This window comes from Caballeronia pedi (assembly GCF_001544915.2).
In the GTDB taxonomy this organism is placed as follows: Bacteria; Pseudomonadota; Gammaproteobacteria; order Burkholderiales; family Burkholderiaceae; genus Caballeronia; species Caballeronia pedi.
Window position 1 is genome coordinate 1 of record NZ_FCOE02000029.1, and the last position, 100106, is coordinate 100106.

Sequence of the window (100106 nt, forward strand, 5' to 3'; positions counted from 1 at the left end):
TTGTTGAGCACCGCCTGCATGTTGCCGATCGACTGGCCGACGACGAGCGAACGCGCATCGTCGATGGTCTTGCGAATGTTCTCGCCGCCCGGCACTTCCCCGACGCCCGTGTTGCCCGCACTGTCCGTCAGAATCACGATGTTGCGCGTGAAGAAGGGCCCGTGCGCGCCCGAAAGGTTCATCAACATGCTGTCACGCCCGGCAACGGGAATGACGCGAAGTTCAGTGACGGTGGGCGTCGCGTTGACGCGAGTCGTAGTGTTGGACATGTCAAATTACCATCGGTTGGTTAGAGGATGCACGCGTCGTCATGCATGCATTTGGAATCATTCAGCCAGTTCGAAACGCTCGATCTTGCCGACCACGAACAGGTAGCAGACGATCGCGATCAAGGCATTGGCGCTCACGAACACGAGCGCCGCCGCGAACGAGCCCGTTCCCTGCACCAGATAGCCGATGACGATCGGCGTCGTGATGCCCGCCGTGTTGCCGAACGTGTTGAACAGCGCCGCGCACAGCCCGCTCGCCTGCTTGGGCGCAGTATCGGAAACGACCGCCCAGCCCAGCGCACCGATGCCCTTGCCGAAGAACGCCGCGGCCATGATGCCGATCACGAGCCACTGGTTATCGACGTAATTGCACGCGATCATGCAGGTCGACAGCAGCAGGCCCACGACGATCGGCACCTTGCGCGCGGTGCTGGTCGAGAAGCCGTGCTTCATCAGCCGATCGGACACGACACCGCCGAGCACGCCACCGAGGAACCCCGCGATTGCCGGGATCGAGGCGACGAAGCCCGCCTTCAGGATCGACATATGCCGCTCCTGGACGAGGTAGATCGGGAACCAGGTCAGGAAGAAATAGGTAAGCGTGGTAATGCAGTACTGCGCGATGAAGACGCCGAGCATCATGCGACTCCTCAGCAATTGCGCGATTGCATGGCGGCCCTGCCTGCTCTTCGTATGGGCTTGCGCGGCACGGCGTTCTTTCGCGAGTTGCTGGTCTTCCAGATCGACCATTGCACCGTTATCGGCGATGTATCTCACTTCCGCGTCGTTCGCCAGCGGATGCTGACGCGGTGCATAGATGGTCTTGAGCCACAGGCCAGCGACGAGGATGCCGAGCGCGCCCATCGCGAAGAAGACGTGGGGCCAGCCATAGGTGTGGGTGATCCAGCCCATGATCGGCGAAAACAGCACGGTGGCGAAGTACTGCGCCGAATTGAAGATGGCCGATGCCGTGCCGCGCTCCGCAGTCGGGAACCAGGAGGCGGTCAGACGCGCATTGCCCGGAAACGCCGGCGCTTCGGCTGCCCCGACGAGAAAGCGCATCAGAAAGAGCGTCGCAAAGGCAACGCCGATCGGCAACGCAGCAACGAAGCCCTGGACTGCCGTGAGGATCGACCAGAAGAAGATGCTGAATGCGTACACGCGCCGCGACCCGAAGCGGTCGAGCAGCCAGCCGCTGGGAATCTGCGCGATCACGTACGCCCACGCGAACGACGAGAAGATATATCCCATCTCGACCGGCGAGATGTGCAAGGCCTTCTGGATCGAGGAGCCGGTGATCGAGATGGTCGCGCGATCCGCGTAATTGATCGTCGTGACGATGAACAACATGAACACGACCAGAAACCGCGCCCGGGTGCGTCCGGCGTAGCTGCCCGCGCTGGCGCTCGCTCCCGCCGCCGTCTCGCGAACGTCTCCGTGACCGATCGTGGTTCTTGCCTGTTGCACGCCTTTCTCCATCATCGTCTCCGGAATGTTGTGTGATGTCTCATGGGTTTGAAGGTTATGTTAGCGCCAACATTCCGTGAATTCGGGTTTTCCCGCTGCTTTGAGATAAGACGTCGTATCTCTATGACAATCTTTGGCTGGACTTACCGGTATCGATACAATCGTGCGTAACAACGGAGTTGAAATGGAAGAGAGCTACGCGCCCGCGCCTGGTCGAACACCTCAGACAAATGACAGCGTGACTTTGGAAGATGTCGCGCGTCTGGCAGGCGTCACCGCAATGACCGTGTCACGCACGCTCAAACGACCCGAGCTCGTGCGCGAGGAGACGCGGCAGCGCGTGATGGACGCGGTGCGCGTCACGGGCTACGTGCCCAACATGCTCGCGGGAGCCCTGGCAACGAACCGGAGTCATCTGATCGCCCTGCTGTTGCCGACCATAGCCACGTCCATCTTTACGGACATGGTGCAGACCATGATGTCGACGCTTGCCGCAGCCGGCTACCAGACGCTGCTCGGCCTGACCGACTACTCGCCGGAGCGCGAGGAACAGCTCGTCGAGACCTTGCTCGGCAGACGGCCGGACGCCATCGTCCTGACCGGCACCGACCATTCGCCGCTGACGCGCGAGCGGCTACGCAGAACCCGGGTGCCGATCGTGGAGATCTGGGATCTCACCGACGATCCGATCGACATGCTGATCGGCTTCTCGCATGAGGCGGTCGGCATTGCCGTCGCGCGACATCTGACGCTGAAGGGGTATCGCCGGTTCGCCGTGTTGTCGGCCGACGACCCGCGCGGTGTGCGGCGAAGCATGAGCATAATCGACGAGTTGAAGCGCCAGGGCATAGCAGATGTACCGATCGAAGTGCTCCCCGCTCCCGCGACACTTCAGACCGGGCGCGAAGGTTTCGTCCGCCTGCTCGAACAAGGCTTGCCCGACGTGATTGCGTGCAGCACGGATACGCTCGCGCAGGGCATTCTGGCCGAGGCGGCGAAGCGCGGTATCGGGATTCCTCAGCAGGTCGCCGTCATGGGTTTCGGCGATCTGAGCACCGCGGCACATGTCCATCCTTCGCTTTCGACCGTGCGGATCGATGGGGCGTCGATCGGAAGACTAGCTGCCGAAGCACTCGTGAGCCGGCTCGACGCAAAGCAGCCATCTCTTCCACCGCTACGTGTGGACACGGGTTTCAGGATCGTCGATCGCGAGAGCGCCTGAGGTCGAATCACGGCGTGACGCAAAAGCTTTTGTATGGAGAAATGAAACTCACGACATCAGTTCGAGCGACGACCTCGAAAACCTATTGACCCGTTTTTTCAGAATCGACCGGACGTTCCATCGGTGCGGGAGCGCGTCCGGACGTCCGCGATGCATCGTTTCTGCTCAAATCGCCCGGAACGCGATTCCAGGGGCTCGACACGGGTTCGCTGTGATACGTCATCCCCGATGTGGCGGCCCCGTGAGACCCGCCACTGCCGTTGCCGCCATTGCCATTGCCTCCGGCCAGCGCAGCAGACGAAAAGATGACGCTGACGGCGGTAAGCGTCAGCGAAGCCTTGCGTAATGTAGTCATCGAAGTTCTCCCGATGCGCGTATGCGCGTAGATCCTCGTAAATCGGTATACGTCCCGAAACGAGCCAAGGATGCGACATCGTCAGGATCGCCAAAGTCGCTCGTTTGACGCTCCGGGGACATGTGAATAGACTTCGCGTTCGCGTATCGTCAAGCAAGTCTCATGACCATTCATCAGGAAACGCCCGCTTCGGACGGTTCAGCGCTGGACATTCCCGTGCCGCCACGCGATTTCGGCACGACTCGCCGCATGCTCATCGCGACATTGATCGCCTCGATCGTCACGCCCTTGCTCTTTCTCGCGGCCTACGGTTATTTTGGCTATCAGACCCGCATTGCCGATTCATCTGAAGGAATCGATCGCCTCGCGCGAATCGCCGAGGAGCATGCCGTAAAAGCGCTGGACGTCATCCAGGAAGTGTCGCTGCGGGTATTGGCGATGGTTCACGATGACGGCGATGCGGCGATCCGCGCACGACAGAAATCGCTGCACGATTTTCTCGAGGACACAGCCCGGCGCTTGCCTTCGGTCGCTTCCATCGAGATATACGGACGCAACAGAAATCTGCTCGTCAGTAGCAACACCTACCCCGTCGGACTTCAATCGATCGATGAGCATCTCGCGAGCGCGCCCGGGAAACCTGCGAGCGCATCGGGCGTGATCATCTCGCAACCCGAGCGAACTTCCGCCCCCGCCATCGACGTCTTCAATCTGACCTTGCCGCGCTACGACGCGAACGGCCATTTTCTCGGCGCGTTGGTCATCGCGCTCCGACGTGACTATTTTTCCGCGTTCTATGAACGGCTGACCGTTCATGACAGGGCGTTGACCGTCGGCCTGTTTCGAAGCGACGGCACCACCCTCGTTCGATTTCCCGCACCGCAGGCACGGCGGCCGCCGACCAGCAATCAGCCTCTCTTCGAAGCGATTCAGGTCGACGCTCATAGCGGCCACCTGAAGATTTTCTCGACGCTGGACAGCGTCGAAAAGCTCCTGGTCTATCGACAGGTGGGCGCCTACCCGCTTTACGTGACGTGCGGCATTCCTGTATCGATCGTGACGTCCCGATGGCTGGGACATGATGGGCTGATCGCCGTCGCGACGCTGCTGCCGTGCATCGGCATCTGGTTGCTGGTTGCATTCAGCCTGGGCCGCCTGAGGCGGGAACGGACGGCGTGGGAGAGGTGGAACGCCGAATTCAGGATGCGTGTTTCCGCCGAGGAGACCACTCGCCAGATGAAGCGGATGGGCGCGCTCGGCAATCTCGTGGCCAACGTCGCACACGACTTCAACAACCTGCTGATGGTCGTGAAGGCCAACATGGAGCTGGCGCGGCGCAAGGGCTTCAACGGGCTGGAAAAGGAAGTCATCGCGGTCGAACGCGCCTCCATCTCGGCCGAAGCGCTGGCGAGGCGTCTGCTCAGCGTCGCTCGCAAACAGCCGCTGCATCAGGACGTGGTCGACGTCAAAGTATGGCTGGAGCAGGACGCCTCACTGATCCGAATGTCGCTCGGCGAGCGGGTCGGTCTGCATATCGAGGCCCCCGAAGCGATCTGGCCGATTTACGTGGATCCGACGGAACTGCAGTCTGCGCTGATCAATCTCGCTGTCAACGCCAAGGATGCGATGCCGCTCGGCGGAGCGTTCACCATCCACTGCGAGAACATCGCCATCGGGACGGCACGAGGCAATCTCAAGTCGGGCGAGTACGTCGTGATCGCCTGCTCGGATACCGGCGTCGGCATGCCGCCCGCGGTCGTGCGACGCGCATTCGAGCCCCTCTACACGACCAAGGCCGCGAACGCAGGCACCGGGCTGGGTCTCGCGCAGGTCATCGCGATGTGCGAGCAGGCCGGCGGCACGGCCCGCATCGAGAGCGCGCCGGGAGAAGGCACCACGGTATCGCTCGTTCTTCCCCGCTCGGCAAAGCAAGCCGAGGATCGTCAGATCGCGGCGCCACCCGAGCCTGCCGTCACGAAGGAGCCGACAAAGGGTTCTATCCTGCTGGTCGAGGATAACGAAGAAGTCGCCGCCGGGCTTTCTGCCGTGCTTGAAGTTTTCGGCTGGCAATCGCGTCACGAACTGACGGGCGATGCCGCGCTCGTCCTGCTCGACGATGGCGCGAGGTTCGACCTCATCCTTTCCGATGTGCAGATGCCCGGCATCAACAACGGTATCGACGTAGCCGAGAAAGTGCGAAGGAAGTGGCCGAAGCAGGCCATCGCCCTGATGACGGGCTATGCCGACGAACTCGAGCGAGCGAGACATGCCGGCGTGACTATCCTGTCGAAGCCGTTCAATATCGATGACCTGCAAGCGCTATTGCAGAGCGTGAACCTGCCTGCGTCCCGCAATGTCTAGATGCGTTGCTTCTGCGGTACTGCATGCAACCTTCGAGGTATGGAACCATGCCCAAAGAGTGTTTGACGCGGGTCGGGGCGATTTCTAATATCGAATCGAGAACAGACGGACCAGCGGCACGGGACACATCGGCTAGAAGAAACCCCGATATCGGTCTTTCAATGGCTGGTGCCAACTGTCGTTGAAAAGAACAGTCCCTCCACCTTGCGGTTGCTCAGACTCCATGCTGTCCTTCGATTTGTCGTCCAAGAGCTCCGTATTCACAGGAGCAGATCCACGAGAGGTGTCCGCGTACGTCAATCGTGCTGTCGGACGGCACTCCATTCATGTGCCCGATCAGATTCGGCCGACCGCGCGTCTGCACCTTGGACGCATGTCCGAGATAGGCTTGTGCAATATCAGTTATGGCGGTCCCGTCGAGATAGCAACAGAGTCGCTGCGCGATTCCTATCAATTGCAGGTCCTGGTGCGCGGCACCTCTGCCTGGACAGGCGCCGATGGCCGGCACGCATTCAGACCGGGAGAATTCCTCGTCATCAATCCCGTCGATCCCGCTCAGGTCCAGTATTCGAGCGATTGCGAAAAGCTCATCGTCACGCTTCCAGTCGAAGTTGTCGAGGCGATGGCTCGTGAAGAACCGGAGTCCGTATTCACCCGGAATCTGCGTTTCGTTCGCCCCGTCCATGCACTCGCTTCCGTCGAAGGACTGGCGGCCCTGCTGGCGCTAATGTGCGAAGAGGCGGGAAGCGCGTCTTGCAGCTCGGCAATGCAGCATCACTATTCGCAGATACTGATTCGCAAGCTGCTGGCTCAGCTCGAGACGAACGCATTCGATTTGCAGACGCCTGCGACGAACCAGGCTTTCGAGAGAATAAAAGGCTATATCCGGGAAAACCTTTCCGAAGACCTCTCACTGGAGCTGATCGCCGCCGCGTCGAACGTGAGTCTGAGAAAACTGTATGTTCTGTTTAAATCATATGCTCAGGAAAGTCCGCGCGATTTCATCCAGCGTTTGAGGCTCGAGCGCGTTCGCTCCGATCTCCTTCAACCTCGGGCATCGGACAGCGTTACCGATATCGCCACTCGATACGGCTTTTGCCACCTCGGTCGCTTCTCGGCGCTTTACAAGGCTCGCTACAACGAACTCCCGTCTCAAACACTCGGCCGGATGCGGTAGTTGTTACCCCGGTCAAAGTCCTGCACGAAGTGGATAGCGAATGTGCAGTGACTGGATATTGCCAGTGCTTCTCCATGGTGAAAATGGGCAAACCAGAACACCAGGAGGAGCAAACAGTGAACACCCCATTCAATACGACTGCCAGCGCTCAAGCGCTGCGCCAGCTGGTTTCCGAGTCCGTGCAGGACGACCCTGCCAGCGGTCGCTTCCGGTGCCGTCGCGACATCTTCACCGATGCAGCCCTGTTCGAACAGGAGATGAAGGTCATCTTCGAACAGAACTGGGTTTTCCTGGCGCACGAAAGCCAGGTTCCCAACCCCAACGACTACTTCGTGTCCAGCATCGGTCGCCAACCCGTCATCATCACGCGAGACAAGGCCGGAAAGCTCGGAGCCGTCATCAACGCGTGTGCGCATCGGGGCGCGGAGTTGTGTCGGCGCAAGCAGGGCAACAAGGGGACTTTCACCTGCCCGTTTCACGGCTGGACCTTCAGCAACACAGGAAAGCTCCTGAAGGTAAAAGATGGGCAGGCGGACAACTATCCGGAAGGGTTCAATGTCGACGGCTCGCATGACCTCACGCGCGTTCCGTCGTTTGCCAATTACCGTGGCTTTCTCTTTGGCTCGATGAATCCGGACGCCGTGCCGATCGAAGATCACCTGGGAGGGAGCAAGGCCGTTCTCGACCAGATCGTCGATCAGACACCCGGAGAACTCGAGGTACTTCGCGGCAGTTCTTCGTACGTCTACGACGGCAACTGGAAGCTGCAAATCGAGAACGGCGCCGACGGATATCACGTCAGCGCGGTTCACTGGAACTATGTCGCCACCGTAGGCCGCCGCGACCGCTCGGAAGACAACATCCGTACAGTCGACGCCAACGCGTGGTCGAAAAGCGTCGGCGGATTTTATGCGTTCGAGCATGGGCATCTGCTTCTGTGGACGCGGCTGCTCAATCCAGAGGTCCGCCCGGTTCACGGTCGCCGTGAAGAACTGAAGGCGCGACTCGGTGAAGCAGTGGCGGACGCCATCGTCAATCAGACTCGCAATCTCTGCATCTATCCGAATCTGTACGTGATGGACCAGGTATCCACACAGATTCGCGTCGTTCGTCCCATCTCGGTCGACAAGACCGAAGTCACCATCTATTGCTTCGGGCCTCGCGACGAGAGCCAACAAGATCGCAACACGCGAATTCGCCAGTACGAAGACTTCTTCAACGTCAGCGGCATGGGAACGCCGGACGACCTCGAGGAATTTCGCGCGTGTCAAAGCGGCTTCAAGGGAGCCGCCGCACAGTGGAACGACCTGAGCCGGGGCGCGCCCCGCTGGGTGAATGGCGCGGACGACAATGCCGCGCGCATCGGGCTGAAGCCGATTCTGAGCGGGGTTCGAATCGAAGACGAAGGGTTGTTCGTGCAACAGCATCGATACTGGTCTGAAACGATGCTTCGCAACCTCCCGGCCGACCAGAAGGTCATCGCCATCAAGCCGATGGAGGTGCTGGAATGACGAGCTTCGAAAACCTGTACCTCGACATCTGCGCGTTCCTGTTCCACGAGGGCCGCTTGCTGGACGATCGGCAATTCGACGCATGGGTGGAATGCTACGATCCGGACGCGGTTTTCTGGATGCCCTGCTGGGATGACGCCGATGCGCTCGTGGACGACCCCACTAAACACATCTCACTTATCTACTATCCGAACCGCATCGGCCTTGAAGACCGCGTCTTCCGTCTCAATACGGAACGCTCCGGCGCGAGTAGTCCCGAACCGCGAACCACCCACAACATCTCGAATGTGGAAATCGTGGAGCGCGCGGAGAAGACCGTGAAAGTACGGTTCAACTGGCACACGATGAACTACCGGTACAAAACGCTCGACCACTTTTTCGGAACGTCGTACTACACGCTGAAACTCGGTACATCGGGCTTTTCAATCGTGGACAAAAAAGTGGTGTTGAAGAACGACCTGATTCACCAGGTCATCGACATCTATCACGTTTGATTGCTCCGAGGCCTCGCCGCCTCGATTTTGGCCGATAGTCTCGGAAGGAGACAACCATGAAAGAATCAGCATTCCTGAACGATGTGGCGAATGGGCCGATGAGCGCATTTCAGATACGCGCAGTCGCGTTGTGCGTCCTGATGAACATGCTGGACGGCTTCGATGTACTGGCGTTGGCGTTTGTCGGTCCGCATCTTTCCGCTGACTGGCATCTGAGCGGCAAGGAGCTGGGATACCTGCTCAGCGCAGGGCTGTTCGGAATGGGAGCGGGGTCCATCCTGATAGCACCGGCTGCGGACAAATATGGAAGACGAACGCTGATTCTCCTCTGCTTGCCCACGATTGCACTCGGCATGTTGCTGTCCGCTTACGCGCAGAACCCGACTCAACTCCTCGTGCTGCGCGCGATAACCGGGCTGGGGATCGGTGGAATTCTCGCCAGCATGAACGTGATCACGTCCGAGTACGCCACCAGCAAGTGGCGGAGTACCGCCATTAGCCTTCAGGTGGCCGGTTATCCAATCGGCGCGACGCTCGGAGGACTTCTTGCGAGCGAGGTGCTGAAGCACTTCGGCTGGCGCGGCGTGTTCGTTCTGGGCGGTGCGGCAACGGCGGTTCTCATACCGCTGGTCATGAGAGGACTGCCCGAATCGATCGACTTCCTCGTGACGAAGCGCCCCAAGAATGCGCTCATGAAACTCAACAAGGTTCTCGAGCGCATGAAGCGAGCAACCTTGCCGCAACTTCCGATGCCGGAGACCGGCGAGGTCCCGAAAAGTCCGTGGGTCACCATCGTTTCCGGCAGCTATCTGTGGCGGACGATCGCGCTTTGCACGACCTGGCTGCTGGTGATGTTCAGCATCTATTTCGTCTTGAGCTGGACGCCGAAACTCATCGTGGCCGGAGGCGCTACTCCGCACGATGGTCTTCGCGCCGGCATCCTGCTCAATGTCGGCGGCATCTTCGGCGGCGCTCTTTTTGGTCTTATCGCCCTCAGGCTCGGAACGCGCCTGCTCGTCTCCGTCTACTTCGTGGTAACTGCCTTGCTGTTCTCCTATCTGGGCATGCAGTTGTCCGCTCTGGGCACAGGAACGGTGCTGTTTATCGTTGCGGGCGCCGGCGCCTTCGGATGCATGACCGGCATGTATGCGCTCACCCCGACGGTCTACCCGGCCGATTGCAGAGGGACGGCCATGGGACTCGCGATCGGGATTGGTCGCGTCGGAGCCGTGATCGCGCCCATCGCGGCAGGCGCACTCGTCGATAAGGCATGGTCGCCTTCGGCAATCTATGGTTTGTTCGCCGTTCCCCTCCTGATCGCAGTATTCGCTGTGATCGCGGCAGGACAGCGCAAATCGGCTGCCTCGGTTCCGGTCGGCATCGTCGTCAAGCCGGAGTAATCCAGGAGTTGTTGAGATGGAACTGCGACACCTCCGCTACTTCGTGGCGGTAGCCGACGAAAAAAATTTCACGCGTGCCGCGCAACTTCTGAACATCGCTCAACCGCCATTGAGCCGTCAAATACAACAACTGGAAGAGGCGCTCGGCGTTCAGCTATTCGAGCGAAACGCCAGGCCCTTGAAGCTGACCGAAACCGGCAAGTTCTTCTACTCGCATGCAACGCAGATACTCGCCCAGACCGCGGAACTGGAGTCGATGACGCGCCGCGTGGGAAACATCGAACGCAGTCTCTCGGTCGGGTTTGTCGGTTCGACGCTGTACGGCATGCTGCCCAAACTCATCCGACGCTTCCGCGACGAGAACGCAACCGTGGAGCTGAGTCTCCACGAGATGTCCACGATGGACCAGATTCGAGCGTTGAAGGATGGCCGCATCGATGTCGGCTTCGGCCGGATTCGACTGGAGGACGCGAATATCCGGCGCATAACTTTGCGCGAGGAAAAGATGATCGTCGCGTTGCCTCATGGACATCCTCTATCGGCTACGAACGCCATGCTCTCGCTGCGTGAACTCGTCAATGAAACGTTGATCATCTTTCCGCAAGCGCCCCGTCCGAGCTACGCGGACCAGGTGTTGTCCGCATTCCAGGACCGGGCTCTGAAGCCTCGCCGAATCTACGAAGTACGTGAGTTGCAAATTGCGCTTGGGCTGGTAGCCGCCGGTGAAGGGGTTTCGATCGTTCCAAGCAGTGTGAACGGCCTGAAGCGAAACGACGTCAACTACATGCAACTGGACGATCCGACTCTGGTTTCTCCCGTCATCATGAGCATGCGTATGCTGGACGAGTCGCGCGATGTCAAGGCGATGCTCGAACTCACCTACCAGCTGTATGAAGAAGAACGGATTCCGCACGTGCCGCGTACTGCTTAGCGCGGACAGGTCGGTATATCGCGTGAATGACCACGTTCACGATCTCGATCTGCTTCCGCTGACAAAACCCAGCCCGAGCCGCGCCGCGATCGAGACCATCGCAAGACTGATCGTCACGATGAGCATCGCGCGCTCGGTTCGCGATGCGCGATCGGTACGCTCGATCAGCAGTTCCGTTTCCGACTGACGCATCTGCGCAATCAGCATCCGAATCCGGTCCATGCGCTCGAGGCCGACATCGCTCAGTATCATCGCGCGCGCTTGCGCTGTGCCTTGCTCCCTCAGAACGCTCAGCGTGCGTGCGAGTTCGGCGAGCTTGTCCGTCAGGGCGAGGTCGAGCGCATCGACGCGTGCAAGCTGCGCCGGGCTGTCGTGAACGAGCTTCCTGAGCTTTGCTGGCTGCGCTCGCACTTCGCCGATCGCCTGCAGGTACGGTCTGAGATAGGTTTCATTGACCGTGAGAATGTAGCCGCGCTGGCCGGTTTCGGCGTCGGTCACCAACTGAAGCGTGGTCTCCAGCGTCGACATCACCGGATACGTATGCTCGATCCAGTCGCGTTGCGCGAGCAGGATGCGGTGATAGCCGTAAGACGTCGCGGCGGCGACAATCACGAGCGCCATGAGCGGCACGACACGCCAGTCGAACGACTCGCGAATACGCCATCGCTCTCGCGCGCGTTTCATCGCCGTTCAGAAGCGGCAGACAGCGCAAGCGACGACTCATCGGCGGCATCGCGGCCATTGCCGCACGCTTTCCTGATCGATGCGCCGAAGCACAGCCAGAGCGCGAGCGAGCCCGTCGACACCGCGCCCAGTGCGAGAAATGCGCTCACATAGCCGAAATGCTGTGCGATCGAGCCGCCCAGCGCGGGGCTGAGCGCCGCACCGATGCCCTGCACCGTCATCACCACGCCCTGCCCGACATTGACGCGCCCGGTGCCCTGCAGCAAACGCACGACGAGCGCCGGTACCGCCACGCTCTGCAGCCCCGCGCCGATACCGTCGAGCGCCTGAACCGGCCACACGCCCCACGCGGTGATGAACATCGCCGCAACCAGACCGCGCAGCGGCAATGCCAGAAAGGTGATCAGAATCACGCCCCAGTAGCCCGCGCGTTGAATCAGCCGATTCGCGAAGTACGCCGCGACGACCATCACGAGTTGCGCGACCACGATCGTCTGCGCGGTGAAGGCGCTCGGTTCGCCCTGATGCGCGGCGACGACGGCGAGGCCGTAGAGCGGCAGCATGGCCGCATTGCCGAGGTGGAACATCGCGAGCGCGGCGGCGAGCAACAGCAGCGGCCTGCACGTGAGCAACATGCGAAAACCGCTTGCGTGCTCATGCTCCGAAGAAGAAGACGAAGAAGAAGACGATGACGACGATGCAGCGAGACCGCGCGCGCTGTCGTGATCGATCGAATCGCGGCGAATCAGCAGCGTCGAGAGCACGGTCATCGCGCCGAACACGCCCGCGAGCGCGAACACCGCGCCGAATCCGAAACGCCACCCGAGCCATCCCGACAACGCCGCGCCCACGACATTTCCCGCGTGATTCGCCACCTGATTGCGCGCGAACTGCCGGTCGAAACCGCGCTCGCGCACGATGCCGAGCGTCACGCCCGCGACCGCGGGACCGAGCGCCGCGCCGGTCACCGCCGTGAGAATCTGCGAGGCGGCGACCATCCAGAAACCGTGCGACACCCACAGCGCGAGCGAAGCGAGCGTCGTCATGACGCCCGCCGCCACGATGAGGCCGCGCTTGTGATGCGTCGCATCGACGAGCGCGCCCGCCGGCGACGTCGCGAGCATGCCGGCGATGCCACCGAGCGTCATCACGGTGCCGATCGACTCCGGATGCCAGCCCTGCGCCTGCAGAAAGACGCCCAGAAACGGGCCGATGCCCGCCTGCACATCCGCCATGAAGAAGCTCAGTCCTTCGAGCGCGTAGAGAGGATTCATGAGCCGCTCACCGTGGACGTCTTCAGTCAGGCGGAAACCGGCGCGTCGATGAGTTCGGCGATCTCATCCACTTCGATCGTCCGTCCGTGGCGGTTCCGGATCCCGTGCCCCCACGCCTGTACGTGCACGCCCGGCGCGAGATACGCCGCAAGTTCGGCGGCGGCGTGCGGCGGCATGCGCAGCGAGGTGCCGTCGTCGAGCAGCGCGCCGCGCAGTTCACCCTTCGGGCCGAAGAGCGGCAGCACGACTTCGCCGCTCGCTTCCATCGGCTTGTGTTCGACGTGCGGCTTGTGATGCTTTTCGCCATCGTGATGCGGGCCTTCGTCGAGGATGATCTTGCCGCTCTTCGTCGCGAGCGAGACCGCCGCGATCATGTCCGCGCCGCGCGGCTTCACGCCACGCACACGGACCGCATCGCCCACGGCGACCTGCCGCGCGATCTGCCGCGACAGATGCGGCGGAAAGTGAACCTGCAGCGCTTGCCGCGCGCCCAGCACGATGCCATCGATTTCACCGTGCGGGTTCAGCAGAAAGCGCGTGACCGTGCCGCGCGTTTCGGGAAGGCTTTCAGGGTCGATCCAGTGCATTGCGTTGATCCTTAATTTGACGTTGATAAAAACATGCCGCGCGTCGACGCGCTCATGGGCTCGGCGGCGCACGGTCATAGAGCGAAGTCAGGTTGCCCGGCGCACCGAACGACGTCGCCTGGAGCGCGGTGCCGTATTGATTGCGCGTGCCGTAGCCCTGCGCCGATACTTGCGCGCCCGCCCGAACGAGCGCGGGAAATTGCTGGGCTACGGGAGGCGTCAGTTTGATGACGGTGCCATCGGCGAGAATCACACCGTCGGGCTCGCCGCGCGGTGCGGTGGTGATGTGCGCCACTTGCCCCTGCGCGCTCAGACGCGCAAGCCCCGCGCCGCGCAGTTCGCGCGGCAAGCGCGGCGCGCCCGGCAGCGGCGGCTGATCGATGAGTTGCTGCCCGCTTCGCGCGTCGGTGATGCGTTGCGCCTTGAGATTGCCGCCCGCATCGCGCCAGCCGTCGATCCGCACGCTGTCGCCCGGTCGTAGCGCCGACGTGAGCTGTGCGCTCATGTGCGGCGGGAAGCGCACGAGCGCGCCGTCGCTGGTCAGGAAGCCGTCGACGTCGCCATCGGGGTTGATGAGAAAGCGCGCAACGGTAGCTTGCGCGCTGACTGTCGCGCCGACTTCCACGGGCGGCGGCGGCGGTGGTGGCACGCCCACTGCCGCGACGGGCGGCGGCGGCGCGACGGGTGGTTGAGTCTGAGCAACACAGCCCGCGCTCGTCGCGAACAGCACGACGAGATTGATCGCGCTCAGGACGCGGACGGCCGAGCAGTGGACCGGGTTCGTCGATGTCGATTGCATGATTCACTCCCTGACTTTGACGTGGAGTCATCTGCAAGGGCCATGCCATTGAACGAAAGCCCGCGGCCCAATGGATCGGCGTGGCGAAGCGCCGTGCAGTGTCGGGAAAGCGGACGCGTGCTGTCCGGTTTCCCGACACCCGCTCACGCATCGGACATGCCGAGGTTCGCGAGACGCGTGTAAAGCGATTGACGGCTGATGCCGAGCCTGCGCGCCGCCTCGGCGCGATTGCCGTCGGTGAGCGCGAGCGCGCGTGCGATCAGCGTGCGTTCGAGCTGGGCGAGTGCGTCGTCGAGTGAAAGCTCGGCAAGGCCGGCAGGGATTGCGTCGATGGTGGCGCTCGCGGCCGTGTCGAAGAGAAAGGCGAAGTCGTCGCGCGTGAGCAGCGCACCCGGCGCGAGCGCGCTCGCCCGCTCGATCGCGTTCGCCAGCTCGCGCACGTTGCCGGGCCACGCGAAGGTGACGAGCATGCGCTGCGCATCGGCGGAAAGACGTTTGCGCGACGCATCGGGCGATCCCGCGAGCATCGACAGGAAATGTTCCGCGAGCGGCAGGATATCGGCCACGCGCTCACGCAGGGGCGGCAAGTGCAGCGGGATCACGTCGAGCCGGTACAGCAGATCGCGCCGGAACGCGCCCTGCGCGACCATTGCAGGGAGATCGCGGTGCGTGGCGGCCACGATGCGTACATCGACGGCGACCGGCCGGTTCGTGCCAAGCGGCGTGACCTGCCGCTCCTGAAGCACACGCAGCAGCTTGGCCTGCATGGCGAGCGGCATGTCGCCGATTTCATCGAGAAAGAGCGTGCCGCCGTGCGCCTCCTCGAAGCGCCCGCGCCGCTCCGCATGCGCGCCAGTGAACGCGCCCTTGCCGTGACCGAACAGCTCGCTTTCGAGCAGATCCTCCGGAATCGCCGCGCAGTTCACGGCGACGAACGGCCCACTCGAGCGCGCCGACGCCCGGTGCAGCACGTGCGCCGCCACTTCCTTGCCGGTGCCCGTCTCGCCGGTGATGAGCACCGTCGAGTGGGTTCCCGCCGCGCGGCCCAGACGCTTTTGCACGTCGCGCATGGCTTCGCTCACGCCGAGCAGTTGCGGCTCGCGCGAGGCCGTTTCATCCGCGAAGGCGGGCGTCGCGGCGTCGGGCGCATCGGGATGCGCCGCCAGCATGCGTTCGAGCAGCGCGGCGATCTCGTCGCGGCCGACCGGTTTGGTCAGATGCTCGAACGCACCGAGCCGCATCGCGCCGATGGTGTTGTCGCTCGTCGCGTGCGCGGTGAGCATCACGACCGGCACGCGTTGCAGGCCGTGCGCGCCGCGCAGCGATTCGAGCACCGCCAGACCATCCGTGCCCGGCAAACGGAAGTCGAGAAAGATGCAGTCGGGCGCTTGCCGCTCGCGCAGGCGTTCGAAGGCCGCTTCGCCCGAACGCGCTTCGAGCGGCGTGTGGCCGAGGTCCTGCACGGTTTCGGCGAGACCTTCGCGAAAGGCGTCGTCGTCGTCGATGATCAGTATGGTCGCCATGGCAAGTCGATCACGAAGCAGGTCAGGTTCGAATCCTCCGCGAGATACGCGCGGCCGCCATGCGCCGAAGCGATCTCCCGCACCACGGCCAGGCCCAGCCCGGAGCCATCCGGGCGTCCCGTCACGAACGGCTCGAAAATACGCTCGCGCTCGGCCGCGCTCACGCCGGGGCCATCGTCGGTCACTTCCAGTCTGAGGCGTTCGCCGTCTGCGCATTGTGCGCTGCTCGCGCGCACTGTCACGTGGCCGCCTGGCGGCGCATGGCGCAGCGCGTTCACGATCAGGTTGTCGAGCGCGCGCGCCAGTTGCGCGGGATCGAAGACGGGTTGCATCGCGCCGGCTTCGATGTCCGCGCGCAGCGATATCGCGCGGCTTTCGGCGCTCGCTTCATGCGTATGTACGATATCGCCGAGCCACGCGTGCAGATCGACGGCGCGCGCGTTCACGGTCACTGGCTGGGTGAGCGCGAGCAGGCTCGTCACCTGCGCCTCGATGCGCCCCACCTGCTCGATGATCGTTCTGAGCGCGGCTTCGCGGCGCGCGCCGTCGCCGGCGAGCGCGTTTTCCGCCTTCAGGCGCATCGCGCCCGCGGGATTGCGGATCTCGTGCGCGATCTGGGCCGCCATCTTGCCGAGCGCACCGAAGCGTTCGGCCTGCGCCAGTTGCGTGCTCAGCGCGTTCGCTTCGCGCCGCAGGCGCTCGGTGCGCTCGACATAGCGATTGAGTGCATCGACGATCTGGTCGAGATCGCGCTCGCCGAGCCGTTCGAGCCGCCTGCCCTGCTCGAATCCGCCAGCGGGCGCGAGCGCCTGTTCCAGCCGGGCGAGGTTGCGTCTCCAGCGTCTGAGCGCCAGGGCCAGAAACAACGCCAGCACGACGATGATCGCGAGCACGCCCGCCAGAATGGTCGCGGCGCGCTCGCCGTACGGGCCGAGCGGCGGCCGCGCGCGCGTGAGCATCCACGCCTGCAGGCCCGCGTGGCGCGGCACCGGACAGGCTACGGCGATCACGGCATCCGCGCCGCTCGAAACGACATCGACCTGCATCTGGCCCGCACTCGCGGCGTTCTTCAGCGTGCGAAGAATGAGCGGCGTCTCGGCCTCGGGGATGTCGCGCTTGACGCCGCTGCCTTCGTAGGTGGGAAACGCGTACGCGAGGAAGCCGTTCGGCGCGTCGTTCCAGAAACCGCCTTCGATGCCCTCGGTGCGAATCAGCACGAGATCGAGCACCGCGTGCATGAGATCGACGTTGGTTTCGCCGGGGCGCTGCATCGACAGATCGTAGCGCGATGCGATCGCCGTGCAGGCCGCCGCCGCCTGATGCTTCGCCGCCGTGACGCGCTCGCCGAGCGCGGACGAAAGCATCAGCCACACGGCGGCCGTAAGCAGGCCGCACAAGACGGCGACGAGCACCCAGAGCGCGAAGAGCTGCGTGGAAAACGACGGTCGGGGCATGAAGAGCCTGAACGCGGATGGAGTTGGAGCCTGTATGAGCAAGTCTCTTGCCACCGTCTCATCGACGACGAAATATCAGAAGGCTCAGACCTCCCAGCAGCCAGGCACCGATGCCCCCGTACATCATCGTCCAGCCGAACCCATGCGTTAATGCGGCGCGCAGGACGGCTCCCGACGGGTCGAGCGCATGCAGGGTGGCGATGCCGTCGCGAGACGCATCGAGGTCGCCCGCGACAACTCGCTCGGCGAGCCGGCGCAGCAAGGTTGCATCGATGATCGCGGGCAGATGCGCTCTTAGCTGGCTCAGGATACCAGCCATCAGGATGGCGCCCATCAACGCGATATTCACCGCGAGGGTGAGCATTCGCGCCGTCATGTCGATGCCCGACGCCATGCCAGCGCGCTCGGCCGGGACGGCGCCCGTCGTCGTGTTCGTGACGAGCGTATTCGTCAGACCGAGGCCTGCCCCTGCGAACAGGCATCCGGGCAGCATCGTCAGCGCACTCGGATGCGCCGCGACGCTTCCGAGCTTCATCAGGAGGAAGCCGAGCCCGATGGTAAACAGGCCAGCCGGGATTGCGACAGCCGGCCCGAAGCGCACGACGAGACGCTCACCGAGCGGCGGAAAAATCAAGGTCGGCACGGTATAGGCAAGAAGCGCCAGACCGGTGGTCATGGGATCGTAGCCGAGCCCGACCTGAAAGTAGATCGGAATGTAGATCATGAACGGCCAGAAGCTGAAGTTCATGCCGATCGAGCCCATCAGCGCGCCGGAAAATCGTGGCGATCCGAAGACCGAAAAATCGAACGCGGGTTGTTTGCTCGTTCGCTCGGCCCGGATGAAAGCGGCGAAGGCCAACGCCGACCCCGCGATGATCGACAGCGTGTATGCGCTCGTGAAGCCTTTTTCGGGGCCTCGCGTGATGGCGAACACAAGCCCGAATACGCAGAGTGAAAGCGTGATGATGCCGGGAATATCCAGCGCCCGTGCGGCGCCATGGCGCGATTTCTCCACGCCGAACCACAGGAGCAGGAATGTCGGCGCCGCGAGAAGCGCGTGGATCAGGAAAACCCATTCCCAACCCATCCGATCGACGAGCGCGCCGCCGATCGTCGGCCCGAAGCCGAGCCCGATGCCGAGCAGGACGCCCCATGCGCTGAACGCCCTGGCACGTTCGCGACCCGGCGCGAACTGATTCGATAGCACAGCGACCTGGCTGATCAGCATCGCCCCGCCGCTCGCACCTTGCAGCGCTCGACCGACGATCAACGTGGGAACGTCCTGAGCCAGGCCGCAGAGCAGCGAAGTGAATCCGAACATGGCAAGACTGATAAGGAATACGATTCTTCTTCCAAACCGGTCCACGAGCGCACCGGTAGCCATCAGGATGGACGTGACGGCCAGCGTGTACGCGTTCACGATCCATTGCATGTCCTCGAAGCTGCTGTCGAAGATGCGCTGAAGGACCGGCAGCGTCACCGGCACGCTCGATATCTCGAGACCGAACATCAACGACGTGAGACATATTGCGGCCAATGCGAGAGTGTTTCTGCTCAACGCGAAGCGGCGCGAGCCGCTCTTGGACGTTTCAGGTTCTGCTGATTCCACGATTTGCTTTCCGATATTGACTACGGCGTTAGAGGATCTTCAGTCCGGGTTTTCGATTCGCAGCGCCTGAATCATCGAAAACGCATGATGCGGCGTCCATACGTCCGCGCCTCCGAGCCGCTCGGTCCAGAGTCGTCCGTCGGACGTTGGAGTCGAGAGCATTTCGTTGGTCGCCTCCTTGATCGCCTCTTCGAGATATCCGTCCATCAGCGCCCATACGTTCTCCGTCCCCGTTCGCGCCGCGATGTCTTCGATGCGAACCGATGCCAATGCCTTGCGAGAAACCGCGCGCAACTGGTACACATATTCCCGCTGCGCTTCGACGTCCGCCCGCGTGCCGTAGCGTGTGAGGTGGCCGCAGACGATCACATCGAAGTCGTAGGAGAGCAGCGTGTCGTGCGCGTGCAGGTATTCGTGAACATCGTTGGCGACCGCCAGATGTCTGAACGGCACCCACCCTGGAAACACCACATCGACGAGCATGAGAACCTTTCGATTCGGCTCGTAGATGAAGATGTTGCCGGGCTGATGGATGTTTCCGTGGTAACGAAGCTCGAGCCGGGTGGTTCCGAGTTCCAGCACATATTCGTCGTCGAAGGTGACGGTCGGCACGGGGCGCCGCGCGTCGCCATATTCGCGCAACTTGTCTGCCGTGCTTCGATGCGCGATCCGGATCGCGTTCCGCGGAAAAATATCCGCAGCGCCGATATGGTCGAAGTGCGTGTGGCTGTAGATCACATGCGTGACCGGTTCGGTCGTGACCGACGCGATGGCGGGCAGCAGGGCGTCACGCAACGCGGGCGGCGCGTCGGCCACGATAACCCCTTGTCCCGTGACGATGAACATCGCATCGTATCCGCCGGCACTGATCCAGAATATGCCGGGCTTGATGTTTTCGAGCCGGTAGCCGTCTGGACCAGGCGTCTGTCCCAGCGACGACTTCGGAACCGCAGCGAACGTCCCTTCGCAACGAACGAGCTTGTATCGAGGCGCTTCCACGCCGCCGGAATCGATAGCATTGGTAGTCATGGAATCTCTTATCACGATAGGAATCCGAATCTTATTGGAACCGTCAAATCATGCCGTGAGAGCCAAGGCTCACTTCGCCGGCAGATAATCGAAAGGGCCTTTGGACGTGACGAAGAAGATGCACTCGGTCTGCGAGATGCATTTCGTGACGTGTTGTTCACCACCCTTCTGATACCAGTACGAGCCGGCGGCAAGCGGATGATCCTGCTTCGAGCCAGGCGCTTCGTTGGCGACCACGCCGGCAATGACGACACCGTAGTAGGAGTAGGTGTGCGTGTGAACGCCGCTGGCAGTGCCGCCAGCCATCTTGATGTAGTTGCTATGAGCACTCGCCGCCGGATCGCCCCAGCCGTTTGCGATGGTCAGACCTTCCTTGTTCTGATAGAACTTCAATTCGGTCACCGGCACGATCTTCGAGTTGTCGGCATAGAGATCGGGCTTTTCGCCGGCTGTCGCGGCGAGGACGGGGATTGCCGCGAGCAATGCAGCCGCTGCTGCGAGTCGTTTGGCTTTGGTTGCGAATGACATGGTGTGTTCCTTTGCGTTATCGGATGGATGGAGCCAAGTATGGGTCGTCAAGGGAATGTGAGAAACAAGGCCAGCACGAAAGGATCTTTCGCGAAACGAGAAAGGCGGGCACTGATCTCGTTGCGCGAACAGTGCTTTCTGCCATTCGCGGATTCCATCGGTCGCACTGATCGGGCAGCATTTTGCCTGTGGCGACGTAGCCGCCATCTTGCAGAACGCAACGAGCGCTGCTACGCGAGCCAGGCCCGCCTTCGGGCCTAGTCCCTATTCAATTCCGAGGTGAAACGAACATGACGAAGCGAGCACTGGTCGTAGTAGATATTCAGAACGATTACTTTCCCGGAGGGAAGTGGATACTCGATGGCGTTGAAGCCGCGGCCGATAATGCGCATGCCGTCATCGAGTCTTTCAGAGCGCACGGCGATCTCATCGTCCATATCCGACATGAGAGTCTCGCCAAGGACGCGGCTTTCTTCCTGCCCGATACTGACGGCGCCCAGCTGCACAAGAAGGCAACGGCTCTGCCCGGCGAGCGGGTAATCGTGAAACACCACATGAACCCTTTTCGCGAGACGGATCTTCGCGAAATTCTCGATGCTCAGGGAATCAGGGAAGTCGTGGCCATCGGAGCTATGAGCCATATGTGCATCGACGCCGTCACGCGCGCGTCAGACGACTTCGGCTTCGAGACCACCGTGATTCACGATGCCTGCGCCACCCATGCGCTCGAGTTCAGGGGCGTGAGTGTCCCGGCCGTTCAGGTGCATGCCGCTTTCATGGCGGCGTTGAGTTTCGGTTACGCGAAGGTTGTCTCCGCAGCTGAATTTTTGAGTTCTGAACGCAACCGAAACGCGTAGGCGACGGCTATGCGTACCACAGCGCCTTGTTCGCCCTCAAGGTTTCGACCGCGAGGTCGACGAACACGCGCACCTTCTGATTGACGTGCTTGCCCTCGCGATGCACCACGTGAATGGGAAGCGTGGCCAGCTCGTGTTCCGGAAGCACGACCCGAAGCTTTCCTTCCGCCAGCGCGGATGCGATCTGGCAGGACAGCAAGCACACGATGCCCAGCCCCGAGAGCGCGGCCGACATCGCCGAGTCGTTGGTCGTCGTGATGAGGCGGGGTTGAATCGGCACGGTACTCGACTTCGCGTCGCCGCGAAAACGCCACTCGGGCGATGGCGTCGAAGGCAACGATTGAATCGTCACGTGTGACGCGAGATCGTCCGGATTCTGCGGCTCGCCGCGTGCCTCCAGATAGTCGGGCGATGCGCAAAGCAGGCTTCGCACCTTGCCTACAGCAATTGCCTGAAGTGAGGAATTCGGCAAGTTGCCGATGCGAATCGCAACATCGACGCCTTCATCCACCAGATTCACGGTGCGGTCCAGAAACCAGCAGCTTGCGCTGACATCCGGATACCTCGCGAGATACTCCTGCACGATTGGCGTCACATGTGCGTTTCCCAGAACGATGGGGGCAGTCACCGTCAACTGGCCGCGCGGCGACGTACGCGCGCCGGAGGCGGCCAGTTCCGCGGCCTCTACGGTCGCAAGCACGCGGCGGCATTCATCGAAAAAAGCGGCGCCTGCGTCCGTGGTTCGAACGATGCGTGTCGTGCGGTTCAGAAGGCGCACGCCGAGATGCTCCTCGAGCTCGTTGACGAGGCGGCTGATCACGGACGTCGAGACCTGGAGTTTGCGTGCCGCCGAGGAGAAACCTTCCGTTTCGACGACCGTCACGTACGTCGCCATAGCCTGCAGTTTGTCCATGTTCGATGCCGATCTCCATGATGACGACTCGCCCGTTGAATCGGACCGGGTCGCGGGAAACCAGTTTATGGACGCATTGGGTTGAGTGGAATCCCTTCCTGGCGCATTTCGTATTTCGCGAAATGAGAACAATCAGAACGTCACCCCACGTTCAGCCTGCCGCTCAACCGGGCGTGAAACGCACGGCTGCGCTCGTCGAGACCGACCATCGTCACGTCGACGCCGTGCTTTCGATACTTGAGCTGGATCGAGTCGAGCGCGGCGACCGTCGACGCGTCCCATATCTGCGACTGCGTGAAGTCGATGCTCACCGTGGCCGGGTCGATCGCGTATTCGAACCGCTCGACCAGATCGTTGCTGCTGCCGAAGAAAAGCGGCCCGTGCACGTCGTAGCGCACGCTCTGGCCATCGTCGGAGACCGTGCGCACCGTGCGGATCACGTGCGCCACGCGCCGCGCGAACAACACCGTCGCCAGCAGCACGCCGCCCACCACGCCGACCGCCAGATTGCCCGTGTACACCGTCAGCGCGACCGAGAGCAGCATCACCGACGTTTCCATCCAGGGCATGCGGCGCAGCGTTGCCGGATGCAGGCTGTGCCAGTCCACCGTTTTCACGGCGACGACCATCATCACGCCCGCGAGCGCGATCATCGGGATATGCGCCATCACCTGGCTGAGTCCGGTGATGAGCAGCAGCAGGGTCGCCGCCGCCGCGAGCGTGGATAAACGCGTGCGCGCGCCGCCGATGCTCACGTTCACCACGGTCTGCCCGATCATCGCGCAGCCGGCGATGCCGCCGAACGCACCCGCGCCGAGATTGGCCAGCCCCAGGGCCCACGACTCGCGCGACTTGCGCGAGCGGGTTTCGGTCATCTCGTCGACCAGCTTGGCCGTGAGCAGGCTTTCGAGCAAGCCGACGAATGCGATGGAAACGGCCGTCTTCCAGACGATCTGCAGCGTCGATAAATCGAACGGCACGGTCCACGCGGTGAGACCGGGCAGATCCGACGGCATCGGACGGTCGCCGCCGACGGTCGGCACGGCCCAGTGCAGGCCCACCGCGATCAGCGTCGTCACGATGATGGCGACCAGCGGCGCAGGCACCGCGCGCGTCACGCGCGGCCCGATCAGCACGATCGCCAGCGTGAGCGCGAAGAGCACGTACACGGTGGGCGGCTGGCCGACGAGATGCGGTATCTGCGCCCAGAAAATCAGTATGCCGAGCGCGTTGACGAAGCCGAGCATCACCGAGCGCGGAATGAAACGCACGATGCGCGCGAGGCCCAGCAGACCGAACGCAACCTGGACGAGCGCGGCGAGCAGCACGGCGGGCAGGATATAGCCCGCGCCGTGCGCATGCGCCATGGGTCCGACGACGAGCGCGACCGAACCGGCCGCCGCGGTGACCATCGCCGGCCGCCCGCCGAACAGCGACGTCACGACCAGCAGCACCACCGATGCGAACAGCGCCGAGCGCGGCTCCACGCCGGAGACGAATGCGAAGGAGATGACTTCGGGAATCAGGGCGAGACTGGTGACGATGCCCGCGAGCATCTCGCGCGTCCATTCGATACGCGACTCGGGGGCCGCGATGCGCGGCGCGTCATTCCCGGTGACGGGCTTGTTCATGTTCGATGCCGATGGTGAACGCACGCAGCGCGGCCCCGAGGATGGAGCGGCGCGTTTGCCGTGCTGGAGGACTTCGTGAAGTGGGCAGCGCGGGGAATTTTAACAGGCTGGTGAAATCGTCCCCGGCGAAGTCAGCGCGCGCGCTGGCCGCTTCGATGCGCGCGGAATCGCCGGCGAGACTCGATCGCATGCTCCGCAAGATTCCGACCGATGAGGACGCGAACGGTCCCCCGCGCCTCCCGCGACGGCAGACGTGGAAACCTCCGACATCCACAGGCTAACCGTCAGATAAATCGGCGGAGCGAGCGGCTTCGCCCGACGGCGCAGGTGCCGCGGTTGAACGCGCAAGCGCTCCATGTCGCTCCCGAACGATCATGCGGGATGCGAACGCTACTGGCTGGCGCCCGCCCCGATTCCCGCCTTCTTCTGCGCGTCCTGCAAATTCTGCGGATAGTTGGGATCGTTCGCCCGGCCCGGGTTGTAGCCGGCATCCTCGAGTTTCTTCAGTTCGGCGTTCTTCTTTGCGCGCGCCTGTTTTCGCGCGGCTTTTTTCTCCGCCTTCGTCGCCGGCGCGGCTTGCGTAGCGTCGGTTGCGGTCGAGCCGGTATCCTGAGCGTAGGAAAGCGGGGCAACGGAAGTCGCCACGGCGCCCAGGAAGAATGACACAGCAAGGCTTGCCAGTTTCGTTCTCACATCGATTCTCCGGTCGGCTGGGAAAACGTACGTTTCAGGAAGTATAGAGCGTTCGTGTCGACGTTGCGCCGTCGGTGGACATCGTTCAGCATTGCAGATCACTTCTTGTCGACTGGATAGTGAAACTACATGCCGCAGGAGTAAGCTTTCGGTGCTGGACCTCAATTCCTGGACGGAGACCGTGCGATGAGCATCGCTTCTGAATCGTCATTGCAGACGCTGGCCGCGCTGCTGGAAGTTTCGCTGGAAAAGGGCACGTGCGTGGTCATGGTGCGTCGCGGCACCGGGGAATGTTCGGTCTACATCGGCAATCCGGGCGATGAGGACGCGAAACTGACCGGCCACGGAACCATCCCGACGGCGGTCGCCGAGGAACTGCTCGTACTGACCCAGGCAGGGTTGAACCGGATGACGGTCGGCGATCAGACGTACCGGTTCTTCCGCAGCTTCACGCAGTTCTCCGACCTCGGCGCCGTGGTGTTCGCGCCGACCTGAGACGCCGAAAACCGCGCGCGCGGGAAAACCCTCACCCCGCGCAGCCGGCCGCTCTGCCCCGCCCCGCGCGGCGCACGCCGCATTGCACCACCGATCATTAACCTGCGGATAACGAACGCATCCTCAGGGTGATTGAACACACCTTTGCCGCTCCCTAGACTCGCCTCAAGTCCTGAGCGAGAGTCCACATGTCCAGTCAAAGTCAGTCCCCGTCCCGCTGGGCCACGCGCCGCGCGGAGAAGCATCGCCGGCTCGCGCGGGTTGCATCGATCGCGGATGGCATGGTGCTGCCCGGCGAGCGCATCGTCGAAGTCCTGCAGGCGCTCGTCGCGCCGGGCGACCGCGTGGTCGTCGAGGGCAACAACCAGAAGCAGGCGGATTTTCTGTCGCGTTCGCTCGCGCAGGTCGATCCGGACATCGTCCACGACCTGCATCTCATCATTCCGAGCGTGAGCCGCGCCGAGCATCTCGATCTGTTCGAGCGCGGCATCGCGAGAAAGCTCGACTTCGCGTACGCCGGCGCGCAAAGCCTGCGCATCTCGCAGTTCCTGCAGGACGGCATCCTGGAGATCGGCGCGATCCATACCTACATCGAACTGTATGCGCGGCTCTATGTGGACCTGACGCCGAACGTCGTGCTGTGCGCGGGCTACAAGGCGGATCGCGAAGGCAATCTCTATACGGGTCCGAGCACCGAGGACACGCCCTCGCTCGTCGAAGCCGCCGCGTTTCGCGACGGCATCGTGATCGCGCAGGTCAACGAGATCGTCGACGATCCGAAGGATCTGCCGCGCGTCGATATCCCCGGCTCGTGGATCGACTTCGTGGTGCAGTCGGACAAGCCGTTTTTCATCGAGCCGCTGTTCACGCGCGATCCGCGCCTCATCACGCCGATACAGGTCCTGATGGCGATGATGGCGATTCGCGGCGTCTACGAGCGGCATCAGGTGCAGTCGCTCAATCACGGCATCGGCTTCAATACGGCGGCGATCGAACTGATCCTGCCGACCTACGGCGAGAAGCTCGGCCTCAAGGGCAAGATCTGCCGCCACTGGACGCTGAACCCGCATCCGACGCTGATCCCCGCGATCGAAACCGGCTGGGTCGAGAGCGTGCACTGCTTCGGCGGCGAACTCGGCATGGAAGCCTATGTCGCGGCGCGGCCCGATATCTTCTTCACGGGCCGCGACGGTTCGATGCGCTCCAATCGCACCATGTGCCAGCTCGCGGGGCAATACGCGGTGGACATGTTCATCGGCTCGACGCTGCAGATGGACGGTGAAGGCAATTCGTCGACCGTCACGCACGGCCGGCTCACCGGCTTCGGCGGCGCGCCCAACATGGGCCACGATCCGCACGGCCGCCGCCACGCGAGCCCCGCGTGGCTCGATCTGCTGCAAACGGACAGCCCGCTGGAGCGCGGCCGCAAGCTCGTCGTGCAGATGGTCGAAACGTTCCAGGCGGGCGGCCAGCCGACCATCGTCGAATCGATCGACGCGGTCGAAGTCGGCCGCGAATCCGGCATGCCGCTCGCGCCGGTCATGATCTACGGCGACGACGTCACGCACGTGCTGACCGAGGAAGGCATCGCGTATCTGTACAAGGCGCGTTCGCTCGAACATCGCAAGGAGATGATCGCGGCCGTGGCGGGCGTCACGCCGATCGGCCTCAGGAGCGATGCAAGCAAACTGGCCGCGCTGCGCCGCGACGGCTTCGTCGCGCTGCCGGAAGACCTCGGCATCCATCGCAGCGAAGCCAGCCGGTCGCTGCTCGCCGCGAAGAGCATGGCGGATATCGTCGACTGGTCGGATGGCTTGTACGAACCGCCCGCACGCTTTCGGAGCTGGTGATGCGCGCGAACCTCGCAATCAACGCAGCGCACGCGCCAAATCTGGCCGCGCATTTCGGCGCGCATGTGGTGGAAGCGCTGATCGACGAAGTGACGCTCGCGCCGAAACCCGGCCTCGTCGATATCCGCGGTCGCGGCGCGCATCACGATCTCGACTGGCAACTGATGTGCGCATCGGCGCTCGCGTTGCAGCCGACCTTCGTCGAACTGGCGCGCGCGGGCATCGAAACGCAAGCGCTGCCCGCGCTGCGTGAGCGCATCGGCGCAATCGGACGCGACGGCGAAGCGCGCATGTTCGATGCGACCGGCGGCGTGAACACGCATCGCGGCGCGATCTGGGCGCTCGGCCTGCTCGTGACCGCCGCCGCACGCAATCCTGACGATCTCGCGCCACGGGCTGTCGCCGCGCGCGCGGGTTCGATCGCCCGCGTGCAGGATCGCCACGCGCCCGCGATCACCGGCAACAAGGGCGAACAGGCCTGTCTCGACTACAACGTCGGCGGCGCGCGCGGACAGGCGCAGGCAGGCTTTCCGCATGTCGTGGATGTCGCGTTGCCGGAACTCGCGCGCTCGCGCTCGCGTGGCGACAGCGAAACGGCCGCGCGCCTGAACGCGCTGCTCGCCGTGATGGCGAGCCTCGACGATACCTGCGTGCTCGCGCGCGGCGGACCGGATGCGCTCGCCGACCTGCAGCACGGCGCGCGCCGCGTGCTGGAACAAGGCGGCGCGGCGGCGCTCGCGGGCCGGCGCGAACTGAAGGCGCTCGACCGGCGTCTCGTCGAACTGCATGTCTCGCCCGGCGGCGCCGCCGACCTGCTCGCCGCCGCCCTCTTTCTCGACCGGCTTCAACGCGAAGCCCTTCCCACGACGAAGGCATAGGAACGCATATGGAAACCATCGTCCTCGAATTTCCGGCGGGGCAGCCCGCGCAAGGCCGCGCGCTCGCCGGCGTGGTCGCCTCGGGCGACCTCGAAGTGCTGCTCGAAGCGAACGCCGCGCACCGCACCGTGGTGAACATCACGACGTCCGTCGACGGCAAGGGCCGCCTCTGGCACGCCGTGCTCGAACGCATCTTCGGCGACGGCTCGCTGCCCGCCGCGAAGCTCGAAATCAACGATTCGGGCGCGACGCCGGGCGTCGTGCAGATGCGTATCGGGCAAGTCCTCGAACAACTGCAATCCAACGGCGGAGCGTGACGAACATGGATACCCAGCAACTGCTCGAACGCCAGAGCTTCATCGAACTGGATGCGCGCAGCCGCGCGAAGAAACTGCTCGACGCCAGCACCTTTCGCGAACTGCTCGACCCGTTCGAGCGCGTCACGTCGCCGTGGCTCATGCGGCAAGGCATCGTCACGCAGGCCGACGACGGCATGGTGGTCGCGAAAGGCGAGATCGACGGACAGCCGGCCATCGTGCTCGGCATCGATGGCGGATTTCAGGGCGGCAGCATGGGCGAGGTGTCGGCGGCGAAGATCGCGGGCAGCCTCGAACTCGCCGCCGAAGACAACCGCAACGGCATCCCGACACGCGCCGTGATCCTCTTCGAAACGGGCGGCGTGCGCCTTCAGGAAGCCAATCTCGGGCTCGCGGCGATCGCGGAGATTCACGCGGGCATCGTCGACTTGCGGCGCTATCAGCCGGTGATCGGCATCACGGCGGGGCCGATCGGCTGCTACGGCGGCATGTCGATCGCGGCGGGCCTGTGCAGCTATCTGATCGGCACCCGCGAAGCGCGCCTCGGGCTCAACGGCCCGGCGGTCATCGAACAGGAAGCGGGCATCGCGGAATTCGATTCGCGCGACCGTCCGATGATCTGGAGCTTCACCGGCTGCGAGCAGCGGCATCGCACGGGCCTCGTCGATGACTACGTCGCCGACGACGCCGATGCGATCCGCGCCGCCGTCATCGAACGTTTTCGCACTGGGCGGCCGCAAGCATGCCGCAGCGAACGCGTCGCGGGCTTCCTGACGCGGCTTTCCGAAGTCGATCCGGGCGTGCAGGCCACGCCGGAACACGCAACCGCCATCTACGGCAAGGGGTTTCAGTCATGAGCACACCAGCGCTTTCGAAGCGCGGCGCCGTCTGGCTCGACGCGCTCACCTGCAGCGCGCCGTTGCAGCCGGGCTATCCGCCCTCGGTGCGGGTCGCCGATGCGCGTCTTGGCGACCATCCCGCGCGTTTCATCGCCGTGGTGCCCGATCCGGACAACCCGTTCCCGCGCGCGCGCAGCGGCGAGGTCGGGCTGGTCGAGGCGTGGGAAGTGGCGCGTGCCGTGCGCGAGGTCATCGCCGCCGACAAGAACCGTGACGAAAAACGCGCGATCGTCGCCGTGATCGACGTGGCGAGTCAGGCGTATGGACGGCGCGAGGAAGCGTACGGCATCCATCAGGCGCTCGCCGGCGCCGCCGATGCGTATGCGAGCGCGCGTCTCGCCGGCCATCCGGTGATCGGGCTGATCGTCGGGCGGGCGATGTCGGGGGCGTTTCTCGCCCACGGCTATCAGGCCAACCGCCTGATCGCGCTCGCCGATTCGCAGGTCATGGTCCACGCGATGGGCAAGGAATCGGCGGCGCGGGTCACGCTGCGCTCGGTCGCCGATCTCGAAGCGTTCACCGCGCGCGTGCCGCCGATGGCCTACGACATCGACAACTACGCGTCGCTCGGGCTGCTGTGGAAACTCCTGAGCGTGAGCAATGCCGACGCCCCCAGCCGCGCCGATCAGACCACCGTGGAAAACGCGCTGCAAGCCGCCTTCGACGACATCCGCAACGACCCGTCGCGCGGTCTGGAAAGCCGGCTCGGCAGCGCGCACCGCGCGGCTTCCGTCACGGTGCGGCGCAAGTTGCGGGAGCAATGGCGCTGATCCTGTTTCATGCCGGCTCGTCAGAAGCCCAATAAATTCAATCAAGGAGACACGAAATGATCATCTACGGAACCGCTTTGCTCGCGTTCTGCCATCTCGCGGGGCTATTTCTCGGCGATTTGCTCGGCGTCGCGATCGGCGTGAAGACGAATGTCGGCGGCGTCGGCATCGCGATGCTGCTGCTGATTTTCCTGCGCCTCTATCTGCACGGCAAGGGCTGGCTGCCGAAGGAAACCGAAGCAGGCGTGGGCTTCTGGGGCGCGATGTACATCCCCGTGGTCGTCGCGATGGCGGCGAACCAGAACGTCGTCGCCGCGTTGAAGGGCGGCCCCGTGGCGCTGCTCTCGGCGCTGGGAGCGGCTGCGCTCTGCGCGGGTTGCATCGCCGTGCTGTCACGCACCGGCCGCGACAGCACGTCGTTCGTGAATGCCCCCCACCTCGAAGAAATCTGAATCAGGAGACAGTCATGCTGCATATGCTCGACAAGATTTTGATCCAGAACGGCCTCGTCACCGCGTTCTTCCTCGTGGGCCTCATCATGTGGGTATCGTCGCTGATCTCGCGCAAGCTGACCTTCGGGCGCGTGCACGGCTCGGCGATCGCCATCGTGATCGGCCTCGTGCTCGCCTACTTCGGCGGCGCGTTCACCGGCGGACAAAAGGGCCTCGCGGACCTGCCGCTCTTTACCGGCGTCGGCCTGATGGGCGGTGCGATGCTGCGCGACTTCGCCATCGTCGCGACCGCGTTCGAAGTGCAGGCGACCGAAGCGCGCAAGGCGGGGCTGATCGGCGTGGTGTCGCTGCTGCTCGGGACGGTGCTGCCGTTCATCGTCGGCGCGAGCATCGCGCATGCGTTCGGCTATACCGACGCGGTCAGCATGACGACCATCGGCGCGGGCGCGGTCACCTATATCGTCGGTCCGGTGACGGGCGCGGCGATCGGCGCAAGCTCGGATGTGATCGCGCTCAGCATCGCGACGGGCCTCATCAAGGCGATCATCGTGATGATCGGCACGCCGATCGCGGCGGGCTTCATGGGGCTGAAGACGCCGCGCTCCGCGATGATCTTCGGCGGCCTCGCCGGCACGGTGAGCGGCGTCAGCGCGGGGCTGGCCGCCACCGACCGGCGGCTGGTTCCCTACGGCGCGCTGATCGCGACGTTTCATACGGGCGTCGGCTGCCTGCTCGGACCGTCGCTGCTGTTCTTCGCGACCAAGGCGCTGATGGGCGCGTGAAGCGCCGGGGAGACGCGGCATCATGAGCGTGCTGTTCACCTTTCCCGGCCAGGGCTCGCAGCGCGCCGGCATGCTGCACGCGCTGCCGCCGCACGAAGAAGCCGCGCGCACGCTCGACGAAGCCAGCGACGTGCTCGGCTACGACGTGAAGTCCATCGACGACGCGGATTCGCTTCGTTCAACAGTCGCGGTGCAGCTTTGCCTGTTGATCGCGGGCGTCGCTCAGGCGCGCGTCATGCAGGCGCACGGCCATGAGCCCGACATGGTGTCGGGACTCTCGGTCGGCGCGTATCCCGCCGCCGTCGTCGCGGGCGCGCTCGCGTACGCCGACGCCGTCAGGCTCGTCGCCTTGCGCGGCCAGTCGATGGAGCGCGCCTATCCCGCCGGCTACGGCATGACGGCGATCGTCGGCCTGACGCAGCGAGCGCTCGAACGGCTGATCGCGCAAGTGAGTGGCGATGTCTTCCTCGCCAACGTCAACACCGAAACACAGATGGTCGTCGCGGGCAGCGACGCCGCGATGCATCGTCTCGCGGCGCTCGCAAGCGATCACGGCGCGCAACGTTGCGAGCGTCTCGATGTCGCCGTGCCGTCGCATTGCGCCCTGCTCGATGCGCCCGCCGCCGCGCTCGCCGATGCCTTCGGCGCGGGCGACGTGCGGACGCCGCGCATCGTCTATCTGAGCGCCAGCGCCGCGCGGCCGCTTTTCGACGGCGCGCGCATCGCCGCCGATCTGGCTAGCAACATGGCGCGACAGGTGCGCTGGCACGACACGATGCGACTCGCGTGGGAACGTGGAGCGCGCCTCGCGATCGAGATGCCGCCGGCGAACGTCCTGACGCGGATGGCCAGTTCGATCTTCGCGGAAGGCGTCGCGGTGAGTTGCAGCGAAACCTCGCTGCCCGATCTCGGCGCGCTCGTCGACCGCGAACGAACCCGCGACGAACGCTGAAGCGTCAGCCAGCGCTTCTCGTGCGCAGACGGCAGACCGCCATCAGCGCGAGCAGGTTCGGGTCGCGCTCGCGCGCGCGCAGGAAACTGACGCCGATCGTCTGGCGCATCAGATATTGCGGCTTGAGCGGGATGAACTGCACCTTGTCGCCGAACACGCCGCGCACGCGCCCCGGCAGCAGCGTATAGCCGACGCCGCCGCTCACCAGATTCATCAGCGAGAAGATATCGCCGGTTCGCATCGTCACGTTGGGCGTGAAGTCCGCGACGCGAAACGCTTCCACGAAACCGTGATACGTCGCGAAGCCTTCGCCGAGCGACACGAACGTTTCGTCGCGGCAGTCCCGCAGATCGACGGCTTCCTGATTCGCGTAGACCGAGCCGGCCGGCGCGGCGAAGAAAATATCGTCTTCGAACAGCGGGATGGATTCGATTTCCGGATCGGCATCGGGCACGGCCATCAGCGCCGCGTCGATTTCGCTTCGCTTGAGCTTATCGACCAGTTCGACGTTCGGTCCGAGCACCAGTTCGACCTGAAGCGTCGGCCTGCGCACCTTGATATCGACGACGATGCCCGGCACCGTCTTGATCGTCAGCGAATACAGCGAGCCGATCTTCAGCCGGTCCGACGAGTAGCCTGCGGCTTCGCGCGTCGCCCGAATGCCGTCGGACATCAGCGTCATCACCTCTTGCGCGACATCGGCGAGCATCTGCGCTGCTTCGGTCGAGCGGAGATTGCGGCCCTCATGGCGAAACAGCGCGCATCGCACGCCTTGTTCGAGCGAGTGCAGCGCGCGATGCACGCTGACCGTGCTCACGTTCAGCGCCTCGGCCGCTTTCGCCAGATTGCCGGTCTCCATGAAAGCGAGCAGGACTTCGAGCTTGCGGAAGGTGATCTCATCGTCGATTCGGTCGCGCATGTCGGCTCAAGAATGCGTTCAGATGCCTGATTATCGCCTCGCCGCTCGGTCGGACGAATAGCGTTTATCCCTCAAGGCATCGTCAGCCGAGTTCTTCGAACAGCCAGTCCTGAAAACTCTTCACCTTGGGCAAGTCCACCGACGACTTGAGCAGATTCAGCGTGTAGCCATTCACACGCAGCCCGTCCAGACCGAACGGCGCGATGAGCCTGCCGGTATCGAGTTCGCGCTGCACGAGCAGCAGGCTTTCCAGACACACGCCGACGCCATCGGCCGCCGCGCTGATCGCCATGAACGAGCGATCGAAGCGCGGTCCGCGTGAAATATCCAGCGGCGTCTTTCGATGCAGGCGCATCCAGTCGCGCCATCCGACCAGGCAGTTCTCACTGTGGATCAGCGTGTGATGCTTCAGGTCCGCGACCGCGCGGATCGGATGCGGGCCTTCCATCAGCTTCGGCGAACACAGCGGCACGATGGTCTCGGACGGCAGATCGAGCACCAGCGTGCCCGCCGGCTGCAGCTTGCGCGCGCCGTAGCGCAGATCGATATCGACCGATGCGCGCGTCAGGTCCACCGGATCGTTCGATGCGTTCAGGCGCAGATCGATGTCCGGATTCTGCGCGGAGAAGCGCGCGAGGCGCGGCATCAGCCATTGCGTCGCGAAGCTCGGCGTCGAATGCACGGTGAGGATGTCGCTCTTCGCGACGCGGCCGATATCGCGCGTCGCCTTCTCAATGCGCGCGAACGCCGCGCCGATCTCTTCCGCATAGTGCCGGCCGCTGTCCGTGAGGATCACGGCGCGATGCACGCGATGAAACAGCCGCACGCTCAACTGCTCTTCCAGCAGCTTGATCTGATGGCTGACCGCCGAGGGCGTCACGAACAGTTCGTCTGCTGCAAGCGCGAAGGACGACAGCCGGGCGGCTGCCTCGAAGGCCTGTATGGACTTGAGCGTAGCGCGATTGTGCATTGCAGTATTCGAGTGAATTGAATTCAACGATACGCCACTTTAATTCGTTTGAGCGCGTGGACGCACGCGAATACGCTTCTATCTACCGGCAACGTGCTCGATTCAAGGGATAACCCTGAGCAGCGCGCCAACATAAAAACGATGGAGACGAACGCGTGAACAACGACATCGCGCAACTCGCGGAGCATGCGTATCGCATTCGCCGCAACGCGCTCTTGATGGGCGAAGTGCAGGGTCAGGGCTATATCGGCCAGGCGCTCGATATCGCCGACGTGCTGGCGGTCGCTTATTTCGGCGCGATGAACCATCGCCCGGAAGACCCCGAGTGGGAAGCGCGCGACCGCTTCCTGCTCTCCAACGGTCACTACGCGATCGCGCTGTATGCGGCGCTCTTTGAAGCGGGCGTGCTGCCCGCGGACGAACTCGAAACCTACGGCAGCGACGACAGCCGCCTGCCGATGTCCGGCATGGCCAGCTACACGCCCGGCATGGAGATGTCGGGCGGCTCGCTCGGGCAAGGCCTGACGATCGCCGTCGGACGATGCCTCGGCCTGAAGCGCAAAGGTTCGACGTCCTTCGTCTACACGCTCTTTTCCGACGGCGAACTCGACGAAGGCGCGATCTGGGAAGGCTTGATGTCCGCGGCGCACTGGAAGCTCGACAACCTCATCGCGATCGTCGATGTGAACAATCAGCAGGCCGATGGCCCGTCGACGCAGATCATGGCGTTCGAGCCGCTCGTCGACAAGCTCGAAGCGTTCGGCTGGCACACGCAGCGCATCGACGGCAATGACATCGGCGCGGTGAAGCAGGCCTTCGACACCGCGCGCACGCTGAAGGACGCGAAGCCGCGCATCATCGTGTGCGATACCAAGATGGGCTGCGGCGTGCCGTTTCTGGAGGAGCGCGAGAAGAACCACTTCATCCGCGTCGATCCGCACGAATGGAAGCTCGCGCTCGACGCGCTCGAACAAGGGAGACGCGCATGAACACGCGATTGAAAACCTCCGCGATGATCGCGTCGATCGCGAGTGAAGGACAGCTCACGCGTTCCGCGCCCTTCGGTCACGCGCTTGCCGAGCTGGCGCGCACGAATACCAACATCGTGGGCATGACGGCCGACCTCGGCAAATACACGGACCTGCATGTCTTCGCGCAGGCCTTTCCCGAGCGCTATTACCAGATGGGCATGGCCGAGCAACTGTTGATGGGCGCGGCGGCTGGCATGGCGCACGAAGGCGCGCAGCCGTTCGTCACGACCTATGCGGTGTTCGCGACGCGCCGCGCGTATGACTTCATCCATCAGACGATCGCGGAAGACAATCTCGATGTGAAGATCGTCGCCGCGCTGCCGGGGCTCACGACGGGCTACGGCCCGAGTCATCAGGCCGCCGAAGACATCGCGCTGATGCGCGCGATGCCGAACATGACCGTGATCGATCCGTGCGACGCGCTCGACATCGAACAGATGGTGCCGGCCATCGCCGCGCACAAGGGACCGGTCTATGCGCGCCTGTTGCGCGGCAACGTGCCCGCCGTGCTCGACGAATATGGCTATCAGTTCGAACTCGGCAAGGCCAAGCTTCTGCGCGGCGGCAACGACGTGCTGCTGATCTCGACCGGCATCATGACGATGCGTTCGCTCGAAGCCGCGAAGGCCCTGCGCGAAGACAGCGTCGATGTCGCCGTCCTTCACGTGCCGACCATCAAGCCGCTCGACACCGCGACCATCCTGCGCGAAGCGAAGCGCACGGGCCGCATGGTCGTCGTCGCGGAGAACCATACGGCGATCGGCGGACTGGGCGAAGCCGTCGCGCGCACGCTGCTGGGCGCGGGCGTCACGCCTGCCTTCCGCCAGATCGCCCTGCCCGACGCGTTCCTCGACGCGGGCGCGCTACCGACGCTGCACGATCGTTACGGTATTTCCACCGAAGCGATGTGCAACACCATCAAAGGCTGGCTGAACTGAGCCTTCATTCACCTCACCCCTATCAGGAGCATCCCATCATGTCAGAGTCGCGTCTTCTCGAAGGCAAGGTCGCCGTCATCTCAGGAGCGGCATCGCCGCGCGGGATCGGCATGGCGACGGCGCGCATGTTCGCGAAGCACGGCGCGAAGGTCGTCATTCTCGATCTCGATGCCGCCGCCGCGCGCGAAGCCGCCAGCAGCATCGGCCCGGAACATCGCGGCTATGTATGCGACGTGACGGACCGCGCCGCCTGCGACGCCGCCGTCGACAGCATCGTCGCGGACCTCGGCACCATCGATATTCTCATCAACAACGCGGGCATCACGCAGGCGGTGAAGCTGCTCGATATCGACAGCAAGAGCTGGGACCGCATTCTCGATGTGAACCTGCGCGGCGTGCTGTATCTCTCGCAGGCGGTCGTGCCGGTGATGAAGCGCAACGGCGGCGGTTCGATCGGCTGCATGTCGTCGGTGTCGGCGCAGCGCGGCGGCGGCATTCTCGGCGGCCCGCACTATTCCGCTGCAAAGGCCGGCGTGCTCGGTCTCGCGAAAGCGATGGCGCGCGAGTTCGGCGTCGACGGCATCCGCGTGAACTGCGTGACGCCGGGCCTGATTCAGACCGATATCAACGCGGGCAAGATCAGCGACGAAAAGCGCGTCGAGATTCTCGCGGGCATTCCGCTCAATCGTCTCGGCGTACCCGATGACGTCGCGGGCGCGTTCCTGTTTCTGTCCGCGCCGATTTCCTCGTACATCACCGGCGCCGTCATCGACGTGAACGGAGGCATGCTGATCCACGGATAAACGCTCACGCGCAAAGGGCGCGGCATCGGATAACAACACTTATATCGACATCATCAGGTTGGAGGAGCACACCATGACCATTCGCACGAAGGACAGCGGCATCGACCGGCGCACGTTTCTGAAGGCGGGCGCGACCATCGCCGCCGCCGCGCCGCTGTTTGCCATCACGACGCGCCGCGCATCGGCGGCGGAGTTTTCGTACAAGCTCGCGACCGGACAGGACCCGACGCATCCGGTGAACATTCGCGGCCAGCAGGCGTGCGACAAGATTCGCGAAGCCACCGCCGGCCGCGTCGATATCAAGCTCTTTCCCGCCAACCAGCTCGGCTCCGACACCGACCTGCTCTCGCAGGTGCGCAGCGGCGGCGTCGAGTTCTTCAACCTGGCTTCGTCGATTCTCGCGACGCTGACGCCCGCCGCGGGCATCGTCAATACGGGCTTCGCGTTTCCGGATTACGACACGGTCTGGAAAGCGATGGACGGCGATCTCGGCGGCTATATCCGTCAGCAGATCGAGAAGTCGGGGATCATCGCGGTATCGAAGCCCTGGGACAACGGCTTCCGTCAGGTGAGTTCGTCGACGCGCGTGGTGAAGACGCCCGCCGACCTGAAGGGCTTCAAGATCCGCGTGCCGCAGGCGCCGATGCTCACGTCGCTCTTCAAGTCGCTCGATGCCGGTCCCGCGCCGATCAACTTCAACGAACTGTATTCCGCGTTGCAGACGGGCGTGGTCGAAGGTCAGGAAAATCCGCTGCCGATCATCGCGACGGCGAAGCTCTACGAAGTGCAGAAGTCGATCAGCCTGACCTCGCACGTCTGGGACGCGTACTGGATTCTCGGCAACCGCCGCGCGTGGGAGAAGCTGCCCGCCGACATGCGCGCGATCGTCACGCGCGAATTCGAGGCCGCCGGCATGAATCAGCGCGCGGACATCGCGAAGCTGAACCTGTCCTTGCGCGATGACCTGAAAGCCAAGGGCATCAACATGGTCGACGTGGATCGCGAAGCCTTCCGCAGCGCGCTGAAGAAAACCAGCTTCTATACCGACTGGAAAGCGAAGTACGGCGAACAAGGCTGGGGCGCACTCGAGAAGTACACCGGCAAACTGGTATGAAGACCATGCAGACGATCATGCTTCCGCATCCGGCGCCGCATCGCAGTGTCGCCGCGAAACTCGATACCGTGCTCGGCCATCTCGTGGAGATTCCGGCTGCGTTGCTGGTCGTGGCCGAAATCCTCGTGCTGCTCGCGGGCGTGACGAGCCGCTACGTGCTGCATACGCCGCTCGTCTGGTCCGATGAACTCGCGTCGATGCTGTTCCTCTGGCTCGCGATGCTCGGCGCGGTCGTCGCGCTGCGCCGTGGCGAGCACATGCGGATGACTGCGCTGGTCGGCATGGCGTCGCCGGGCGTGCGCGCGTTTCTCGATGTCGTCGCGATCGCCGCGCCGCTCGCATTCCTCGCGATGGTCGTCGGTCCGGCCTTCGATTTCGCGCAGGACGAAGCCTTCATCACGACGCCCGCGCTCGACATTCCCAACTCGTGGCGCGCGGCGGCGCTGCCGATCGGCTCGGGCCTGATGCTGCTGGTCGCGTGCCTGCGGCTCGCGCGCGTCGGCGACTGGAAGCTCGTGCTCGGCGCGCTCGCGCTGGTCGCGGCCATCGCGGGCGCGTTCTACGCGGCGAGTCCCGTGCTGAAGGATCTCGGCAATCTGAACCTGCTGATCTTCTTCGTCGGGCTGGTTGCGGTGTGCGTGCTGTCGGGCGTGCCGATCGCCTTCTCGTTCGGCCTCGCGACCTTCGGCTATCTCGCGCTGACGACCAGCACGCCGCTCGTCGTCGTGGTCGGGCGCATGGACGAAGGCATGTCGCATCTGATTCTGCTGTCGGTGCCGCTGTTCGTGTTCCTCGGCCAGCTGATCGAGATGACGGGCATGGCGGCCGCGATGATCGCGTTCCTCGCGAGCCTGCTCGGCCACGTGCGCGGCGGCCTGTCGTACGTGCTCGTCGGCGCGATGTATCTCGTCTCCGGCATCTCCGGCTCCAAGGCCGCCGACATGGCCGCCGTCGCGCCGGTGCTGTTTCCCGAGATGAAGGCGCGCGGCGCGAAACCCGGCGATCTCGTCGCGTTGCTCGCGGCGACGGGCGCGCAGACCGAAACCATTCCGCCGAGCCTCGTGCTCATCACGCTGGGTTCGGTCACGGGCGTGTCGATTTCCGCGCTGTTCACGGGCGGCATGCTGCCGGGCGTCGTGCTTGCGATCACGCTGTGCGCGGTCGTGTGGTGGCGGTATCGCGTGGACGATCTGTCGAACGTGAAGCGCGCGACGCGCGGCGAAATCGTGCGCCGGCTCGCCATCGCGCTGCCCGCGCTCGCGTTGCCGTTCGTGATTCGCGCGGCGGTCGTCGAAGGCGTCGCGACGGCCACGGAGGTGTCCACCATCGGCATCGCGTATGCGATTCTCGCGGGCCTGCTGATCTATCGCCGCTTCGAATGGACGCGCCTCAAGCCGATGCTGATCGATACCGCCGCCCTCTCCGGCGCGATCCTGCTCATCATCGGCGCGGCGACGAGCATGGCGTGGGCGCTCACGCAATCCGGCTTCTCGGGCCAGCTCGCGCGCACCATGGCCGCGCTGCCCGGCGGCGCGTGGATGTTCATGGCGGCGTCGATTTTGGTGTTCATCGTGCTCGGCAGCGTGCTCGAAGGCATTCCCGCGATCGTGCTGTTCGGCCCGCTGATGTTCCCGATCGCGCGGCAAATGGGCATCAACGAGGTGCACTACGCCATGGTCGTCATCCTGTCGATGGGCGTCGGCCTGTTCGCGCCGCCGTTCGGCGTCGGCTATTACTCGGCGTGCGCGGTGAGCCGCATCCATCCCGACGAAGGCATGAAGCCGATCATCGGCTACATCCTGGCGCTGATCGCCGGCCTGATTCTCGTCGCCGCCATTCCGTGGATCTCCACGGGCTTCCTGAAATAACTCTCTTCCGGTCCCTTTGATGCCGCTCCTCGCCGGAGCGGCAAGGAGAAGTCATGTCTTCCATCGACACGCAGCCGCTGTCGAACGCCATTCGCTTTCTCGCCATCGACGCCATCGTGCGCGCGGGCGAAGGTCATCAGGGCGTGCCGCTCGGCATGGCCGAAATCGCGACCGCACTGTTCACGCGCCATCTGAAGTTCAATCCCGCCGATCCGCAATGGCCCGACCGCGACCGCTTCGTGCTGTCCAACGGGCACGGTTCGATGCTGCTCTACGCCGTGCTGCATCTGACGGGTTACGCGAACTTCGGCATCGATCAGATCAGGACGTTTCGCGACATGGGCTCGCATTGCGAAGGCCATCCGGAATTCGATACCGCGTCGGGCATCGAAGTGACGACGGGACCGCTCGGGCAAGGCATCGCGAACGCGTTCGGCATGGCGGTCGCGGAAGCGTATCTGAGCGCGAAGTTCGGCGATCGCATCGTCGATCACCATACCTATGCGTTCGTCGGCGACGGCTGTCTGCAGGAAGGCGTCGGGCAGGAAATGATCTCGCTCGCCGGGCATCTGAAGCTCGGCAAGCTGATTCTGTGCTGGGACGACAACCGCATCACCGATGACGGCAGCACGGCGCTGTCCATCAGCGAGGACGTGAGCGCGCGTTTTCGCGTGGCGGGCTGGCATGTCGTCGAAGTCGACGGGCACGATCTCGAAGCGGTGTCCCGCGCGCTCGAAGCAGCGAAGCAGGACCCGCGTCCGTCGATGATCGCGTGCCGCACGGTGATCGCACGCGGCATCGCACGCTTGCAGGGTCAACGCGGCGGCCATAGCGGACGTCTCTTCGAGAAGGACGCCGATGCCGCACGCAACGAACTGAACTGGCCGCACCCGGCCTTCGAGATTCCCGCCGATGTGCTGAAAACCTGGCGCGACGCGGGCCGTCGCAGCGAAGGCGAGTATCGCGCATGGCGCGAGCGGCTCGCGTCGCTGTCCGCGCAAGATCGCGCCGAATTCGATCGCATCCAGGCGGGTGAGTTGCCCGCTGGCTGGCGCCGGACGCTCGAAGACTACAAGCGCGAAGCGACGAAGCAGGACGAAGCGCCCGGCGGCATCATGATTTCCGCCGAGATCAACGATCTGCTCGTGAACGTGCTGCCCGAACGCATGATCGGCTGCGCGGACCTCGAAGCGCCGACGAGCCACAAGCGCAGCCTGCGCGCGTTCACCGCCGAGGATCGCGGCGGCGCGTACGTGCATTGCGGCGTGCGCGAGCACGTGATGGGGTCGATGGCGAACGGCATGGCGGCGCACGGCGGCGTCGTGCCGCTCTCGGTCACGTATCTCGCGTTCGCCGACTACGAGCGCCCGGCCATGCGGATGGCCGCGCTGATGGGCTTGCCGGTGAAATTCGTCTTCAGCCACGATTCGATCGGCGTCGGCAAGAACGGCCCCACGCATCAGCCCGTCGAAATCCTGGCGTCCTTGCGCGCGATGCCGAACATGCGCGTGTTCCGTCCCGCCGACGCCGTCGAAGCCGCCGAATGCTGGATGCTCGCGTACGAGCGCAAGACCGGCCCGAGCACCATGGTGTTCGCGCGTCAGGCGCTGCCGCTCGTGCGCCGCACGCACGACGACGCGAACCTGAGCGCGCGCGGCGGCTACGTGATCGCGGATGCGGATGGCCGTCCACGGCGCGTCACGCTCATCGCGACGGGATCGGAGGTCGCGATTGCGCTCGCCGCGCGCGAGCAGTTGCAGGCGCTGGGCATCGCGACCGCGGTCGTATCGATGCCGTGCTGTGAACTCTTCGACGAGCAGGACGCGCCGTATCGCATGAGCGTGCTCGGCGTCGACAGCGTGCGCGTCGTCGTGGAAGCTGCCGTGCGCTTCGGCTGGGACCGCTATCTCGGCGAACGCGACGGCTTCGTCGGCATGAAGGGCTTCGGCGCATCGGGACCGGCCGAGACGCTTTACGAGCACTTCGGCATCACGCCGGCGCACGTCGTCGCCGAAGTGAAGCGGCATCTTTGAACCTTCAACTCAGGAACACCATGCAGAAGATCGTCTTTCTCGACCGCGAAACGCTCGCGCCGCAGATCACGCTCAAGCGTCCCGCGTTCGCACACGAACTCGTCGAATACGGCCGCAGCGCGCCCGACGAAGTCGCGTCGCGTTTGCAGGGCGCGAGCATCGTCATCACGAACAAGGTGGCGATCAGCGCGGATGTCGTCGCGCAAGTGCCGACGCTCAGGCTCGTCGCGGTCGCGGCCACCGGCACGGATGTCGTCGACAAGGCGGCGTGCGCGCAGCGCGGCATCGTCGTGTCGAATATTCGCGGCTATGCGGTGAATACCGTGCCCGAGCATACTTTCGCGCTGATGCTGGCGCTGCGCCGCAACCTGATCGCGTATCGCGATGACGTGCTCGCCGGCGAATGGCAGAAGTCCGGCCAGTTCTGCTTCTTCAATCACGCGATCCGCGATCTCGGCGGCGCGACGCTCGGCATCATCGGCGAGGGCGTGCTCGGGCAGCGCGTCGCGGAGATCGCGAAGGCGTTCGGCATGAAGCCGAAATTCGCGGCGCACAAAGGGCGCGGCGACATGGGGCCGCTCTACGCGCCGTGGGACGACGTGCTCGCGACCAGCGATGTCATCACGATCCACAGCCCGCTTACGCAAGCGACGCGCGGCATGCTGTCGAGCGCCGAATTCCGCGCGATGAAGAAGAAGCCGCTCATCATCAACACGGCGCGCGGCGGTCTCGTCGATGAAGCCGCGCTGGTCGCCGCACTCGACGAAGGATTGATCAGCGGCATCGGCTTCGACGTGCTGACGACCGAGCCGCCCGCGCCCGACAACGCGCTGATGCGTATTGCGAACCGGCCGAACGTGATCGTGACGCCGCACGTCGCGTGGGCCTCGGATGAAGCGCAGCAAACGCTCGCCGACCAGTTGATGGACAACGTCGCGGCCTTCGTCGCGGGCCATCCGGTCAACGTGGTGTCATGATGCGTCGGCGATGCCGAGCGCGTTCAGCAACCACGCCTTGAAGGTCTCGAATGCCTCGTGCCGATGCGCCCTGCGCGGATGCACGAGGTAATGCCCGACGTATTCCACTTCGCGCGTCGAACCGGCAAGCGGGCGCACGAGTTCGCCACGTTGCAGCTCGCGTTCGGATAGCAACGTCGATTCGAGCACGACGCCCAGGCCATCGACGGCGGCGGCGATCGCCATCGAACTGCGGTCGAAGCGCAGGCCGTAATGCGTCGGCGGCGGCAGCTGATTGGCTTCGAACCAGCCTTTCCACTGATACATCTGCACTTCGCACTGAATCAACGGCATGTGATACAGGTCTTCCGGCTTGCGGATGCGCTCCGCGAGCGCGGGCGTGCACAGCGGCGCAAGCCCTTCCAGCGCGAGCGGAATCTTTTCGTGCGGCGATGGCTTCGGCTCGCCATAGACGATGTCGAGATCGAAGTCGTCGTCGAAACGCGCGTAGTCCGTGCTCGCCGAAAACCGCAAATCGATGTTCGGATGGTCGCGCACGAAACCCGCGAGCCGCGGCAGCAGCCATTGCGTCGCGAAGCTCGGCGCGGTGTGCAGCCGCAGCGGCGTGCGCTCCTCGCGCGTCAGCAGCGCGAAACCGCGCTGCATCTCGTCCATGCCGCGCTGAATGTGCTCCATCAGAATCGCGCCTTCGCGCGTCAGACGCACTTCGCGCGTGCTGCGCAGAAACAGGCGATGTCCGAGCAGATCCTCCAGCTTGCGCACCGAATGACTGACCGCGCTCGGCGACAGGCTCAGCTCGCGCGCGGCGTCGGCGAAAGACAGCGTGCGCCCGGCAGCCTCGAAAACCCGGATATACGAAAGCGGAACCTTGCGGAAGACGTTCATGCGCGTGATTCGTGAATGGCATTCAATAGTTGGTGCAATCTTTTCTTTTGTCAGCCCCGGTTGTCAAGGCTAAATTAGGCCAACCTCGTTCCTACACCCGTCCGATTGCTGAACAGGAGACAACTGCAGCCATCGGGGGTTGTCGAGGCACTCACTCCCGTCTTTCGCAGGAACAGCCATGACAATGATCACAGAGGCCGAGCCGCAAGCAGGCTCGGCGTCGGCGCAGTCCGCCACGGTCGCGAAGCTCGACCATCACGCGTATCGCATTCGCCGCTTCGCGCTGCGCATGGGCGAAGTTCAGGGCCAGGGCTACATCGGCCAGGCGCTCGGACTCGCCGATGCCCTCGCCGTCGCCTGGTGCCACGCGATGAACATCCGCCCCGGCGAGCCCGAATGGGAAGGCCACGACCGCTTCCTGCTCTCGCACGGCCACTACGCGATCGCGCTCTACGCGGCGCTGATCGAAGCGGGCGTGATCCCCGAGGAAGAGCTGGAAACCTACGGTTCCGACGACAGCCGTCTGCCGATGTCCGGCATGGCGACCTACACGCCCGGCATGGAAATCTCGGGCGGCTCGCTCGGCCAGGGTCTGACGATCGCCGTCGGCATGGCGCTCGGCCTGCGTCTGAAGGGCAATCCTGCCTTCGTCTACAACTCGATGTCCGATGGCGAGCTCGACGAAGGCGCGACCTGGGAAGCTGCGCTTTCCGCCGCGCATCACGGTCTCGGCAATCTGATCACGATGGTCGACATCAACCGCCAGCAGGCCGATGGCGCGTCGCACGACGTGCTCGGCTTCGAGCCGCTCGCGGACAAGTTCGTGTCGTTCGGCTGGCACGTCGAGCGCGTGAACGGCAACGACATGCCCGCGCTCGTCGCGGCGTTCGACCGCTGCCGCGCGCTGACCGAAGCGAAGCCGCGCGTGATCCTGCTCGATACGCTGATGGGCAAGGGCGTGCCGTTTCTGGAGACGCGCGAGAAGAATCACTTCATCCGGGTCGATCCGGAAGAATGGCAGCAGGCGATCGCCGTGCTCGACCAAAACCACGCAGCCGCAAAGGGAGACCAGGCATGAGCGCCGTCGCTGAAAAGAAGCCCCGCCTGACGACCTCCGCGATGATCGCGTCGATCGCGTCCGAAGGCCAGAAGACGCGCCCCGCGCCGTTCGGCCATGCGCTCGTCGCCGAAGCCGAGAAGCGCGGCAACATCGTCGGCATGACGGCCGATCTGTCGAAATATACGGACCTGCATATCTTCGGCCAGGCGTTTCCCGAGCGCCACTTTCAGATGGGCATGGCCGAGCAGCTGCTGATGGGCGCGGCGGGCGGCATGGCGAAGGAAGGCTTCATTCCGTTCGCGACGACCTACGCGGTGTTCGCGACGCGCCGCGCGTATGACTTCATCCATCAGGTGATCGCGGAAGAGAACCTCAACGTGAAGATCTGCGCCGCGCTGCCGGGACTCACGACCGGTTACGGCCCGAGCCATCAGGCGACGGAAGATCTCGCGCTGATGCGCGCGATTCCCGGCATGACCGTGATCGACCCGTGCGACGCGCTCGACACCGAGCAGGCGGTCGCCGCCATCGCGGCGCACGACGGCCCGGTCTACATGCGCCTCCTGCGAGGCAAAGTGCCCGCCGTGCTTGACGATTACGACTACAGCTTCGAACTCGGCAAAGCGAAGATGCTGCGCGACGGCGCGGACGTGCTGATCATCTCGTCGGGCATCATGACCATGCGCGCGCTGGAAGCCGCGCAAGCGCTCGACGACGGCTCCGCGAGCGTCGGCGTGCTGCACGTGCCGACCATCAAACCGCTCGACGAAGCCACCATCGTCGAGCAATGCAGGAAGCCGGGGCGTCTCGTGATCGTCGCGGAGAACCACAGTGTGATCGGCGGTCTCGGCGATGCCGTGACGAGCGCGCTCGTGCGTCATCGCGTGATGCCGGAGTATCGGCACGTCGCGCTGCCCGACCAGTTTCTCGATGCGGGCGCGCTGCCGACGCTGCACGACCGCTACGGCATCTCGACGATGTCCATCGTCGAGAACATCAAGACGTGGCTGAAGTGAGCGGAGAGAAGAGCATGAACGTGACATTTGTCGGCATCGGCGCAATCGGTCTGCCGATGGCGCTGCGAATCCAGGGCGCGGGACACAGCGTGACGGGCGTCGATCTGTCGCCGCGCGCGCTCGAACTGGCGAAGCAAAGCGGCCTTCCCGCCGTCGACAGCTTCGCGGCCGCGCCCGCGCCGCGCGTCGTCATCGCGATGGTGGCGACGCCGCAGCAACTTGCATCGCTCGTGGAAAGCGTCGGCACGAAGCTCGACGGACAAACCTGGGTCGTCATGTCGACGGTCGGTCCGGACGCGGTGCGCGCGCAAGGCGAACGCCTCGCGGCAGCGGGCGCGCGCGTCGTCGATGCGCCCGTGACCGGCGGCACCGCGCGTGCAAAAACCGGGCAACTGGTGATCTTCGCGTCGGGCGACGCGCGGGACATCGACGCCGCGCGCCCCGTGCTCGACGCAATGGGCAGCGTGCGCGTCACCGGCTCCAGGCTCGGCGACGGCCAGGCGATCAAGGTCGTCAATCAGCATCTGTGCTCGGTGCATATCGTCGCGGCGGCGGAAGCGCTGAATCTGGCGCGCTCGCTCGGCCTCGATCCGGCGGCAGTGCTCGAATTCATCGAGAAAGGCGCGGCGGGTTCGTGGATGCTGTCCGATCGCGGTCCGCGCATGCTGCAAGGCACGGACGTCGACGTGACGAGTTCGATCAACATCTTCGTGAAAGACAGCGATCTCGTGGCCGATGCCGCGAAGTCGTGCGGCGCGGACGTGCCGCTGCTGTCGACCGCGAACGCGCGCTATCGCGAAGCCGCCGATGCGGGACTCGGCCTGCGCGACGACAGCCGCGTCATCGAAACCTGGAAGCAAGCCTGAGCGCTGCACACCCTTTGCCGCGTTGATAGCGCTCGTCCGAAAGCGCAACGCAAGACGTATCCGGAGACGACACAACATGAGCAGCAACAACGAAGACCGCGCAGTGAAAGTCGCCGTCGCGTCGATGATCGGCTCGGCGGTCGAGAGCTACGACTTCTTCATCTACGGCACCGCCGCGGCGGCCTGGTTCGGCAAGATCTTCTTTCACACGACCGAGCCGATCGTCGGCATTCTGGCGTCGTTCGCGACGCTCGCGATCGGCTTTCTGATGCGCCCGTTCGGCGGCTATCTCGCCGGGCATTACGGCGATCGCGTCGGCCGCAAGGCGGTGCTGTTCTGGTCGCTCATCGCGATGGGCGGCGCCACCGTGCTGATCGGTTTCCTGCCGACTTACGCGCAGGCCGGCGTGCTCGCGCCGATCCTGCTGATTCTCCTGCGCATGGTGCAGGGCATCGGCTTCGGCGCGGAATGGGGCGGCGCGGTGCTGATGGCTTGCGAGCACGCGCCGGAAAAGCGGCGCGGCTTCTTCGGCGCGGTGCCGCAGCTCGGCATTCCGCTCGGCCTGCTGCTCGCGAACGGCGCGTTCCTGTTGTCGGGCGCGCTCTTCGAAGGCGACTGGATCTGGCGCATGCCGTTTCTGATGTCCTTCGTGATGGTCGCGATCGGCATCTTCATCCGGATGAGCGTGTCGGAATCGCCGGAATTCGAAGCCGTGAAAGCCGAGAACAAGGTGATGAAGCAGCCCGCGCTCGCAGTCATCAAGAGCGACTGGCGCAGCATCCTGAAGATCATCGGCCTGCGCATGGCGGAAACGGGCGGCTACTACATCACGACGAGCTTCATGCTGTCGTATGTCACGCTCGCGCATATTTCCACCACGCGTCATGTCCTGTGGGGCACGTTGATTGGCTCCGCGCTCGGTCTCGCGAGCCATCTGATCTACGGCGCGCTGAGCGACAGGATCGGACGCCGTCCGGTGTTCATGATGGGCGCGCTCTTCACCATCGCGTTCGGCGTGCCGATGTTCATGCTGATCAACACCGGCGCGCTCATCATGGTGATCGTCGCGGTCGCGCTGTCCCTGCTCTTCAGTCACGATCCGATCTTCGCGGTCGAAGCAAGCTGGTTCTCCGAGCAGTTTCCCGCCAACGTGCGCTCGTCGGGGATTTCGCTCGGCTATAACGGCGCATCGGTGATCGCGGGTCTGTTGCCGATCATCGCGACCGGGATGTATGGCGCGTTCGGCTGGATCGGACCGGCGCTGATGTTTTCTTCGCTCGGGATCGTCTCGTCATGCTGCGCGCTGGCGATGAAGGAAACCGCGCCCGCCGTGCTCGAAAGGCGCCAGCCGCAGCAGAGCGCGGAACGACGTTACGCTGCGTGAAAATCGCTTCGACGACGGCATCAGAACGGACTGATGCCCGACATACCCCCGTCGACAGCAAGGTCCGCGCCGGTCATGTAGCGCGATGCATCGGACGCCAGGAAAAGCATGGCGGCGGCGATTTCGGCGGGTTCGGCCGGCCGTTTCATCGGAATCACGTTCGACCAGTCCAGCAGTTGCGCTTCCGACATGCCCAGGCTGTCGAAAATCGGCGTATTGGCCACGCCTGGTGAAATGCTGTTGACGCGTATGCCGGATTCGACGAACTCTGCCGCGAAACTCTTTGCAAGCGACACGACGGCCGCCTTCGACGCGCAGTATGCCGAGAAGTTTTTCGTGCCCTGACCGGCCGCAAGCGACGCAACGAGAATGATCGATGCCGGACGCGCGAGATAGGGCAGCGCCTCGCGCACGGTGACATAGACGCCGCCGACGTTGGTGTCGAACACATCGGAAAATTGCTCCAGCGATGTATCGCGCACCGGCGTTTGCCGGGAAATACCGGCATTGGCGACCAACACGTTCACCTTGCACTGGAAGTGGTCGGCGGCGTGCTCATAGAGCCGTTTCATATCGTTCGTGCTGGCGGCGTTCGCAACGACAGGCAGCGCGTTTTCGCCGAGCTTCTCTGCGGCGCGTCGCAGTTTCTCCGCATCACGCCCGCTGATCACCACGCGCGCGCCTTCGGACACGAATCGTTCGGCGGCGGCAAGGCCTATGCCACTGCTGCCGCCGGTTACTACCGCGAGTGTGTCTTTCAATAGCATCGTGTTGTCTCCGCATGTCGACGGCCGATTTCAGGCTAGTGCGCCGGCACGACCAGCGGTTCGCCCTTTTTTACGATGTACGTCGCCAGTTCGGATGCATTGCCGTCGCCGACATTTCTTGCCGAGTGAACGGTCCCCGCTGGAATGAAGAGCGCGTCGCCGGCCTTCAGGGTCACGGGCGGCCGCCCATCGAGCCGATACTCCAGGGTGCCTTGCAGTACATAGGCGATCTCTTCACCGGGATGCGAATGTCTGGCGGCAAACGCACCGGGATCGAAGTCGACCTTGACCTGTATGCCTTCACGACCCGGCGCGCTCAAGTCCTGCTTGACGAGGTCCGTGCGATGGATTCCAGTCGACTGCGCATTCGCCGGCTGCAGGGACGACCCAGCCGCCGCGACCCATAGCGCCATAGCGATTCCTGAGATCAGTTTCATCGTCAACTCCTTGAGCGTCAGCCGGGCGACCGAAAGAAATACGCTAATGGACTCGGCAAATACTACGCATTGCCGGCGTTCTACTATGCGCCAAAAACGTAGCGGCTTCCCGTGTATGAACGAATGAACTTCTCGGGCATTTCTTTCTGCACGATCTGGATGAACGTTTCTCCGGAGCAGTGCATCGGAATGATGTAGTCAGGGTCGACGTCCTTCAACGCAGCGACGGTTTGCCTGACGTACTCTTCCTTTTGCGGCGCCAGATGAAATCCTCCCGCCACCGCATGCACTTTCTCGACGCCGGAAACCTCCATCGCGCGCCGGACCGTGTTGATCACGCCGCGATGGCTACACGAGGTGATCACCACCAGACCGCGCCCCTTCACGTTGAAGCATGTCGCTAACTCATGCTGGAAATCATCGGGGATGACCTGCACGCTTTGCTTTTCGGTCGCGAGCTTGTCCGGAAAGCAGCCGATGCCATCCTTGATGCCCACATGCATGCGGCTCGGCGACATCACCTGTTCGAACGATGCGGTCGGTATCCTTCCCGTCGTGAAGCCGTGATCGGCGATGATCGACGGCGCTTCAGTGCTGAAGACCCTGATCCTGGCGCCTGTCAATGCGCGACGATCGATCGCGCCGAAATCTTCGATCTTGCCGGCCGTCCACTCGCGCGTGCAGAACGCCTCTTCGCCGCCCAGATACAACGGCAGGTCGGGTCGAAGCCTGCGCTGGTTGTGCTGTAGAAATCCCGCGAGTCCACCGAAATGGTCGTAATGACCGTGGCTCAGAACGAGTGCATCGAGTTGTTCCGGGGCAATGCCCAGCATGGACAGGTTGTTCTCCAGCGTCTCCGACGTGAATCCGAAATCGATCAGCATGTTGCGCGTCTCGCCATTGCCGTTCGATTCGACGTGCATGGACAAGCCAAACTCGCCCAGCAACGATTTGCCTGCGGGCGGCATGCCGAAGCGCGTCACTTCGACGTTGCCTGTCCTCCCGCTCGGCGCGATCGCCAGCTGATAGCTATCCGTGACCACCCGCAGCGCAACGCGGTCGACCGTGGGTACGTCGCCCGCGAGAGGCTGGGCTTTGGCGACGGATGAAGACGTCAGGAGTGTGCCGATGAGTGCGCTGAAAGTCGCTGACGCACTACAGCACAGGAACATGCGACGAGACGGCCCGTGAGTATGCATGCATTGCGGCATGATGACCTCCCCAGAGCAAATGCCACACTCGCGCACGCCCCGCCCCGGCACGACGTCAAGTGAATGCGTGCGCACTTCGAACTTAGGCCGTTCGATTGGACTAGTCCAGACTCTGTCAGCCGCATTCAGAACGCGCGACGGACGTTCGTGCCAAACCGCTCGTTTTGCGATCCAGAAATCTCACGCACGATCGGACTGATACGCGCTCACCTTGCAGTTTGCCATCGGTGTACTAACGTTTTGTTTGGAACACGTCGATGGAGGTTGCCATGCGAGCGATAACGATTCTTCTGGCCCTGTTGGTCATTCCCGCCCTCGCACTGGCCGACGCCGTGAGCACCTCGAACAACAACTCGACGCTCACCGTCACGCGCGACGACCCCATCTACAACCTCAACCTGCCGAGCGATCCCGTGCAGCTCGTCAGAACGCTCGAATGGAACGTCGACGGCCGGCGAATCCTGATCTATCCATCCGGCCCTTCGACTTTTATCGACCTCGGACACATGCACGCAGACGCGCATGTCACGACCAATCAGATACACGCGCAAGGCCCGATTCTGGGTTACGGCACAGGCGCGCTGTCAGGCACGGTGCTGGGCGGCATCGTCTATACCGTCGACGGCGACACCGCGGGAACGCTCAAATCCCGCCTGACCGAAAAGGTCGACATCCAGAACAAGAGCGATGCGCCCGTGCAGTTGTGGATGAGCGGTCTCGGCTATAAGCCGAGTCAGTCGAATCTCGAAGTGCCGGATTACAGCGGACTCGATATCGTCGGCACGACGGTGGCCGTCATCACGAATCGTTCGATCACGGAAATTCTGCCAGCGCCGCAGAACTCGTTCGGCGAGGTTACGATTTTTCCCATCGTCAATTTTGTGGGCTTCAATCCGCTGATCAACCAGAGCGTGACGATACCGCCCGGCGCGACCTTGTCGATGATCAGCGAGATCAAGGTGTCGCGCACGTCGAGCCAGATTCAGCAGTTCCTGCGTGAAAACGCGCCGAGTCGCTTCCAGGACTCACCCTTGCTGAATAACCCGTTCATACGCGTGCCCTGAGCGGCCGCTATCGGGCGATATCACCGGGCTGTGACGTACGGCCGGATGCTTTCGCCGCGGCCGCCTTCTGCGATGCCAGCCGGAATTTCGCCGCCTGTACTTCGCCATCCGGGAAGTCGGCCCATGCGGTCGGACTGTAGCCGGACTTTTCGGCCTGAACGAGATCCGCGCGGACTTGCGCGCGTGTGAGTGACTGGCCGTCTCCCTGAGCGAAGGAAATGACCGGTGCGGCAAGGACCAACGCAACGACTGCTTCGACGAACGCTTTCATGGCAGCGCCTCCCAGTATTCCTCCAAAAAGGATACTAGGGGAAAACGCCTAGTTATCAAGCCATGTCGAGTGTGCGTCGCAACAATTCAGGGATGCTATGTTCTGAACAATCTCGTCGCGGGCGGGAAGGTCGCGGGTGGATAGATGCACCATGACCCATCGCCATGGCGGAAGAAGACGATCGCGAACGCAGCGGACGAGCGCGCGACTTCGATACGCACGACGCGCCAGGGCATGCGTTGCGAGCGAGCCGGTCTGCTGACGCGCATGCTCTCGACGGCGCCGAGCCAGTCGTGCACGAGATAACGAAGCGACGTGGTCTGCTGTCTCATGACCGTCTCGCGCTACGCTGGTCGCCGCTCAAATCGACGAAGCCGTGGATGTCGTTCAACACTTCAAGCGATGACTTGCATCGCCGCAGCAGGTTCAAGGTCCAGACTCGCATGATCAACTCCGGGAAGGCTTATCGTCATCATCGGGGTCATCGGTGGTTCGGTCCATTGAGATCAATTGCCGATGCCTTAACGAAACCCTCAAGTCATTCAATGCAACGCATCGCGTCTCGCGAGCGGCTTGAAGAGGCGACTCCATGCGAGGCTGACAAGTATCGTCGCGCAGCCTCCGACGACCACCGAACCCACGACGCCGAAAGACGCAGCCGTCAGGCCGGATTCGAATTCGCCGAGTTGATTGCTCGCGCCGATGAACAGCGTGTTCACCGCGGCGACGCGTCCACGCATGCGATCCGGCGTTTCCAGTTGAACCAGCGTTTGCCTCACGATCACGCTGATCGTGTCGGCCCCGCCCGAAATCGCCAGCAACAACAGCGAGACCGAAAACGACCGCGACAGCCCGAAGCCGACGATGGCGCAACCGTAAATGGCGACGGCGACCAGCAGCTTCTTGCCGACTCCGCTGATGATCGAACGTCGGGAGAGAAAGAGACCGACGCATAGCGCGCCCACCGCCGGCGCGGAGCGCAGCAACCCGAGGCCTTGCGGCCCGACATGCAGAATCTGTTTCGCGTAGACCGGCAGCAACGCGGTAGCGCCACCGAACAGCACCGCGAACAGATCGAGCGAGATGCCGCCGAGCAACAGCGGATTGCCCCAGATGAAGCGCAGTCCCGCGAGAATCGTATTCGCCGTGACAGGTTCACGCGGCGGCGGAACGTAGTCGTAACGGACCCATGCGTACATCACGGCGCTGACGCAGAAGAGCACTGCGCTCGTCAGATAGACCGCGATGACGCTGACCGCAAACAGCATCCCGCCGATCGCGGGACCGGCGATGACGGAAATCTGCTGGACCACGGTGCCGAGCGCCATCGATCGCGCGAGCAGTTTCTGCGGAACGAGCATCGGCAGGAGCGCCTGCTGGCCCGCCATCTGAAACGGCCGGATCGCACCGAGCGCGAGCGACAGTCCGAGCAGCACGTCGCGCGTCATGCTGTGGCCGACCGTGGCGATGACGAGCAACGCCGCGATGACGGCCTGCACCGCGAGACAGGCCGCGACCATGCGTCCGCGATGCATCCGGTCGGCGCAATGACCGGCGACGAGCGTCGTGGCGAGCCCCGGAACGAACTGAAAGAGCCCGACCAGACCGAGGTCCCACGCGCTCGACGTCAGGTCGTACATGTGCCAGCTGATCGCCAGCATCAGCATCTGCTGGGCCGAAATCGACCCGAAGCGAGCGATGAGAAATCGCCTCAGCGGCGCGTGGCGAAGCAGCGAGGTTTCATCGGTACGCGCCTCCACGGACGACGACGACGAATCGCGTGAAGGCGTCATTCCGGGCGCTTATCCGAGCGAACCAGTGACATCGTCGAACAGCTCATCGACGGACAGGCGACGCGGAATGATCTTCTGGTCCAACGCCCAGTCGACCGCCAGTTGCAGCCCCTTGCGGTTCGCTTCCAGCCCGATCGGCGGAAACACGGCAGGCACGCTCTCAGCGCTCGCACGGCTCTCGACGATCATCCGATACAGCTCGCGAACGATATCGGGCCGCTCCTTCGACAGCTTCTCGTGCACCACGAACATATGATTGATCGGCACCACGCCGGAACGCGAGAACCAGTCCTTCGCGGCGGCGTGCGCGTCGGGGACGAGCGTGCGCACGCGCTCGTCCTTCGGCATGTCCTCGCCGAGCAGCGCGGCGGCGAGCTGCCCGTCGAGCATCATCTGCGGAATCGACGAGCCTGCCGGCAGGCGCTGGCAGTTCTGCGGATCGCTGTATTCCGCGAGATGGCCATCGCCGAGTGTCATCCATGTGACCTTGTCGAGATCGACGCCGTATTCGTGGCGCAGGATGCCGCGAATCCACAGCGCGGTCGTTTGCGTGTAGGTCCGCACGCCGACCTTCTTGCCCTCGATGTCCTTCGGATCGATATGACCGAAATCGATGTTGTAGCCGGCGCAGTGATGCTGAAAACGTCCGGAAATCGGCGTCGGCAGCAGCACGTACGGCTTTCCGTACGCCTTCGCCTGCAGGAACGTGACGATCGCGAGTTCACCGGCGTCGAACTTGCTTTCGCGCACCATTGCCTTGAAACCGTTGTGCGCGGGCGTCGGTCCGCAGTAGTCGAGCGTCACGAGGTCCGAGCGCACGCGTCCTTCGCGCATCGCTTTGGTCACCGCGTACTCGGCCAGGTTGACGCGCAAGGTCGTCTGCGTCGTTGTCATGGTTCTCACTCCTTTTGCTTGGCTTTTCTAATTAAAGTCTGACCTCGATCAAACTCGGACCCGGCTCTCGTGCCGAATCGACCAACGCCTTGTGGAAACTCTCCGCCGTCTCGACGGCCACGGCCGGCACGCCCATGCTCTTCGCCATCGCGAGCCAGTCGATGCTCGGCTTGTCGATATCGATCATCGAGAGCGCGCGTTCACCCGGCGCGCCAGCGCCCATGTTGGCGTATTCGGCCTTCAGGATCGCGTAGCTGTTGTTCGCGAAGATGATGGTCGTCACGTTGAGCCCCTCGCGCGCCTGCGTCCAGAGCGACTGAATGGTGTACATCGCGCTGCCGTCGCCGACCATGCAGAACACGCGCCGGTCAGGACACGCGAGCGCCGCGCCGGTCGCCACGGGTGTCGCATAACCGATCGAGCCGCCCATGTTGTTGATGAGATCGTGCGGCAGCGCGCCCATCGTCAGGCTCATCGACTCGCGCCCCGTCGTCAGCGACTCGTCCACGACGATGCAATGCTCGGGCAACGCCGCGGCCAGTGCGTGAGCGATGCTCGTCGGGTTGAGCGCGCCGGTCGGCTTCGGCGTCTCGATGCGTGGCTGGAGCACGGGCGCCGTGTTGGTCCCGCCGAGCGCCTGCAGGAGCATGTCGAAAGCAATTTCGCTATCCTCATCGTCGTCGACGAGCGTATGCAGGAGCGTGCCTTCTGCTTTCAGCAGGCTCGGCTTGTCCGGATACGCGAAGAAGGCCACCGGCTCGCGCGTCTCGACGGTGATGATGTGCCTGAAGTCCTTGAGGAACGCCGTGGCCTGCGCGACTGCATACGGAATGCGCGCGAGCGGCACCCGACCCGCGCCGCGCTCGATGCGCGCGGTGAAGAACTGCGAGCCCAGAGTCGCGCCGGTCGCCGCGGCCACGCGGCCCGCCTTGTCGAGCGCCGCGCCGCGCGTTGCCTTGTTGGCGAGGACGATCAGCGTCGGCTCGCCCGAGCGCAACACGCGCGCGATGTGCTCGATGCGCGCGGTGGACGGCGCTTTGTGCGCATCGGCGCGAACGGGCGACGTAGCGGGCGTTGCGGTCACGGTCTGCCAGGAGGTATCGCCGGGCAGTATCAGCGTGGCGATCTGTCCCGGATGCTCGCTCGCCTTCGACACCGCCTGCGCCGCATCCCACGCGATGGTGTCCGGCGATTCCGCGCGGCGCACCCAATGGCTCAGCGGCCGCGCGAGACCTTCGATGTCGGAGGTCAGCGGCGGATCGTACTTGAGATGCGACACCGAATGCTCGCCGACGACGTTGACCATGCCAGACGACGCACGCTTCGCGTTGTGGATGTTCGCAAGGCCGTTCGCCAGGCCCGGCCCCAGATGCAGCAGCGTCGACGCGGGCGTGTCCTTCATCCGGTACCAGCCATCGGCGGCGCCGGTGGCCACGCCTTCGAAGAGACACAGCACGCTGCGCATCTTCGGATTGTTGCCGAGCGCGGCGAGAAAATGCATCTCCGAGGTGCCCGGATTGGCGAAGCAGATGTCCACGCCCTGCCCGACCAGCGTCGCGACGAGACTTTCGGCGCCGTTCATCAGTAACCTGCCAGTTCGCGTGCGAGACCGACCACGCCGTAGGTGCGCGCGGGCGCCGACATCAGGAAGCGATAGCCCTCCTCCTGCAAGCGGCGATGATTCTTCGCCGTGACATGCGGATTGCCGACCACGACCTTGTGCTTGTGGCACGTATCCACGATCTGGCGCATCGCGGCGACGACTTCCGGATGATCGTACTGACGCGGCAGCCCGAGTTCCTGGCTGAGGTCGCCCTCGCCGATCAGAATGAAGCCGATGCCCGGCACGTTGGCGAGGATGTCATCGAGGTTGTCGATCGCCTGGGTGCTCTCACACATCAGCCCGACGAGGATTTCGCCCTGCGGCGCGAGCGGCCAGACATCGGCCTTCTCGTAGTAATCCTGCATCGACAGGCCCCAATAGCGCGCCGCGTTCGCGGGACCATCGCCGCGAACACCCTTGGGTTCGTAAAGCGGCGCGTTCTTCGGCCGCGCATAACGGCACGACGCGACGGCGTTATACGCCTGCTCGACCGTCGCCACGTGCGGCCAGATCACGCCATAGGCGCCGCGATCGAGCACCTGCTTGGCGAAGCTCTGGTTCATCTCGGCGCCGTTCGCGGGAATGCGCGCGAGCGGCGTCACCTTGGGCGCAACGGATCCAGACTCGGCAATCTGCTTGCGGCTGAGCATGTACTGCAACGCGTCGCCGAGCGCGCTCACGTCGTACGGGTTGTGCTCCATCTCGAACACGATGCCGTCATATGGCGAATCGCTCATCTCGATGGCGGTCTGCTTGTCGAGCTTGGCGAAAGCGGCGTGCGCGGCCTTGCCCGATTCGAAGGCGCGAATGATGCTGTTCAGGCGGATGTTGGACATGGTGATCTCTCTTTTTTTCTCAGCTCAAAGCCGGATAAAGCGTCTGCGCGGTCTTGCCGAAAATCCATGCGCGGTCTTCCTCGCCGAGGCACGCGAGACCTTGCTCGGCCGTCGCGAGAATCTCGCTCAGCCTGCCGGGCGAGGTCGGGAAGTTCGAGCCCCACGCCAGACGCTGTGCACCGAAGGCCTCGGCCACGCGTGGGAAAAACGTTTCAGCGCTCGCCTTCTCCTTCTTCACGTCGCCGAAGATGCGCGGCGTGAGCTTCATATAAACGTTCGGCAGATCGGCGAGCTCGAACAGGCTGGCGGCGTTGGCGTACGGCGGGCCATCGAGCACATCGGGACGCGCGAGGTGATCGAGAATGATGTTCACCGTCGGGAACTTCGTGGCAAGCATGCGTACTTGCGGCAGTCCGACCGGTCCGGTCTGGATGCACATGGGCAGCTTAAGCTCGGCGAGCATCTCCCACGCCTTGAACGACTTCGGGTTATCGAGTTCGCTGGGATCGAAATCCTTGGTCGATCCGCCGGTGAAGATACGCAGACCCGCCAGGCCCTTGTCGGCCCAGCCCTTGATGACCGCGGGCACGTCGTCGGCCAGCATGTCGACGGAACCCACCGCGATGAGCCGGTCCTTGTACTGATTGCAGCCGTCGACGACATAGCTGTTGTCGAAGCCATACGTCGTCGACGAATGCACGACCGCCGCCTTCGCGACGCCCGCTTCGTCCATCGCCGCGATCAATGCCTCGACCGTATTGGGCCTTTCCTGCGACCAGTCCGAACGCTTGCCGAAGAGCGGCGCGGGCGGATAGCGCTTCTCGTCATCCGAGATGATATGAGGATGAATGTCGATGATGTTCATGATGTCCGTTCAACTCTCGTCGAATCACAGTCCTTTGGCCTTGAGATGCTGGTCCAGCCGCGGATACACGCGCCGCGCATTGCCTTCGAAGATCGCGTGGCGATCCGCATCGCTCAGCGCCGTGCATGCGTCGAGGTAGCGCTTGGTGTCGTCGAAGTACTGGCCCGTGTCCGGATCGCGTCCGCGCACTGCGCCGATCATCTCCGAGCCGAACAGCACGTTGCTCGTCGGCACGACCTTGGTCAGCAGTTCCACGCCCGGATGGTGATAGACGCAGGTATCGAAGAAGACGTTGTTCAACAGTCCTTCGAGAGGACGTTTGGCCATCTCCAGCGACATGCCGCGATAACGACCCCAGTGATACGGCACCGCGCCGCCGCCGTGCGGAATGACCAGACGCAGCGTCGGGAAGTCCTTGAACAGATCGCCCTGCAGCAACTGCATGAACACCGAGGTATCGGCGTTCAGGTAATGCGCGCCGGTGCCGTGATGACACGGGTTGCACGATGCCGCGACGTGGATCATGGCCGGCACGTCGAGATCGCACAGCGCCTCGTAGAGCGGATACCACTCGCGGTCGGTGATCGGCTTGCCGGTCCAGTAGCCGCCGCTCGGATCTGGATTCAGGTTGCAGCCGACAAACCCCATCTCTTCGACACAGCGGCGCAGCTCGGCCACCGAGTTCTTCGGCGGCGCCAGCGGCGACTGCGGCAACTGGCACACCGGCACGAAGTTGTCCTGGTACAGATCGCAGACGCGGCGCACGAGGTTGTTCGACACCTCGGCCCATTCGAGGCTCGTGCGCTCGTTGCCGAGGTGATGGCTCATGAGACCGGCGATCGGCGAGAACAGCGTGAGGTCGCCGCCGCGTTCCTGCTGCAGGCGCAACTGGCCGTTGCCCACGCCTTCGCGGATGTCGTCATCGCTGACATGCGCGCCCGAGAGCGGCGGCGCGTTGGCCGGATCGTTGGCCGAGTCGATCTGTTTCGCGCGCCAGTCGCGAAACGATGCAGGGACGGTCGTGAAGTGACCGTGGCAATCGATGATCATGTTGCTGTCTTTCCGTATGAATTTAGACGCGGGGATCGACGAACAGCTCGCTCATCGACATGCGGCGCGGCGTCAGGCCCTGTTTGAACGCGGTGGCTTCGAGCGCTTCGATCGTCTTTCGGTTTTCCTCGATGCCATAGGGCAGCGGATCGTGACCGACGATCTTGCGCAGTTCCAGATACTTCTGGTTCTTCTTGTCGTTTAGTTCGCCCGCGTCGAGTTTGGCGAGCCAGTCTTGCTTCGCTTTGTCGAAGGCGTCGTAGATCGACCTGGCGACCCACGGATGCTCGGCCAGCACCGAGTCCTTCACGACGATCGTGCCGTGCATCGGATACACGCCGGTGCGGGCGTAGTACTCGGCTTCCAGTTCCTCCGCGTTCGGGAACAGGTCGGGGTAATCGGCTTCCACTTCCTGCCAGCCGCCGGTGGGCGCGCCCGTGCGGCCAATGCCGGCGTTGCCGTGGAAACCCGCCACGAGTTCGCCCTTGGCCATCATGTCCGCGAGCGAGCTGCCCTCGGGTGCGTGAATCACGTTCGGCGGCAGCTTGAGCTGCGTGACGTGCTCCTCGTCGTCGACGACCCACGTCACCTTCGACGGATCGAGACCGAACTCGTCGATCAGCACCTGGCGCGTCCATGCGCCGGTGGTCACCGAGTAAGCGCGCACGCCGACCTTCTTGCCTTCGAGGTCCTTGGGCGTCTTGATGCCCGCGTCCGGACGCACCAGCAACCCGGAGTGGTGAAAGCGGCGCACCACGAAGATGGGCAGCGCGACGAACGGCGCGCCGTATGCGCGGGCGATGATGTAAGTCGTCGGCGCGAGTTCGCAGACGTCGAACTCGACATCGCGCACCATGCGGCGAAACGCGCCGATCTGCGGCTGGACCGTGACGAACTCGGCATCGACGCCTTCGATGGGAATCGAGCCATCGCGAATGGCCGAGGTATGCGGATGCTCGGCAATCGCGAGCTTGAGGTGAATCTTGTTTGCCAACTTAGTCTCCTTGGGAAAGTAGCCTGTCTGCACGGGTCATCTCGTTGACGTCATGATCTTCCCGCGCCCGTCACCCGTCTATTGAATTAAGCCGCGCCTCTGTTAACCATTCGGTAAAGGCATTACGGATCGGTTAATGCGATGCGCCTTCGACGACTTCGACGTCCCTTGCGCCGTCGCGTCGTGGTCCGGCCGTAGCTGCCGGGCAGCCTCTTCGAGACACTCGATCATGAGCTGCGCGCTGGGCGTCAGACTGCGATTGCGATTCCACAGCACGCCGGCGGGACGCAACAGCCTGGGCAGGCTCAACGGAAGCGTGCAAAGCGGCTGAGTGGTGTCGTTGGCGGGCGTGCCGGCCATGACCGCGATGAAATCAGAGATCTGCAAATGCGCGCGCGCGACGTGAACCGAGAGCGTCTCGATGTAATTGGTGGTGAGCGGCACGTTATGCGCTTCGAGCGCGCGTTCGAGCGGATCGCGCAGGATCGAACCCGGCGGCGGCAGAATCCACGGATACGGATGCAGGTCCGCCCACGTCAGGCTCTTTCTGCGCGCGAGCGGATGATGACGGCCCGTCATCAGCGTCACCGGTTCTTCGAGCAGTTCCTTTTCCTCGAAGCTGCCGAGCGTATCCGGCGGCGGCAGACGGCCCACGACCAGATCGAGACGGCCTTGCCATAGTTCCGGAAGCAACGACGCCTTCGTCCCTTCGATCACCATCACGTTGGTGCCGGGTGAGCGATGCTTGAGCAGACTCAGCGCCTGCGGCAGCAACGCGGAGGCCGACGCCGGCAACATGCCGATGTGAACCTTGCCTTCCGTTCCCGAACTGAGCGCTTTCAGTTCGTCGCGCGCCTGATGCAGGATCGTCAGCATCTCGCGCGCGTGGCGGATCAGGCAATCGCCGTAGGGCGTGGGCACGAGGCCCTGCGCCGTGCGCGAAAAGAGCGTGAGTCCGATGCCGCGTTCGAGTTCGGCAAGTGACTTCGATACCGCCGGCAAGGTGACGTGAGTGACATCGGCCACCTGAGTCAGATTGCGATATGTATCGATCGTCACGAGCAGGCGCAGATGCCGCGCCTTCAGGTTGATTTGCAGATACCAGTCCAGCCCTGACACGTGATGTCCCTCCCACGCCTTATCGATCTGTCCGCGTTCGTTCGCCTCAGTCCTTGGGCCGAAGCGCGTGCAAGGTCATGCCGAGCGAAATCGAAGTGAAATAGCCCACCGTGACGAGCAGTTCGGCGATCACGTCGCGGCCGAGCGCGGTCTCGTATCGTGCGAAACGGGCATCGTCGATCGCGCCGCCGGCGAGCAGGTCGCAGACGGCCGCGCAGATCAGGCCGAAGCGATCGTCGTCCGTGTCGGGCCGCCGCTTTTCCAGAATGGCCGTCACCACCGGCTCCGGCACGCCGGACTTCAGCGCGTGCCGCCGATGGTTCGCGATGACATACGGCGCGTTCCAGAACACGGCCGTCGCGAGAATCGCGACTTCGCTTTCCGCCTCGCTCAGCACCGGCGAACGATCGACGTGCGTGCCGATGATCTCCATGCCTTCGGCCAGACGCGGGTTATGCAGCCAGATGTTGAACGGCGTGGGGATGCGCCCGCGCCCTTCGCCCAGTCGCGCGATGACCTGCTTCTGTGCATCGCTCGCGCGCTCTGCGTCGATTCGTTCGAGTCGGTCGTTGGTCATGCTGTTTCCTTCCAGTCAAAAGGGTTCTCAGGCGCCGCCAAGGGCAGGAATCCATTGCCCCAGAAAACTGTCCGGCCAGGGAATGTGAATGATCTGGTCGAAGACGAGATAGAGGAACGCGGTCACGCACACTGCGAGAATCACGCTCAGACGCCACGGCTCGCGTCCCTCGATCCGCATATAGGCGACGATCATCAGCGGCACGGTCGGGATCATCCCGATCACCGACATGCACGCGAGAAACGCGAGAAACCAGCCGAAGAACCTTGCTGCCCGCCGCAGAACGACCGTATTCGACAGCTTTTCGCCGTGGTCCGCCGCGACGTCCATGTGAATGCCGCCACCCGCGTGCGCCGCGCTTGCCTGCGCCGGAATCACGAAGATCTTGTATGCGAGGCTGACGCTCGCCGCCATGACCAGAATGCTCGCCACCGCCGTCGGTCCGATCCGGGCCATGAGCAGCCAGCCTTGCGCCGTCACCAGCATGTAGAGTCCGATGCAGATGAAAAACACATAGACGAGATCCTCGCGCTTGAGCACGATCTTCCCGCTCGGGCGCAGATGCGCGAAGCCACCCGTGCGCAACGCACTGAACAGCGGCTTGAAGAACACGAGCGCGGCGAGGATCAGCAGGACCATCACGACGGGCCGCGTCAGCCAGTCGGTGCCGTAGCGCACGAAGGAGATCGACATATAGCGCTCCATCAGCACGCCGAGCACGAGACCGAGAATCAGCGGCGGACGCGCCCACCGCAGACGCTTCATCGTCCAGCCGATGACCCCGGCGATCAGCAGCACGAAGAGATCGCCCCAGCTGCGCGAACCCTGAAAGGCGCCGACATAGATGACCGGCATGATGACCGGAAGAATCAGCGTGTAGCGCAGCGTGGAAACCTTGGCGAACTGCCCGCTGAGCAGAAAGCAAAGGCCGGCACCGAAGATGTTGGCGAGCGCGATGGACCACACCATCGAATAGGTGAAGTCGAGATGCTTGGTCAGCATGTCGGGACCGGGAATGAACCCGTGCACCATCATCGCGCCGAGCAGGATGGCCTGCGCCGCGCCGCCCGGCACGCCGAAGGACAGCATCGGCACCAGGCTGCCGCCCTCCCGCGCGTTGTTCGCCGCTTCGGGCGCGATCACGCCGCGCACGTCGCCGGTGGTGAAGGTCTGCTTCGCGCCCTTCGCGGTCTGCAGCGCGTGACCGTAGGCGATCCAGTCCGTCACCGCACCCGTGATGCCCGGCACCGCACCGAGCACCGCGCCCAGACCGCCGCAACGCAGCACGAGAAACCAGTTTTTCAGGCTGTCGGCGACGCCCTGCCGCATTCCCTGGCGCGATGTGAACTGCATGTTCTGGGCGATGGCGGTCCGGCGAATCGCCAGCTCACACAACTCCGGCAGCGCAAAGATGCCGAGGATGATCGGCACGAGCGGAATCCCGTCCTGCAGATAGAGGATGTCTCCGGTCCAGCGCATTTGCCCCGTGGCGACATTGGTTCCGACCATGCCGACCAGAATGCCGAAGCACGCCGCGACGACACCGCGCAGCGGCGCGTTGCCCGAGAGCGCCGAGACCATCGAGACGCCGAAGATCGTCAGCCCCAGCATTTCCGGCGTGCCGATGGAAAGCACGAAAGGCCGCACGAGCGGCAGCGACACGGCGAGGATCACCGCGCCGATCAGGCCGCCCATCAACGATGACATGTAGCAAGCGCTCAACGCGCGCGACGCCTCGCCGCGTTTGGTCATCGGCAGGCCGTCGAGCACCGTCGCCTGCGATGCGGCGTGGCCGGGCACGCCGAAGAGCACGGCGGGAATCACGTCCGAGGTCGTGATGACCGACGCCATGCCGAGCAGCATCGCGAAGGCGGCGTACGGGTCCATCGTGTATGTGAACGGCACCAGGAGCGCGAAGCCCGTGAGCCCGCCAATGCCGGGCAGCAAGCCGATCGCCAGTCCGACCACGACGCCGAATACGAGGAAGATCAGGCGGTGGAACTGAAGGAGCGTCGACAACGCATGGCCTGCCGCCAGCAGCGTTGCATCGTTGAAGAATTCCATGCGTCATCCTGATTGAATGGCAAGCTCGGTCGGCTTGCACTGTAGTAGGAGCCGGAGTCAGTCGGCGAGCATCGGATACAGGACCTTTGCCGTGCGGCCCCAGACCCACGCGCGCTCGTCATCGCTCAGACTCGCGAAGCAGGCCTGTCCCTGCTCGATCAGCTTTTTCAGCGGGCCTGCGGATGCCGGATAGTTCGAACCGAACGCCAGATGATCGGCGCCGAACACCTTCGCCAGATGCGCAAAGAACGGCTGCGCGCCGCCGGGAGCCGCCTGCGCGAGATCGAAGGTGCGCGGCGTGATCTTCATGTACACGTTGTCGTACTTCGACAATGCGAACAGCGCCGCGCAGCGTGCATACGGCGGGCCATCCTCGATGTCGGGACGGCCGCAATGATCGAGCGCGATCCTGACCGTGGGAAAGCGTTCGGCCAGTTCCGCGACCATCGACAGACCATCGGGCGTCGTCTGCACCGCCATCGTCATGCCGATCTCCGCGCAGCGTTCCCAGATCGGGAAGGTCGCCGGATTGACGAGCCAGCTTCCATCGCTCTGATGCGTCGCGCCGCCGGTGAAAAGACGGATGCCGCCCATGCCGTGCGCCAGCCAGTAGTCGAACGTCTTCAGCGCGTCGGGCGCCAGCAGGTCGAAGGAATAGACGCCGGTGAAGCGCTTCGGGTCCTGCGCGACGCTGTCGGCCACGTACGCGTTGTTGGCGCCATACGTTGTCGACGAATGCACGATGGCGGCCTTCGCCACGCCGGCTGCGTCCATCTCCGCGATCATCTGCTCGAACGTCACGGGACGCGTGGCGGACCACTTCGAGCGATGTCCGTGCTGCGGCGCGATCGGATAGCGATCCGTGTCCGTCGAGATGATGTGGGGATGGATGTCGATGATTTCGGGCGTCATGTGATGTGACCTCTTGATGGTGTTCCGTCCTTCAGTGCGAACTGAAGATGAGCTTTCGCGCGTCTTCGAGCTGTGGCTCGGGCGTCGCATACAGCCGGGTGACGATCTGCTCCACTGCGTTGCCGTCGATGGGATCGACCGGATAGCCCGACTGCTTCATCGCATCGATGAAATCCGGGTCCGCGATGGTCTTTGCAAACGCGTCGCGTAGCGCATCGAGACGGTCCTGCGGCACGTCCTTCGGCACCGCGATCGGGCGGCCCGCCTGAAACGGCAGCAGGAACAGATTGAACAGCGCCTTGACTTCGGGTTTGGTGATGTAGGCGCTCAGGTTCGGCACGTCGGCGTAGGCGGCCGGGCTTTTCCAGCCGAGATGCAGCAGCACTTTCATCTTGCCGTCGGCGAGCATGCGTACCGGCTCGCCTTGCTGAAGCCCGTCGATGGTGGAGGCCCAGCCGTCGACTTCGCCGCGCTGCATCGCCAGATAGACTTCGCCGCGTCCCGTGTAGCCGGGCACGATGCTCATCTTCGCGCCGAGGTATTCGTCGAGCAGCGCGGGCAGCGTTCTGTCTTCGTTCGCGAAACCCGTCGCGCCGATATACATTTTCTTGCGGGTGAGATCGTCGGCCGTGGTCACGCCGGAACGCGTCATAGACACGATGCAGTATTCGACCTTGTTGAGACTGCCGAGCCATCTGACGTTGCGCGGATCGAAGCGGTTCTGGCGCTGATCGAGCAACGGGATATAGAGGTTGTTGCGTTGAAGAAAGCCGATGACGGTGCCATCGCTCGGCTGTCTGGACTGGAGCGAGGCCGCCGCGACCATGCCGCCCGCGCCGACCACGTTCATCACGATGGCTTTCGGATGACCCGGAACGTATTTGACGAAGAAGCGCGAGAACTGCCGCGCGATGATGTCGGTGGGCGTGCCTGCGTCCGCGCTGACGACGAGCGTCAACGCCTTGCCCTTATAAAACTGTTCGACTGATTGATTGGACGCGGGCCCGGCAAGCGCCGTCGCGGCAAAACTGAACAGCGCCGCACAAGCGCAGATTGCGGTCCGGTAGTTCATGGTCGTCCCTGTCTCCGTGTTTTGATTCGCGATCCGTGCTCTGGGCCCATGGAAACAGAACCGTCCCTATGGTGGATCGCGCTGCCGTTCATATTCGAGTGAACGCAATCAAATTCTGGCCAGCACGACAGAATGGGTCAATTGAGAAAAAGCGCCCGCGACTTGAGCAAATGGTTAAGCCTTGCAGAAGGGAGTCCGCAAGGCGGCAGCTTCAGCGGCGCGCGATCAGCGCTTGCCTTGGCCTTTCTCGGCGAGACGCCCGGCGGTCTCTTCCAGACAGGAAACCATCAGCCGGGCACTGGGCGTCAGGCCGCGCACGCGATTCCAGAGCACGCCTGCCGGCCGCAGCAGGCGCGGCAGGCTCAGCGGAAGGGTGTGGAGCGGTTGCGGCTGCGTGGCGTCGTTGGCGGCGGTATCGGCCATCACGGCGATGCAGTCCGATACCTGCAGATGCGCGCGCACGACGTGAACCGAGAGCGTTTCGATGTAGTTGTTCGTCAGCGGCACTTCGTGCGCTTCGAGCGCGCGTTCCAGCGGATCGCGCAGGATCGAACCGACCGGCGGAAGAATCCATGGATACGGATGAAGGTCCGCCCATGTCAGGGTTTTCCTTCGGGCCAGCGGATGCTGACGGCCCGTCACGAGCGTCACGGGCTCCTCGAGAAGCTCTTTCTCCTCGAAGCTGCCGAGCGTATCCGGTGGCGGCAGGCGGCCTACGACGAGATCGAGATGTCCTTGCCAGAGTTCGGGCAGAAGCGACCCGGTGGTGCCTTCTATGACCGTCACGTTGGTGCCGGGCGAGCGCTGCTTGAGCAGGCTCAGCGCCTGCGTCAGCAGCACCGAAGCAGAAGCCGGCAACATGCCGATATGAACCTTCCCCTCCGCTCCGGAACTCAGCGCCTTCAGCTCGTCGCGGGCCTGATGGAGGATCGTCAGCATCGAGCGCGCATGGCGGATCAGACAGTCGCCATAGGGCGTGGGAATCAGACCCTGCGCGGTGCGCGAGAACAAGGTGAGTCCGAGCCCGCGTTCGAGTTCGGCCAGCGACTTCGACACGGCCGGCACCGTGACGTGCGTGACTTCGGCGACCTGACTCAGATTGCGATACGTGTCGATCGTCACGAGCAGGCGCAGATGCCGCGCCTTCAGGTTGATCTGCAAGTACCAGTCGAGTTCCGACACGTCGCGCGCCTCTTCAGGGTTTTACCAACTCGTTAAGCTTACGGCCATTTTACTCAATCGACCGGTGCGCGTCGTGTCGCCACAATCCGGGACAGATAGCCGGCGGGACCGGCACACGGAGACAGACGATGACACGAACAATCGACCGCCGGCTTTTTTTGCGCGGCGCGGGCCTTCTCGGGTTGAGCATCGCGACGGGTGGACTCGCCGCGCCCTTCCTCGCGCGCGCGGCCGCGAGCCAGCTTCGGATCGTCAGCAATCCGGGGCTGGAGAACGCGACGCTGAACGTGCTCATGGACGAACTCGGGTACTTCAGGAAGTTCGGTATCGATGCGCGCATCGTCGAAGTGCCGGGTGTGACGGGTCCCTTCGATGCAGTGTCGGCCGATAGCGCGGATGTCTGCATGGTTTCGGGCTACAACATGGTGTTGCCGCGCATCGCGCAGGGCGCTGGCGTGAAGATCGTTGGCGCCGGGATGAAAAAGTGTGCGCTGACGGTCTTTGCAAAACCAGACGGCGCGACGACGCTCGCCGATCTGAAGGGCAAGACCGTCGCGGTGGGTCCGGACGGCGGCCTGCTGCATACGCTGATGCTGCAACTGCTGAAAGAGAAAGGTATCGATGCATCTCAAGTCGATTTCGTCGACAAAGGCAGCAATGACCAGTGCCATGAAGCCGTCGTCAAGGGCGAGGCCGACGCCTGCTGTTCCAGCATCTCGCATCTGAATGACAAAGACGGCCTCGTGGTCATCGGCGAGGGAAACATGTGGCAGGCGCTGCCGCGTTGCATTTTCCAGACCGCCTACGCGTCCGATTCAGCGATCGGCGCAAAGCACGAAGGACTGGTCGCCGTGATGGCCGCTTATGGCGCGCTCTACGATTTTCTGATGTCACCGGCATCGCGCGAGGCGTTCTTCGAAGCGCGCAAGCACGCGCAAAAGAAGTTCGACGCGGCATCGGCCAGTGCGATCTGGGACTTCAACCAGATGCAGCGGCCTTATTCGCGCGATCTGTCTCTGAGCCGCGCGGACATCGACTATCAGCAGGACATGTACATCGGATTGGGGATTCTCAAGCGCAAGCAGCCGTTCTCCGAAGTCGCCGATATGTCGGCGGCACAGGCCGCGGCGAAGCTGATTGCCTGAACTTCCCGCCGCGACCGCGCAAGACTCAGAACGTATGTCTGATGCCCGCGATGATGGAGATCTGCGCCCCGCCGGCGGGCGGCGTGGGCACGGGCGAAAGCGTGGTCGCCGCGAAGGCCAGATTGCCCGAGTTCTGAATGTGCTCGCCGGTCAGATACAGCAACGTGCGCTTCGATAACAGATACTCGCCGCGCAATACCTCGATCAGCGCCTTGTTCGGCGAATCCTCGTATTTGATCTGCGCGAGCATGCCATCGACGTGGAAGAACGGCGTCACGGGAATGGTGCCCGTCACCCAGAACAGATTGCTGCGCGGCGTGGCGATGCCTTCGTTCACGCGCCTGATCCAGCCTACGCCGAACTTGGCCTGATAGATCATGAAGTAGCCGCCCAGCGTGAAACGACTGTCCGTCAGATCAGGCGATGTGAGACCGCCCCACGTCTTCGAGGTGCCGCCGTAATTGCGTTCGTAGGATGTGGCGAGGCCCCAGCTATGCCCTTCGTACTTGAGCAGCGCCGAATACTCACGGCATTGGTTGGACGGCGAGGTCTGCCCCGGGCAATTCGTGGCGACGGAGCTGTTGCCATCGACGGCATCGCGACCGAAGCTATAGTTCACGCCGGCTTCGAAATCGCCGAGAAAGTAGCGATAGCTCACGGAGTTATCGGCACGCGCGTTCGCAATGCCGTTGTCCAGTGTCGTGAGACCCTGCGCGCCCGTGCCGAACGGATTGATGAACGAGATGCCGAAGAAGCGCATCGTGTATTGCCGGCCGAAGGTCAGCCGCCCGTACTTTCCATCGATACCCACATAGGATTGCCGTCCGAACAGGCGTCCGCCCTGTCTCGATGCGCCGGTGGTCGGGCTGAATCCGCCCTGCAGGTCGAAGATGGCCTTGACGCCGCCGCCCAGGTCTTCGCTGCCGCGAAAGCCGAAGTACGACGTCGCCGTGCCGTCGCCGGTGCGCCACCCGTTCGCGGTCGTGTTCTTGCCCGTCGCCACGTTGTTGACGAACTCCAGGCCCTGATCGATAAGACCGTACAGCGTCACCGAACTCGCACCGAGGGGTTTCGGGGGCGGCGTGCCCTCCTCGTCATCCTGCGCCCACGATGTCGAAACGCACATCGATGCAATGCAGGCACACGCTACAGCCTTGTATTTCATGATCGTGTCTGTCTCCTTGCCATGAGATCACGACGTGCGTCTATCGCGCATCTGTCGTGTACGTCTTTCTGTGTATTTGTAACGCAATGAAATTCTGCCAGCGCCATACCGCAGGTAAATTGAAAAAATCGGCGTTCGGGTTGAGGAAACGGTTAATGTGGCTCGCGGGTATTCCCGCGCGGGGACGGGACGCGCGCAAGATTCGCTGCATGAACACGCCAAAGCGCGTACCATGCCCTGACGCCGCCTCGTCGAACCGATGTCTTGATCGATGCCCTGAGCGAAGCGCGCGGATCGGCCCCGATTGTTTCGATTCCCGGTCGCAACGCCGGCTGCTCAGCGCAGCGACGAACGGCGTTCAGAACAAACAGTTTGGATAACTGACGGCAGGTCTGATCCAAAGCCCTTTCGGAAGCGTTCCATGAAAGCGCACGACTCACTGGTGGACTTCGCTGAATACCTGCAACTGCCGTTACAGGTCGGGGAGAGCATCGTCATGATGCAGGAGTGCAATGCGTCGTGCGCGATCTACATCGGCAAGGTATCCGGCAAACAGAGCGCGCTCACGTTTCGCGGCACCATCGCCGCGCCGGTGGCGAAGGAAATTCTGCGCTGCACGCGGCTCGGCCGGAACCGGATCGAGATCGCCGGACAGGTATTTCGCTTCCTGCGTCGCGCCACTTACTTCGAAGATCGCGGCGCGGTGGTGTTCGATCCGGTGTGAGCATCGCGATCATCCGTCGATAAAAACGGCCGACGGCACTTCCCACACCAGAGACAGGCGATCCCGGAGTTGCGAGCGAAGGCGCTCGGCGGATGTTTGTCGGTGAACGCCGCCGTCGCGATTCGCGCGCATGCATCACGTGTTTCAGCAGAACGTCGAACAACTGGAAGCGGCGCGGCATGCGCTCGATCTCGCGGCCGATTTTCTGCACCGGCACATGGGCAGCCACGCATGAACGCCACGTAGCCGCCCATCGCCGTCACGACTTCATTTGACAGCGCCGACGACGAAAGCGTCCGACCGGTCCGGCAAGGTCATCGCCGCGACGATCTCATTGTTGCTGAAGAACACGACGCCCGTCAGCGTCGCGCCCGGATATGCGCACGGACTCGCGCCGAAGGTGATCGTGGCGTCGAGTACATCGGTGGTGCCGTGCGGGCTGGCCGTGCCGCTGAACGTGCAGCCGCTCAAACCTGCGCCCTTGATCGCGCCATCCTGACCGATCGTGAAGCTCGTGGTCTCGCCACCCTTCGTCGATCCCGCCGAGCCCGAGTAGGTGCCGGCAATCGCCGACAGCGAGATCGCGCGCTCATAGGCGGCGTCGTAGAGCACATTGAACTTGATGCTGCTCTGCTTCGCCGCGCTCATATAGATCGCGCCCTGCATGCTGTTTTTAGCGTTGTAGCCTGCGATAACGGGCGTATCGCTCGCACCCTTTCCGCTGATGTCGAAGGTGCGCGCGTTGTCGGCCTGGAAAGTCCCGTGCGCCGCCGAACCCGTGCCTTGCACCAGGCCCAGCGCGTTGGTTTCCGTATTCGCATACACGAAATAGAACGCACCCGAATCGAGCACGACCCCGCCTACCGCGTTGTTGTTCGCGTCGTTCCCTGCGTAAAGTCCCTGAGCGGCGTTCGGCTCGGGTGCGGCTGGCGCCGCGTTATCCGATCCGCCTCCGCCACCGCCACCACCACATGCGGCCAGGGAAAGAGTGAGTGCGGAAAGGGCAATGACGTATTTCATGCTTGTTCTGGTGTTTTGAAAGCTTGCGCTCGCGGCAAGATAAAAAGGCAGTCCGGGTCGCGACTGCTTCACGGGCCGGCCAAATGGCGGGCCATTGTAGCAACGCATTCCGGTACGTTCGAATTCGGCTGCCGCTGGGATAACGGCATCCGCGAAGAAAAACTTGAGAGGAATAAGCGACTGCACGAAGCAAGTACAGAAAAGCGCGCATCACACCCGCGTCAAGCGGATATCCGCCAAGCATCCGCATCCCTCCGTCATTGATACGGATAACGAAAGCATTTCGATACGCATCCATCGACAAGCCAGCGAGCGATTGTGCGCTAACCCTCACGCGAAGCGCTTTCGTACCACAAGTCTTCGCAACGTTTCCTAGGATACGCATACACGAAACACGCTCGACCGGCTCCGATAAACGACTCGTCGGCTTCGCAACGCGACGGCACATTCAAAGCGGGAACCCTCCTTCGGGCATCGATCAATTCGAGTGAAGACTTGCGCGCCGCGTTCGCACGCCGGCGCTCCCTGTCTTGCTGCCCGAATCCCGGCGCATGCATGCGTGCATGACGACCGAATGCGAGGTTCTCATGCGAAACACGCCGGCATCCACCGATACGCGCATCGCGCGGCACGACGACACGGTTTTGGCTCATGCGATGACGCGGCTCAGGCTCGGCTGACGCGGCGCGGCTTGCCGGTCCGGCCGAGATGCGCATCGTTCTGCATCACGACGATCCTCGCGCGCTGCATGCGGCGTTGCGCGAGCGCGGCGTTTCCGACGAGGTCGAAGCGAGCGCGAGCGGCGACGGCCCGTTCGTGGTCGTCGTGATCGCGCAGGGCGAGCGCGTCGCCGATGCCGCCGCGCGCTGGCTGCGGCGTCATCCGTTGCCGGCGGGCTTCATCGTCGGATGCACGCCGGCTACGCGCGCCGATTGCCAGCCCGAAGCCTGGTGGCCCGCGTCGCTATGCGACATGGTCCTCGCCGACGACGAAGACATACTGCTCGATGAAATCGCGCGACGTGTCGATCGTCTTGCTGAAATGGAGTCGATCCTCGACGCGGAATGGCTGCGCGAGCGCGCGGTCGGTGCATCGGCGATCTGGCGCAATACGTTGCGCGCGGTCGCGGAAATCGGCCGCTTCGGCGACGGCGCGTGCCTGCTGCTCGGCGAAAGCGGCTGCGGCAAGGAACTGCTCGCGCGCCTCGTGCACGATCTCGATCCGGTGCGTAGGCGCGGCCCATTCGTGGTCGTCGATTGCACGACGTTGAGTCCCGAACTGTCGGGCAGCGAGCTGTTCGGCCACGCGAAGGGCGCGTTCACGCACGCGGTGTCGGCACGCGACGGCGCCGTTGCGATGGCCGACGGCGGCACGCTCTTTCTCGATGAGATCGGCGAGCTGGAGCCGCGTCTGCAAGCGCGTCTCTTGCGCGTGATTCAGGAGCGCACGTACAAGCGCATCGGCGAGGATGTGTGGCGCAAGTCGGACTTCCGGCTCACCTGCGCGACCAATCGCGATCTCGAAGGCGAAGTGCTCGCGGGGCGGTTTCGCAACGACCTGTACTTCCGCATCGCGCGATGGACCGTGCGCGCGCCGAGTCTCGCCGAGCGGCGCGATGACATCCCGCTCCTGGTCGCGCATTTTCTGGCCGAACACGGCGATGCCGCGCCGCAGGTCATGCCCGAAGTGATGCAGCGGCTCGTCGCGGCCGATTATCAGGGCAACGTGCGCGAGCTGCGCAATGTGGTGCTGCGGCTCGCGGACCGGCAGCGTGGCTTTCGCGTGTTGAGCACGGGCTGTCTTGGGGATGCCTTCGCGCCTGGCGCATCGTCTGGATGGGAGCAGACGTTCGCGCTCGCGGTGGAAGGCGCGCTCGATGCCGGACTCGGGTTGAAGAACATCGGGCAGATCGCGGAGACGCTCGCCGTCGAGCTGGCGGAGCGTCGCGCCGGATCCACGAGCCGTGCGGCGGAATTGCTGCGCGTCACGCCGCGGGCGCTGCAACTGCGGCGGCAGGTGCGGCCTTCGGATGCCGGTTGATAAGCGCGTCAATAAGCGGCGGCACGCGGCGCGGCCATGATCCTCGCGCGCGCGAGCAGCCGCATTGCATTACCGCCAGCCATGGCATCGAACGCCTCTCGCGACGGATCGAGCGCACGAATCTTCGCGAGTTCGAGCCCCGGATGCAACCACGGCCCATCCGTGCCGAACAGCAGCTTACGCGGCCCCGCACGATGAAACGCTTCCTCGAGCAGATCGAAACGGCGCACCCCCGACGTATCGGCAAACAGGTTCGGATACCGAACGATCAGATCGATCACACGCCGTTGCGCCGCCCAGTCATCGGCAAAACTGCCGAGATGCGCGAACACGAACGCGACATTCGGATGCGTCTGCGCGAGCAGTTCGAGCCCGCCCGTCTCGCCGCCGGGATCGTAAAGCACGGGCAGATTCCAGCGTTGCGCGGCATCGCAGACCTGCCGATGAATCCGCGCATCGTGCCGATGCACCTTGATGCCGCGCAGGCCCAGCATCAGCACGGCTTCCTCGATCATGCGATGAATTCGCTCGCGGTCGCGCTCGGCATGCACCATCGCGAAGCCGATCCAGCGCTGCGGGTCCGCGCGCACGATGGCCGCGACATCGCGGTTGCCGCGGGCATAGTCGGACTGGAACACCGGCAGCAACACCGAACGCGCGATACCCGCGCGCGTCGCGCGGCGCGCGTAGGCGGCGAGCGGCGCGGTGGTGTCCCACGGTCCGGTCATGCCGTCGCCCTGACCGGCGTGCACATGGAAGTCGATGATCATGGCGCAAGCTCGAATGTGCTGCCCTGCGCCAGGTCGACGGTCTTGCCCGGCGCTTTCGCCGATGCAATCCCCGGCGGCAGCAGGTTGCCGATCCTGAGGCCGCCCTTGCCGACCATCAGCGCCACCTTGAGCTTGCTGTTCGTCACGCGCGTTCGCAGCGCCCGCACCAGCACATGCTCGACGGCCGCCGCGTCCGAGGCGAGCGGCGTATTGGCGATCCATACGTTCAGGTCGGATTCATGCTGGCGCGCATAGAGGCGATGCTTGCCGAGCCGCTTGCCAAGCTCCGCCGATTTGCCGACATAGATCGGCCGGCTGCCGCGCATCAGGATATACACGCCGATTCCACGCGCGTTGGCCGCCGCGCCGCGCAGGGTCTTGTAGTGCTTCCAGTTCAGATCGAGATTCGCCGCGCGCTCGACTTCGAGTTCGAGTTCGAAGTTCTCGAGTTCCTGCTCGAGCGCTTCGAGTTCATTCTCGTAGAGATGCGCGCCCGGCGCGACCGCGAGCGCGACGATCTCCATCGCGTCGCGCTTCTGTCGTGCAAGAAAACACGCGCGGCAGCACGCCCCCGAACTTTCGAAGCGCGCGACACGGCGATACGGGTCCGCGTCCACGCGCCGCGCGCGCCGCAGCAGAATCTGCATGTCCTGCGTGATCGTGCGCGAGGTCGTGCCCGGCGGCGCGCGCCGCGCCTCTGCGACGAGCCGCATGAACCGCCGCATGCGCCACGGCGCGAGCTCCAGGGTGTGTCCGTCAGCGGTCTTGAACATGCTCGATCTCCTTGAATGCGTTGATGCGTGGCGCGATACGTCGCGCATCGGGAAGGCTGGGCGCGAGCGACGCGATCGCATCGAGCAGCGCGTCGATGTCGGCGATGCGATGATCCGTGCGCGCGATGACGATCAGCGCATAACCGCCGCCGCGCTGTCGCAGGAGCGCGGTGCGCAGGCCGTGCGCGTTCAGCCCCGCATGCAGCGCAAGCGCTCGCTCGTCGCTCGCGAAACAAAGCCGTTGCAGCGGATGCCATCGCCCCGACAGATGCAGGTCGGGCAGGACGCCACGCGCGAGCGCGCGGAGCCCGTCATGCAGACGATGCAGCCGGTGTAACAGCCGCAGACGCAGACGCGCGCCGGCGCGCCGGTTGATCGCGAGCGCATCGAGCGCGGCCAGCAGCGCCACCGCGCTCGCTGGACTGCAATGCGATTGCGCGGGTCCGTCGCGAGCGATGTCGCTGATCAGCGCGGCCGGGCCGCACAGCGTCGCGAGCGGTGCGCCGAAGGCCTTCGCCCACGACGCGAGCAGCAGCACCGGCTGCCGCGCCGGCGAGGGCAACGCGGCGTGCCGCAACGCGCCGCCGCCGCCCTGCCCCCACGGGCTGCGCGGCGCAGCGCGCTCGCCGGTCAGCCCGAGCACCTGACTGTGATCGACGAGCACGAGGCCGCCTTCGCGCCGAACCGCGTCGACGTATCGCGCGATGGGCGCGGGTGCACCGTCGCCGACGGTCGCATCGGTGACGACGGCGGGCGGCCGCGCCGACGCGCGCCGCGCGAGCCTGCGTGCGAGATCGGCGGCGTCGCCGTGCCTGAACCACCCGACCGGCACGCCGCGGCCCATCATGCGTTCGAGCGCCCAGCGCATGACGGGGTACAGCGCGTCGTCGGCGATCAGCGCGTGGGTGCGGCCGAGCCGGTCGAACGCGTCGATCGCCAGATGCAGCGTCGATGCGCCGACCATGCCCGCTTCCGTGCCCTGCAGCGCGGCTGCATCGGCCGCGACCCGGCGCGCGAGCGGCGCGGCCGCCAGCGCGGCGGGCAGGCCGGTGGTGAGCGTCTCCCAGCCGCCGAGCGCGCCCGCCGGATGCCGCATGCCGAGATACAGCGCGGAGGCGAAGTCGATCATCGCGCGCCTCGCTTCGCTCTACGCCGCGAGGCTGCCGCGGCGCTCGCGCAGACGCCTCATCAGATGGATGCCGGGCACCTGCACATCGACCGGTTCCGCACTCACGTCCACGCCCGTCACCGCGCGATACGAGTGGATGTACGCCTGGATCTCCGGCCGGAAGAACGTGGCCCAGTTCGCGGCGTTGGCCGGATCGTTGATCGAGTTCCAGTCGCCCCAGCGGATCGACGAGACGATCTGCTCGCCCATCGTCGCGAGCTGCCAGAACTGGAACGTGTTGGTGTCGCCCCAGCCTTGCAGCTTGCGCATGCTCTCCACGGAATGCATCCACGGTTCCGGATACGCGACCATCGCGCGACGCGGCAGATACTCGCGGAACTCGGGCCGCGCGAGCAGCCACTGCTGCATCATCATCTCGATGCGCGAGGTGGTCGGCAGATCGAGGAACTGGTTGTGCGCGCCCTCCGACAGGATCAGATGCACTTCGCGCAGCGCGTTCAGGAGCGGGAAGCCGTCGGGCACGACGGTGGTGTCGTCGGCCTGCCGGAAGAACGGCACGCACAGGTTCAGAAGCGTGTGGAACGCGCCGAGGAAGCGGCTGCGGTTGTCGGCGGTGCGTACCTTCGGCACCGCGCGGCCGAACAGTTGCAGGCCGTACTGATGCGCGTACTCCGCCGCGCGCCGCTCGATCGGCAGACGATGCTGCTCGTCCTGCACCCAGCCCCAGATGAGGTTGTTCAGCGGCCGCAGCGAATCGAGCTCCAGTTGCGCGAGCGGATCGCGCGGGCCGCTCGAAACGTTCTGAAAGCGTCGCGAAACCGCGTTCATCGTCTGCACGAGCTGAAGCTCTTCCATCCAGTAGCTCCAGATCAGCTCGATGAGCGGCGGATGCATCAGCTTGGCGGAGAAGTCGTTGTTCCACTGCGTGAGCCACAGGCACTTCTCGTTGCAGCCCATGCCGCCCTGCTCGTAGATCGCCGTTTGCGCCGCCTGCGCGACCTCGCCCGCGCCGGTGCCCTGCAACTGGTTCACGATGCGTTCGAGATAAGGCACCGACGGCGATTCGTTCAGGTCGCGATTTTCCGTGAGATACATCTTCGCGAGGTCTTTCACGTCCATCGGGGAAAGCTTCAGCCCGAGGCGCTCGTTGGCGAGCAATCGCGCGCTGTCGTCGCCCTGCAGCAGCGTGATGACCTTGGCGGACTCCGGCCCGCCGGGCACCACCGCGCCCCACGTCACGACGAACGCCTCGGTCGCGACCTTCAGCGCCCGGTACGCGTCGGTATCGGTGAAGGGCAGGAAGCGCCGGTGGCTCAGCCGCGACGCCTCCGGATAGAGCTGCGGCTGTTTCCCCTTCGCTTTCGGATCGGGGAAGAACAGCAGATCGAGATTGCGCGTGTAGTTGTCCCACGACAGCGTGTCCGCGTTGCGCTTGATGAGAATCCACAGCGCGACATCGGCGGTGAGCGGGAGTGTCGAGCGGCGCATCGTGACCGGCGTCACCACGCCGAACAGCGATTTGTCGTCGACGACACCGGAGCGCTCGGCGATTTCATCGCCGGTGTCGTCGTCGACCGGCAGGGCGATCTGCGTGCCCGACTCGTCATGCACGGTCATGGCGCGGTCGGCCGCGACCGCGAGACTCGTCGATTCGGCCAGCGCTGGATTCATCGGATTGCGCGTGGCCATCGCGACGGTCTGCGCGCTCGCGGCCTGCACCGCTGCCGCCGATGCCGCTGCCGATGCCCCCGGCGGCGTGTGCGTCCCGGTCAGCTTCACGCTGTCGCCGCTCAGCAGATGCCCGGCGATGCGCATGACGTCGGTCGGCGACGTTTGCGACGTCACGATGCCCTTGATCGCATCGGCCAGTTGCACGAGCAGATCGCCCGCGCTGGTTTCGCCGGTCGTCTCCGGATTCGCGAACAGCGTGATGGTGCGCACGAGCGCCGGGCCGCCCGCGACCACGCTCGCGGGCCCCGCCGCGGCATGGCTCGCGCGGCGCAGCGGCCCCTTCGCGCTGCGCTCCGTCGCGGCGAGCGTCTCGACGGGTATCTGCACGGTGAACTTGCCGGGGTTGTCGGGATCGTCCTGGTCCACCTTCAGTTGCAGCACGCCCGGGAATGGGATGGTACTCATCGTTGTTCTCCTTCAGAGAATCATGGGTTCATGCATAAAGGGCGAATGGGTTTGCGTGCAACGGATTCGCGGGTGGCGGGATCGACGGCGGCCTGCGCTGGTTGAGCGCGACGCTCAGTTGCGTGCTGCCCGCGCGCCACGGCAGATAGCCCGCCAGCGCCCAGCGCTGCAAAAGCTCGGCGATCACTTTCAACTCCGTCTGGGCGGGCAGCAGACCGCTGTAGCGCGCCTGCCCGAGGACGGCGAACGAGAGCGTCGGCGTATCCGCGAGCAGTTGTTGCGGCCGCGCCTTCACGCGTTGCCAGAGCGCGAGCAGCGCGTCGGGATGACGGTCCGGCAGGCTGAGCGCCGCGCCGATCGTGCGGCCCCGCAACGCCGGCGGCCGCAGCGACAGCAGCACGGCGACGAAGCGCGGAATCTCCCGCGACAGGGCATCGAAGGCAGCGCGCTGCGCGGCGCTCATCTGCGTGCGCGGATAGAGCCGCTCCCACACCGCTTCGAGCGCGCTCCACTGCGGATGCGGATACAGCGCACGGCCCATCGCGACGGAGAGCTTCACGCGTATCCACGGCGCGGGATGCGGATCGTCGAGATTGATGCGCATGACGAACGCGCGCGGCAGGCTCACCACGCTCATCAGTCCGACGCTCGCCGCGATGCCCACGCGCGACACCGCCCACAGGTCCGCGACGATCTCCCCGATCCAGCGATCCCAGGCGCGCCAGATCGTCGGCCCCTGTGCGAAGCGCGACGGCGAGGCGCGCTTGTACGTGTTGGCGAGATCGAGCAGCGCCGAGGCCTGATGGCCCACCTCGTGATACAGCGACGCCGCGATGCCCGTGCCGACCATCCGCTCGCGCGGCATGCGGATCACCGCGACGGGGTTGTCGCCGCCGCCCGGCAAGCGCGTGCGCGCGCGCCGGATCGCCCCGCCGTGCCCGCGCTCCACATAGCAGATGACGGGCGGCGGCGCGACCGGCACGCCCGGCTGCCGCAGCCCGTCCTGCGCGGCGACATCGAGGCCCGCGAGCCAGATTCCGGTGCCGTGCTGACTGCGCTGCGTGAGCACTTCCGCGAAGATCTCGAAATGCGTGAGCGCGGCGTGGAAATACAGCTTCAGGAGCGCATAGCGGCGCTGCGCGCGGGCGACGTTCGCGGGCGTGGCGGCGAGCGCGCGCAACTGCCGCAGAAATTGCGCGATGCGGCGGCGCAGTTGCTGGCGGGCCGCCTGCATGTGCCGTTCGATGGCGGACATCGCCTCGTCGCTGACGTTGGCGGCGGGGACCATCGGCATCTGCAGGGCGTACGGGAGTTGCGCGTCGAGCCGCGCCCGGATGCCGAGCGCTTCCTGTTCGAGCAGACGCAGCGCGTCGTGGCACGGGTTCATCGCGTTCGAGCCTCGCGGTTCAGTACGCCACGCGGCGCGGGCTCAGATAGAGGATGATGGCGCGCCCGTTGCGCGAACGCCGCCATTGGCCGCCCTGGGGAATCCCGACGGCCTGCGTATGCGTGCCGCAGCTCGGACACGGCGCGCTCGCGACGGGCGCAGCGCCGTCGTAGGCGGGTGCGCCCGTGCCACCGTCGTAATACGCGCCGGACGCCATGCGCGCGACGGGATAGCGGCGGGCCGGCGCGCCGAAGATCGGCAGCGGCGCCTGACGCGCGGCCGCGATGCCATTGCGCGAGATCGCGCGCATTGCGGGCAGCAGCCCCGGCGCGACCTGGCGTGCGGCACGCAGGAACGCGATGCGCGCGGCGCGGGCGGGCGGCATCTGCTGCGGCATCGCCGTGAGATGATGAGTCGCATGCTGACCGATGCGTACGAGGCGGCGCGCGACTTCGAATTCGCGGTCCTCGTTGCTGAGGCCTTCGAGTTCGAGGCCGAGCGCGCTGCCCGCCATGCTCGCGAGCTTGCCGCCGATCAGACCGCCCGCGCCGGGCACGACGAAGTTGCCGAGCGCGCTGCCGACGATAGGCAGGGCAGACTTCGCGGCGGAGCGCAGGATGCCGCCGAGCGCTTTCCCAGCCGATGATTTCGCGAAGCTGGTTGCCGCGCGCCCGACGGATTTGATCAGCCCGCCGAGGAATTGCTCCATCTCCTGTTCGTTGCTGACGGCGAGCAGTTCGGCGGCGAGTTCCATCTCCTGCATTTCGCCCGAGACTTCGGTTTCGAATTCGTTCTCGAACTCGCTTTCGCCGACTTCGAATTCGCTTTCGAACTCGTTTTCGTTCTCGAATTCCTGAGCCATTTCCCCTGCCGCTTCGGCCGACAGTTCCTGCTCAAACTCGTTATAGCCGGGGCCCCATCCGGTGGGCCGGGAACTTCCGATATCGTGCATTTTGTCGCTCCTTTGCGCTGGTTGGCGAGACTCGAAGCTCGCACGCAGCCCTATTTGCAGGGGCCGTGCCAGTTTGAAGGGAGCCGCGAAAGCCTTGCCCCGCAAGGGTTTCAGCGATGAGCGCAAGGAGCGCGGGCGAATGGCGCTTCGTTTCGCGCGGGCAGGATGGGGTTGCGGCGCGAAGGGCGCTTCGCAGGGCGGGGGGATTGGAACTGCTGGGGGAGTTGTTTCAGGGCCCGGAACGTTCGCGTCCCGGGCCCGCCTCGTGTCAGGCTAGTGCCACTTCGCGCTCTTGTGACGATTGCGGCCGATGACGTCCCACAGTTTCTTCGCCTGCTTCTGGACCGACCTGGCGTGCTCCTCGTGGTGAGGCTCCGCGTCTCCGGCTTGCGTGACCGTGGCGCCCCGCTTCGAGCGCTTGAATATCTCGGCGAATCTCATCGCAACCTCCTTCTGCGGCAGGGACACCGCGAGAATAGTGTACGCCGGTTGGGTAGCTGGAGCGTCGTTCAGATCCCATACACCCGTGCTGTATTGTCATGAAACAACCGCAAGCGGTCCTCGACCGGATACCCCCGCACGATCTGCTTGAAACCATCGAAGATATCGGTCATGCGATCCACCACGCCATCCACCGGATAGTTGCTCGCGAACGAGCAACGCTGCGTGCCGAACACATCGATCGCGCCGCGCACGACCGGCCCGTTTGCCTCCACGCTCCAGCGCGCGCCGGGAATGCAGATTCCTGAAATCTTCAGGTGCACATTGGGTTCCCGCGCGACCTGTTCGAGCGCCCTGCGCCACGCGCTCAAGCCTTCTTCCGATCGATCCGCAGGCAGCCCGCCATGATTGATGACGATCTGCGTAGAAGGAAAATCACGCGCCAGTTCCGCGGCCTCGTTGAAATGCCACCAGAAAACCTGCAACTCGAAAAGCAGGCCGTGCGCGTGCAGCTTCGCGTAACCGTCACGCCATTTCGGATCGCGCATCGATCCCGGCGCCACGAAGCTATCCGTGTGCTCGGTGCGCGCCACGGCGGCCGGCTTGTGCCGAATGCCTTTGACCAGCGGATGACGGCCATAGACGCCGACGACCTCATCCACGTCTTCACGATCGAGCCACGCCTGGCCGCTCATCGCGTGCGGAAAGCCGTGTTCGCGTCGCAGCGATTCCACCCAGCGTAGCTCACCCAGCGGATCGGCCGGATTCCATTCGCCTTCGATGAGCACCGTCTTCACGATCCTGTGATGCCCCGCCGCGCGCAAGTAATCGTCGGGCAAAAAGCTGCGACGAATGCTGTCGTAATTGCCGTAGCGGAAGTTCTTCACCGGCTTGTCCGCGAGCCACGGAAAATAATTGCGCTCGACATCGAAGAAATGCTGATGCGCGTCCGCGATGGGCAAATCATCGTCCGCGCCGGTTTCGAGGAAGCGGCGGCGAAGTTCCATAACATCTGACATGGGCGATATCCCTAAACCTTCATGCGATAAAACCGCAGCGCGTTGCGGTAGAAAATCTTTTCCGATGCGTCACGTCCGAGCGGTCCGAGCATCGTTCTCATGCTGTCGACGAGCGCGTCGTAACTCACCCTCAATCCCGCGACGGGAAAGTTGCTCGCGAACATGCAACGATCGACGCCGAAGATCGAGACCGCATCGAGGACGATCCGGCGATTGTCGTCGTAGTTCCAGGGCGCATCTTTCAGGCCGAATTCCGAGAGCTTCACGAACACGTTCGGCTGTCTCGCGAGCCGTTCCATGCCGCGTCGCCAGCGCGCGAGACCTTCATCGCTCCGGTCCCACGGAAAGCCCGTGTGATTCAACGCGATCGGCGTGTTCGGGAAAGCGCTCGCCACGTCGGCGGCATCGGCGAGATGCCAGGGCGGCACGCGCAAGTCCCACGAGAAACCGAACTTGTCGAGCAACGCAAAGCCTCGCAGCCACGCCGGGTCCCGCATCGTGCCGCGCCGATCGTCGAGCGGCGCATCAGGACGAGGCGACGTCACCGGCTTGGAACGAATGCCGCGCACGAGCGGATACGCGGCGTGTTGCGCGAGAATCTCCTCGGTGTCGGGCTGATCGAACCACGCATGCGCGATCACGGCGTTCGGAAAGCCGGCCCTGTCATGCACTTCGTGGAGCCAGCGCGTCTCGGCGACCTGTTCATCGCGCGCACGTTCCGCTTCGATATGCACCGTGCCGATCACTGGTTGCGCGCTCACCGCCGCGAGATAATCCTTGGCAAGAAAGTCGCGGCAGATGCCGCGGTAATCGCCGAGGAAGAATGCGTCGTGATAGTCGTCCTGCAACCACGGATAACGGCCCGTCGAAAGATCCCAGAGATGATGATGCGCATCGATGATCGGAATCTGGTCCGGCCCAATGTCTTTCATGTGCATAAGATCGGTCGATCAATGGTCCGGGAGAAAGCCGGTCGACACCCACGGCACTGCGACGAGCACGAGCAGCGCAACCGCGAGCGCTCCGAGATACGGCCACACGCGTTTCATCGCGCCGTCCGGATCGACCTTCGCAATCGCGCAGGCCGCATAGAAGCCCACGCCGAAGGGCGGCGCGAACAGCCCGAGGCCCATCGCGAAGATGGCGACCATCGCGTAGTGGACGTCGTTGATGCCGAGCGAGCGCGCCACCGGAAACAGCAGCGGGCCGAACAGCACGATCGCGGGAATGCCTTCGAGGAAGCTGCCGAGCAACACGAACGCCAGCGCCGATATCAACAGGAAGCCCATCGAACCGCCGGGCGCCGTCGACATCAACAGCGCAAGCTCGCGTGAGAAGCCCGACTGCGTCAAGGCCCAGGCCATCGCGGTCGCGCAGCCGATGATGATCAGAATCGCCCCCGACAGCGAAGCCGTGCCGACGATGATCGGATAGAGCCGGTTCCACTTGAACGAGCGATAGAAGATCAGACCGACGACGAACGTATACGCGACGCCGACCGAAGCGACTTCGGTTGCGGTGGCGATCCCTTCGACGACCGCCGCGCGAATCACGAACGGCAGCGCCAGCGCGGGCAGCGCGAACAGAAACGCGCGGCCGACTTCACGCGGCTTCGCGCGCGCGACTTCCTTCAGCTCGCGTTTGCGGTTCTTCATCCAGATGACGGCGATCATCGCGAGCGCGCCCACGACCGCCGGCATGAAGCCGCCCGTGAACAACGCGGAGATCGATACGCCCGTCACCGAGCCGATGGTGATCAGCACGAGACTCGGCGGAATGGTCTCCGACATCGCGCCCGATGCGCTCAGCATCGCGACGAGTTCGTTTTCATCCTCGCCGCGCTTCTTCATCTCGGGAAAGAGCGCCGGCGCGACGGCGGCCATATCTGCGGCCTTGGACCCCGAAATGCCGCTGACGAGATAGATCGCGCCGATCAGCACGTACGAGAGCCCGCCCTTGAAATGCCCGATCAGCGACGCGAGAAAGCGGATCATCGCCTGCGCCATGCCCATCGCCTCGATGAGCGCGCCGAGAAACACGAACAGCGGAATCGCGAGCAGGATCAGACTCGACATGCCTTCGTCGATGCGGCCCATCACGACGAGCATGGGCGTGAGCGTTACGGTGCTCAGATACGCGACGGTCGACAGGCCGAACGCCACCATGATCGGCACACCGATGACCACCATGAACACGACGGCCACGACGAAGAAGATCACGAGGTTCCAGTTGCCCAGCGCGGTCATCGCGACCTTGAAGGTCATCAGCGCGGCCGCGACGCCGCCGACCGCGAGCGCCGAGATCACGAAGTGCAACGCACGCGCCTGCTCCATGAGACGCGCGACGGAAATCGCGAGCATCAGCGTGAGACCGACCGCGAGCGCCGCGACGCGATAGCCGTTGGAGATTTCCAGCGCCGCGCTCGTGATCGCCCATTCTTCCGACACGTACTCCCATGCCGGCGATAGCAGCATCATGATGAACGCGATGACGATCACCGCGCCGAAGGTATCGACGAACGCGCGCCTCGCGGGTTGCAGATGCGCGATGAACGTCGTGAGCCTCATGTGTTCGTTGCGGCGCAACGCGATCACCGTGCCCAGCATCGCGAGCCAGATGAAGAGCAGTGTCGCGAGCTCGTCGCCCCAGATCAGCGGATCGTGCAGCACGTATCGACAGAACACGTTGGCGAACAGCAGCACAACTTCGGCCACGACCAGTGCCGCGGCGCAGAGTTCGGTCGACCAGCGGATGCAGGCATCGAGAATGTGGCCCGCTCTTGCAACCGGCCCTAGCGGCTTGCTCGCGCTCGCCACAGGCATGGCTCCCAAAGAAACGTCAGTGCTCATGATCCGCTCCTTGCTCACGAAAGCTGCCCGGAATACTTCTCTAGCAGCGTCCACGCCGCATCGCCGTATTTCTTCTTCCACTCGGCGTAGAAGCCCTTTTGCTGCAGGTCGGTGCGGAACGCCTGCTGGTCGACCTTGTTGAACGTGACGCCCTTGGACGTGAGCATCGGTTCGAGACTCTGGTTGAGGCGGATGACTTCCTCGCGTTGCTTCATCGCCGCTTCGTTGATGTTGCGCGCGACGACGTCCTGCACGTCTTTCGGCAGTTTCGGCCAGGTCTTGCCGCTCGCGAGCAGCCAGAAGCCGTTCCAGATATGCCCCGTCAGCGAGCAATACTTCTGTACCTCGTAGAAGCGCGCCGACTGCACCACGACGAGCGGATTCTCCTGGCCTTCGACGACTTTCGTCTGCAGCGCGGAGTACGTCTCGTTGATGCTGATGCCGGTGGGCGCCGCGCCGAAGGTCTTGAACATCGAAGTCCATAGCGGGCTGACCAGCACGCGGATCTTGAAGCCCTTGAGGTCGGCGGGCGTCCTGATGGGCCGCGTCGAACTCGTGATCTGCCGGAAGCCGTTGTTCCACACCTTGTCCATCGCGATGAGGCCGGTCTTCGCCGCTTCGGCGCGCACGTGCCGGCCGAGATCGCCGTCCATCGCGGCCCACACGGCGTCGTAGTCCTTGAAGGCGAAGGGCACGCTCTCGATCGACGCAACCGGTACGAGCGTCGAAAGAATCGCGCCGGGCAGCGGAATGAAATCGACGCCGCCCGCGCGGACCTGCGAAAGCATGTCGGTGTCGCCGCCCATCTGCGCGTTCGCGAAGACCTGAAGATCGACGCGGCCGTTCGTCTCCTTTTTGATCGCGGCGGAGGCCTCGCGCATGTGCGCGTTGAGCGGATGACTGTCCGGCAGGCTGCTCGCGTATTTGAGGACGATGGGCGCGGCCTGCGCGAATGCGCGCGTCGGCAGGCTCACGCCCGTCGCCGTGGCGGCTACGGCCAGTCCCGCCGTCGTCAGGAAATCCCGACGCGTGATGATTCGACTCATGTTTGTCTCCTGAACTCTGTCATGCGCGATGGCTCGCGTCTGTTATTGCGCCAAGGCCACGATTGCCTTCTCTTCGATCAGCCGATCGACTTGCGCCGCCGAATAGCCCGATTCCCTCAACACTTCTCTCGTGTGCTGGCCGAGCAGCGGCGCGGGACGGCTTCCGGAACGCTTCGCATCGGAGAAGTGAATCGGCAGGCCGAGGCCTCGGACCTTGCCGGCCAGCGGATGATCGGTCTCGACGACCATCTCGCGCGCGATCGTCTGCGGATGCGCGAGCGCCGCGGCGATATCGAGCACCGGGCCCGCGGGCAGACCGATGCGGTCGAACTGCGCCATCCATTCGTCCGTGCTTCGGCGCACCAGCAGTTCATTGAGGATCGCAACGAGCGCCTCGCGATGCTGGAGCCGCAGCGCGTTCGTCGTGAAGCGTGGGTCGCTCGCGAGTTCCGGCGCATCGAGCACGTCGAGCAGCCGTTCGTAGTTGCTCTGATTGGCCGCGCCGATGTTGATCCAGCCATCGCTCGTCTTGAAGACCTGATACGGCGCGCTCGTCGAATTGGCGGACCCCATCTTGGGCAGAATGGTGCCGTCCGCGAGATAGCTCGCCGCTGGCCAGAACATCTGCTGCAGGCCCGCTTCGAAGAGCGATGTGTCGACCATCTGCCCGCGCCCGGTGCGCAGCTTCTGCGCGTACGCTGCCGCGATGCCGAGCGCCGCGAGAATGCCCGAGTTGATGTCGGCCACGGGCGAACCAGCCTTGACGGGCTCGCGTCCCTCTTCGCCCGTCATGCTCATCATGCCGCTCATGCCTTGCGCAATGAGGTCGAAACCGCCCTTCTCGCCGAACGGACCCGTACGGCCGAAACCCGAAATCGCGCAGTAGATCAGCCCCGGATTGAGTTCCTTGAGCGTGTCGTAGCCCAGGCCGAACTTTTCCATCGTTCCGGCGCGATAGTTTTCGGTGACGACATCCGCGTCCGCCAACAGGCGCTTCAATACTTCGCGGCCGCCTTCGCTCTTCAGATTGAGCCCGATGCCGCGCTTGTTGCGATTGACGATCATGAACGACGCGGATTCGCCGCTCGGCAGAATCGGCGAGAAGCGGCGCGAATCGTCGCCGTCGGGCACTTTCTCGACCTTGACCACATCCGCGCCCATATCGGCGAGCATCATGCCGCACACCGGGCCGGACATGATGTGCGCGAGTTCAACCACTTTCATTCCACTCAGCGGACCCATTTCACTTTCCCTTGAAGACTGGCTTCTGTTTTGCGTTGAATGCTTGCGCGCCGATGCGAAAGTCCTCGGTGTCGAAGCAATCGAAGGCCGATTCGATATCGGCGGCGGATAGTGCGGGCGAACGCGTCAGCGTGTTCGCAGCTTGCTTGTGCCAGCGCGCGACGAGCGGCGCGCCGCGCGCAATGCGCCGCGCGGTGGCGATGGCTTCTTCCTCGACGGCGTCGTCGGCGACCACGCGCGATGTCAGCCCTTTCGCGAGCGCTTCTTGTGCATTGAAGATGCGTCCTTCGAGCACGATCTCCATCGCGACCGGACGGCCCGCGAGACGAATCAGCGCACCGAGTTCGGCGCAGGACATCGTGAGGCCGAGTTGTCCGACGGGCGCACCGAAGCGGCTCGATTCGCCGCAGATGCGGATATCGCAGAGCGACGCGATCTCGAGCCCGCCGCCGACGCATACGCCGTGAATCATCGCGACGACGGGATGGCGGCAACGCTCGATCGCCTCCATTGCGGCTGTCGTGATTTCGGCATACGCACGCGCCTGCTCGCGATTCGAACGAAGCGTGGCGAACTCGCCGATATCCGCCCCCGCCGCGAACGCTTTCGATCCGGCGCCGCGCAGCACGACGCATCGAACGCCGTCATCGTCCGACAGTTCGTTCATCGCCGCGCCGAGATCGCGCCACATCGAGAGCGTGAGCGCGTTCATCTTCGCGGGGTTGTCGAGCGAAACGACGGCGATATCGCCGTCCCGCTCGATGGTCAGCATGTCTCCCATGTCTTCCTCAGGTCAGAACGATGCTTCGAGCATCGCGTGATAGTCGCCGTCCGATGCATCGCGCGGATTGGTCTTGTGGCTGTGATCCTTCAACGCGCCCTTCACGATGTCGGGGAACATCTCGCGCGTGACGCCCACATCTGAAAGCGTCGTGGGCAGACCGAGGCGGCTCGTCATCTCCCTGATCGATGGCCCGACGTGCGCGGGATTCTCCAGTCCCATCGCCTGCGCGAGGCGCGCGAGCTTGCCCTCTTCCTGAACCGTCGGCGCATCCTGATTGAACGCGATCACGGCGGGCAGAAAGATCGCGTTGAGCGTGCCGTGATGCAGACGCGGATTGATGCCGCCCAGCGAATGACTCAGGCTGTGCACGCATCCCAGCCCCTTCTGGAACGCGAGCGCGCCCTGCATCGATGCGCTCATCATGTTCATGCGCGCAACCTTGTCGTCGGGATGCGCCGTCGCGCGCTCGATGTGACGCCACGCGCGCCACAGGCCGTCGAGTGCGATGCCGTCCGCCGCGGGGTTGAACGCGGGCGCCATGAACGTCTCGATGCAATGCGCGATCGCGTCCATGCCGGTCGCGGCCGTCATCGTCGCAGGCAATTTCAGCGTGAGTTCGGGATCGCAGATCGCGGACTTCGGCACCACGAAGGGCGATATCACGCCGACCTTTCTGCCATCGTCGAGAATCAGGATCGCGCCGCGTCCGACTTCGCTGCCGGTGCCGGCGGTCGTCGGAATCGCGATGACGGGCGCGGTCGCCGACGTGATGAGCGTCGCGCCGCCTTCGATCACGGCGAAGCTCTGCAACGGGCCATCGTGCGTCGCGCATACGGCGACGCCTTTCGCGAGATCGATCGACGAGCCGCCGCCCACCGCGATGATTCCGTCGCATCGCCGATCGACGAACACAGCGACCGCCTCGCGTACCGCCGCTTCGTTCGGATTGGGCGGCGTGCCGTCATAGACCGGCGCGTCGTGATCCGCGCCCAGCGCGGACAGCACCTTGTCGACGATGCCGGCCGCCTTGATGCCGCGATCCGTCACGATCAGCGGACGGCGGATGCCGACGCGTTCGCACTCGCTCTTCAGAAGCCGCAAGGCGCCGAACTCGAACTGTATCTGCGTGATGTAATTGATGAGGGCCATGTTGATCGACAGTTATAGGTACATGAAAACCCGAATAGAAGGAACCCTTATCGACGCGGGTTAACGTTAGGCCTGAAGCTTTGTACGATGCGGGTTTGATGGGGCAGTATAGGCAGCGGCCGAAACGGCCGGAATTGACAATAATGAATACGGGTATAACTATTTCTCAACTCGCGTCATGACTCCCTCCCTCAACTCGATCATTTCCAGGCTGCATCTAAAGCAGTTGCGCCTGCTCATCGCGCTGGCCGATCATGGCTCGCTGCTCAGTGCGGCCAAGCAGGTTTCACTCACCCAGCCGGGCGCGAGCAAGGCGTTGCACGAAATCGAAACGACCTTCGGGACGGCGCTTTTCAACCGGACGAGCCGCGGGCTCGAACCGAACGACATCGGGCATTGCGTGATTCGCTATGCGCGGCTCATTCATACCGATGTCGCGCATTTGCGGGAGGAAATCGTCGGCATCATGCGAGGACATGGCGGACGTGTGTCGGTGGGCGTCATCATGGGCGCGGTGCCGCGCGTGATCGAAGCGATTTCGTCGCTCGTCACGAAGCATCCGGAGATGTCGGTGGAGATCGTCGAAGATACGAGCGCCGCGTTGCTGAGTCTCATCGACGCGGGACGGCTCGATCTCGCCGTGTGCCGCACGACCATCAGCCAGACGCCGTTTCTTTATGACAGCGTCAATTTGCAGGACGAGACGCTTGCCGTCATCGCGAACCTGAGCCATCCGTTTCAGAACGCGCGCAGGCTGCATTTAAAGGATCTCGCGGATGTGCGCTGGGTCGTCTATCGCGCCAACATGCCGATGCGCATGCTGCTCGAACGCGAATTCCGCGAGGCCGAAATCCGCTTTCCTCGACATCTCGTCGAGACGACGTCGGCCTTTGCCACGCTTTCCCTATTGCAAAGCAATCCGACTTTCGTCGCGCTCGTTTCCATCGATGTCGCGGAGTTTTTCACGCGGCACGGCATGACCGGAATGCTGCCGCTCAGGCTTTCATCGAAGAGCGAACCCTATGAACTGGTCACGCGACGAGGCGCGCCGATATCCGCGGGCGCACGTCTGCTCATGGAGGAACTGCTCGCAGAGCACGATCAGGCGGAAGGCGTATCGTGAGTCATGAGCGCGGGTTATAACCCTAGTCGCAACTCTCAGTATTCCGTCGCGAACGTCTTGTCTACACTCCGCCGCAGCCGAATCGACTCGGCAACGACATCAACGGAGACAGCTTCATGGACGAGACTTATCTGCGCAGGCACTTCTTCAGGAACATCGCGGCGCTGTCGGCCGGCGCACTCGCGGCATCCATCATTCCGGGTGGCGTGTCGGCGCAAACGCAATCGCCGGCGGAGTGCGAAGCGGGCGTGATCGCCGCTGGCGGCCCCGACGTGCAACGCAGATACATCAGGACGCCTACCGGTTATTTCATGGTGCTACGCATGGGCGACAACGTCTTCGAACATCTGACGACGTTCGCGCTGGCCGAGAACATTCCCGCCGTATCGGTCACGGGCATCGGCTTCGGGCATCCGACGTTCGGCTTCTGGAACGCGGCGAAAAAGGACTTCGATGCAAAGACCTTTCGCAATGTCGAGATGGGCAGTCTCGCCGGTTCGGTCGCGTGGAAGGAAGGCAAGCCATCCATTCATATTCACGGCATCGCGGGCGACAGTAACTTCAATGCGTACGGCGGCCATCTGCTGAATCTCGAAGTGGGCACCGGCTCGATGGAACTCACGCTCGTCGTTCATCAGAAGCGGCTCGAGCGCGCGGTCGATCCGTGCATCGGCGCCAATGTGCTGGGCATCGGCTGACGTTTCACCGATGACCCGTCAGCGCGAACTCGGTGGTCTTCACGGCGTCTGCCAGGAAGTCGACGAACGACGCGATGCGCGCGGAGATCGCCGTGTTGCGATAGTAGACCGCGTTGATCGGCTGACGCACTTCCTGCGTGTGACGCGCGAGAATCTGCACGAGCCTGCCCTCGCGCCGATCGCGCAAGGTCATGAAATCCGACAGGCACACGATGCCCGCGCTTTCGAGCGCGAGATGCCGCAGCGTCTCGCCGCTCGATGAAGCGATGTTCGGCGTGATCCGATAAGGCTCGTTGTCCGGGCCTGACAGCGGCCAGACATTGAGCGACTCCGGTTGCGTGAAGCCGAGCAGCGAGTGATTCGCGAGTTCGTCCACGCGCTTCGGATGGCCATGCGCCTGAAGATAGTCGGGCGTGGCGAGCACGCGAATGCGGCTGCTGCCGATCGAACGGCTGTGCAGCGTCGAATCCTTCAGCCTGCCGATGCGGATCGCGACATCGGTGCGACGCTCCAGCAGATCGATCACGCCTTCGTTGCTGTTCAGCTCCAGTTCGACGTGCGGATAGCGCTCCCGATAACCCGCGACCAGCGGCACGATCACGTGCAGCATGAAAGGCGTCGCGGCATCGACACGCAATAATCCCGAAGGCCGCTGGCGGCGCGCGGCGATCTGTTCCTCCGCGCTTTCGACCGCGTCGATGATCTCGCGCGCGTTCTGCAGAAAACTCTTGCCCTCCTCCGTCAGTTCCAGACGCCGCGTGGTCCTGCGCAATAACGTGGTCTGCAGTTTCTCTTCGAGTCGTCCGAGCGTGCGGCTCGCGCCCGAGACCGTCTGATCCAGTTGCTCGGCCGCCGCCGTGATGGAACCTGTGTCGACTACCGTCGCGAAGGTCTGAAGCTCGTCGAGTGTGACTTTCATCGTTGATTTAAATTCAAGAGTCTTTCTTTTATAGACCGGTTTTTGCGCAAAAGTAAAGTCGGCATACTGCGTTCATTCATCAACCGGAGAACGCATCCCATGAACCAGATTCCCGCTTTCGGTCTCGGCACCTTTCGCCTGAAAGACCAGATCGTCATGGATTCCGTGCGCAACGGCCTCGAACTCGGTTATGGCGCGATCGATACCGCACAGATCTATGGCAATGAAGCCGAAGTGGGCGCAGCGATCGCCGCGTCGGGCGTGCCCCGCTCCGACATCTTTCTGACGACGAAAATCTGGACCGACAACTACGCGCGCAACAAGCTCGTGCCGAGCCTGAAAGACAGTCTCACGAAGCTGCGTGTCGATGAGGTCGATCTCACGTTGATCCACTGGCCCGCGCCGAACAACGGCGTGCCGCTCGACGAATTCATGAGCGCGCTCGCCGAAGCGAAGACGCAAGGTCTCACGAAGCAGATCGGCATCTCCAACTTCAACATCGAATTGACGAAGCAGGCGATCGAAGTCGTCGGCCGCGAGCACATCGCGACCAATCAGATCGAACTGAGCCCGTATTTGCAGAATCGCAAGCTCGTCGAGTTTCTGCGCGGCCAGGGCATTCACGTCACGTCGTATATGACGCTCGCGTACGGCAAGGTGTTGAAGGACCCGGTCATCGGCGAAATCGCGAAGCGGCATCACGCGACGCCCGCACAAGTGGCGCTCGCCTGGGCGCTGCAGCTCGGGTATGCAGTGATTCCGTCGTCGACGAAGCGCGAAAATCTCGCGAGCAATCTGCTCTCGCAGCAACTGAGGCTGACCGCCGAAGACATGGCGCAGATCGCGGAACTCGAACGCGATGGCCGTGAAGTGAGCCCGGACGGTCTCGCGCCGGTGTGGGACTGAACAGAGGTTTAGGTCGAAGACGAACGCGATGCGCCTGCGATATCGGCGCGCGTGTTACCGGCAAGCAGCGCACGGGCCTCGTGACAGTAGCAGGCGGGCCCGTGCCGATGTGCAGGTGTGTTTGAGCTAGACGGTTAGTTGCAAGCGTACGTCCGCGTAGTGCATCCTACGTTGGGTTATTGACCCCTTCCCTTCGCGGATCGCGTCTTCTGGAACACGTAGCCGGAAAATCCGTCCCTCAGGTCCGGATACTTCTGAATCATGGCTTCGACGAGTTCGCCCGATGGATCGATGCCCAACCGGCGCAGCGTCAGCTTTCCGCCGGGGCTCGTCCTGTAGGTGCGTCGCCAATCGTCGCGCTGCCGTGGCGCTGCCGCTTCGTATTCTTCCCAGCCACGACGGACTTCATCGACGATCCGGTTCTGGGCGTTGACGTCCTGCACCGCCACCTGCAAGGCGAAACGCGTCTCCGACTGCTGTTTCGCCTCGGTTTCCCGTCGATCGGTCAACGCCAGGTCTTCCTGAATCTGCACCATCTGACGCTCGGCATCGGAGACTATCCATCCTTCCTTCAGGGCCTTCATGAAGAAGCCCGCGGGACTCTTCGACACCTTGCCCAGCTTCAGGCTGAACCGCGTGCGTTCGACCGCCTGCTCCAGACGTTGATCGGTGTAGGTTTCGCGGTCGGAGGCGATCTGATTGAATTGCGCGCTGGAGAGGCCGATTTCCTGCTTCAAGGTTTGATAGAGCGCCTGAGCGTGCTCGTGCGTATGGAGCAGGCGCTCGGCCATCTCCTTGCGCTCGACGCGAAAGCGCATCCGGCCGATTTTGCGGGAGCCCGGTTCGTTGCGTGTTTCGTACGACAGCGATAGATCGGAGACGTCGTTGATCTGGTCGACGGCAGGCGCGAGCCAGTCCCGTTTGAAATACTTGAACTCCTGCGCCTTCGCGCCCATCGTGCCTTGCCAGGCGCGGAGTTCGTCGAGGGTGAACCAGTCCGTCATGCCGTCGCCGGCGTAGGGAAGAAGATGGTCGTACATCACGCGCGCATAGCTGAGCGTGAACAGAGAGGTAATACGAAGGCTCAGCCAGTGAGACTTACCGGGGCCACGAATGATGCCGATCAAATCGGGAGGGACGCGGAACTGAAACCGGCCGCCCACGTACGAGATCCGGCCGATCAGTTGTACCGAGCCGAACGGCTTGGAGCCGTCGACATCCGCTTCGGCCGTGGCCTGAATCAGCGCCCTCTGCGCCTCGGTGATCACCTGTTCGAGGTGCGCGTTGTTCCGGCTCGAGTAGCGCATGAGCCACTTGAAGTAGTCGAGCTCGACGTCATAGAGGTCGTGTACCTTCTCCTCCTGCGCGACGATGAAGTACGCCGCGTCGATCAGGCGTCGAGCCGCCACACCAAGATCGACGATGCGGATCAGAACGTTCTTGCGCGAAAATCCGATATCCGTGCGAGCAGAATCGACGGGCAAGCCTTCCGCGTTTGCGTCGTCGAATAGCGCCAGCGCCAGTTGTCTGGACGTGGCTACCTGCCCTTCTGTCGTCATTCCTTCTCCTGAATCGGCGCCGTGGTTCGTGTTAACGAGCGGTACGGTACCGGGCACAAGGTGAGCTGTCAACACACATCACCTCACCTTGTCGGCGACGTGACACAAGAAACCTCACTCTGATTGGCGGCCATCACAAATTCCCTCACCACTGGCGCGTAAACATCTCACCCGCGACGGTAATACACCTCACTTCTACGTGGTAAACGGATCACCTTGACGCTCAATCAACAGCACCACGAACACAATATGCTTCACTCTGCGTCGCTAAGCTGTTGATTTTTCGATGGTTACGGTTGCGCTGTTAGTGGTTGTCGGTTTTATTCTTTAAGTAAACGAACAAACCGGCGTACAGAATCAAATCGGGAGAAGATTGAAGGCGGGGAGACTTAAGGCGAGCTTGAATCGCGCTGTTCCGAACTCACGACCAGCGTCGTTTGGTGAGGTGAATTGTGATCGCGTCGGACTAACGCTACATATTCGCGCCTTGAAGCATCCTGACGGTGAGGTTTTTTGTGTTGCGCCAGAATTGGGGCGCATGCTGCACTGCACACCTCGAGCACCGGATTCGCCCATGCTTGCGTCGAAACAACTCAAAGCGCACCGCGCAAGCCTCAGATAAATAAGCGGTTTTCCGCCGTTCACCCTCAATACGCAAATTTTGGTTGGATAGCCATGGCTTTCCGTCGCGCCCGCGCGTATTCTACGGTTCGGCACTGAGTTTAACCAAAACCGTAGAAAGAGCGGCGAGCGTGGAGAAAACGCCTCACCGTCGACATTACAGGAAGCATCAGAATGAATTTGAGCGAACTGCCAGGGATTAATCGAAGGGTGAAACTCTCCAATCTGGGAGAGTTCGCCGAACGTTTGTCGGTGATGACAAATGAACTTCGCGATCAAATCCTCGCACCCAGACCGCGGAAGACCGCGCCCCTCTTTACGATAGGCGAACTATCGGAGATGTGCGGGATCGACCGTCAGAAAATCAACTATCTGGCGACCAAGGAAGGCAGCGAGTTGCCGCCGGGCGAAACGCACGGCACCGGTCGCGCGCGCATATTTTCCTTGAAGGATGCCCGTGCCTGGGTGCAACAGGTATCCGATATCTATCAGACACCGCTCGTCACCGGTACGCGTGAGCACCGGGGACGCGTCTTGATCACGGCAAACTTCAAGGGCGGCTCGTGCAAGACGACGACATCGATGTGTATCGGTCAGGGGTTGAGTCTGCGTGGCCGAAAGGTTCTCATGATCGATCTCGATCCACAAGCATCACTGTCGGAACTATGTGGTTTGTACGCGGAGAAGGATGTGACCTGGGAGGACACTGTCCTGCCGTTCATTTACGATCCGGAAATTGAAGGAGGCCTTTCTTCCAAGGTGCAGACTACGTACTGGGACGGACTCGACGTTATCCCGGCACACAACTATCTGCACGATGCCGAATTTCATCTTCCTACCGCACAAAAGACCCACGCCAATTTCGAGTTCTGGTCCGTACTGCGCAAGGGTATCGAGCCGCTGCGCGCGCAGTATGACTACATCATTCTCGATACCGCGCCGTCGCTCTCTTATATGACGCTCAACGGGCTGATGGCTGCCGACTCAATGGTGATGCCGCTCGTGCCCGAGAGCCTCGACTTCATTTCTTCGGTGTCGTTCTGGTCGCTGTTCGCGGAAGTGGCGAATGGTTTCGTCGAGCACGAGGTCGACAAGACGTACGACTTCATTTCGGTCCTGCTCTCCAGAGTGGATTACGGGACGACGTCGTCAGCGCCGGTCGTGCGCTCCTGGTCGCAACGCGCTTACGGTGACTGGTTGCACACGACCGAAATCCCGGCCAGCTCCGTAATGAGCAACGGCGCGTTGGCTTTCTCGACAGTATTCGACTTGTCACGCGCGGAAACGGTGGCGAAAACTTTGGCGCGAGTAAAGCAGCCGATGGTGGATTACTGCAAATGGATCGATGACCAGTATGTCGCCCAATGGAGGGCCGGACAATGAGCAGCCTTCGTGACCGCATGATGAGCAAGACCGCCGAAGTTCGTGCGGCAAAGGACATCCAGATCGATCCGCAACAGGAAAAGTCCGCCAGTCCGCGCACCGCGCCAGGGATGGCGGCCGCATTGGCGGCTGCACAGCAGCGCATCGTGCATCTCGAGAAGGCAGGTTCCTCGTCGGAAGCGTCGGTTTCGGAGATCGTTCCGAATCCCTGGCAGCCTCGGCAGGTTTTCAACGACGCGAAGCTTGCGCAACTCGCAGAATCGATTCGCGAGGCGGGACTGGTTCAGCCTATCGTTGTGCGCCGCGTGGGGACGGGATACCAGATCGTGGCGGGCGAGCGGCGTTGGCGCGCGCACAAGATGATCGGGAAAGATTCGATCAAGGTTTTAGTGGTCGAACTCTCTGACGAAGAGATGGCGATGCTGGCGCTAGTGGAAAACGTAGCGCGGGAAGATTTGTGCGACTACGAGATTTCGCGCTCGATTCGGCGGACTGAAAAGGAATTCCCGAATCGGAAGCGCATGGCCGAGGCTTTGGGGATCTCGCGGTCGGAGCTTTATCGATATTTGTCGTTCGGAGAGTTGCCCGAGTTTGTCGTTCAGGATCTGGATGTACAACCGCGTTTGCTAGGTGCGACGGCCGCGGAGGGCGTGGTGTCGGTTTTGCGTGGAAGGGATGGCGCGGCGCGCGAGATCGCCAAGGGCGTCTGGGCGAAAGTCGTAGCCGGCGATCTGGATCAGTCGAAATTGGGGAAGGCGATCAAGCAGGCTTTGGATGTTGCCGGCAAGCCCGTCGCGAGCGTGAGCGATCGAAGCATCGACAAGATTTTCGCGGATGGATCTCAAGCCGGGTCGATCACGAAGGATTCGGCGGGGCTCACCGTGAAAATCAAGGCGGGCGTGTTGACGGCGGAAAACGAAAGACGGATTCGAGAGTTGGTTGCGCAGTTGTTTGCGGACAATGGTTGACGCTCGACTTGCGCATCGGGCAAGTTAGATGCGTGACTGAGTCCCGGTGAAGTGTCCCGACTTGGGACACGACGCCGTCGGAAAGAGAGCAAAGGCCGGTTCGACAAATGGATTGTAGAGTGTCCCGACTTGGGACACTTGGTGTGCAACAAAGGTGAGGCGGATTCAATGCAGGTGTAGGAAGATGCTCGGCGCCTGCCATTAAAAAATGATCGTTCTACGCGAGCGCCTTTACGATAACCGGCAAGGGTCGGCACGCGACCCGTCCTCACCGAATAAGTGAAAGTGTCCCGACTTGGGACACCATTTCCGGGCAGGAATTTCATAGTCAGCCCGATCCGCGGGACCTCCTCTGTGGAAATGGCGCGTCGGTTCCCCACGCCAAAGCCGAAATACCTAAACATCTGCTTGTTCTGATATATGGCGCCGGGCTGCGTGAGATAACACGAGCTGACCAAACGCACACGGTCACGATGCAAATGTTGTCCCCTCTGCGAAGCCCGCGCCTGGAAACGAGCCCGCTTGCATCTCGATCCGCGCCGATCTGGGAACTAGTCATTTCGCGACGGCTTCGCTCCTTTGTCCTCAACTGGGACGTTCCTCCTAGCACTATGGTTTGATCTTTAAGACGTGATAACGCAAGAGCCCGAAACTCGTCGGATGGCGCGCTACGGCAGGGTTGCTTTTCCCGTGGCAAGGCGCGCTCGAAAGTAGCGTGATTACGAGCTGCGCAAAGGAAGATGGCTTCCCGCTGGAATCGCGCAGATGACAAGCGTCGACAGGATCAGTACGAAGCGTCGGTCTTAGCGTTGTCCAGCCCACCCTTATCGCACGCCCGGAACCTGGAAGACTCGCAGAATCAATGGATAACGGGGTGGCTCTAAATTGCGCGGCGGCCGGTGCTGGCACCTCGCGCCATCGAGGGAGCCACGCAAGACCATGCGCGCTACGCCTCAAGTAACAGCGGTCCGATATCCTGCCGTGAAACAATCAGTGCAAAAGTCGTGGCAGGCTCAAACCCGCCAGCACCAAGGCTCCCAGACGCTTGACGCCCGAATCTCGAACGAATGTTTCACGGCAAATCGGCACGTCGCACTGAACAAGGTCCGATCTACCGCTTAAAATGCCCGCAAGGACGTCGGATCGAACCTCCGTAACAAGCCGAACGCCTTCTGTAGCATTCGATACGATTCCCTGACTTACGCGTGCGCGGCCACGCGCGAAGCTTCAAGTTACGTCGAAGACGTATCGCCCGCTAAGCGAATTTCGTGCGAACGTATGAATGAACGCGCGTCGCGCATAACGATCGCGGAACATAAAAGGGCGCGGCGAATGGCGCAATTGCAATCGCAATTCGCACTCCACCAGCAGCACCGACCGAGCGAACATCGCCTGGTCGCAGCACACAATAAATAAGGATTCCGTATTAATCGACGTACCCTCGCACGCGTCAATCAGACCCCGCCACGCGACATTCCGACTGATACCACCGATCGACCTGACGCTGCGCCGCCTGGAGATCATCCGGATAGTACGGGTCATAGAACCTCGACGGGTCATACCCGGCTGCCCTCAGCGCTGCCAATTCACTCCGATTGCGCTCGGGTGTGGGCGGAGCGTTGCTCCTCAGCGCGGTGAGGTCGCGGCATTGCGTCTCGCTCAAATGCCTACCGTTCGCCGACATGCCGCCTGTCGCGCAACCGGCGAGCGAGATCATTAACGCGGACCAGATCGGCCAGATTTTCCGTGAGTTCTTCATATATGTCTCTCGTTCGCCAGCCCGGCAACGAGCGCAGCGGGCGCTGCGCTCCGAAGACACCATTTTCCACCGTGCCGACGAGAGAGACCAACCTGCAAAAAACGCGCACGCTTTACTTCGCGACCTGTTCGCGCCACCGGTAAGCCTGCCGCCATCCGAGCAGACGTTTGAGCTTCTCGTTGCTCAGCAGCGTTTCGAACTCGCCCAGTTGCTTCTTCACCGGCACGCCAGGATAGAACCGCTCGACCAGCGTCGCCGTCGGTTGATCGGACGATACATCGTCGGCAGCGACGTTCATCACCTGAAAGCCCAAACCATCCTTCTCGATCGCAAGCCGGCACGCCGTCGCCAGATCGCGACCGTCGATGTAGCTCCACGCGATGCGCTTCCTCAGCGCTGGATCCTTAAGCCAGACCGGAAACTTCTGATAATCGACCGGATCGAGCACGTTGCCGATGCGAAAGCAGTAAATATCCGCACCCGTACGCGCGTGAAACGCCTTGGCCGTCACCTCGTTGATGACTTTCGATGTTGCGTAACTGTCCATCGGATCGACGGGATAATCCTCGTCGAGCGGAAAATACTGCGGGTCGCGATGCCGGTGCGCGAACACGACGCCGTACGTCGTTTCGCTCGACGCCAGGATCACCTTTCTGATGCCGAGCTTCGACGCCGCATCGAGGATGTTGTACGTGCCCATCACGTTGATGCGGAAAACCTCGTTATCCGTCGTGACGAGAATGCGCGGAATCGCCGCGAAATGCACGATGGCGTCGATCGGCTTCGGCTCGATGTCGTCGTCGAATTCCCTGGCCGTGGTGCTCGACGCGAGCGCGTCGAACACCTGACCCGCATCGGTGATGTCGGTGATGAGCGTGCGGGCGGTGGCTTTGGCCATCGGCACGCGGTCGACATTGAGCACCTCATAGCCGTGCGCGACCAGATCCTCGACGACCCATTTCCCGGCCAGTCCGCTGCCGCCGGTCACAATCACTCGCTTCGTCATGCTGTGGCTCCTTTTGATGTAGTCCGCTTCAGACGTAAACCATCCTAGGGCCGTTCGCCGCGCGAAATCTGTGACGCGCGTCATAGCCACGCGTGTGTATCGATTCGGGTTCACCCCGATGCCCGACTATGACGCGCGTCACAGATTTCGCCGCGCGTGCGCTCATAAGATCGATGCCATCCTGAACAGGAGGACATCGGTGAGCGCAATTTCGTCGAAGAAGGAACCCGCGCAGCACGCCCGCGTCGCGGACGTCTTACGCGCGTGTCTGCGCATCCGCGAACTGAACGTGCTGTCGGTGTTGTTGCTCGTCGGCTTGCTCATCAGCCTGTTCTCGCCGTACTTCCTCACCACCAATAACCTGATGGGCGTGTTCCGCTCGTTCTCGCTCGTCGCGCTGATGTCGATCGGCATGATGCTCGTCATCATCACGGGCGGAATCGATCTGTCGGTCGGGTCGGTGATGGGCCTGTCGTCGCTGACTACCGCGCTCGCGTTTCAGCACGGCTTCGGCGCGTTCGCCGCGGTGTTGTGCGGGCTCTCGGTCGGGCTCGTCGTCGGCGCGTTCAATGGCGTCATGATTACGTGGATCCAGTTGCCGCCTTTCATCGCGACGCTGGGCACGCTCTCCATCGGGCGTGGGCTCATGTACATC

93 protein-coding genes and 1 pseudogene are annotated in these 100106 nt (G+C 63.5%); 38 read left to right on the forward strand and 56 right to left on the reverse strand.

What is annotated here, in order from left to right:
* Together gudD and AWB80_RS30515 are read right to left on the reverse strand one after the other, a co-directional pair.
* Positions 1-269 (reverse strand): annotated as a pseudogene (gudD, locus tag AWB80_RS30510) (glucarate dehydratase); the annotation flags it as partial.
* A 57-nt stretch (positions 270-326) separates the two neighbouring features.
* Positions 327-1619 (reverse strand): MFS transporter, encoded by a 1293-nt coding sequence (locus AWB80_RS30515; protein WP_061178508.1) that lies wholly within the window; start codon positions 1617-1619, stop codon positions 327-329.
* 301 nt (positions 1620-1920) lie between these two features.
* Here AWB80_RS30515 and AWB80_RS30520 point away from each other — a divergent pair, with 301 nt between their 5' ends.
* From AWB80_RS30520 to AWB80_RS30555, 7 genes are all read left to right on the forward strand, one after another.
* The gene (locus tag AWB80_RS30520) at positions 1921-2958 is read left to right on the forward strand and encodes a LacI family DNA-binding transcriptional regulator (RefSeq protein ID WP_061178426.1); all 1038 of its coding nucleotides are present in this window, start codon (positions 1921-1923) and stop codon (positions 2956-2958) included.
* A 517-nt stretch (positions 2959-3475) separates the two neighbouring features.
* Positions 3476-5674: a hybrid sensor histidine kinase/response regulator gene (locus AWB80_RS30530; protein WP_061178427.1), complete on the forward strand. Its 2199-nt coding sequence runs from the start codon at positions 3476-3478 to the stop codon at positions 5672-5674.
* A 223-nt stretch (positions 5675-5897) separates the two neighbouring features.
* Positions 5898-6851: an AraC family transcriptional regulator gene (locus tag AWB80_RS30535; RefSeq protein WP_087131712.1), complete on the forward strand. Its 954-nt coding sequence runs from the start codon at positions 5898-5900 to the stop codon at positions 6849-6851.
* 116 nt (positions 6852-6967) lie between these two features.
* Entirely contained in the window at positions 6968-8362 is a 1395-nt protein-coding gene (locus AWB80_RS30540; protein ID WP_244206820.1) for a Rieske 2Fe-2S domain-containing protein, read from the forward strand.
* Positions 8359-8856, forward strand: coding sequence for a benzoate 1,2-dioxygenase small subunit (benB, locus tag AWB80_RS30545; RefSeq protein ID WP_061178429.1), 498 nt, complete (start codon positions 8359-8361; stop codon positions 8854-8856). Before AWB80_RS30540 ends, benB begins: the two co-directional genes overlap by 4 nt.
* 56 nt (positions 8857-8912) lie before the next feature.
* Positions 8913-10256 carry an MFS transporter gene (locus AWB80_RS30550; protein ID WP_061178430.1) on the forward strand — a complete coding sequence of 448 codons (1344 nt, stop codon included), beginning with the start codon at positions 8913-8915 and terminating at the stop codon, positions 10254-10256.
* A 16-nt stretch (positions 10257-10272) separates the two neighbouring features.
* The gene (locus AWB80_RS30555; protein ID WP_061178431.1) at positions 10273-11187 is read left to right on the forward strand and encodes a LysR family transcriptional regulator; all 915 of its coding nucleotides are present in this window, start codon (positions 10273-10275) and stop codon (positions 11185-11187) included.
* Positions 11188-11223: 36 nt separating this feature from the next.
* Here AWB80_RS30555 and AWB80_RS30560 read toward each other — a convergent pair whose 3' ends face one another.
* The 9 genes from AWB80_RS30560 to AWB80_RS30600 form a co-directional block, all read right to left on the reverse strand.
* Positions 11224-11871 carry a CHASE3 domain-containing protein gene (locus AWB80_RS30560; RefSeq protein WP_061178432.1) on the reverse strand — a complete coding sequence of 216 codons (648 nt, stop codon included), beginning with the start codon at positions 11869-11871 and terminating at the stop codon, positions 11224-11226.
* Positions 11868-13145: an MFS transporter gene (locus AWB80_RS30565; RefSeq protein ID WP_061178433.1), complete on the reverse strand. Its 1278-nt coding sequence runs from the start codon at positions 13143-13145 to the stop codon at positions 11868-11870. The genes AWB80_RS30560 and AWB80_RS30565 overlap by 4 nt, the downstream gene beginning before the upstream one ends.
* 26 nt (positions 13146-13171) lie before the next feature.
* Complete coding sequence (locus AWB80_RS30570) at positions 13172-13732, reverse strand: hypothetical protein (protein WP_061178434.1); 561 nt, start codon at positions 13730-13732, stop codon at positions 13172-13174.
* 52 nt (positions 13733-13784) lie between these two features.
* Positions 13785-14531, reverse strand: a complete 747-nt coding sequence (locus AWB80_RS30575) for a hypothetical protein (protein WP_061178435.1) — start codon at positions 14529-14531, stop codon at positions 13785-13787.
* A gap of 143 nt (positions 14532-14674) precedes the next feature.
* Positions 14675-16054 carry a sigma-54-dependent transcriptional regulator gene (locus AWB80_RS30580; RefSeq protein WP_061178436.1) on the reverse strand — a complete coding sequence of 460 codons (1380 nt, stop codon included), beginning with the start codon at positions 16052-16054 and terminating at the stop codon, positions 14675-14677.
* Positions 16039-17508 (reverse strand): sensor histidine kinase, encoded by a 1470-nt coding sequence (locus AWB80_RS30585; protein WP_061178437.1) that lies wholly within the window; start codon positions 17506-17508, stop codon positions 16039-16041. Before AWB80_RS30585 ends, AWB80_RS30580 begins: the two co-directional genes overlap by 16 nt.
* A gap of 58 nt (positions 17509-17566) precedes the next feature.
* Positions 17567-19117, reverse strand: a complete 1551-nt coding sequence (locus AWB80_RS30590; protein ID WP_061178438.1) for an MFS transporter — start codon at positions 19115-19117, stop codon at positions 17567-17569.
* 39 nt (positions 19118-19156) lie between these two features.
* The gene (locus AWB80_RS30595; protein ID WP_061178439.1) at positions 19157-20146 is read right to left on the reverse strand and encodes an MBL fold metallo-hydrolase; all 990 of its coding nucleotides are present in this window, start codon (positions 20144-20146) and stop codon (positions 19157-19159) included.
* 69 nt (positions 20147-20215) lie between these two features.
* A complete protein-coding gene (locus AWB80_RS30600; protein ID WP_061178440.1) occupies positions 20216-20674 on the reverse strand; it encodes a DUF4437 domain-containing protein in 459 nt (152 codons plus the stop codon).
* Positions 20675-20964: 290 nt separating this feature from the next.
* Here AWB80_RS30600 and AWB80_RS30605 point away from each other — a divergent pair, with 290 nt between their 5' ends.
* A complete protein-coding gene (locus AWB80_RS30605; protein WP_061178441.1) occupies positions 20965-21531 on the forward strand; it encodes a cysteine hydrolase family protein in 567 nt (188 codons plus the stop codon).
* Positions 21532-21538: 7 nt separating this feature from the next.
* Here AWB80_RS30605 and AWB80_RS30610 read toward each other — a convergent pair whose 3' ends face one another.
* The 4 genes from AWB80_RS30610 to AWB80_RS30620 all read right to left on the reverse strand — a co-directional run bounded on the left by AWB80_RS30610 (position 21539) and on the right by AWB80_RS30620 (position 24774).
* Positions 21539-22444: a LysR family transcriptional regulator gene (locus tag AWB80_RS30610; RefSeq protein WP_061178442.1), complete on the reverse strand. Its 906-nt coding sequence runs from the start codon at positions 22442-22444 to the stop codon at positions 21539-21541.
* A 140-nt stretch (positions 22445-22584) separates the two neighbouring features.
* On the reverse strand, positions 22585-24075 hold the full coding sequence (locus AWB80_RS30615; protein ID WP_061178443.1) for a SulP family inorganic anion transporter: 1491 nt from the start codon (positions 24073-24075) through the stop codon (positions 22585-22587).
* Positions 24050-24265: a hypothetical protein gene (locus tag AWB80_RS43555; protein WP_143328165.1), complete on the reverse strand. Its 216-nt coding sequence runs from the start codon at positions 24263-24265 to the stop codon at positions 24050-24052. The genes AWB80_RS30615 and AWB80_RS43555 overlap by 26 nt, the downstream gene beginning before the upstream one ends.
* A 200-nt stretch (positions 24266-24465) precedes the next feature.
* Positions 24466-24774, reverse strand: coding sequence for a DUF4148 domain-containing protein (locus tag AWB80_RS30620; RefSeq protein WP_061178510.1), 309 nt, complete (start codon positions 24772-24774; stop codon positions 24466-24468).
* 180 nt (positions 24775-24954) lie between these two features.
* Here AWB80_RS30620 and AWB80_RS30625 point away from each other — a divergent pair, with 180 nt between their 5' ends.
* From AWB80_RS30625 to mdcH, 9 genes are all read left to right on the forward strand, one after another.
* On the forward strand, positions 24955-25263 hold the full coding sequence (locus AWB80_RS30625) for a hypothetical protein (RefSeq protein ID WP_061178444.1): 309 nt from the start codon (positions 24955-24957) through the stop codon (positions 25261-25263).
* A 188-nt stretch (positions 25264-25451) separates the two neighbouring features.
* On the forward strand, positions 25452-27113 hold the full coding sequence (mdcA, locus tag AWB80_RS30630) for a malonate decarboxylase subunit alpha (protein WP_061178445.1): 1662 nt from the start codon (positions 25452-25454) through the stop codon (positions 27111-27113).
* A complete protein-coding gene (locus AWB80_RS30635; RefSeq protein WP_061178446.1) occupies positions 27113-27991 on the forward strand; it encodes a triphosphoribosyl-dephospho-CoA synthase in 879 nt (292 codons plus the stop codon). The genes mdcA and AWB80_RS30635 overlap by 1 nt, the downstream gene beginning before the upstream one ends.
* An 8-nt stretch (positions 27992-27999) precedes the next feature.
* Positions 28000-28308 carry a malonate decarboxylase subunit delta gene (locus AWB80_RS30640; protein ID WP_061178447.1) on the forward strand — a complete coding sequence of 103 codons (309 nt, stop codon included), beginning with the start codon at positions 28000-28002 and terminating at the stop codon, positions 28306-28308.
* A gap of 5 nt (positions 28309-28313) precedes the next feature.
* Positions 28314-29165: a biotin-independent malonate decarboxylase subunit beta gene (locus tag AWB80_RS30645; protein ID WP_061178511.1), complete on the forward strand. Its 852-nt coding sequence runs from the start codon at positions 28314-28316 to the stop codon at positions 29163-29165.
* Positions 29162-29977, forward strand: a complete 816-nt coding sequence (gene mdcE / locus AWB80_RS30650; RefSeq protein ID WP_061178448.1) for a biotin-independent malonate decarboxylase subunit gamma — start codon at positions 29162-29164, stop codon at positions 29975-29977. Before AWB80_RS30645 ends, mdcE begins: the two co-directional genes overlap by 4 nt.
* Before the next feature lie 56 nt (positions 29978-30033).
* Positions 30034-30429 (forward strand): malonate transporter subunit MadL, encoded by a 396-nt coding sequence (gene madL, locus AWB80_RS30655; RefSeq protein ID WP_061178449.1) that lies wholly within the window; start codon positions 30034-30036, stop codon positions 30427-30429.
* 14 nt (positions 30430-30443) lie between these two features.
* Positions 30444-31211 carry a malonate transporter subunit MadM gene (gene madM / locus AWB80_RS30660; RefSeq protein ID WP_061178450.1) on the forward strand — a complete coding sequence of 256 codons (768 nt, stop codon included), beginning with the start codon at positions 30444-30446 and terminating at the stop codon, positions 31209-31211.
* Between the two features lie 22 nt (positions 31212-31233).
* Complete coding sequence (mdcH, locus tag AWB80_RS30665) at positions 31234-32163, forward strand: malonate decarboxylase subunit epsilon (RefSeq protein ID WP_061178451.1); 930 nt, start codon at positions 31234-31236, stop codon at positions 32161-32163.
* A 4-nt stretch (positions 32164-32167) separates the two neighbouring features.
* On the opposite strand, the gene AWB80_RS30670 is transcribed toward mdcH, so the two are convergent.
* Both AWB80_RS30670 and gcvA read right to left on the reverse strand, forming a co-directional pair.
* The gene (locus AWB80_RS30670) at positions 32168-33082 is read right to left on the reverse strand and encodes a LysR family transcriptional regulator (protein ID WP_061178452.1); all 915 of its coding nucleotides are present in this window, start codon (positions 33080-33082) and stop codon (positions 32168-32170) included.
* Between the two features lie 82 nt (positions 33083-33164).
* Entirely contained in the window at positions 33165-34052 is an 888-nt protein-coding gene (gene gcvA, locus AWB80_RS30675; protein WP_061178453.1) for a transcriptional regulator GcvA, read from the reverse strand.
* 218 nt (positions 34053-34270) lie between these two features.
* Here gcvA and AWB80_RS30680 point away from each other — a divergent pair, with 218 nt between their 5' ends.
* From AWB80_RS30680 to AWB80_RS30710, 7 genes are all read left to right on the forward strand, one after another.
* Positions 34271-35041 carry a transketolase gene (locus AWB80_RS30680; RefSeq protein ID WP_244206824.1) on the forward strand — a complete coding sequence of 257 codons (771 nt, stop codon included), beginning with the start codon at positions 34271-34273 and terminating at the stop codon, positions 35039-35041.
* Positions 35038-36021: a transketolase family protein gene (locus tag AWB80_RS30685; RefSeq protein WP_061178455.1), complete on the forward strand. Its 984-nt coding sequence runs from the start codon at positions 35038-35040 to the stop codon at positions 36019-36021. Before AWB80_RS30680 ends, AWB80_RS30685 begins: the two co-directional genes overlap by 4 nt.
* 38 nt (positions 36022-36059) lie before the next feature.
* On the forward strand, positions 36060-36824 hold the full coding sequence (locus tag AWB80_RS30690; RefSeq protein WP_061178456.1) for an SDR family NAD(P)-dependent oxidoreductase: 765 nt from the start codon (positions 36060-36062) through the stop codon (positions 36822-36824).
* Positions 36825-36897: 73 nt separating this feature from the next.
* On the forward strand, positions 36898-37938 hold the full coding sequence (locus AWB80_RS30695) for a TRAP transporter substrate-binding protein (protein ID WP_061178457.1): 1041 nt from the start codon (positions 36898-36900) through the stop codon (positions 37936-37938).
* Between the two features lie 5 nt (positions 37939-37943).
* Positions 37944-39806, forward strand: a complete 1863-nt coding sequence (locus tag AWB80_RS30700) for a TRAP transporter large permease (protein WP_061178512.1) — start codon at positions 37944-37946, stop codon at positions 39804-39806.
* A gap of 53 nt (positions 39807-39859) precedes the next feature.
* Complete coding sequence (gene tkt, locus AWB80_RS30705) at positions 39860-41839, forward strand: transketolase (RefSeq protein WP_061178458.1); 1980 nt, start codon at positions 39860-39862, stop codon at positions 41837-41839.
* Positions 41840-41859: 20 nt separating this feature from the next.
* Entirely contained in the window at positions 41860-42816 is a 957-nt protein-coding gene (locus AWB80_RS30710) for a D-2-hydroxyacid dehydrogenase (RefSeq protein WP_061178459.1), read from the forward strand.
* Here AWB80_RS30710 and AWB80_RS30715 read toward each other — a convergent pair.
* The gene (locus tag AWB80_RS30715) at positions 42811-43701 is read right to left on the reverse strand and encodes a LysR substrate-binding domain-containing protein (protein ID WP_061178460.1); all 891 of its coding nucleotides are present in this window, start codon (positions 43699-43701) and stop codon (positions 42811-42813) included. The two genes, AWB80_RS30710 and AWB80_RS30715, sit on opposite strands and share 6 nt — an antisense overlap.
* 178 nt (positions 43702-43879) lie before the next feature.
* On the opposite strand from AWB80_RS30715, the gene AWB80_RS30720 reads away from it, so the two are divergent.
* The 4 genes from AWB80_RS30720 to AWB80_RS30735 all read left to right on the forward strand — a co-directional run bounded on the left by AWB80_RS30720 (position 43880) and on the right by AWB80_RS30735 (position 48027).
* Entirely contained in the window at positions 43880-44779 is a 900-nt protein-coding gene (locus AWB80_RS30720; protein ID WP_279628678.1) for a transketolase, read from the forward strand.
* Positions 44776-45777 (forward strand): transketolase family protein, encoded by a 1002-nt coding sequence (locus tag AWB80_RS30725; RefSeq protein ID WP_061178462.1) that lies wholly within the window; start codon positions 44776-44778, stop codon positions 45775-45777. Before AWB80_RS30720 ends, AWB80_RS30725 begins: the two co-directional genes overlap by 4 nt.
* 14 nt (positions 45778-45791) lie before the next feature.
* On the forward strand, positions 45792-46643 hold the full coding sequence (locus AWB80_RS30730; protein WP_061178463.1) for an NAD(P)-dependent oxidoreductase: 852 nt from the start codon (positions 45792-45794) through the stop codon (positions 46641-46643).
* Positions 46644-46719: 76 nt separating this feature from the next.
* The gene (locus AWB80_RS30735; RefSeq protein ID WP_160147485.1) at positions 46720-48027 is read left to right on the forward strand and encodes an MFS transporter; all 1308 of its coding nucleotides are present in this window, start codon (positions 46720-46722) and stop codon (positions 48025-48027) included.
* 20 nt (positions 48028-48047) lie between these two features.
* On the opposite strand, the gene AWB80_RS30740 is transcribed toward AWB80_RS30735, so the two are convergent.
* The 3 genes from AWB80_RS30740 to AWB80_RS30750 form a co-directional block, all read right to left on the reverse strand.
* Entirely contained in the window at positions 48048-48794 is a 747-nt protein-coding gene (locus AWB80_RS30740; RefSeq protein WP_061178464.1) for an SDR family NAD(P)-dependent oxidoreductase, read from the reverse strand.
* A gap of 35 nt (positions 48795-48829) precedes the next feature.
* Entirely contained in the window at positions 48830-49231 is a 402-nt protein-coding gene (locus AWB80_RS30745; protein ID WP_061178465.1) for a cupin domain-containing protein, read from the reverse strand.
* Positions 49232-49314: 83 nt separating this feature from the next.
* Positions 49315-50442: an MBL fold metallo-hydrolase gene (locus tag AWB80_RS30750; RefSeq protein ID WP_061178466.1), complete on the reverse strand. Its 1128-nt coding sequence runs from the start codon at positions 50440-50442 to the stop codon at positions 49315-49317.
* 269 nt (positions 50443-50711) lie between these two features.
* Here AWB80_RS30750 and AWB80_RS30755 point away from each other — a divergent pair, with 269 nt between their 5' ends.
* Complete coding sequence (locus AWB80_RS30755) at positions 50712-51506, forward strand: hypothetical protein (protein WP_061178467.1); 795 nt, start codon at positions 50712-50714, stop codon at positions 51504-51506.
* Positions 51507-51513: 7 nt separating this feature from the next.
* Here the strand turns inward: AWB80_RS30755 and AWB80_RS30760 are convergent, their stop codons facing one another.
* From AWB80_RS30760 to AWB80_RS30830, 15 genes are all read right to left on the reverse strand, one after another.
* On the reverse strand, positions 51514-51777 hold the full coding sequence (locus AWB80_RS30760; RefSeq protein WP_061178468.1) for a DUF4148 domain-containing protein: 264 nt from the start codon (positions 51775-51777) through the stop codon (positions 51514-51516).
* Positions 51778-51872: 95 nt separating this feature from the next.
* Positions 51873-52109: a hypothetical protein gene (locus AWB80_RS30765; protein WP_061178469.1), complete on the reverse strand. Its 237-nt coding sequence runs from the start codon at positions 52107-52109 to the stop codon at positions 51873-51875.
* 210 nt (positions 52110-52319) lie between these two features.
* Positions 52320-53570, reverse strand: a complete 1251-nt coding sequence (locus AWB80_RS30770; protein WP_087131718.1) for an MFS transporter — start codon at positions 53568-53570, stop codon at positions 52320-52322.
* Positions 53571-53579: 9 nt separating this feature from the next.
* On the reverse strand, positions 53580-54464 hold the full coding sequence (locus AWB80_RS30775; RefSeq protein ID WP_061178470.1) for a substrate-binding domain-containing protein: 885 nt from the start codon (positions 54462-54464) through the stop codon (positions 53580-53582).
* A gap of 31 nt (positions 54465-54495) precedes the next feature.
* Positions 54496-56046, reverse strand: coding sequence for an acetolactate synthase large subunit (locus AWB80_RS30780; RefSeq protein WP_061178471.1), 1551 nt, complete (start codon positions 56044-56046; stop codon positions 54496-54498).
* Positions 56046-56903, reverse strand: a complete 858-nt coding sequence (locus AWB80_RS30785) for an HpcH/HpaI aldolase family protein (protein ID WP_061178472.1) — start codon at positions 56901-56903, stop codon at positions 56046-56048. Before AWB80_RS30785 ends, AWB80_RS30780 begins: the two co-directional genes overlap by 1 nt.
* 19 nt (positions 56904-56922) lie before the next feature.
* The gene (locus AWB80_RS30790) at positions 56923-57768 is read right to left on the reverse strand and encodes an amidohydrolase family protein (protein WP_208635713.1); all 846 of its coding nucleotides are present in this window, start codon (positions 57766-57768) and stop codon (positions 56923-56925) included.
* A 24-nt stretch (positions 57769-57792) separates the two neighbouring features.
* A complete protein-coding gene (locus tag AWB80_RS30795; RefSeq protein WP_061178474.1) occupies positions 57793-58818 on the reverse strand; it encodes an amidohydrolase family protein in 1026 nt (341 codons plus the stop codon).
* 22 nt (positions 58819-58840) lie between these two features.
* On the reverse strand, positions 58841-59812 hold the full coding sequence (locus tag AWB80_RS30800) for an ABC transporter substrate-binding protein (RefSeq protein WP_061178475.1): 972 nt from the start codon (positions 59810-59812) through the stop codon (positions 58841-58843).
* A 102-nt stretch (positions 59813-59914) separates the two neighbouring features.
* Complete coding sequence (locus tag AWB80_RS30805) at positions 59915-60931, reverse strand: LysR substrate-binding domain-containing protein (protein WP_061178476.1); 1017 nt, start codon at positions 60929-60931, stop codon at positions 59915-59917.
* Between the two features lie 46 nt (positions 60932-60977).
* Complete coding sequence (locus AWB80_RS30810) at positions 60978-61508, reverse strand: carboxymuconolactone decarboxylase family protein (RefSeq protein WP_061178477.1); 531 nt, start codon at positions 61506-61508, stop codon at positions 60978-60980.
* A 27-nt stretch (positions 61509-61535) separates the two neighbouring features.
* The gene (locus tag AWB80_RS30815) at positions 61536-63572 is read right to left on the reverse strand and encodes a tripartite tricarboxylate transporter permease (protein WP_061178478.1); all 2037 of its coding nucleotides are present in this window, start codon (positions 63570-63572) and stop codon (positions 61536-61538) included.
* A 57-nt stretch (positions 63573-63629) separates the two neighbouring features.
* Positions 63630-64484 (reverse strand): amidohydrolase family protein, encoded by an 855-nt coding sequence (locus AWB80_RS30820; protein ID WP_061178479.1) that lies wholly within the window; start codon positions 64482-64484, stop codon positions 63630-63632.
* 31 nt (positions 64485-64515) lie between these two features.
* Positions 64516-65556 (reverse strand): Bug family tripartite tricarboxylate transporter substrate binding protein, encoded by a 1041-nt coding sequence (locus tag AWB80_RS30825; RefSeq protein WP_061178480.1) that lies wholly within the window; start codon positions 65554-65556, stop codon positions 64516-64518.
* 225 nt (positions 65557-65781) lie between these two features.
* Positions 65782-66738, reverse strand: coding sequence for a LysR substrate-binding domain-containing protein (locus AWB80_RS30830; protein WP_061178481.1), 957 nt, complete (start codon positions 66736-66738; stop codon positions 65782-65784).
* A 128-nt stretch (positions 66739-66866) separates the two neighbouring features.
* Here AWB80_RS30830 and AWB80_RS30835 point away from each other — a divergent pair, with 128 nt between their 5' ends.
* Positions 66867-67883 (forward strand): ABC transporter substrate-binding protein, encoded by a 1017-nt coding sequence (locus tag AWB80_RS30835; protein WP_061178482.1) that lies wholly within the window; start codon positions 66867-66869, stop codon positions 67881-67883.
* Between the two features lie 25 nt (positions 67884-67908).
* Here AWB80_RS30835 and AWB80_RS30840 read toward each other — a convergent pair whose 3' ends face one another.
* Entirely contained in the window at positions 67909-69048 is a 1140-nt protein-coding gene (locus AWB80_RS30840; RefSeq protein WP_061178483.1) for a porin, read from the reverse strand.
* A 421-nt stretch (positions 69049-69469) separates the two neighbouring features.
* On the opposite strand from AWB80_RS30840, the gene AWB80_RS30845 reads away from it, so the two are divergent.
* The gene (locus tag AWB80_RS30845) at positions 69470-69772 is read left to right on the forward strand and encodes a hypothetical protein (protein WP_061178484.1); all 303 of its coding nucleotides are present in this window, start codon (positions 69470-69472) and stop codon (positions 69770-69772) included.
* A 267-nt stretch (positions 69773-70039) separates the two neighbouring features.
* Here AWB80_RS30845 and AWB80_RS30850 read toward each other — a convergent pair whose 3' ends face one another.
* Entirely contained in the window at positions 70040-70792 is a 753-nt protein-coding gene (locus AWB80_RS30850) for a hypothetical protein (protein WP_061178485.1), read from the reverse strand.
* A 708-nt stretch (positions 70793-71500) separates the two neighbouring features.
* Here AWB80_RS30850 and AWB80_RS30855 point away from each other — a divergent pair.
* Complete coding sequence (locus AWB80_RS30855) at positions 71501-72832, forward strand: sigma 54-interacting transcriptional regulator (RefSeq protein WP_061178486.1); 1332 nt, start codon at positions 71501-71503, stop codon at positions 72830-72832.
* An 8-nt stretch (positions 72833-72840) separates the two neighbouring features.
* Here AWB80_RS30855 and AWB80_RS30860 read toward each other — a convergent pair whose 3' ends face one another.
* From AWB80_RS30860 to AWB80_RS30925, 14 genes are all read right to left on the reverse strand, one after another.
* The gene (locus AWB80_RS30860) at positions 72841-73602 is read right to left on the reverse strand and encodes an amidohydrolase family protein (RefSeq protein WP_061178487.1); all 762 of its coding nucleotides are present in this window, start codon (positions 73600-73602) and stop codon (positions 72841-72843) included.
* The gene (locus AWB80_RS30865) at positions 73599-74375 is read right to left on the reverse strand and encodes a GIY-YIG nuclease family protein (RefSeq protein ID WP_061178488.1); all 777 of its coding nucleotides are present in this window, start codon (positions 74373-74375) and stop codon (positions 73599-73601) included. Before AWB80_RS30865 ends, AWB80_RS30860 begins: the two co-directional genes overlap by 4 nt.
* Complete coding sequence (locus AWB80_RS30870) at positions 74359-75504, reverse strand: aminotransferase class I/II-fold pyridoxal phosphate-dependent enzyme (protein ID WP_061178489.1); 1146 nt, start codon at positions 75502-75504, stop codon at positions 74359-74361. The genes AWB80_RS30865 and AWB80_RS30870 overlap by 17 nt, the downstream gene beginning before the upstream one ends.
* A gap of 18 nt (positions 75505-75522) precedes the next feature.
* Positions 75523-77640 carry an 8-amino-7-oxononanoate synthase gene (locus AWB80_RS30875; protein ID WP_244206822.1) on the reverse strand — a complete coding sequence of 706 codons (2118 nt, stop codon included), beginning with the start codon at positions 77638-77640 and terminating at the stop codon, positions 75523-75525.
* Positions 77641-77668: 28 nt separating this feature from the next.
* Positions 77669-79027 (reverse strand): hypothetical protein, encoded by a 1359-nt coding sequence (locus AWB80_RS30880; protein ID WP_061178490.1) that lies wholly within the window; start codon positions 79025-79027, stop codon positions 77669-77671.
* Between the two features lie 19 nt (positions 79028-79046).
* On the reverse strand, positions 79047-79979 hold the full coding sequence (locus AWB80_RS30885; RefSeq protein WP_061178491.1) for a hypothetical protein: 933 nt from the start codon (positions 79977-79979) through the stop codon (positions 79047-79049).
* 273 nt (positions 79980-80252) lie between these two features.
* Positions 80253-80420: a hypothetical protein gene (locus tag AWB80_RS44475; protein ID WP_167390482.1), complete on the reverse strand. Its 168-nt coding sequence runs from the start codon at positions 80418-80420 to the stop codon at positions 80253-80255.
* Between the two features lie 68 nt (positions 80421-80488).
* Positions 80489-81439, reverse strand: coding sequence for an amidohydrolase family protein (locus AWB80_RS30895; RefSeq protein ID WP_061178493.1), 951 nt, complete (start codon positions 81437-81439; stop codon positions 80489-80491).
* Positions 81440-81450: 11 nt separating this feature from the next.
* Positions 81451-82377: an amidohydrolase family protein gene (locus AWB80_RS30900; protein ID WP_061178494.1), complete on the reverse strand. Its 927-nt coding sequence runs from the start codon at positions 82375-82377 to the stop codon at positions 81451-81453.
* A gap of 12 nt (positions 82378-82389) precedes the next feature.
* Positions 82390-84288: a TRAP transporter large permease gene (locus tag AWB80_RS30905; RefSeq protein ID WP_208635714.1), complete on the reverse strand. Its 1899-nt coding sequence runs from the start codon at positions 84286-84288 to the stop codon at positions 82390-82392.
* 14 nt (positions 84289-84302) lie between these two features.
* Entirely contained in the window at positions 84303-85334 is a 1032-nt protein-coding gene (locus AWB80_RS30910) for a TRAP transporter substrate-binding protein (RefSeq protein WP_061178496.1), read from the reverse strand.
* Between the two features lie 42 nt (positions 85335-85376).
* The gene (locus AWB80_RS30915; RefSeq protein WP_208635715.1) at positions 85377-86558 is read right to left on the reverse strand and encodes a CaiB/BaiF CoA transferase family protein; all 1182 of its coding nucleotides are present in this window, start codon (positions 86556-86558) and stop codon (positions 85377-85379) included.
* Between the two features lie 19 nt (positions 86559-86577).
* Positions 86578-87357, reverse strand: a complete 780-nt coding sequence (locus tag AWB80_RS30920; RefSeq protein WP_061178498.1) for an enoyl-CoA hydratase/isomerase family protein — start codon at positions 87355-87357, stop codon at positions 86578-86580.
* A gap of 12 nt (positions 87358-87369) precedes the next feature.
* Positions 87370-88509 (reverse strand): iron-containing alcohol dehydrogenase, encoded by a 1140-nt coding sequence (locus AWB80_RS30925; RefSeq protein WP_061178499.1) that lies wholly within the window; start codon positions 88507-88509, stop codon positions 87370-87372.
* A gap of 178 nt (positions 88510-88687) precedes the next feature.
* On the opposite strand from AWB80_RS30925, the gene AWB80_RS30930 reads away from it, so the two are divergent.
* Together AWB80_RS30930 and AWB80_RS30935 are read left to right on the forward strand one after the other, a co-directional pair.
* On the forward strand, positions 88688-89632 hold the full coding sequence (locus tag AWB80_RS30930) for a LysR family transcriptional regulator (protein ID WP_061178500.1): 945 nt from the start codon (positions 88688-88690) through the stop codon (positions 89630-89632).
* A gap of 116 nt (positions 89633-89748) precedes the next feature.
* A complete protein-coding gene (locus tag AWB80_RS30935; RefSeq protein WP_061178501.1) occupies positions 89749-90330 on the forward strand; it encodes a PPC domain-containing DNA-binding protein in 582 nt (193 codons plus the stop codon).
* Positions 90331-90334: 4 nt separating this feature from the next.
* Here the strand turns inward: AWB80_RS30935 and AWB80_RS30940 are convergent, their stop codons facing one another.
* Positions 90335-91249 carry a LysR family transcriptional regulator gene (locus AWB80_RS30940; RefSeq protein ID WP_061178502.1) on the reverse strand — a complete coding sequence of 305 codons (915 nt, stop codon included), beginning with the start codon at positions 91247-91249 and terminating at the stop codon, positions 90335-90337.
* A gap of 99 nt (positions 91250-91348) precedes the next feature.
* Between AWB80_RS30940 and dkgB the strand changes: the two genes are divergently transcribed.
* Positions 91349-92155 (forward strand): 2,5-didehydrogluconate reductase DkgB, encoded by an 807-nt coding sequence (gene dkgB / locus AWB80_RS30945; protein WP_061178503.1) that lies wholly within the window; start codon positions 91349-91351, stop codon positions 92153-92155.
* Between the two features lie 176 nt (positions 92156-92331).
* Here the strand turns inward: dkgB and AWB80_RS30950 are convergent, their stop codons facing one another.
* Positions 92332-93714: a replication initiation protein gene (locus AWB80_RS30950; RefSeq protein WP_061178504.1), complete on the reverse strand. Its 1383-nt coding sequence runs from the start codon at positions 93712-93714 to the stop codon at positions 92332-92334.
* A 795-nt stretch (positions 93715-94509) separates the two neighbouring features.
* Here AWB80_RS30950 and AWB80_RS30955 point away from each other — a divergent pair.
* Entirely contained in the window at positions 94510-95718 is a 1209-nt protein-coding gene (locus AWB80_RS30955; protein WP_061178505.1) for a ParA family protein, read from the forward strand.
* Positions 95715-96686, forward strand: a complete 972-nt coding sequence (locus AWB80_RS30960) for a ParB/RepB/Spo0J family partition protein (protein ID WP_061178515.1) — start codon at positions 95715-95717, stop codon at positions 96684-96686. The genes AWB80_RS30955 and AWB80_RS30960 overlap by 4 nt, the downstream gene beginning before the upstream one ends.
* Before the next feature lie 1450 nt (positions 96687-98136).
* Here the strand turns inward: AWB80_RS30960 and AWB80_RS30965 are convergent.
* Together AWB80_RS30965 and AWB80_RS30970 are read right to left on the reverse strand one after the other, a co-directional pair.
* Positions 98137-98445, reverse strand: a complete 309-nt coding sequence (locus AWB80_RS30965; protein WP_061178506.1) for a DUF4148 domain-containing protein — start codon at positions 98443-98445, stop codon at positions 98137-98139.
* Between the two features lie 112 nt (positions 98446-98557).
* The gene (locus tag AWB80_RS30970) at positions 98558-99451 is read right to left on the reverse strand and encodes an NAD-dependent epimerase/dehydratase family protein (RefSeq protein WP_061178507.1); all 894 of its coding nucleotides are present in this window, start codon (positions 99449-99451) and stop codon (positions 98558-98560) included.
* Between the two features lie 199 nt (positions 99452-99650).
* Between AWB80_RS30970 and AWB80_RS30975 the strand changes: the two genes are divergently transcribed.
* On the forward strand, positions 99651-100106 hold a 456-nt coding region (locus AWB80_RS30975; RefSeq protein WP_143328166.1), incomplete at its 3' end, for an ABC transporter permease.

Bases quoted from the DNA above. Each gene is read 5' to 3' on its own strand.
- AWB80_RS30515 (WP_061178508.1), bottom strand. From the start codon at position 1,619: ATGTTGTTCATCGTCACGACGATCAATTACGCGGATCGCGCGACCATC.
- AWB80_RS30520 (WP_061178426.1), top strand. From the start codon at position 1,921: ATGGAAGAGAGCTACGCGCCCGCGCCTGGTCGAACACCTCAGACAAAT.
- AWB80_RS30530 (WP_061178427.1), top strand. From the start codon at position 3,476: ATGACCATTCATCAGGAAACGCCCGCTTCGGACGGTTCAGCGCTGGAC.
- AWB80_RS30535 (WP_087131712.1), top strand. From the start codon at position 5,898: ATGCTGTCCTTCGATTTGTCGTCCAAGAGCTCCGTATTCACAGGAGCA.
- benB (WP_061178429.1), top strand. From the start codon at position 8,359: ATGACGAGCTTCGAAAACCTGTACCTCGACATCTGCGCGTTCCTGTTC.
- AWB80_RS30550 (WP_061178430.1), top strand. From the start codon at position 8,913: ATGAAAGAATCAGCATTCCTGAACGATGTGGCGAATGGGCCGATGAGC.
- AWB80_RS30555 (WP_061178431.1), top strand. From the start codon at position 10,273: ATGGAACTGCGACACCTCCGCTACTTCGTGGCGGTAGCCGACGAAAAA.
- AWB80_RS30560 (WP_061178432.1), bottom strand. From the start codon at position 11,871: ATGAAACGCGCGCGAGAGCGATGGCGTATTCGCGAGTCGTTCGACTGG.
- AWB80_RS30565 (WP_061178433.1), bottom strand. From the start codon at position 13,145: ATGAATCCTCTCTACGCGCTCGAAGGACTGAGCTTCTTCATGGCGGAT.
- AWB80_RS30570 (WP_061178434.1), bottom strand. From the start codon at position 13,732: ATGCACTGGATCGACCCTGAAAGCCTTCCCGAAACGCGCGGCACGGTC.
- AWB80_RS30575 (WP_061178435.1), bottom strand. From the start codon at position 14,531: ATGCAATCGACATCGACGAACCCGGTCCACTGCTCGGCCGTCCGCGTC.
- AWB80_RS30580 (WP_061178436.1), bottom strand. From the start codon at position 16,054: ATGGCGACCATACTGATCATCGACGACGACGACGCCTTTCGCGAAGGT.
- AWB80_RS30585 (WP_061178437.1), bottom strand. From the start codon at position 17,508: ATGCCCCGACCGTCGTTTTCCACGCAGCTCTTCGCGCTCTGGGTGCTC.
- AWB80_RS30595 (WP_061178439.1), bottom strand. From the start codon at position 20,146: ATGACTACCAATGCTATCGATTCCGGCGGCGTGGAAGCGCCTCGATAC.
- AWB80_RS30600 (WP_061178440.1), bottom strand. From the start codon at position 20,674: ATGTCATTCGCAACCAAAGCCAAACGACTCGCAGCAGCGGCTGCATTG.
- AWB80_RS30605 (WP_061178441.1), top strand. From the start codon at position 20,965: ATGACGAAGCGAGCACTGGTCGTAGTAGATATTCAGAACGATTACTTT.
- AWB80_RS30610 (WP_061178442.1), bottom strand. From the start codon at position 22,444: ATGGACAAACTGCAGGCTATGGCGACGTACGTGACGGTCGTCGAAACG.
- AWB80_RS30615 (WP_061178443.1), bottom strand. From the start codon at position 24,075: ATGAACAAGCCCGTCACCGGGAATGACGCGCCGCGCATCGCGGCCCCC.
- AWB80_RS43555 (WP_143328165.1), bottom strand. From the start codon at position 24,265: ATGCGATCGAGTCTCGCCGGCGATTCCGCGCGCATCGAAGCGGCCAGC.
- AWB80_RS30625 (WP_061178444.1), top strand. From the start codon at position 24,955: ATGAGCATCGCTTCTGAATCGTCATTGCAGACGCTGGCCGCGCTGCTG.
- mdcA (WP_061178445.1), top strand. From the start codon at position 25,452: ATGTCCAGTCAAAGTCAGTCCCCGTCCCGCTGGGCCACGCGCCGCGCG.
- AWB80_RS30635 (WP_061178446.1), top strand. From the start codon at position 27,113: ATGCGCGCGAACCTCGCAATCAACGCAGCGCACGCGCCAAATCTGGCC.
- AWB80_RS30640 (WP_061178447.1), top strand. From the start codon at position 28,000: ATGGAAACCATCGTCCTCGAATTTCCGGCGGGGCAGCCCGCGCAAGGC.
- AWB80_RS30645 (WP_061178511.1), top strand. From the start codon at position 28,314: ATGGATACCCAGCAACTGCTCGAACGCCAGAGCTTCATCGAACTGGAT.
- mdcE (WP_061178448.1), top strand. From the start codon at position 29,162: ATGAGCACACCAGCGCTTTCGAAGCGCGGCGCCGTCTGGCTCGACGCG.
- madL (WP_061178449.1), top strand. From the start codon at position 30,034: ATGATCATCTACGGAACCGCTTTGCTCGCGTTCTGCCATCTCGCGGGG.
- madM (WP_061178450.1), top strand. From the start codon at position 30,444: ATGCTGCATATGCTCGACAAGATTTTGATCCAGAACGGCCTCGTCACC.
- mdcH (WP_061178451.1), top strand. From the start codon at position 31,234: ATGAGCGTGCTGTTCACCTTTCCCGGCCAGGGCTCGCAGCGCGCCGGC.
- AWB80_RS30670 (WP_061178452.1), bottom strand. From the start codon at position 33,082: ATGCGCGACCGAATCGACGATGAGATCACCTTCCGCAAGCTCGAAGTC.
- gcvA (WP_061178453.1), bottom strand. From the start codon at position 34,052: ATGCACAATCGCGCTACGCTCAAGTCCATACAGGCCTTCGAGGCAGCC.
- AWB80_RS30680 (WP_244206824.1), top strand. From the start codon at position 34,271: ATGGGCGAAGTGCAGGGTCAGGGCTATATCGGCCAGGCGCTCGATATC.
- AWB80_RS30685 (WP_061178455.1), top strand. From the start codon at position 35,038: ATGAACACGCGATTGAAAACCTCCGCGATGATCGCGTCGATCGCGAGT.
- AWB80_RS30690 (WP_061178456.1), top strand. From the start codon at position 36,060: ATGTCAGAGTCGCGTCTTCTCGAAGGCAAGGTCGCCGTCATCTCAGGA.
- AWB80_RS30695 (WP_061178457.1), top strand. From the start codon at position 36,898: ATGACCATTCGCACGAAGGACAGCGGCATCGACCGGCGCACGTTTCTG.
- AWB80_RS30700 (WP_061178512.1), top strand. From the start codon at position 37,944: ATGCAGACGATCATGCTTCCGCATCCGGCGCCGCATCGCAGTGTCGCC.
- tkt (WP_061178458.1), top strand. From the start codon at position 39,860: ATGTCTTCCATCGACACGCAGCCGCTGTCGAACGCCATTCGCTTTCTC.
- AWB80_RS30710 (WP_061178459.1), top strand. From the start codon at position 41,860: ATGCAGAAGATCGTCTTTCTCGACCGCGAAACGCTCGCGCCGCAGATC.
- AWB80_RS30715 (WP_061178460.1), bottom strand. From the start codon at position 43,701: ATGAACGTCTTCCGCAAGGTTCCGCTTTCGTATATCCGGGTTTTCGAG.
- AWB80_RS30720 (WP_279628678.1), top strand. From the start codon at position 43,880: ATGACAATGATCACAGAGGCCGAGCCGCAAGCAGGCTCGGCGTCGGCG.
- AWB80_RS30725 (WP_061178462.1), top strand. From the start codon at position 44,776: ATGAGCGCCGTCGCTGAAAAGAAGCCCCGCCTGACGACCTCCGCGATG.
- AWB80_RS30730 (WP_061178463.1), top strand. From the start codon at position 45,792: ATGAACGTGACATTTGTCGGCATCGGCGCAATCGGTCTGCCGATGGCG.
- AWB80_RS30735 (WP_160147485.1), top strand. From the start codon at position 46,720: ATGAGCAGCAACAACGAAGACCGCGCAGTGAAAGTCGCCGTCGCGTCG.
- AWB80_RS30740 (WP_061178464.1), bottom strand. From the start codon at position 48,794: ATGCTATTGAAAGACACACTCGCGGTAGTAACCGGCGGCAGCAGTGGC.
- AWB80_RS30745 (WP_061178465.1), bottom strand. From the start codon at position 49,231: ATGAAACTGATCTCAGGAATCGCTATGGCGCTATGGGTCGCGGCGGCT.
- AWB80_RS30750 (WP_061178466.1), bottom strand. From the start codon at position 50,442: ATGCCGCAATGCATGCATACTCACGGGCCGTCTCGTCGCATGTTCCTG.
- AWB80_RS30755 (WP_061178467.1), top strand. From the start codon at position 50,712: ATGCGAGCGATAACGATTCTTCTGGCCCTGTTGGTCATTCCCGCCCTC.
- AWB80_RS30760 (WP_061178468.1), bottom strand. From the start codon at position 51,777: ATGAAAGCGTTCGTCGAAGCAGTCGTTGCGTTGGTCCTTGCCGCACCG.
- AWB80_RS30765 (WP_061178469.1), bottom strand. From the start codon at position 52,109: ATGAGACAGCAGACCACGTCGCTTCGTTATCTCGTGCACGACTGGCTC.
- AWB80_RS30770 (WP_087131718.1), bottom strand. From the start codon at position 53,570: ATGACGCCTTCACGCGATTCGTCGTCGTCGTCCGTGGAGGCGCGTACC.
- AWB80_RS30775 (WP_061178470.1), bottom strand. From the start codon at position 54,464: ATGACAACGACGCAGACGACCTTGCGCGTCAACCTGGCCGAGTACGCG.
- AWB80_RS30780 (WP_061178471.1), bottom strand. From the start codon at position 56,046: ATGAACGGCGCCGAAAGTCTCGTCGCGACGCTGGTCGGGCAGGGCGTG.
- AWB80_RS30785 (WP_061178472.1), bottom strand. From the start codon at position 56,903: ATGTCCAACATCCGCCTGAACAGCATCATTCGCGCCTTCGAATCGGGC.
- AWB80_RS30790 (WP_208635713.1), bottom strand. From the start codon at position 57,768: ATGAACATCATCGACATTCATCCTCATATCATCTCGGATGACGAGAAG.
- AWB80_RS30795 (WP_061178474.1), bottom strand. From the start codon at position 58,818: ATGATCATCGATTGCCACGGTCACTTCACGACCGTCCCTGCATCGTTT.
- AWB80_RS30810 (WP_061178477.1), bottom strand. From the start codon at position 61,508: ATGACCAACGACCGACTCGAACGAATCGACGCAGAGCGCGCGAGCGAT.
- AWB80_RS30815 (WP_061178478.1), bottom strand. From the start codon at position 63,572: ATGGAATTCTTCAACGATGCAACGCTGCTGGCGGCAGGCCATGCGTTG.
- AWB80_RS30820 (WP_061178479.1), bottom strand. From the start codon at position 64,484: ATGACGCCCGAAATCATCGACATCCATCCCCACATCATCTCGACGGAC.
- AWB80_RS30825 (WP_061178480.1), bottom strand. From the start codon at position 65,556: ATGAACTACCGGACCGCAATCTGCGCTTGTGCGGCGCTGTTCAGTTTT.
- AWB80_RS30835 (WP_061178482.1), top strand. From the start codon at position 66,867: ATGACACGAACAATCGACCGCCGGCTTTTTTTGCGCGGCGCGGGCCTT.
- AWB80_RS30840 (WP_061178483.1), bottom strand. From the start codon at position 69,048: ATGAAATACAAGGCTGTAGCGTGTGCCTGCATTGCATCGATGTGCGTT.
- AWB80_RS30845 (WP_061178484.1), top strand. From the start codon at position 69,470: ATGAAAGCGCACGACTCACTGGTGGACTTCGCTGAATACCTGCAACTG.
- AWB80_RS30850 (WP_061178485.1), bottom strand. From the start codon at position 70,792: ATGAAATACGTCATTGCCCTTTCCGCACTCACTCTTTCCCTGGCCGCA.
- AWB80_RS30855 (WP_061178486.1), top strand. From the start codon at position 71,501: ATGCGCATCGTTCTGCATCACGACGATCCTCGCGCGCTGCATGCGGCG.
- AWB80_RS30860 (WP_061178487.1), bottom strand. From the start codon at position 73,602: ATGATCATCGACTTCCATGTGCACGCCGGTCAGGGCGACGGCATGACC.
- AWB80_RS30865 (WP_061178488.1), bottom strand. From the start codon at position 74,375: ATGTTCAAGACCGCTGACGGACACACCCTGGAGCTCGCGCCGTGGCGC.
- AWB80_RS30870 (WP_061178489.1), bottom strand. From the start codon at position 75,504: ATGATCGACTTCGCCTCCGCGCTGTATCTCGGCATGCGGCATCCGGCG.
- AWB80_RS30875 (WP_244206822.1), bottom strand. From the start codon at position 77,640: ATGAGTACCATCCCATTCCCGGGCGTGCTGCAACTGAAGGTGGACCAG.
- AWB80_RS30880 (WP_061178490.1), bottom strand. From the start codon at position 79,027: ATGAACCCGTGCCACGACGCGCTGCGTCTGCTCGAACAGGAAGCGCTC.
- AWB80_RS30885 (WP_061178491.1), bottom strand. From the start codon at position 79,979: ATGCACGATATCGGAAGTTCCCGGCCCACCGGATGGGGCCCCGGCTAT.
- AWB80_RS44475 (WP_167390482.1), bottom strand. From the start codon at position 80,420: ATGAGATTCGCCGAGATATTCAAGCGCTCGAAGCGGGGCGCCACGGTC.
- AWB80_RS30895 (WP_061178493.1), bottom strand. From the start codon at position 81,439: ATGTCAGATGTTATGGAACTTCGCCGCCGCTTCCTCGAAACCGGCGCG.
- AWB80_RS30900 (WP_061178494.1), bottom strand. From the start codon at position 82,377: ATGCACATGAAAGACATTGGGCCGGACCAGATTCCGATCATCGATGCG.
- AWB80_RS30905 (WP_208635714.1), bottom strand. From the start codon at position 84,288: ATGAGCACTGACGTTTCTTTGGGAGCCATGCCTGTGGCGAGCGCGAGC.
- AWB80_RS30910 (WP_061178496.1), bottom strand. From the start codon at position 85,334: ATGAGTCGAATCATCACGCGTCGGGATTTCCTGACGACGGCGGGACTG.
- AWB80_RS30915 (WP_208635715.1), bottom strand. From the start codon at position 86,558: ATGAAAGTGGTTGAACTCGCGCACATCATGTCCGGCCCGGTGTGCGGC.
- AWB80_RS30920 (WP_061178498.1), bottom strand. From the start codon at position 87,357: ATGGGAGACATGCTGACCATCGAGCGGGACGGCGATATCGCCGTCGTT.
- AWB80_RS30925 (WP_061178499.1), bottom strand. From the start codon at position 88,509: ATGGCCCTCATCAATTACATCACGCAGATACAGTTCGAGTTCGGCGCC.
- AWB80_RS30930 (WP_061178500.1), top strand. From the start codon at position 88,688: ATGACTCCCTCCCTCAACTCGATCATTTCCAGGCTGCATCTAAAGCAG.
- AWB80_RS30935 (WP_061178501.1), top strand. From the start codon at position 89,749: ATGGACGAGACTTATCTGCGCAGGCACTTCTTCAGGAACATCGCGGCG.
- AWB80_RS30940 (WP_061178502.1), bottom strand. From the start codon at position 91,249: ATGAAAGTCACACTCGACGAGCTTCAGACCTTCGCGACGGTAGTCGAC.
- dkgB (WP_061178503.1), top strand. From the start codon at position 91,349: ATGAACCAGATTCCCGCTTTCGGTCTCGGCACCTTTCGCCTGAAAGAC.
- AWB80_RS30950 (WP_061178504.1), bottom strand. From the start codon at position 93,714: ATGACGACAGAAGGGCAGGTAGCCACGTCCAGACAACTGGCGCTGGCG.
- AWB80_RS30955 (WP_061178505.1), top strand. From the start codon at position 94,510: ATGAATTTGAGCGAACTGCCAGGGATTAATCGAAGGGTGAAACTCTCC.
- AWB80_RS30960 (WP_061178515.1), top strand. From the start codon at position 95,715: ATGAGCAGCCTTCGTGACCGCATGATGAGCAAGACCGCCGAAGTTCGT.
- AWB80_RS30965 (WP_061178506.1), bottom strand. From the start codon at position 98,445: ATGAAGAACTCACGGAAAATCTGGCCGATCTGGTCCGCGTTAATGATC.
- AWB80_RS30970 (WP_061178507.1), bottom strand. From the start codon at position 99,451: ATGACGAAGCGAGTGATTGTGACCGGCGGCAGCGGACTGGCCGGGAAA.